67 protein-coding genes, 1 tRNA gene and 1 pseudogene (1 of these 69 only partly in view) are annotated in these 92,161 nt (G+C 69.3%); 33 read left to right on the top strand and 36 right to left on the bottom strand.

What is annotated here, in order from left to right; genetic code table 11:
- Both FK267_RS13635 and pepN read left to right on the top strand, forming a co-directional pair.
- A partial coding sequence (locus FK267_RS13635; protein ID WP_249039340.1) for an LPXTG cell wall anchor domain-containing protein occupies window positions 1–574 on the top strand: 574 nt, incomplete at its 5' end.
- A 192-nt stretch (window positions 575–766) separates the two neighbouring features.
- Window positions 767–3,367, top strand: coding sequence for an aminopeptidase N (gene pepN / locus FK267_RS07135; protein WP_141406769.1), 2,601 nt, complete (start codon window positions 767–769; stop codon window positions 3,365–3,367).
- A 131-nt stretch (window positions 3,368–3,498) separates the two neighbouring features.
- Here pepN and FK267_RS07130 read toward each other — a convergent pair whose 3' ends face one another.
- Window positions 3,499–4,947, bottom strand: coding sequence for a PTS transporter subunit EIIC (locus FK267_RS07130; protein WP_003786634.1), 1,449 nt, complete (start codon window positions 4,945–4,947; stop codon window positions 3,499–3,501).
- A 260-nt stretch (window positions 4,948–5,207) separates the two neighbouring features.
- On the opposite strand from FK267_RS07130, the gene FK267_RS07125 reads away from it, so the two are divergent.
- From FK267_RS07125 to FK267_RS07115, 3 genes are all read left to right on the top strand, one after another.
- Complete coding sequence (locus FK267_RS07125) at window positions 5,208–5,957, top strand: GntR family transcriptional regulator (RefSeq protein WP_003786636.1); 750 nt, start codon at window positions 5,208–5,210, stop codon at window positions 5,955–5,957.
- Between the two features lie 187 nt (window positions 5,958–6,144).
- Window positions 6,145–6,375, top strand: coding sequence for a PTS sugar transporter subunit IIB (locus FK267_RS07120; protein WP_070511062.1), 231 nt, complete (start codon window positions 6,145–6,147; stop codon window positions 6,373–6,375).
- Window positions 6,372–6,833: a PTS sugar transporter subunit IIA gene (locus tag FK267_RS07115; protein ID WP_070511060.1), complete on the top strand. Its 462-nt coding sequence runs from the start codon at window positions 6,372–6,374 to the stop codon at window positions 6,831–6,833. Before FK267_RS07120 ends, FK267_RS07115 begins: the two co-directional genes overlap by 4 nt.
- A gap of 148 nt (window positions 6,834–6,981) precedes the next feature.
- Here the strand turns inward: FK267_RS07115 and malQ are convergent, their stop codons facing one another.
- Together malQ and FK267_RS07105 are read right to left on the bottom strand one after the other, a co-directional pair.
- A complete protein-coding gene (gene malQ / locus FK267_RS07110) occupies window positions 6,982–9,198 on the bottom strand; it encodes a 4-alpha-glucanotransferase (protein WP_070511058.1) in 2,217 nt (738 codons plus the stop codon).
- A 433-nt stretch (window positions 9,199–9,631) separates the two neighbouring features.
- Window positions 9,632–9,859, bottom strand: a complete 228-nt coding sequence (locus FK267_RS07105) for a PTS sugar transporter subunit IIB (protein ID WP_009407368.1) — start codon at window positions 9,857–9,859, stop codon at window positions 9,632–9,634.
- A 368-nt stretch (window positions 9,860–10,227) separates the two neighbouring features.
- On the opposite strand from FK267_RS07105, the gene ptsP reads away from it, so the two are divergent.
- The 4 genes from ptsP (at window position 10,228) to FK267_RS13630 (ending at window position 13,815) form a co-directional block, all read left to right on the top strand.
- Entirely contained in the window at window positions 10,228–11,925 is a 1,698-nt protein-coding gene (gene ptsP, locus FK267_RS07100) for a phosphoenolpyruvate--protein phosphotransferase (RefSeq protein WP_070511054.1), read from the top strand.
- Window positions 11,922–12,902, top strand: coding sequence for an acyl-CoA thioesterase (locus FK267_RS07095; protein ID WP_141406768.1), 981 nt, complete (start codon window positions 11,922–11,924; stop codon window positions 12,900–12,902). Before ptsP ends, FK267_RS07095 begins: the two co-directional genes overlap by 4 nt.
- Before the next feature lie 38 nt (window positions 12,903–12,940).
- A complete protein-coding gene (locus FK267_RS07090; protein WP_232622547.1) occupies window positions 12,941–13,294 on the top strand; it encodes a hypothetical protein in 354 nt (117 codons plus the stop codon).
- A gap of 74 nt (window positions 13,295–13,368) precedes the next feature.
- Window positions 13,369–13,815, top strand: coding sequence for a hypothetical protein (locus tag FK267_RS13630; RefSeq protein WP_232622546.1), 447 nt, complete (start codon window positions 13,369–13,371; stop codon window positions 13,813–13,815).
- 564 nt (window positions 13,816–14,379) lie between these two features.
- Here FK267_RS13630 and FK267_RS07080 read toward each other — a convergent pair.
- The 3 genes from FK267_RS07080 to ettA form a co-directional block, all read right to left on the bottom strand.
- Window positions 14,380–15,084, bottom strand: a complete 705-nt coding sequence (locus FK267_RS07080; protein WP_141406767.1) for a M23 family metallopeptidase — start codon at window positions 15,082–15,084, stop codon at window positions 14,380–14,382.
- A gap of 110 nt (window positions 15,085–15,194) precedes the next feature.
- Window positions 15,195–15,845 carry a hypothetical protein gene (locus tag FK267_RS07075; RefSeq protein WP_141406766.1) on the bottom strand — a complete coding sequence of 217 codons (651 nt, stop codon included), beginning with the start codon at window positions 15,843–15,845 and terminating at the stop codon, window positions 15,195–15,197.
- Window positions 15,846–16,023: 178 nt separating this feature from the next.
- Window positions 16,024–17,706 (bottom strand): energy-dependent translational throttle protein EttA, encoded by a 1,683-nt coding sequence (gene ettA / locus FK267_RS07070; protein ID WP_141406765.1) that lies wholly within the window; start codon window positions 17,704–17,706, stop codon window positions 16,024–16,026.
- 193 nt (window positions 17,707–17,899) lie between these two features.
- Between ettA and FK267_RS07065 the strand changes: the two genes are divergently transcribed.
- Window positions 17,900–18,484: a methylated-DNA--[protein]-cysteine S-methyltransferase gene (locus FK267_RS07065; RefSeq protein ID WP_309313447.1), complete on the top strand. Its 585-nt coding sequence runs from the start codon at window positions 17,900–17,902 to the stop codon at window positions 18,482–18,484.
- On the opposite strand, the gene FK267_RS07060 is transcribed toward FK267_RS07065, so the two are convergent.
- From FK267_RS07060 to FK267_RS07050, 3 genes are all read right to left on the bottom strand, one after another.
- The gene (locus tag FK267_RS07060; RefSeq protein WP_141406764.1) at window positions 18,423–19,382 is read right to left on the bottom strand and encodes a CPBP family intramembrane glutamic endopeptidase; all 960 of its coding nucleotides are present in this window, start codon (window positions 19,380–19,382) and stop codon (window positions 18,423–18,425) included. The genes FK267_RS07065 and FK267_RS07060 overlap by 62 nt on opposite strands.
- Before the next feature lie 123 nt (window positions 19,383–19,505).
- Entirely contained in the window at window positions 19,506–20,627 is a 1,122-nt protein-coding gene (prfB, locus tag FK267_RS07055; protein ID WP_010613489.1) for a peptide chain release factor 2, read from the bottom strand.
- 101 nt (window positions 20,628–20,728) lie between these two features.
- On the bottom strand, window positions 20,729–21,640 hold the full coding sequence (locus tag FK267_RS07050; RefSeq protein ID WP_141406763.1) for a LysR family transcriptional regulator: 912 nt from the start codon (window positions 21,638–21,640) through the stop codon (window positions 20,729–20,731).
- Between the two features lie 72 nt (window positions 21,641–21,712).
- On the opposite strand from FK267_RS07050, the gene FK267_RS07045 reads away from it, so the two are divergent.
- A complete protein-coding gene (locus FK267_RS07045; RefSeq protein WP_003786661.1) occupies window positions 21,713–22,069 on the top strand; it encodes a CBU_0592 family membrane protein in 357 nt (118 codons plus the stop codon).
- A 67-nt stretch (window positions 22,070–22,136) separates the two neighbouring features.
- On the opposite strand, the gene FK267_RS07040 is transcribed toward FK267_RS07045, so the two are convergent.
- From FK267_RS07040 to FK267_RS07010, 7 genes are all read right to left on the bottom strand, one after another.
- Window positions 22,137–22,643, bottom strand: a complete 507-nt coding sequence (locus FK267_RS07040) for a glycosyltransferase (protein WP_141406761.1) — start codon at window positions 22,641–22,643, stop codon at window positions 22,137–22,139.
- Window positions 22,640–23,053: a hypothetical protein gene (locus tag FK267_RS07035; protein WP_040321405.1), complete on the bottom strand. Its 414-nt coding sequence runs from the start codon at window positions 23,051–23,053 to the stop codon at window positions 22,640–22,642. Before FK267_RS07035 ends, FK267_RS07040 begins: the two co-directional genes overlap by 4 nt.
- A gap of 156 nt (window positions 23,054–23,209) precedes the next feature.
- The gene (locus FK267_RS07030) at window positions 23,210–23,683 is read right to left on the bottom strand and encodes a TadE family protein (RefSeq protein WP_101558526.1); all 474 of its coding nucleotides are present in this window, start codon (window positions 23,681–23,683) and stop codon (window positions 23,210–23,212) included.
- Window positions 23,673–23,903: a hypothetical protein gene (locus tag FK267_RS07025; protein ID WP_003786669.1), complete on the bottom strand. Its 231-nt coding sequence runs from the start codon at window positions 23,901–23,903 to the stop codon at window positions 23,673–23,675. The genes FK267_RS07030 and FK267_RS07025 overlap by 11 nt, the downstream gene beginning before the upstream one ends.
- 93 nt (window positions 23,904–23,996) lie before the next feature.
- A complete protein-coding gene (locus tag FK267_RS07020; RefSeq protein ID WP_003786671.1) occupies window positions 23,997–24,950 on the bottom strand; it encodes a type II secretion system F family protein in 954 nt (317 codons plus the stop codon).
- Window positions 24,947–25,798, bottom strand: a complete 852-nt coding sequence (locus FK267_RS07015; protein ID WP_020991685.1) for a type II secretion system F family protein — start codon at window positions 25,796–25,798, stop codon at window positions 24,947–24,949. Before FK267_RS07015 ends, FK267_RS07020 begins: the two co-directional genes overlap by 4 nt.
- Window positions 25,798–27,048, bottom strand: coding sequence for a TadA family conjugal transfer-associated ATPase (locus FK267_RS07010; RefSeq protein ID WP_040321406.1), 1,251 nt, complete (start codon window positions 27,046–27,048; stop codon window positions 25,798–25,800). The genes FK267_RS07015 and FK267_RS07010 overlap by 1 nt, the downstream gene beginning before the upstream one ends.
- Window positions 27,049–27,337: 289 nt before the next feature.
- On the opposite strand from FK267_RS07010, the gene FK267_RS07005 reads away from it, so the two are divergent.
- Window positions 27,338–28,654 (top strand): phosphotransferase, encoded by a 1,317-nt coding sequence (locus FK267_RS07005; RefSeq protein ID WP_141406760.1) that lies wholly within the window; start codon window positions 27,338–27,340, stop codon window positions 28,652–28,654.
- Between the two features lie 39 nt (window positions 28,655–28,693).
- Here FK267_RS07005 and FK267_RS07000 read toward each other — a convergent pair whose 3' ends face one another.
- Together FK267_RS07000 and FK267_RS06995 are read right to left on the bottom strand one after the other, a co-directional pair.
- A complete protein-coding gene (locus FK267_RS07000) occupies window positions 28,694–32,113 on the bottom strand; it encodes an ATP-dependent helicase (protein ID WP_141406759.1) in 3,420 nt (1,139 codons plus the stop codon).
- Entirely contained in the window at window positions 32,110–35,745 is a 3,636-nt protein-coding gene (locus tag FK267_RS06995; RefSeq protein WP_141406758.1) for a UrvD/REP family ATP-dependent DNA helicase, read from the bottom strand. The genes FK267_RS07000 and FK267_RS06995 overlap by 4 nt, the downstream gene beginning before the upstream one ends.
- A gap of 244 nt (window positions 35,746–35,989) precedes the next feature.
- On the opposite strand from FK267_RS06995, the gene FK267_RS06990 reads away from it, so the two are divergent.
- On the top strand, window positions 35,990–36,205 hold the full coding sequence (locus FK267_RS06990; RefSeq protein ID WP_009407243.1) for a DUF3107 domain-containing protein: 216 nt from the start codon (window positions 35,990–35,992) through the stop codon (window positions 36,203–36,205).
- A 137-nt stretch (window positions 36,206–36,342) separates the two neighbouring features.
- Window positions 36,343–37,098: an NAD-dependent protein deacylase gene (locus FK267_RS06985; RefSeq protein WP_141406757.1), complete on the top strand. Its 756-nt coding sequence runs from the start codon at window positions 36,343–36,345 to the stop codon at window positions 37,096–37,098.
- Here FK267_RS06985 and ppk2 read toward each other — a convergent pair.
- From ppk2 to FK267_RS06970, 3 genes are all read right to left on the bottom strand, one after another.
- The gene (gene ppk2, locus FK267_RS06980) at window positions 37,095–37,934 is read right to left on the bottom strand and encodes a polyphosphate kinase 2 (protein WP_141406756.1); all 840 of its coding nucleotides are present in this window, start codon (window positions 37,932–37,934) and stop codon (window positions 37,095–37,097) included. The two genes, FK267_RS06985 and ppk2, sit on opposite strands and share 4 nt — an antisense overlap.
- Before the next feature lie 127 nt (window positions 37,935–38,061).
- A tRNA-Met gene (locus FK267_RS06975) sits at window positions 38,062–38,138 on the bottom strand.
- Window positions 38,139–38,257: 119 nt separating this feature from the next.
- Window positions 38,258–41,464 (bottom strand): UPF0182 family membrane protein, encoded by a 3,207-nt coding sequence (locus FK267_RS06970; protein ID WP_141406755.1) that lies wholly within the window; start codon window positions 41,462–41,464, stop codon window positions 38,258–38,260.
- A gap of 233 nt (window positions 41,465–41,697) precedes the next feature.
- On the opposite strand from FK267_RS06970, the gene FK267_RS06965 reads away from it, so the two are divergent.
- On the top strand, window positions 41,698–42,279 hold the full coding sequence (locus FK267_RS06965; protein WP_141406812.1) for a PPA1309 family protein: 582 nt from the start codon (window positions 41,698–41,700) through the stop codon (window positions 42,277–42,279).
- 60 nt (window positions 42,280–42,339) lie between these two features.
- Here FK267_RS06965 and FK267_RS06960 read toward each other — a convergent pair whose 3' ends face one another.
- Window positions 42,340–43,902 carry a zinc-dependent metalloprotease gene (locus FK267_RS06960; protein ID WP_141406754.1) on the bottom strand — a complete coding sequence of 521 codons (1,563 nt, stop codon included), beginning with the start codon at window positions 43,900–43,902 and terminating at the stop codon, window positions 42,340–42,342.
- A gap of 272 nt (window positions 43,903–44,174) precedes the next feature.
- Between FK267_RS06960 and FK267_RS06955 the strand changes: the two genes are divergently transcribed.
- Together FK267_RS06955 and FK267_RS06950 are read left to right on the top strand one after the other, a co-directional pair.
- Entirely contained in the window at window positions 44,175–45,422 is a 1,248-nt protein-coding gene (locus FK267_RS06955; protein ID WP_198498138.1) for a YlbL family protein, read from the top strand.
- Window positions 45,423–45,590: 168 nt separating this feature from the next.
- Entirely contained in the window at window positions 45,591–46,571 is a 981-nt protein-coding gene (locus FK267_RS06950) for a hypothetical protein (RefSeq protein WP_141406752.1), read from the top strand.
- A 30-nt stretch (window positions 46,572–46,601) separates the two neighbouring features.
- Here FK267_RS06950 and FK267_RS06945 read toward each other — a convergent pair whose 3' ends face one another.
- Complete coding sequence (locus FK267_RS06945) at window positions 46,602–48,689, bottom strand: ATP-dependent helicase (RefSeq protein WP_141406751.1); 2,088 nt, start codon at window positions 48,687–48,689, stop codon at window positions 46,602–46,604.
- A gap of 63 nt (window positions 48,690–48,752) precedes the next feature.
- Entirely contained in the window at window positions 48,753–49,865 is a 1,113-nt protein-coding gene (gene nudC, locus FK267_RS06940; RefSeq protein WP_141406750.1) for an NAD(+) diphosphatase, read from the bottom strand.
- A 191-nt stretch (window positions 49,866–50,056) separates the two neighbouring features.
- On the opposite strand from nudC, the gene FK267_RS06935 reads away from it, so the two are divergent.
- Window positions 50,057–51,289 (top strand): cysteine desulfurase family protein, encoded by a 1,233-nt coding sequence (locus tag FK267_RS06935; protein WP_141406749.1) that lies wholly within the window; start codon window positions 50,057–50,059, stop codon window positions 51,287–51,289.
- A gap of 35 nt (window positions 51,290–51,324) precedes the next feature.
- Window positions 51,325–51,690 (top strand): DUF5655 domain-containing protein, encoded by a 366-nt coding sequence (locus tag FK267_RS06930; RefSeq protein ID WP_141406748.1) that lies wholly within the window; start codon window positions 51,325–51,327, stop codon window positions 51,688–51,690.
- A gap of 194 nt (window positions 51,691–51,884) precedes the next feature.
- Here FK267_RS06930 and FK267_RS06925 read toward each other — a convergent pair whose 3' ends face one another.
- Window positions 51,885–52,181 (bottom strand): hypothetical protein, encoded by a 297-nt coding sequence (locus FK267_RS06925; RefSeq protein WP_141406747.1) that lies wholly within the window; start codon window positions 52,179–52,181, stop codon window positions 51,885–51,887.
- Window positions 52,182–52,591: 410 nt separating this feature from the next.
- Here FK267_RS06925 and mnmA point away from each other — a divergent pair, with 410 nt between their 5' ends.
- Both mnmA and FK267_RS06915 read left to right on the top strand, forming a co-directional pair.
- Entirely contained in the window at window positions 52,592–53,779 is a 1,188-nt protein-coding gene (gene mnmA, locus FK267_RS06920) for a tRNA 2-thiouridine(34) synthase MnmA (protein ID WP_141406746.1), read from the top strand.
- 142 nt (window positions 53,780–53,921) lie between these two features.
- Window positions 53,922–56,234, top strand: a complete 2,313-nt coding sequence (locus tag FK267_RS06915; protein ID WP_141406745.1) for a hypothetical protein — start codon at window positions 53,922–53,924, stop codon at window positions 56,232–56,234.
- Between the two features lie 86 nt (window positions 56,235–56,320).
- Here FK267_RS06915 and FK267_RS06910 read toward each other — a convergent pair whose 3' ends face one another.
- A complete protein-coding gene (locus FK267_RS06910) occupies window positions 56,321–57,301 on the bottom strand; it encodes an electron transfer flavoprotein subunit alpha/FixB family protein (RefSeq protein WP_075377970.1) in 981 nt (326 codons plus the stop codon).
- Window positions 57,302–57,398: 97 nt separating this feature from the next.
- Window positions 57,399–58,157, bottom strand: a complete 759-nt coding sequence (locus FK267_RS06905; RefSeq protein WP_043538137.1) for an electron transfer flavoprotein subunit beta/FixA family protein — start codon at window positions 58,155–58,157, stop codon at window positions 57,399–57,401.
- A gap of 203 nt (window positions 58,158–58,360) precedes the next feature.
- On the opposite strand from FK267_RS06905, the gene glgX reads away from it, so the two are divergent.
- The 8 genes and pseudogenes from glgX (at window position 58,361) to FK267_RS06865 (ending at window position 76,229) form a co-directional block, all read left to right on the top strand.
- Window positions 58,361–60,778, top strand: coding sequence for a glycogen debranching protein GlgX (glgX, locus tag FK267_RS06900; protein ID WP_141406744.1), 2,418 nt, complete (start codon window positions 58,361–58,363; stop codon window positions 60,776–60,778).
- 43 nt (window positions 60,779–60,821) lie between these two features.
- The gene (locus FK267_RS06895) at window positions 60,822–62,549 is read left to right on the top strand and encodes an alpha/beta hydrolase (protein WP_141406743.1); all 1,728 of its coding nucleotides are present in this window, start codon (window positions 60,822–60,824) and stop codon (window positions 62,547–62,549) included.
- A gap of 63 nt (window positions 62,550–62,612) precedes the next feature.
- Complete coding sequence (gene trpS, locus FK267_RS06890) at window positions 62,613–63,725, top strand: tryptophan--tRNA ligase (protein ID WP_141406742.1); 1,113 nt, start codon at window positions 62,613–62,615, stop codon at window positions 63,723–63,725.
- A gap of 131 nt (window positions 63,726–63,856) precedes the next feature.
- Entirely contained in the window at window positions 63,857–66,016 is a 2,160-nt protein-coding gene (locus tag FK267_RS06885) for an alpha-1,4-glucan--maltose-1-phosphate maltosyltransferase (protein WP_141406741.1), read from the top strand.
- A gap of 11 nt (window positions 66,017–66,027) precedes the next feature.
- Window positions 66,028–67,932: pseudogene (treS, locus tag FK267_RS06880) on the top strand (maltose alpha-D-glucosyltransferase); the annotation flags it as partial.
- Window positions 67,933–68,017: 85 nt separating this feature from the next.
- Window positions 68,018–69,649 (top strand): phosphotransferase, encoded by a 1,632-nt coding sequence (locus tag FK267_RS06875; protein ID WP_141406740.1) that lies wholly within the window; start codon window positions 68,018–68,020, stop codon window positions 69,647–69,649.
- An 88-nt stretch (window positions 69,650–69,737) separates the two neighbouring features.
- Window positions 69,738–71,948: a 1,4-alpha-glucan branching protein GlgB gene (glgB, locus tag FK267_RS06870; RefSeq protein WP_141406739.1), complete on the top strand. Its 2,211-nt coding sequence runs from the start codon at window positions 69,738–69,740 to the stop codon at window positions 71,946–71,948.
- 1,914 nt (window positions 71,949–73,862) lie between these two features.
- Window positions 73,863–76,229 carry a glycogen/starch/alpha-glucan phosphorylase gene (locus FK267_RS06865; protein ID WP_141406738.1) on the top strand — a complete coding sequence of 789 codons (2,367 nt, stop codon included), beginning with the start codon at window positions 73,863–73,865 and terminating at the stop codon, window positions 76,227–76,229.
- A 101-nt stretch (window positions 76,230–76,330) separates the two neighbouring features.
- Here the strand turns inward: FK267_RS06865 and FK267_RS06860 are convergent, their stop codons facing one another.
- From FK267_RS06860 to FK267_RS06850, 3 genes are all read right to left on the bottom strand, one after another.
- Window positions 76,331–77,281: a tetratricopeptide repeat protein gene (locus tag FK267_RS06860; protein WP_141406737.1), complete on the bottom strand. Its 951-nt coding sequence runs from the start codon at window positions 77,279–77,281 to the stop codon at window positions 76,331–76,333.
- 167 nt (window positions 77,282–77,448) lie between these two features.
- Window positions 77,449–78,498, bottom strand: coding sequence for a DUF8094 domain-containing protein (locus tag FK267_RS06855; protein ID WP_141406736.1), 1,050 nt, complete (start codon window positions 78,496–78,498; stop codon window positions 77,449–77,451).
- Complete coding sequence (locus FK267_RS06850; RefSeq protein WP_075377975.1) at window positions 78,495–80,264, bottom strand: hypothetical protein; 1,770 nt, start codon at window positions 80,262–80,264, stop codon at window positions 78,495–78,497. Before FK267_RS06850 ends, FK267_RS06855 begins: the two co-directional genes overlap by 4 nt.
- A 468-nt stretch (window positions 80,265–80,732) precedes the next feature.
- Between FK267_RS06850 and FK267_RS06845 the strand changes: the two genes are divergently transcribed.
- Window positions 80,733–82,355 carry a DivIVA domain-containing protein gene (locus tag FK267_RS06845; protein ID WP_075377976.1) on the top strand — a complete coding sequence of 541 codons (1,623 nt, stop codon included), beginning with the start codon at window positions 80,733–80,735 and terminating at the stop codon, window positions 82,353–82,355.
- A 9-nt stretch (window positions 82,356–82,364) separates the two neighbouring features.
- A complete protein-coding gene (locus FK267_RS06840) occupies window positions 82,365–82,856 on the top strand; it encodes a hypothetical protein (protein WP_141406735.1) in 492 nt (163 codons plus the stop codon).
- Between the two features lie 35 nt (window positions 82,857–82,891).
- Here FK267_RS06840 and FK267_RS06835 read toward each other — a convergent pair whose 3' ends face one another.
- The 5 genes from FK267_RS06835 to FK267_RS06815 all read right to left on the bottom strand — a co-directional run bounded on the left by FK267_RS06835 (window position 82,892) and on the right by FK267_RS06815 (window position 87,922).
- Window positions 82,892–83,182 (bottom strand): hypothetical protein, encoded by a 291-nt coding sequence (locus FK267_RS06835; protein WP_003786752.1) that lies wholly within the window; start codon window positions 83,180–83,182, stop codon window positions 82,892–82,894.
- Between the two features lie 113 nt (window positions 83,183–83,295).
- On the bottom strand, window positions 83,296–84,150 hold the full coding sequence (locus tag FK267_RS06830) for a carbohydrate ABC transporter permease (RefSeq protein ID WP_009747887.1): 855 nt from the start codon (window positions 84,148–84,150) through the stop codon (window positions 83,296–83,298).
- A 6-nt stretch (window positions 84,151–84,156) separates the two neighbouring features.
- Window positions 84,157–85,086, bottom strand: a complete 930-nt coding sequence (locus FK267_RS06825) for a carbohydrate ABC transporter permease (protein ID WP_009747956.1) — start codon at window positions 85,084–85,086, stop codon at window positions 84,157–84,159.
- Between the two features lie 143 nt (window positions 85,087–85,229).
- Window positions 85,230–86,549 (bottom strand): ABC transporter substrate-binding protein, encoded by a 1,320-nt coding sequence (locus FK267_RS06820; protein WP_009407007.1) that lies wholly within the window; start codon window positions 86,547–86,549, stop codon window positions 85,230–85,232.
- Between the two features lie 386 nt (window positions 86,550–86,935).
- Window positions 86,936–87,922 (bottom strand): malate dehydrogenase, encoded by a 987-nt coding sequence (locus FK267_RS06815; RefSeq protein ID WP_075373778.1) that lies wholly within the window; start codon window positions 87,920–87,922, stop codon window positions 86,936–86,938.
- A gap of 254 nt (window positions 87,923–88,176) precedes the next feature.
- Between FK267_RS06815 and FK267_RS06810 the strand changes: the two genes are divergently transcribed.
- A complete protein-coding gene (locus tag FK267_RS06810; RefSeq protein WP_141406734.1) occupies window positions 88,177–89,988 on the top strand; it encodes an ABC transporter ATP-binding protein/permease in 1,812 nt (603 codons plus the stop codon).
- Window positions 89,985–91,841, top strand: coding sequence for an amino acid ABC transporter ATP-binding/permease protein (locus FK267_RS06805; protein WP_141406733.1), 1,857 nt, complete (start codon window positions 89,985–89,987; stop codon window positions 91,839–91,841). Before FK267_RS06810 ends, FK267_RS06805 begins: the two co-directional genes overlap by 4 nt.
- Window positions 91,842–91,973: 132 nt before the next feature.
- Here FK267_RS06805 and FK267_RS06800 read toward each other — a convergent pair whose 3' ends face one another.
- Window positions 91,974–92,161: the 3' portion of a dicarboxylate/amino acid:cation symporter gene (locus FK267_RS06800; RefSeq protein WP_141406732.1), read on the bottom strand. It continues 1,165 nt past the right edge of the window; 188 of the gene's 1,353 nt are visible here — the last part of the coding sequence; its start codon lies off the right edge, out of view; it ends in the stop codon at window positions 91,974–91,976.

The following is a 92,161-nucleotide window of genomic DNA, read 5'->3' as shown; positions in this document are numbered from 1 at the left end:
CAACGGCGGCGGCGACAAGACCACGGAGCAGAAGACCACCGAGAACAACGGCGGCGGCGACAAGACCACGGAGCAGAAGACCACGGAGCGTTCCACCTCCGAGCGTCAGAACTCGGAGCAGAACACCACTGAGCGCTCGACCTCCGAGCGTCAGAGCACTGAGCAGAAGACCAGTGAGCAGAGCACCACTGAGCGCTCGGCTTCTGAGAACAACGGTGGCGGCAACAAGCAGGCCGGCGGTGACAAGACCACCGAGCAGAAGGCCAGCGAGAAGAAGACCACCGAGAACAACGGTGGCGGCAACAACGGCGGAAGCAACAGCAATGCCAACGCCGGTGGAGACAAGCAGGCCAAGGCCGGCGAGAACAAGGCCGGGGCCGACAAGGGCAACAACCTGAGCTCGAACGCCAAGGACTCCTCCTCGGAGAACCGGGCCGGCGGTGAGACCACCAAGGACAGCGACAGCTCCCTGGCCCGTACCGGTGCCAACGGCCTGCTCTTCGGCGGAATCGCCGCGTTCCTGGTCGTGGCTGGAGGCGCCGCCCTGGTGCTGCGTCGCCGCAACAAGGCCTGAGCCGCATCTGACCTGATCCGCTGACGTTCCCGCTTCCATGGGAACAGCATCGCTGCCGGGGGACGACACGCCACGTGTCGTCCCCCGGCAGCGTCGTGCCATACCTCAGGCACTGCCGGTGTCGATCAGAAGGTGAGACAATCGCCCGGCGCGCCCCCATGGGCCGCGCATCCCTCGCAGACAGGAGTTCTTATGCCCGGTCAGAACCTGACTCGTCTTGAGGCCGCCGAGCGCAGCGCAACCGTACGGACCCAGAGCTATGACGTCGTCCTCGATCTCACGCGCGGCGAGACGGTCTTCGGCTCCACCACCACGGCGCGGTTCACGGCCACCCCGGGTTCCTCCACCTTCATCGACCTCATCGCGCCGACGGTCCGCTCCATCGCGCTCAACGGCACCCCTCTTGACCCCGCCGAGGTCTATGCGGACTCGCGTATCGCGCTGAAGGATCTGGCCGCGGACAATGAGCTGGTCGTCGTCGCCGACTGCGCCTACATGCACACCGGAGAGGGGCTGCACCGCTTCACCGACCCGGCCGACGGCGAGACCTATCTCTACAGCCAGTTCGAGGTCCCCGACTCCCGGCGGGTATTCGCCGTCTTCGAGCAGCCCGATCTCAAGGCCTCCTTCACCTTCACCGTCACCGCGCCGTCGAACTGGACGGTGCTGTCCAACTCCCCCACTCCTGACCCGACTCCCACCAAGGCCTCCGACGGCTCAGGAGATGCCCACACCTTCGCCTTCGCCCCCACCGAGCCCATGAGCTCCTACGTCACGGCCATCGTCGCCGGACCCTATGTCGGTGCGACCGACGAGTACGTCGCCGGAGACGGACGCGTCGTGCCCCTGGGGGTCTACTGCCGAAAAAGCCTGGTCGAGCACATGGACTCAGAGGAGATCCTGGACCTGACCAAGCGGGGCTTCGCCTACTACGAGGACCTGTTCGCCACCCCCTACGCCTTCACCAAGTACGACCAGATCTTCGTTCCCGAGTTCAACGCCGGAGCGATGGAGAACGCCGGCTGCGTCACCCACCGCGACGACTACATCTTCCGCTCCAGGCCCGTCGAGGCCCGCGTGGAGCGGCGAGCCGTGACGATCCTGCACGAGCTGGCCCACATGTGGTTCGGGGACATGGTCACCATGACCTGGTGGAACGACCTATGGCTCAACGAGTCCTTCGCCGAGTACACCTCCACCCTGGCCACCGCCGAGATCACCCGCTGGAACCAGGCCTGGACGACCTTCCAGACCCTGGAGAAGGGGTGGGCCTACAACCAGGACCAGCTGTCCTCCACCCACCCCGTGGCCGCGGAGATCCACGACCTGCACGACGTCGAGGTCAACTTCGACGGCATCACCTACGCCAAGGGGGCCTCGGTCCTGGCCGCGCTCGTGGGATACGTGGGCCGGGAGAACTTCTTCGCCGGCATCCAGCGCTACCTGGCGGCGCACGCCTACGCCAACGCCGAGCTGAGCGACCTGCTCCGCGAGCTGGAGGAGGTCTCGGGACGCGACCTGAGTACCTGGACCCGCCTGTGGCTCCAGGAGGCCGGTGTGACGACCCTGCGCACGCAACTGGCCACCGACGCCGACGGCCTCATCACCCAGGCGGCCGTCCGCCAGGAGATCCCCACCGACTCTCCGGCCTCGCTGCGCCCACACCGGGTGGCGATCGGCTGCTACAACCTGACCGGCCAGGGAGCCGAGGCGCGCCTGGAGCGCACCAACCGCATCGAGCTCGATGTCGACGGTGAGCTGACCGAGGTTCCCGAGCTGGTCGGCGCCAAGCGGGCGGATGTCCTCGTCCTCAACGACGACGACCTCACCTACGCCAAGGTCCGCCTCGATGAGGACTCACTGTCCTTCGGCCTCGAGCACATCGAGGCCTTCACCGACTCCCTGCCGCGCTCGATCGTCCTGGCCTCGGCCTGGGACATGGTGCGCGACGGCGAGCTCGCCGCCTCCCGTTTCCTCGACGCTGCCCTGCGGGCGCTGGGCGTGGAGGAGCATTCCTCGGTCATCCAGGGACTGCTGGGACGTATCACCACCTGCCTGTCCGGTTTCCTGCCCCCGGCCGTACGCCGCGACCTCGCCCCGGGCACCGCCGACCGGCTGCTGGGGCTGGCGCGGGCGGCCCAGCCCGGCAGCGACAAGCAGCTCCAGCTGGTCCGGGCCCTGGCCGCTCACGCCGTCACCGATGAGCAGCTCGACGTCGTCGCCGGGCTTGTGGAGGGGAACCGGGCTCTGGGCGGTCTCGACGTCGACCAGGACCTGCGCTGGGACCTGCTGATCGGCCTGGTGGCCGCCGGCCGCAGCGGGGAGGAGCAGATCCGCGCCGAGGAGGCCCGGGACCGCACGACCACGGGACGCGAGCGCGCCGCCGAGACCCGGGCGTCGATTCCGACCCCGGAGGCGAAGCAGGCCACCTGGCGGGCCCTCGTCGACGACGCCTCCATGCCCAATGAGACCCAGGTGCGCGTCCTGCGGGGCCTGACCAATGTCGAGCGCCACCCCGAGCTGCTGGCTCCCTTCGTGGGGGCGTATGTGGAGGCCATCGACCCCGTGTGGTCCTCGCGCACCTTCCACATGGCTGAGAACCTGCTGACCGGCTTGTGGTCCTGTGCCACGGTGGGCCTTGCGGGCGCTGACGACCCTGCCGCCGCCCTGACGGGATGGTTGGAGTCCCACGCCCAGGCCCCGGCCGCACTTCGACGGATCGTGCGCGAGAACCTCGACGACACGCTGCGCGTGGCCAGAGCGCAGGCCGCTGAGGCCCGGAGCGTCCAGTAGCCACCTCGGGTCCCGGTCCGGGGCGCAACCCGGACCGGGACCCGACGACACCATGAGTTGGGGCCGAGCGCATGATGCGCTCGGCCCCAACTCGTGAGGTGCCGGCCCCGACATCCCGACACCCGAATCTCTCAACGCCCAGACGACTCCGCAGCCTTCTTGCCCGTGGACGTGGCGGCGGCGGCCTGCGCGGCGGCAAAGGCGTCGACGTCGTCGTCCTCACGCCCAGGGGTCTTGAAGTCGAACTTGACGATGAGGAACCTGAAGAGGAAGTAGTAGATGACGGCATAGACCAGCCCCATGATGACGATCATGAGCGGTCCGCGGACCACACCACCGGAGAGCTCGGCGGACTTGCCGAAGTTGAGCAGGTAGTCGATCGCTCCGGCGGAGAAGGCGAAGCCGTCCTTCGCGCCCAGGAGGTTGGCGATGGCCAAGGAGGAACCTGTCAGCACCGCGTGGACGGCGTAGATCGGGAAGGCCACGTAGGCGAAGGCGTACTCGAGGGGCTCGGTGATGCCGGTGATGAAGGCGGTCAGGGCCACCGAGACCATGAGGGCGCCGGTCGCCTTGCGCTTGGCTGGTTTGGCGGTGTGCCAGATGGCCAGTGCAGCGGCGGGCAGCGCGAACATCATGATCGGGAAGAAGCCGGTCGTGAAGCCCCCGGTCCAGGAGTTCGAGCCGTCCACACCCTGGAAGAAGCAGGTGATGTCACCGTGCGCCGTATCCCCGGAGGCCGTCTGGCAGGAGCCGAGTTGGAACCAGGGCACGGAGTTGAGCAGGTGGTGCAGGCCGAAGGGGATGAGCAGGCGGTTGACGGTACCGAAGACGAAGACCGCCAGGGCTCCGGCGATGCCCTTGGAGTTCCCGGCGTTGATGAGCCAGCCGCCGAGCTGTTCGTTGATGAGCCAGTTGAAGGCCGGGTAGAGAGCCGACATCACCAGGGCGATGACAAGCGCAGCGCCGGAGGTGACGATGGGGACGAAGCGGCGTCCACCGAAGAAGGCCAGCCAGTCGGGCAGCTTGACGCGGTAGTAGCGCTGCCATAGCAGGGCGGCGGCGACGCCGATGACGATGCCGCCCAGCACCCCGTAGTTGATGGGCGTCTGAGTGGGGATGTCACAGAGCTTGATTCCCTGGTTCCAGGGGCCGACCTGTGCGATCTTCCCCGTGGCGGGATCGAAGGAGTGGAGGCAGTCGAGGGCCTCCTTACTCAGGGGCGCGGGCTTGCCCATGATGATGGGGGACATGGTCCAGGTGACGGCGCGGTAGACGAGGAAGCCGAACAGCGCGGCCACCCCGGTGGAGCCATCGGCCTTCTTGGCGAATCCCACGGCGACGCCAACGGCGAAGATGAGGGGCAGGTTATCGAAGACCGCCCCACCGGCCGCACTGAAGATGTCTGCGACGGGCTGCAGCCAGGACGCCTTCGCGGCGAGCCCCTCGGCCCCCAGCATGTCCGCCTGCCCCAGACGCAGCAGCAGACCCGCTGCCGGGAGCGTGGCGATGGGCAGCATCAGGGATCTCCCCAGACGCTGGGCGAGGGCGAAGGCACCGCCCGTCTTCTTCTTGACTGACATGAGTGTTCTCCAGTTCAGGATCGCGCGGCAGCACTGCCGCGTCAGAGATATCCACCGTGACGGTGGTAGTCGGGACGGATCGACACCGAACACGTCTGGACCAGTGACACCAGAAAAACCGATAGAACCTTCAATGTCAAGCGCGGGGCACACTCGTCAGCCATAATGATATGAAAGTCGATGCGACACAGCGGAAGCAGCGGTCGTAGCCATCCCCCACACCCTGGCTGCGTCCACCCACTGTCAACCAGGGGAGTCCCATGCCCAAGAACGCAGGCAAGAAGCCGGCAAAGTACGTCATCGTGCGCAATCACCTGCTGGACCTGGTCAGGAACGGGCTCGCCAACGGCAGCCCAGTGCCCTCCGAGCGCGAGCTGTGCGAGCAGTTCGAGGTCTCCCGCATGACCGTGCGCCAAGCCATCGACACCCTCGTCGTCGACGGCGTCCTGGAGCGCCACCAGGGCAAGGGAACCTTCGTGGCGCCCCCGAAGCTCGACCTGCAGGTCCGACTGACCTCCTTCACCCAGGAGATGCAGCGGCGCGGGATGGAGCCCGGCGTCGTCATGCTACAGGCCGAGACCGTCGCCTCCGATGAGACCGTGGCGGAGGCGCTCGAGCTCGAGGTCGGGGCCGAGGTCCACCACCTGCGTCGCCTGCTGACCGCCAACGCCATCCCCATGGCGATCGAGGAGAACTGGATTCCCGCTGCGCTTCTGCCCAACCTGCTGCGCACCAGCCCGAACTTCTCGGTCTACGCCGAGCTGACCCGCGCCGACCTGGCGCCGCAGTGGGGTGAGGACATGATCGAGGCCCACGCGGCCACGGCCCAGGAGGCAGCGCTGCTCTCCGTCCAGGAGGGCGCCCCGACCCTGGACATCACCCGGCGCACCTTCCACGAGCACTGCGCCATCGACTACTCGCGCACCTTGTTCCGCGCCGACCGCTACACCCTGTGGGTCCCGGTGGCCGCCCCCAAACCCGCCTTCCGCCCGGACCGCTCGTCGTCTTGAGGGGCTGACCCAGGTCGGTACTGGACAACCTCCGGGCGGCCTGTACCATGGGGTACTGGTATGGACCATTAGTCCGGTACCGGCGAAGGTGCCGCACCTGACTGCACCTGCCCATGTCCTGACGCCTCATCTCGGCACCATCACCCACTGAGCCCGGCAAGCACCCGGGCAGACCCAGGAGGAACCCATGTCTCAGGCACAGAGCATCGTCGACGCCCTCGGAGGATTCGACAACATCGTGGAGATCGAACCCTGCATCACGCGGCTGCGCTGCGAGCTGGAGGACAGTTCCCTCGTGGACGAGCCGGCCCTGAAGACCGCGGGAGCACACGGTGTCGTCAAGCTCGGCGACATCGTGCAGGTCGTGGTCGGCCCCAACGCGGACACCATCGCGGAGGACATCGAGGACCTGCGGTGAGCCTGACCGTCCAGTCGCCGGTATCCGGCGTCGTCGTCGCTCTCAGTGACGTTCCCGACCCCGTCTTCTCCGGCAAGATCGTCGGCCCTGGTGTGGCCATCACCCCGAACACCGCTGACGGAGGCGAGGTCAGCGCCCTGGCACCGATCAGCGGAACCATCACGAAGATCCATCCCCACGCCTACGTCATCACCAACGACGACGGCCACAGCGTCCTGGTCCATCTGGGGCTGGACACCGTGAGTCTGGGGGGCAAGGGCTTCACCCTCCTGGCCAGTGAGGGAGACACCATCGATGCGGGCAGCCCCGTCATCCGCTGGTCGCCGGCTCAGATCGAGGCCGGCGGACTCAACCCGATCGTCCCCGTCATCGCCCTGGAGGGTGACGAGACTGATCTGGAGCCCGTATCACCAGGCCGCATAACGGCAGCCGGCGACACGCTCATGACCTGGGCGTAGACCCGAACGCGCGCCCGGTCCCATCGGACCTCAACCGCTTAGTGTGTGGCCCCGGCCATCATCGTGACGGCCGGGGCCACAGCGTCTGAGCACGTCGCCCGCCTCAGGCCCCGTCTGCAGCCCAGTGGGCGCGGAGCCTGTGGTGGCATCAGTCCCGACGAGAAGCCATCTCGTCGCGCACGACGCTCAGCAGGCTGCCCAGGCGCGCGTTCTCGGGCAGGTCGTCGACCAGGACGACCTCTCCTGCGCCGTCGGCCAGAGGAATCCGCCAGTTGGGGTACTCCTGGTCGGTGCCGGGCTGGTTCTGAGCGCGTCGCTCCCCCACGCCGTCGACCAGGGCGACACCGACCAGCACCGAGGGGGTGCGCACCACGTAGCGGTGCAGGGCCTCGACGACCTGACGCTCGGTGGGGGCATCCCCCAGCAGGCCGTGCTCGCGCAACCGGGAGGTCATCCGGTCGCGCTCGATGCGCGCCTCGGTGCGCACCTGCTCGACCGGCTCGGTGAGCAGGCCGAGGCGCTCACGCAGATCGACGTGCTCGTCAGCCAGGTAGCCGGCAGTCGGGGGAAGATCGTGGGTGTTGACCGTGGACAGGGCGAGCCGGCGGTAGTCCTGGGGCTGGAGGGGCCAGCCGTCGTGCTGCTTCTCGAACCACAGGACACTGGTTCCCAGCACACCGCGGCTGGCCAGGTAGTCGCGCGCCCAGGGCTCCACGGTCCCCAGGTCCTCACCGATGACCACAGCGCCGGCCCGGTGAGCCTCCAGCAGGACGACGCCGAGCATGGCCTCGTGGTCGTAGCGCACGTAGGCGCCGTGGTCCGCACCCATGCCCTCGGGGATCCACCACAGGCGGAACAGGCCGATGATGTGGTCCACGCGCAGTGCGCCGGCGTGACGCAGGACCGTGCGCACCATGTCACGCAGAGGGGCGTATGCGCTGCGCGCCAGGTACTCGGGGTTCCACGGCGGCTGGGACCAGTTCTGGCCCTGCTGGTTGTACATGTCCGGCGGAGCCCCCACGGTGACTCCGGAGGCGAAGGCCTCCGGGTTGGACCACACGTCCGCCCCCTGGGAGTGCACTCCGACGGCGAGGTCGTCCATGATGCCCAGGGCCATCCCCGAGGCCAGGGCCTCGGCCTGCGCGCGAGCCAGCTGCTCGTCGACGATCCACTGCAGCCAGGCGAAGAAGTCGATGCGCTCGGCCAGCTGGTGCGCCTCGTTGGCGACGTAAGCGGAGTCCGCCTCCCGCAGCGTGGCGGGCCAGTTCTCCAGGGACCCGTGCTTCTCCACCAGCGCACTCCACAGGGCGAAACGCTCCAGCCCCTCGCCCTGCTCGGCCCGGAAGCGCTCGAAGTCTCGCTGACGGGAGTAGGAGCGACCGGCGGCGAAGATGACCTCGAGGGCCTCGCGCTTGGCCTTCCACACCGCGTCGCGGTCGATCGGCTCAGCGCTGAGGTCACTGTCCTTGACCTCTTCGAAGGCCCACTGCACCAGCGAGCGCTTGGGGCCGGACAGACGGGCCACCTCAGGGATGTTCTCCGGCCGGATGTAGAGGGGGTTGACGAAGCGACGTGTCACCGGCAGGTAGGGCGAGTGGGTCATCGGCGCCACCGGCTCAGCCGCGTGCAGCGGGTTGATGAGCAGGAAGTCGGCTCCCTGGTCCCCCAAGAAGGCGGCGAGCTCAGTGAGATCGTCGGTGTCACCGGTCCCCCACGACCCGCGCGAGCGGGTCGAGTACAGCTGGGTCATGACCCCCCAGCCCCGGTCTCCGAGGGACTCGGGCAGATCGAGGTGGTTGGGGGTGACCGCCAGCGCCGAGGTCACGGTGATGGTCTCCGCCTCGCTGTCGGCGGGCGGCGCGGCATGAGCCCCCTGCAGGGCGGCCTGGTCCGTGGAGCCGGGGCTGACCTCGGCGATGATCCGGTGCCATCCCAGGGGCAGATCGGCTCCGAGGATGAAGGAGGCACGGCCGCGCTTGACGCCGTCCACCTCACGGGGCACGGTCCAGTCCTCAGTCTGAGTCAGCTCACGGACGTCCCCGTTCTCGAGCTCGACGCGCACCCGCACCTTGGCGCCGTCGGGCACGTAGACGGGGACGGTCGACTCCACACCGCCGCGCGTGACGACCGTGGGGGCAAGCGCCTGCCGCCAGGGGGCGTCCTCGACCTCTCGCAGAGCGCGCCCGATCTCCTCCTCGGAGTTGATGCTCACCCCTAACGCGGCCAGCACGGCCCTGAGAGTGGCGCTTGAGGGTGAGGCAAGGTTGCCGTGATAGTCCCAGTACTCGGTGGAGACACCGTGCGCCTCAGCCAGTTGCTTGAGGCTCTCGGAAGCAGGTAACAGGTCGTCGTTGAACTCGTTCATGTGCGTGGGTCAGCCTTGCGTGAGCAGATGTGCGATGGAGCGCCATGGAGCGGGCGTGGAGCAGGGTTGCGCTCCGCCATCACCCCTGGGGATGGATGGGTCGGATCGGGATGCGGGCGCTAGCAGGACTAGCAGTGTCCAAGTGTGCCCTAGCGGTTGAGGGTTGTGCACCCGCCGCACCGTGTCTCCTGACGTTTTGCTGCAACTGTTTCACCGTGAAGCCGCGCAATGGCGCCACTGCCGTTGAGCCGCCCGGGACCATGTGCCCAGGAACGCGCAGCCGGTCGGCGATCAGCGGAGCGGACGGCGAGATCGGGTCACACGTCCCGACATGCGCCCACCGCTGTCCGGGGAAAGGCAGGCCGCCCGGCTCCGCGTTGCAGGTGCTGGAGCCGGGCGGGTGCGCAGACCCTCCGGGAACGGGGCGATCAGTTCAGAGCGCTGCGATCTCCGAGGCGAGGCTGTCCGCCGTGGGCCCCACGACGACCTGGACGACGCGGCCCGAACGCACCACGCCGAAGGCGCCGGCCGCTCGCAGCGCCTCCTCATCCACCTTCGTCTGGTCGGCTACCTCGACGCGCAGACGCGTGATGCAGGGCTCGAGGTCGGTGATGTTCTCCTGGCCGCCGAGACCGGCGACGATGTCTGATGCAGTGCTCATGGCTTCTCCTTCCCGGTTCCCGCCCTCGCGCAATCCCCGTCTGTCATGCGCGTGGTCGGGCAGCTGAGGTCCTTCGTGCTCGCGATCACTTTATCCCACCTCCGCGTTGTCCGCGGCGAAGAGTTCCAGTCGGCTGGAAGACGCGTGCGCATGCGGGCCGCAGGGCCTGCTGCACAGCGGACGACCGCGCCGGAGGATCTCCTTCCTCGCATGACGGGGCTCACTCACGTAACCTTACGGGAACGCGATAGATGCCTTGACGCGGCCACAGAGGAGATCGTTATTCCCCTGGCGGAAACGTCTCTTTCCGGCCGCACTCGGGGCACAATGAGCAATGATCCCCATTCGTCTCCGATGAGGAGCACCACATGACAGCGTCCGACACCACCTCCACAACCCTGTCCGGCATCGGTGTGAGCCCTGGCCTTGTGGCCGGCCCCGTCGCCAGGATGGCACCTCCCATTCCTGAGCCCGAGATCGCGACCCTCGAACCCAGTCGCGATGTCGAGAAGGAGTGCGAGCGCATCGCGCTGGCGGCCCAGCAGGTTAAGAAGGGCCTGGAGCTGTCCGCGGCCGAGGCCAAGGCCGAGGCGCGCACGCTCCTTGAGACCACCGCGCAGATGGCTGCCGACCCCACCCTGACCTCGACGGCGCAGGCCATGGTGCGCGAGAAGCGCCTGGTTCCGGAGCGCGCCGTGTGGGAGTCAGCAGGAACTCTGGCCTCCATGCTGGAGTCCCTGGGCGGCTACATGGCCGAGCGCACCCGTGACGTCCAGGACGTGCGCGACCGCATCGTCGCCGTCCTGACCGAGTCCCCGATGCCCGGGATCCCCCGCCTGCCCGAGCCCTTCGTGCTCGTGGCGGCCGACCTGGCCCCGGCCGACACCGCGCTGCTGGACCCCGAGAAGGTCATTGCCTTCATCACCTCCGAGGGCGGCCCCACCTCCCACACCGCGATCCTGGCGCGCGCACTGGGCATGCCGGCGATCGTCGGCACTGGCGAGAAGGTCACCGATGCGCTGGCCGAGGGCGACATCGTCCTGGTCGACGGCACCAAGGGAAGCATCACCCTCAACCCCTCCGAGGACGCCCTGCGCCGGGCGCGGGAGCTCGCCTCGCGCGTGCGTGTCTTCAACGGCGACGGAGCCACGAAGGACGGCCACGAGGTCCAGCTGCTGGCCAATGTCGGTGACGCGGCCGGCGCCCGTAGCGCCGCCGAGGCCGGAGCCATGGGCATCGGCCTGTTCCGCACCGAGTTCTGCTTCCTGGACCAGCCCGAGGAGCCCACGGTGGAGGCTCAGGTGGAGGCCTACCAGGGTGTCCTCGAGGCCTTCCCCGGCAAGAAGGTCGTGGTGCGCACCCTCGACGCCGGAGCGGACAAGCCGCTGCCCTTCCTGACCGACGCCACCGAGGCCAACCCGGCGCTCGGTGTGCGCGCCTACCGCACGACGCGCCGCGACCCCGAGGTCCTGGACCACCAGCTCGAGGCCCTGGCCAAGGCCGAGGCCGCCACCGAGGCGAAGGTGTGGGTCATGGCCCCGATGATCTCCACGGCCGAGGAGGCCGAGGCCTTCACGCAGAAGGCCCGCTCCTACGGCCTGAAGACGGCAGGGATGATGATCGAGGTGCCCTCGGCCGCGCTCATGGCCGACAAGCTCTTCGAGCACGCCGACTTCGCCTCGGTGGGCACCAACGACCTCACCCAGTACGTCATGGCGGCCGACCGTCTGCTGTCCTCGCTGGCGGATCTGTCCACGGCCTGGCAGCCGGCCGTGCTGCGTCTGATCGGCACCGCCTGCGAGGGGGCCTCCCCCAAGGGACGTCCGGTGGGCGTGTGCGGTGAGGCCGCTGCGGATCCGGCGCTGGCCGCCGTCCTCGTGGGCCTGGGGGTCGCCTCCCTGTCCATGACGGCACGCGCTCTGCCGGACGTCGACGCCGTCCTGAAGTCCGTCACGCTCACCGAGTGCCAGGAGCTGGCGAGGATCGCCCTGGACGCGGCGACGGCTGAGGACGCGCGCTCGGCGGTGCGCGCCAAGCTGCCGATCCTGGAGGAGCTCGGTCTGTGACAACCCCATACCCCGTCCCCGCCGCCACGGAGGAGCCCCTCGGGTCGGTGACCCGGATCCTCAGCCTGGCGGCGGGTGACGGGGAGGATGTCTTTTCCGGGGGCTCCCTGCCCCAGCTCTCGGGCCGGGTCTACGGAGGACAGGTGGTGGCCCAGGGCATGCTGGCCGCGGCCGCCACGATCGAGGACGACGGCGACGGTGAACGTCTACCGCACTCGGTCCACGCCTTCTTCATGCGGGGCGGTCAGCCCGATACACCAATCACCTTCGCCGTCGAGCGCCTGCACGACGGGCGGTCCTTCTCCCAACGGCGCACCGCCGCCTCCCAGGAGGGCACGCCGATCCTGACGATGCTCACCTCCTTCCAGGAGGAGCAGGAGGGCGCCGACCTCCACGTGGAAGCCCCCGTAGTTCCGCGCCCCGAGGACTTGACGAGCGCTCTGGAGATCTTCCGCACCATCGATCATCCGGTGGCGCGTTTCCTGGGGCGCACGGCGGCCTTCGACCTCAGGCACGTGGAGGGCAACCTCTACCTGCGCCCCGCCAAGGAGCGCACCGGTCGCCAGCACCTGTGGATGCGCTCACGCAGCCGCATCCCGGAGCAGACCTCCCAGACCGTGCACCGGGCGCTGCTGGCCTACGTGTGCGACCAGGTGATGCTGGAGCCGGTACTGCGAAGCCAGGGACTGTCCTGGCGCAGTGAGGGCATGAGCCTGGCGACCCTCGACCACGCCCAGTGGTTCCACCGCGACGTCGACATGGGCGACTGGCTGCTCTACGTGCAGGACTCCCCCTCCTCACAGGGCGGCCGCGGCATGGCGCGCGCACAGGTCTTCGACTCATCCGGCCGGCTGGTGTCGACCATCGCCCAGGAGGGCATGGTGCGCATGCCCACCGGTTCCCAGTCCGACGGCGGCTCGGGACGTTGGCGGATCCGCATGGGAAAGGGCGACGACGGCAGCGCCATCCCCGGCTGAGGCCCACCACATCCTTCTCTCCTCTCAGGTGATTCACGGTGTCGATTGCCGTACTTCAGGTTCTCAACGCTATCGCCGCAACAATCAGTACAGTGTCATCACTGCTGGCTGTCGTCCGACCTCAGATCATGAGCAAGTCGCAAGAGGTCAGCGCCAGCGAGAGGTTCTTTGCTCAGATGTATGCGGCTCGAGCGGTTCCCCTCGGTGTGGTGACGGCAGTCGCACCTTTTGTCGCAGCTTCGGACATCACTACCGTGAGGATGGTTCTCGTGGCTGCGATGGCGGTCCAGGCCGTCGATGCCAGCATCGGTATCCGACGCAGAGAGGTGGCCATGATCGTCGGTCCGTCAATCGCGGCGATCGTTCACGGCACTATGGCGTGGTATGCCTAAGAAGAAGGTTTCTCCATAGAGTCACTGCTGCCTTTGCTGTTCACAGGATTCTGGTTCTGAAGGAGAGATGATCCATGGACTGTGAGACGGAGGAACTCATCCTCGACGGAATTCCCGCCTTGAGGTGGGGAGAGCCCGGTGGGCGGGCCGTTATCGGTGTACACGGCCAGTTCTCGAACAGGCGCGACCCCGTCATGGCACAGTACGGCAACGTGATTGCCTCACGGGGTGACCAGCTGATCTCCTTCGATCTGCCCGCCCACGGTGATCGTCAGGACGACAAGGCCTTCAACCCCATGGAGGCAAGTCCCGAGGTACGAACGTTCGCGCGGCTGGCCCGAAGCCAGTCCACCGAGGTCAGTCTGCTCGCGAACAGCATCGGGGCCTACTTCTCCTTGTGCGACACACCTGCCGGGACCTTCGAGCGCGCCTGGCTGATCTCACCACTTCTTGACCTGGAGTACTACATCCGAGACATGATGGCCGAGTACTCGGTGACCGATGAGCAGCTGGAGGCGTAGACCGTCATCGACACGCCTCGCGGGGTGCTCGATTGGCCCTACCTACGTTTCGTGGAGGAGCATCCCGCAAAGTTGGACACTCCCAGCTAGATGATTCGCGGCGACCAGGATGAAGTGGTCCCTCTGGGCGCCCTCAGCCGGTTCGTCGGCGCACCTGGGGTCGAACTTGTCCAGGTCGAGGGCGGCAAGCACTTCCTTGGCCGGCCCCCGCATCTTGACACAGTGGTGGCGTGGTTCGAGGAACGCTATCCGGCTTAGCAAGGGAGCATATGGTTCCCGCCATCTTCAGGATGGGCTTGCCATCGTGAGCAGCCATGGCGGCCTCGGAGTCCGATGGCGTGGGTCGAGGACTGAGTCGTCCGTCCAGGACGTACTTCTCCCCCATACGACTGCGGCCGGATCTCAGAGGTTTGGAGGACAACGCAGTCCTCGCCGGAGAAGTACGTCCCCGATCAGGAGCTGCGCACTGTGCCGTAGGCCCCCGCGTCCCGTCACGATCGCGTCGCCGCGGACCGACGAGGGGACACCGCGTGCCGGATCTGAGGCTCATTCCATGACGTCATATCAAGGTTGAGCCACGACCGCCCCCTGCTCGGGGCATGACTGTCGCCGAAGTGCCCAGGGAGCACCTTGCTGCGGACTGCGTTGCCGGAACTCCTCAAAACGGAGCGGAACCCCCTTTGCGGTGCGGAGATCTGGGCTGTCCATTGCCTGGATGTGAAGGTGGGGCTGCGTGGAGTTCCCGGAGTTGCCGCATCGACCGATCTGATCGCCTGCGCTCACCCGGTCGCCGGGCGACACCTGGACGGAGCCTCGCTGGAGGTGCACGAGTCCCACGCAATGAGGCCCCTCGGCAACCTGGATGATGATGTGGTTTCCAGGGATGGCGGGAAGTCCCTGCCGAATTCGGTGGGGCTGGCTCAATCCGTACGGGATGCGAGTCAGGACGGAGCGGCGCGCCACGTGGTCGGGCTCACCGTCGTGAACGGAGACCACGGTTCCTGCAACGGGCGAGTACAGGGGGCGGCCGAAGGCGTGGAAGAGCTCTGGCTGTTCGGGAGTGACGAGCGCACGCATGCTGCGTGGTGGAGCCGTGAGACCATCGTCGTCGACGGCGACGAAGTCAAATGCGTACGTGGTGGCGAACAGGTGAGTCCCATGGCTGGGAACACGGCGTGTGGGACTGCGCTCGGTCAGCCACTGCCCGTCGAACGGGAGCCTCCCGATAACGCCGCCTTCGGGGATGAGTCCTGGGGTATTCCTACTCATCATGACACCTCCCACGCCATCATAAGTGTGATCGGCATCAACCGACAATACGCGTGAGACACCGGCGGGAGGCCTATCGCGAGAGTGCTGCCCTCCCCTCGTCGAGTAGGTTACCAGCGCCTCTGCCGCCCCAGTTTCTGAGCGTAACGAAAAGACACATACGACAGAAGCAGACAGATGACCAAGCCGCCGATGGAGGAACCAACGTCGCGCGCCTTGGTGAACATGTCTAAGAATCCTACGATGGCACTGCCCAGCATCATGATCGCAATGACGTACCACGTCATGGGGTGACGCCAGATGGAACGCTTCTGCGGGACCGCGGGAGCAGGTACCGGCCGAGGCGGAGCGGAGGCGGGCATGAACGAGGCGACATTCGGACGAGAACCAGCAAGGTTCTCACCCCAGGCATTGACCGGAATAGCTGAGCCATCGGGCCGCAGGACCAGGAGAGCGATGCCGCACTCCTCGGCGAAGCGCATCGCGTCACCGGAGAACCCGGCGACAGAGAAGGCGATCCGATAGCACCCCGGCCTCATCTGGGAGTCATGAACCAGCCTCCGCAGGTCCTCTATTCCAACCAGAGCCGGAGAGGTCCTCACCTGGGCGACGGCGCGCGATGCAATCACATGGACTCCGGTATCCACCGCACGATCCATTGCCGCAGCATCCGGAAATCCGTGGTACCGCATCCATCCTGTGACAGCGCTTTCAGCCAGACCGCCAGGACCGCTCATACTCATCTTCGTCTTCTTGTCCATTCAGTTGCCAGCCGGTTATCTCGACTGATTCATTGGCGAGGACGAGTATAGGTCCGAACAGTCTTTACCACACTCCCACCCATTCATGACAGAAACGTTATTCGTCCGGCCGTTCGGCTGGACGAATAACGTTTCTGTATGAGTTCGCTGATCGAGACTCCGCTTGATCGCTCCGGGCTCAGTCTCGAGTCAGCTTCCGGTAGGTGACCCGGTGGGGGCGGGCCGCCTCGGGGCCGAGGCGCTCGACCTTGTTCTCCTCGTAGGAGGCAAAGTTCCCCTCGAACCAGTACCAGCTAGCGGGGTTCTCGTCAGTCCCCTCCCAGGCCAGGATGTGGGTGGCCACGCGGTCGAGGAACCAGCGGTCGTGGGTGATGACCACGGCGCAGCCGGGGAACTCCAGCAGGGCGTTCTCCAGGGAGCCCAGGGTCTCGACGTCGAGGTCGTTGGTGGGCTCGTCCAGGAGGATGAGGTTGCCGCCCTGCTTGAGGGTCAGGGCCAGGTTGAGGCGGTTGCGCTCACCACCGGAGAGCACGCCGGCCGGCTTCTGCTGGTCGGCCCCCTTGAAGCCGAAGGAGGCGACGTAGGCGCGCGAGGGCATCTCCACATTGCCGACCTGAATGTAGTCCAGCCCGTCGGAGACGACCTCCCAGAGGGTCTTCTTCGGGTCGATGCCGGCTCGGGACTGGTCGACGTAGGAGAGCTTGACGGTCTGACCGATCTTGAGGTCTCCGCCGTCGAGCGGCTCCAGGCCCACGATGGTCTTGAACAGGGTGGACTTTCCAACGCCGTTGGGGCCGACGACCCCGACGATGCCGTTGCGCGGCAGGGTGAAAGAGAGCTCGTCGATGAGGGTGCGCCCGTCGAAGCCCTTCTTGAGGTTGGTGGCCTCCAGGACCTGGTTGCCCAGGCGGGGCCCCGGCGGGATCTGGATCTCCTCGAAGTCGAGCTTGCGGGTGCGCTCGGCCTCGGCGGCCATCTCCTCGTAGCGGGCCAGACGGGCCTTGGACTTGGCCTGGCGTCCCTTGGCCGAGGAACGCACCCACTCGAGCTCCTCCTTGAGGCGCTTGGCGAGCTTGGCATCCTTCTTGCCCTGGACCTCGAGGCGCTTCTCCTTGGTCTCCAGGTAGGTGGAGTAGTTGCCCTCGTAGGGGTAGAGGTGGCCGCGGTCGACCTCGGCGATCCACTCGGCGACGTGGTCGAGGAAGTAGCGGTCGTGGGTGACGGCGATGACGGCGCCCTGGTAGCTGGCCAGGTGCTGCTCGAGCCAGAGCACGGACTCGGCGTCGAGGTGGTTGGTGGGCTCGTCCAGGAGAAGGAGGTCGGGGGCCTCGAGGAGCAGCTTGCACAGAGCGACGCGGCGGCGCTCACCACCGGAGAGGTGCTTGACCTCGGCGTCCGGCGGGGGGCAGCGCAGGGCGTCCATGGCCTGCTCGAGCTGGGAGTCGAGGTCCCAGGCATTGGCGGCGTCCAGGGCGTCCTGCAGGGTGCCCATCTCCGCCATGAGGGCGTCGAAGTCGGCGTCCGGGTCCGCCATGGCGGCGCTGATCTCGTTATAGCGGTCCAGCTTGGACTTGATCTCGGCAACGCCCTCCTCGACGTTGCCGAGCACCGTCTTGTCCTCGTTGAGCGGGGGCTCCTGCAGGAGGATGCCGACGCTGTAGCCGGGGGTCAGGCGGGCCTCGCCGTTGGAGGGCTGGTCGATGCCGGCCATGATCTTGAGGATGGAGGACTTGCCGGCGCCGTTGGGGCCGACCATGCCGATCTTGGCTCCGGGGAGGAAGGCCATGGTGACGTCATCGAGGATGACCTTGTCACCGTGGGCCTTGCGCGCCTTAATCATCTGGTAGATGTACTCAGCCACTGCTCGTCTGCGCCTTTCGTCAGGGTGTGAGCGGAGGTTCTGCGCGACGACGGCGATCGATCGGACCGCCCGTGCGCACCGTGGCCAAGCCTAAGGGAGCCCCGGAGCAATGGCGACGACGGCGGAGGTGAGACGGTGCACGCGGATCCGCAGCGAGCAGATGCGCGGCAGAACCGTGCTCGAGCGTGACAGCATGAGCACCACGAGGAACACGAGAAAGGAATCGATGCACTACCTCAACCATTACGAGTCCCCCTTGGGAACCATGACCATGGCCAGCGACGGCGAGCACCTGACAGGCCTGTGGTTCGACGGGCAGAAGTACGACCGCTCGACGATCGACGGCAACGCAGAGCTCAAGCCACATCTGCCCGTCTTCACGCAGACCACCCAGTGGCTCGACGCCTACTTCGAGGGCTCCGACCCGGGTTTCACCCCGCCGATCAGCGTTGAGGGCTCCGACTTCAAGACGATGGTCACCACCATCATGCTCTCCATCCCCTTCGGCGCCACCAGCACCTATGCCCGCATCGCCGCCGAGGTGGCCCGGCGTACCGGCCGGACGCATATGTCCGCACAGGCCGTGGGTGGCGCGGTCGGACGCAATCCAATCGTTCTCATCGTGCCGTGCCATCGCGTGCTCGCCTCCAACGGGAGCCTGCGCGGCTACGCGGGAGGAGTCGATCGGAAGGAACGGCTTCTGCAGATGGAGGGCGTCAACATGTCTGGCCTGTCAACGCCGCCAGACGCTGACGACGGCGGTGGAAGGCGAGAATGAGAAGACCGACCGCTGCCCAGAGCAGGCCCTGGAGAATCCAGGTGATCGACCCGTGAGGAAGATGCAGCCAGTCCGACAGCATGTCGTTCGCCACCTGGAATCCTCCGTGCACGCCGATGGCCGCCCAGGTCGACCCGGAGATCGTCCGAACGATCAATGCCGTCACCGCAAATCCACACGGCGGAGCGAGATACGTGAGGTGCTCCAGTAGGTTCTGCTGACCCCCTTGGGATAGAAGGTGAAGAACAGTGAACCCGAGGACGCTGGACACTGCTGCAAAACGCGTCTCGCCCAGCGAGGAGAAGAGCCAGCCTCGCCAGATTATCTCTTCAGGGATACCCTGCAGAAGAAAGGCCTGAGAGAAGATCGTCACAGCCATAATCCACCAAGGCCGGTCCGGAATCCCCTCATTCCCACCAGCAAGACCGAGGGCGTGGACAATACCGGCGACCGCGAGATTCACCGCGACTGCAACGAGAACCATCCCCACCACCCACAACAGGGCTCGACGATCTAAACGCAAACATAGGCTGACGCGGGGGCCGCGATCAAGAGTACGACGCAGCACATAGCACAGCATGAGAACCAGAATCGTTGCCGTCCCATAGAGCAACAGAACGAAGGCAGCCATGACTAAGTCGTCGGCATTACCCTGGGGATGCGAGTGCGCGAGAGCAAAGGACCGGACAGCAGGAATCTGACTCAGTAAAGGCGGCGTGAACGCACAGGCGAACATCATCGCAAACGCGATGACGATGCGCACAACCTTGCCGCCCGCAGTGAGGTGATGACCTTGATCCGATCGATCCTCGCTGAGATCCGAGGACTCGAGAGACGAGAGTGTTGATGAGACTTCCACCGACCGAGGTTTTCCATGTGATGTACTCATGAAATTCACGGTACGCGCACCATTTTGCGGCCTCAATCGCACCCCGGAGGAATCAGGGGCAGGTGGAAAAGAAATCAGGGACCCCTCCGGGGGATCCCTGACTCCGATAAGGCTTCTGATGAAGCGAGCCGATCAGTCCTCGGCCGTCTCCTGCTGCTTGCGCCAGCGGATGCCGGCGTCGATGAAGCCGTCGATGTCGCCGTCGAACACCGAATCAGGATTGCCGACCTCGAAGTTGGTCCGCAGGTCCTTGACCATCTGATAGGGGTTGAGAACGTAGGAGCGCATCTGGTCCCCCCAGGAGGCCTTGACGTCCCCGGCGAGCTCCTTCTTCTTGGCGTCCTCCTCCTGCTGCTTGAGCAGGAGCAGTCGCGACTGGAGGACGCGCATGGCGGCGGCACGGTTCTGGATCTGGGACTTCTCGTCCTGCATGGAGACCACCAGGCCCGTGGGCAGGTGGGTGATGCGCACGGCGGAGTCGGTGGTGTTGACGCTCTGCCCGCCGGGACCCGAGGAGCGGAAGACGTCAATGCGGATGTCGGTCTCGGGGATGTCGATGTGGTCGGTGGACTCGATGAGCGGGATGACCTCAACGGCGGCGAAGGAGGTCTGGCGGCGGCCCTGGTTGTCGAAGGGGCTGATGCGCACCAGGCGGTGCGTGCCGCCCTCGACGCTCAGGGTCCCGTAGGCGTAGGGGGCGTGAACCTCGAAGGTGACCGACTTCAGACCCGCCTCCTCGGCGTAGGAGGTGTTGAGGACCTTGACGGGGTAGTCGTGCCGCTCGGCCCAGCGGGTGTACATGCGCAGGAGCATCTCGGCGAAGTCGGCGGCGTCCACGCCGCCGGCGCCCGAGCGGATGGTGATGACGGCGTCGCGGGGGTCGTACTCGCCGCTGAGTAGTGTGCGGATCTCCAGGTCGGAGAGGTCCTTGCTGATGGCCGCCAGGTCCGTCTCGGCCTCGGCGAGGATTTCGGCGGCGTCCTCACCCTCCTCCTCGCCGGCGAGCTCGACCATCGCCTCGAGGTCCTCGATGCGCTCCCCCAGGCTCTCGACCCGCTTGAGGTCGGCCTGGGCGTGGGACAGCGCGGAGGTGACCACCTGGGCGGAGTCGGGGTCATCCCACAGGTCGGGTGCGGAGGCCTGCTCGGAGAGCTCGGCGATCCGGGCGCGCAGGGCCTCGGGGTCGGTCACCGCGGCAATGGAGGCGTAGGTGTGTCGGAGTCGTTCGATCTCAGCGGAGAAGTCAGTGGCCACGGAGGGGAGTCTACGGCAGAACCTGCGAGGGGCGCCCTCGGGGCGGACTCGGGCTCGCTCGACGGCTCGGTCACTCCCACAGTGGTTCCCTCATCTGTCACTCACCCCAGCTCAATGCCCTGGGCCTGGGAGAGCAGCGCCTCGAGCACCGCGCGTGTCGCCGGGCCCGGCTCGGTGCGGGTCGATCGGTGGCGCACCACCAGCTGGCGCACGCCCAGCCCGGGTAGGCGCACCACACTGAGCTCATCGGGGACGAGCCCGGAGTAGACGGCCAGCTCGGGCAGAAGCGCGCAGCCCAGGCCCTGACTGACCATGGCCAGCACGACGTCGTAGTCATAGGCGACGTGCCGTGTCGTCAACGGCACCCCCAGCTGACGCTCCAGACGGTCCAGGGCGAAGGCGCCGGCGGTTCCCGGGGCCAGATCGATCCAGGTGGCGCGCGCCAGGTCCGCCAGGGTCGAGGGCGCCGCCTGCTCGGCCGGCACGACGACGAGCCAGGACTCGTCCAGCAAGGGGATGTCGACCATGCCCCGAGGCGCCGCGGGCAGCGTGTGCTCGTCACGCTCGATGAGGACCAGGTCGAGCTCACCGCGACGCAGGCGGGGCAGGGCGTTGCGCTCCTCGGCCTCCTCGACGATCACCTCCAGCTCGGGGCTGGTGGTCGCCAGCGAGCTCAGGAGGGGCAGCAGGAGCGCCCGGACAGCGGAGGCGAAGCTGCCGACACGCACCACACCGGAGGGGATGGAGTCATCCAGGTCCGCCAGCTCGCGGCGCACGGTGGTCAGCTCGTCCTCGATGCGCTCGGCCGCGTCCGCCAGAACCTTCCCTGCCGCAGTGAGCACGGCTCCGGTGGGTGTGCGATCCAGGACCCGGGCGCCGCACTCGCGCTCCAGGAGGCGAATCTGCTGGGAGACGGCCGACGGCGTTATATGAAGGAAATCTGCCGCTGCGACGACTCCTCCGGCTCGATGGACGGCCAATAGAACCGAGAGCCTCTGGGGCAATACCTGCATGAAGTAAATCTACATCCCTCATGCAGATAGATGCGATTGACCTTCATTGGGGGGTGTCTAAGAATCGTCCTCGTGAACGACGTGCTCTCCTCCCTCATCTCTATCGGCGGCTGGATCGGTGCCGCTGAGCTCCTCGTGGCCTACTTCCTGGTCTCCAAGGGCACGATCGCCGGCGATTCGCTCAAGTATCAGGCCCTCAACATCACCGGCTCCGTGCTGCTGACGATCAACTGCGCGAGCTCCGGGGCCTGGCCCAGTGTCATCGCCAACGCCTTCTACCTCCTGGTGGGGCTCAACATCCTGTTCACGGTGAAGCGGGCCTACATCGCCCAGCTCTCGCGCCGGCAGACTGAGGAGCTGCGGTCCCGGATGCACCTGCGCCGGCACCCCTCCCCCGTGGTCTCGGCAGGCTTCGTCGAGCAGGCCTGAGCGGCGGGCCGCCTCCGGCCACACACAACCTTTCACCCATCCGTCTCGACGCAGTGAGTCCGCAGGCTCACTGCGTCGTCGTCATTCGGGCAGAGCCGGTGGCGGTGATGGTGAAGCCCTCGGCCGGGAGGATCCCCCACGGGAGGAAGGGCGGGCGGGAGCGGGCCTGCAGCGTCACGACGGCGGTCCGGTTGTCAGCAGCCCGGGCGCTGACGATCGTGACCCCTTCCAGTCTGTCCGCTGCAGGTTGGGCGGACAGGTCCTCGGCCGCCTTGCTCCCGACCCCTGCGTCGGTGAGGGACCCGGGTGCGTCATCCGTGACACCGCCCCCGTAGTAGGGGTGCGCCTCCACGCTGTCGGCTCCCGCGGCCGCAGCCGAGTCCGCCAGTGACGTGAGGGTCTTGAGGTCGAGGTAGACAGCGGTTGCCGAGGCCGCGACGAACAGCAGCGCGAGGACGACGCAGATGAGCCCGACCCCCAGGAGGAGCGTCTGCCCGTCCTCCTCGCGGTGCAGCCGACGCAGCAGGGCGCGGGCCCGACCTCGGGCGGCCCTGGGAGCGGAGTTCCGGTTCACGGCTCCTCCTTGCCCGGCAGGGTGATGGAGCGCTCAGTGGCCACCACGACGACGTCCCGGCCGATCCCCAGCGAGGCGAAGCCCGGCAGGTCCACACCGACTGAGACTTCGACCATCGCCGCCTGTCCCCGGGCGCAGCCGTGAGCACAGGTGACCGACAGGGAGCCCGACAGGTCGGCGTCGATGCCCTGATCGGACAGGGACAGCTGCATGGCCAGCTGCGCGTTATCCATCGCGGAGGGCGAGTCATCGACCTCCAGGACCCTGCTGGCGGCGTCGGCCGCCGAGGCGACGGCGAAGGTCGTGGCCTGGAGCTGGGCGAGCGTCACCACCAGGTAGAGCACGGGCACCACCAGGACGGCGCTCCACCCGATGAACTCGACGATCGCATTGCCCTCCTCCTGGCTCATGAGCCGCCGGACGCTTCGGGAACCTGCCCTGAGCGCCTCTCGGAGCCGGCTGACGGCCCACCCAGTGATGAGGGCGCGGGCCGGGACCGCCCTCGGCGACCGCAACGCGGCACAGCTCCCGCGACGCCTTGAGCCGACCATGCCTACCACCCGAGCTCACCTCTGCTGGATCAGGGAGGACTCATCGATGGCGTGCCCGGTGACCCGCAGTGTCCCTCCGGGGCCGAACAGCCCCAGGACCGGGAAGGGCGCTGTCACCGTCACCTCAACGATCCTCAGGTCGCCGGAGGGGACCCGCGAGACGGTGACGGTGTCCACGTAGCCACGCCTGAGGGCGGCGTCGGTGAGGACCTGCACCCGCTGGCGCGCCTCGGCCTCCGTGCCTCCGACCAGTGCGGCTCGACGAGCACCATCGCCCGCGGCGTCGGTGAGGACGTTCCGGGCGTAGACCCCCAGGGCCACCTGGAGGAGCGCCACGAACACGACGATGACAAGCGCACCGACCATGACGAAGTCGACGACGGCCGAGCCCGACTCGTTGTGCTCGCGCGGGCAGGGGCGAGCCGGCCGGGGCAGGGCGCAACCAGCCCGTTGGAGCACCCCGAGGAGGGGCACTCGTTCAGATCGCACTGGTCACCTTCGCGATGGCGTTGAGGAAGACCTCGGTCAGCGTGCTGCCGGCCACCGTCCACAGAGCCACGACAAGCCCCGCGGTCATGAGGGTCACCAGGACCCAGCCGGGGACGTCGCCGCGCTCATCGCGCAGATCGATCCGGGTCGCACCGGTGGCACGCCACGACCGGGAACCGGGGTCAGGGCGGTGGGATGTGGGAGGGAGGAGGCGCTTCATGACTGCTCCTTGCTGTCGGTCGGGATTCTGGGCAAGAGGACGGAGGCTGATTGGGCTCGGCAGGTGCAGGGGGGAGAGGGTGGTGGGTGCGCTTCACACCCCCAGCCTGAGGACGAACAGTCCCGGGAAGAGGGCGAAGACGACGGTGATGGGCAGGACGAGGAAGACCACGGGGACCATTTGGGCGATCTCCCGTCTTCCACCCTCCTCCATGAGGTCCTGGCGCGCCGCCTCACGCACGTCGGTGGCCTGGGAGCGCAGGACCTCGGCCAACGGTGTGCCGCGTTCAAGGGCCACGATGATCGCCTCGCACAGGCGGGTGACGTGGACGGAACCGACTCGCCGCTCCATACGGTCCAGGGCTGTGGACAGGACCGTGCCGGAGCGAATGTCGGTCAGAGTGCTGCTCAGCTCGTCGACGAGGTCGCCCCGGCCCAACGCGACGATGCGCTCGATGGCCGGCACCGGGCCCTGACCGGCCCCCACCGCCAGGGCCAGCAGCTCGACGACATCGGGCAGCTGCGCCTCGATCCGTGACAGCCGCTTCGCCACGGCCCGGCTGAGCCACCAGTCGCGGGCAGCGGCCCCGGCCACTGTGCCCATGAGGCACAGGAGGATGAGCGCGGGCACGTTGACGGAGCGGGCCAGGGCCGCCAGGCCGCCTGCAGTCAGGACGAGCAGGAGCGCCGTCGTCGACCACAGGACCTGCTGGAGTCGGAACTGATCGACCCCCAGTGACGACCCTGATCGCGTCAAGCGCCGCCGGACCGAGTCGGCCGACGAGCCCAGGGTGTCCATCAGCCTGCCGAGACTGAGAGCACGTGCGGTGGAGGCCATGAGCAGGCCGACGACGGTGCTCCCGTCAGAGGTCGGCCCTGCCGGCGCGGCCAGCAGGCCGGAGGTCGTGGGACGGCGGTGGACGTAGGGCTCCAGGCGGGCCATGAGTGTGGGGCGACGTCGGCGGAAGGCCGAGATGACGCACAGGACGCCCACGGCCCCCAGCAGCCCGGCGAGTCCTCCTGTGAGCATCGCGTTCATGGGGTTCATCGCAGCGTCCTCTCCTCCTCGGGCAGCCGCCCCAGGCGCAGCATGAGCCGGTAGGCGATGACCGAGACAACGGCTCCGATCAGGAGAATGACGGCTCCGGCGCCGGTGGCGTAGGCCGCTGCTGCCTGAGGCCGGCTGGACAGCAGCGCCAGAACCAGCCACGGGGCGGCGACCGCGACCTTGGCGCCGTTGACGGTCCAGGACTGGCGAGCCTCGAGCTCACCTCGGGTGCGCATGTCCTCACGCAGCATCTGCGACAGGGAGCGCAGCAGCGTCCCCAGGTCAGTGCCGCCGACCTCGTGGGCCAGGCGCAGGGCCTCAACGATCCGGTCGGCGACCGGGTCAGCGAAGCGGGCCTTGAGACGGTCCAGAGAGCTGTCGAAGCGGGCCGAGGCGGCGTAGTCGGTGGCGAAGGCCCGGAACTGGGGGCGGACTGCCTCCGGGCCGCGCTCACCGAGGTTGGTCAGCGCCTCCGGCAGGCTCATGCCCGCACGGACGCCGGAGACGAGGGTGTCGACGGCCTCGGGCCACACCTCGCGCAGCCGGGTGCGGCGGTTACGCGCTCGTGAGGAGATGACAAGGAAAGGAATCGCCGTGAAGATGGCGGTGAAGGCCACGGCCACCGGCCAGGCTCGGGACATTCCCAGGAAGACCAGACCGATCAGCAGCCCCAGCCCGATCGACCCCAGGACGAACATCGCGGGGCTGGTGCGGCCGGCGCCGGCCTGGACCAGGATGTCGGCCAGGAGACGGGAGCGCCTCGAGCGCCACTGAGGCGGGTCGGAGGTGCAGGCCATCCAGATCAGGAGCAGCCCCACCCCGCCCAGGAGCCCGGCGACGGCGCCCATCAGTAGGCCTCCTGGGGGCCTGCGGGGCGGGAGCTGAGCAGGGCGGTGAGGTCATGACCGGCCCGATTGAAGCGCTCGGCGGCGTCAGGCGCTCCGGCGCCCCGGACGAGGTTGCCGGTGGGGTCGCGGTGGAAGACGTCGGAGAGCTCGATGATGCCGTTCTCCACCCGGCCGGACAGGGCCGCGACCTCTCGCACCGTACGGCGCCCGCTGCGATCCAGGTCGAGGTGGACGACCAGGTCGATGGCGCTGGCGACGGTGGGGACCACGAAGTCGCTGGAGACGTTCTCCCCCGCCAGCAGCGGAAGCGTACAGATCTTGATGATGGCCTCCCTGGCGGAGTTGGCATGGATGGTGCACATGGACGGCAGGCCCGAGTTCATGGCGATGAGGAGGTCCAGGGCCTCGGCCTCGCGGACCTCTCCGATGAGGAGGCGGTCGGGGCGCATGCGCAGGGCCTCCTTGACCAGGCGCCGCAGGCTGATCTCTCCGACTCCCTCAAGGTTGGGCGGCCGGGTCTGCATGGCCACGCAGTCCCGGTTGCGCAGGGCGAGCTCGAAGACCTCCTCGCAGGAGATGACCCGCTGCGCGCCCGGGATCGCTCCGGCCAGCGCCCTGACCATGGTGGTCTTGCCGGCCTGGGTGGCGCCCGACACCAGGATATTGAGGCCGGCCTGCACGGAGGCGTCCAGGAAGGCGGCGACCTGGCTGGTCAGCGAGCCCATGCGCACGAGGTCGGCGGTGCGGGAGGCGCGGGAGGTGTGCTTGCGGATGTTGAGGGCCCAGTGCTGGGAGGTGATGGGCGGGATGACGACGTGGAGCCGCTGTCCCCCGGCGAGCTGGGCGTCGACGAAGGGGCTGGACAGGTCCAGGCGGCGCCCGGAGGCCCGCAGCATCCGTTCGACCAGGACCGCGAGGTCCTCACTCTCCAGGATCGTGGTGGTCAGTTCGGGGCGCCCGGAACGGGCGACGAAGACTCGGCCGGGGGCGTTGACCCAGATCTCCTCAATGGACTCGTCATCGAGGTAGCCCTGGAGCGGGCCCAGCCCCGCCATGGAGTCGAGTACGTGGGTACGCGCCCCCTTGGGGTCGATGAGCGGCGGGACGAGTCCGGCGTCGGAGCGACGCAGATAGTCCTCCTCGGCCTGGGTGACGAGCTGTTCCAGGTCGGAGGCGTCCTTGAGAGGGTCGATGCCGCGAGCGCGCACCAGCTCGCGAACCTCGGTCAGGAGAAGATCGGCAGCGTCCATGATGCCTCTCAGCGTGGGAGTCGTATGAGGGTGAGGAGTTGAGGATGATGTGAGGACCGACCCGGGGCTCTGCACTGAGCCGTGACACACCAGCCGGTCGGTGACCATTGTCACGGATAAACTCTAGGGCACCTGGTCACGACATGGCCACCACCTCGACATAACCTGTGGATAACATCGGCCTTCTGGCACATTCCTCAAGCCGTTGCCCACGTCCCTGGACGTTTGCCGCCAGCGGACGGGCGCGGCTGTCCTGCGAGACATAGGACCTGTCGCCTACGGTTGGACCATGTCACAGCCTCCGCAGTCCCCGGACGCCCCCGGCACCACTGATGTCGACGGCGGTGTCGACAGCCTCGCCGATGAGGTGACCTCCGACGTCGAGCACGCTGAGGCTCAGGCCGGCGATGAGGACAACCACCAGCAACAGGCTGAGCCCTCCGATCAGCGATCCGACGAGCACGACGAGGACTATCGTGCTCCCGTGGTCGTGGCCCCGCTGCCGGGTGCCTCGGCCGAGCCGCCCCGCAACAGCACGCCGGCTCCACAGGCTCAGCCCGCCGAGACTCCTCGCCCTCACCACACCGCGCTCTCCCTGGCGGCGATGGCGAGCGTCGCCGTCGCCGGCCTCAACCCGACTCGGCTGGCGCTTCCGCAGTCCGAGACCCCGGAGCGGCACATCATCGGTGTCATCGACACCCAGGGCCGCCACTGGGAGGTCCATGAGGCCCGCACCGACGCCGTGGGCGCCTCCTTGGAGGCTGAGGCCGAGGTGCTGCGCCGCATCGGACGGGTCGTCGACGACGGACGGCTCTCCTTCGACGTTCCTCGCGTCGCCGGGTCCCTGCGTCAGAAGGACGCGCACATTCAGGTCCGCTCCCATGTGGAGGGCAAGCCGATCCCGGTGGAGACGCTCCGGCCGGGACCGGGGATGTCGGCGGGCCTGGGCAAGGCGCTCGGTGAGATCCACGAGCTGTCCATGACGGTGATCTCCGAGGCCGGTATGCCGGTCTACGACGCCGAGGAGGTGCGTCGGCGCTGGCTGAGCCTGCTGGACGACACCGCCGCGACAGGCAGGACCCCACCGGCGCTGCTGGGACGCTGGGAGCAGGCCCTGGAGGACACCGCCCTGTGGCGCTTCCGCCCCACCGTGGTCCACGGCGACCTCGCCGAGGAGAACGTCCTGGTGGCCGGTGGCACGGTGGTGGCCGTGCGGGGCTGGTCCCAGGCGCATGTGGGTGACCCGGCCGAGGACCTGGCCTGGGTGTACTCCTCGGCGCCGGTGGACTGCCTGGACTCCATTGAGGACGCCTACGACATCGCCCGCTCCGAGGGCGTTGACCGCCACCTGCGTGAGCGCGCCGAGCTGGTCAGTGAGCTGAGCCTGGCGCGCTGGCTGCTGCACGGGGTGAGGACCGGGGACAAGCCGGTCATCAATGACGCGGTGGCGATGCTGGAGGATCTGGCCGCCCAGGTGGGTGACGCCCCGCTGGTGGAGCCGGCCACGCCCCGGCTGGCACCGGTGCCCGGGGTTCGCGAGCCGGCTGAGCCTGACGCCATCACCAATCCGGTGGAGATGGTGCGCGTCGACGACGAGGAGAGCTGACAGGCGCGCTGCTCTGCGGCCCTTGTCTCACTGCGGCCCCTACCCCACCGTCAGGGCCGCCTGAATGTGCTCGATGCTGAGCAGGCCCTCGGCAGTGAGCTCATCGACGCGTCCTCCGGGGTAGTCGACGTAGACGTAGGCGGCCCGTACCGACCCGGTGGGCACGCCTTGGGAGGCAGCCCAGGCGTGGACATAGACGCTGAGCTGGTCCACTGGCACCTGTCGGCGCCCGGTCTTCCAGTCGACGATGAGCCACCCGGAACCGTCCAAGCGCTGGAAGACGGCGTCCATGCGGCAGCGCAGGGTGGTGGCGCCGATGGTGATCTCCCGGTCCGTCTCGGTCTCGGCCAGGACGTAGTCCTCCAGGAGCGGCAGGTTCTCGGCAGTGCCCAGCCAGCGCTCGATGCGGTCCCGGTCCTGGGGTCCGAGGCTGTCGGGCACGCCCGCCTGCCCCAGGCCGAACAGGGTGCCACGTGCGCTCAGGCGCTGGGCGACGGCCTCGTGGAAGACGGTTCCGAGCCGGCCGGCGGCGCGGGGCTCGGGTGGGAGCGGGCGACGCAGGTCGAGTGCGAACTGGTGGCGGTCGGCGCGCAGGTCGTCCAGGCGGGTGGCGGCCAGGTGCTCGGGCAGGCGGACGGCGGGGCCGCTGGACAGGGCCCGGGTGCGCTCGGCCAGGAGGAGTCCCGCCTCGAGTCGCCACCGCCGCACCATCTCGTCGTCGGGCTGAGCCTGAGCGGGCACCTCCTGGACGGGCTCGCTCCCACCCATAGCGGCGGTGACCTGGGCGGCGGCCGCGTACCGGGCCCGGCGCACATCGGCAAGCCGGTCGGTGACCGCTGTCGCCTCTCCCCCGGGCTCCGAGGCCTGGCTGTCCAGAGGCTGCGCTGCGTCGGAGTCGGGGGGCCAGGTGCCCACCTGGGTCAGGGAGGTCAGTGGGTTGGGGCGGGACTCATCGAAGTCGACCCAGCCCTCCGCGTAGGGAGACAGGAGGTCGCGCCGCTGGAGCTCGGTGAGGAAGCGTGAGGGACGGCGGGGCTTGGAGGCGGTCTTGGACAGGTGGGAGCCGGTCAGGAGGAGCTCGTGGCGGGCCCGGGTGAAGGCCACGTAGGCCAGGCGGCGTTCCTCGCGCAGGCTCTGGCGCCCGAGGGCCTCCTTGTAGGCACTCATCGTCTCGGTCAGGAGGGGCTTGTCGGTGACAGCCGGATCGAGGTCCCCCACGGTGAAGGGGGGCAGGTCGCCGGCGTCGGCCCGCAGCGGGAAGGGGAAGGTGGAGGTGGAGCCCATCCAGCCGGTCTCCGCGACGCGAAGATCGTCTTTGACGGCGCTGGTGTAGGAGGGGAAGACCTGCTCGTCCATGCCGGGGACGGCAACGACGTCCCACTCCAGCCCCTTGGCGGCATGGACGGTGAGGAGCTGGACCGCCCCGGGTGAGGGCTCGACCTCGGGGGCGCTCATGGCGTCCTCGTGCTCCTCGGCGGCGTCGAGCCATTCCAGGAAGCCGGTGAGGGTGGGGGCGTCGGTGTCGGCGGAGAAGGCCCGGGCCGTCTCGTGGAAGGAGTCGAGGGCGCGGTGCCCCATCGGGTGACCGACCCGGGCGGCGATCTCGATATCGAGGTCGAGGGCCTGCTCGGCCAGGGCCACGAGGTCGGGCAGGGGAAGCGAGACGGCCTCCCGGATGCGTCGGATCGCCCGAGCAGTGCGCAAGGCAACGGCCCGCCCGGCCTCGGTCAGGTCCCGGGCCCCGGCGGACTCCTCCTGCGCGCCGTCCTCATGCCATCGCAGCAGGGTGTCCAGGGCCTCGCTGAGCAGTGGGGAGTCGGTCTCGACCTGGTCGCCGTGAGGTCCTGGTGTCTCCTGTCCGCTTTCGGTCGAGGGGCGGGTGAGCTCGCGGGCCAGCGACGCCAGGGCCCGCAGGTCGCGGGCACCGATGCCGAAACTGGTCAGGAGCCTGACCACCCGGTCCCCGCGCTCCGGGTCCGAGGCCGCGGTCAGCAGGGCGCGGACGTCGGCGACCTCGGGGACGTAGAGCATCCCGCCCAGGCCGATGATCGTGTAGGGCAGGCCGGCCTCCTCCAGCTCAGCGGCGATGGGATCCATCTGCGCCCGGGTGCGGCACAGGACGGCCATCTCGGCACTGGGCGACCAGCGCTCGGCAAGGAAGGAGACCACCGTGCGGGCCTCCTCGGCGGGGTCCTGGAGGAAGGCCCCGTACACCGCGCCGGACTCCAGGCCGAAGGCCGCGGGGCGGGCCTGCAAGGGGGCGACGGTGAGGTGCTCGCCCACCGGGTCCCCATCCTCGACGACGCCGGAGCGCAGAGGCGCGGAGACGACGTTGGCGACCTCCAGGATGGTGGAGTCGTTGCGCCAGGAGGTCGACAGCTCCAGGACGGGGGTGGCCTCAGCCGGTGGGGTCCCGGAGTCCAGGAGGGCGGTGCCGGTGGGGTTGAAGCGCTGGTGGAAGGTGTCCAGGGCGGCGGCGCTGGCTCCTCGCCACCCGTAGATCGCCTGGTGGGGATCGCCGACGGCGGTCACCCCGGAGTCGGCGAAGAGGGCCGACAGGAGCCTGACCTGGGCCACCGAGGTGTCCTGGAACTCGTCGAGCAGGACCGCGGGGTACTGGGCCCGCACCTGGCCGGCGGCCTCGGGGACGGACTCGGCGATGGCGCAGGCCAGGGCGATCTGGTCACCGAAGTCGAGCAGGCCGTGGTGACGTTTGTGCGCATGCAGCTCGGCGACGACGTCGAGCAGGGCCTCCCACTCGGCCATGACGGCGGGGGCCTTGCCGACCAGGGTCTTGCAGCCCTTGATGGCGGCCAGGGCGGTGAACTGCTCGGACAGGTCGGCCAGGTCCTTGGCGGCCTCCTCGATGGTCAGCAGGTTCTGGCTCAGGGAGTCGGCCAGGACCAGGGTGGCACTCGCGTTGTGGCTGAGGCTCTCGTTGGGCAGCGGGAGTGTGCGGGCCTCGAGCAGGGAGGTGACGATCTGCCAGGAGCGGGCCTGGGTGATGAGGGTGGAGTCGGGGTCCACGCCGATGCGCAGTCCGTGGTCGCGCACCAGGGAGCCTGCGAAGGAGTTGTAGGTGGCGATCATCGGCTCGCCAAAGTCGGTGGCGTCAGAGGTGCCCTCCGCTCCGCTGTCGTGCTCCGGTGCGGCGACCGGGAGCAGACCGGCCGCACTGAGGCCGGCCAGGCGGGAGGCGACGCGCTGGTCGAGCTCGGCGGTGGCCTTGCGGGTGAAGGTCAGTCCGAGGATCTGGTCGGGGCGGACCTGCCCGGTGGCGACCAGATAGACGACTCGCTGGGCCATGGTGGCGGTCTTGCCCGAGCCGGCTCCGGCGACCACCAGCAGGGGGCTCAGCCGGTGGGCGATGACTCGCGCCTGTTCCTGGGTGGGGGTGTGGATGCTGAGCGCCTCCGCCAGGGCCTGGGGGGTGAGCCGGTCTGGGCCGGTGGGGGTCATGAGACGACTCTCCTTCCCTCGACCTGCACGGGGCAGGAGTCCTTGACCCGGCAGGTACGGCAGTGCTCACCGGTGCGGGCCTCGATCTGCGGGCCCACTCCGGCCATGGCCGCGGCGGCCACAAGATCCTCAGCCCAGTACTCCTCACTGCTGTCGGCAGCACCGTTCGCTTCCGCGTCGCCCGGTTCCTCAGCGGGCTCGCACGCGGGCTCCTCCGCAGGTTCCGGGGCGGCGGGGCTGGGGTCGAGGGCGGCGCCCGGCGGGGCCAGGACGTAGCCGTCCCCGGAGCGTTTGGAGGGCTCCTTGCCCAGGAGCACGAGGGCTCCGCCGACGACGTCGAGACCCTGCGAGCTCAGGGCCAGCCGGTAGGTGGCCAGCTGGGGGTGACGCTGGACGTCCTTGGGGACCCGCTGCCCGGTCTTAAGGTCGATGACGCGCACGGCGCCGTTCCGGTCGGGGCCGGCGGAGTCCTTCAGATCATCTCCCGACAGGCCGCCGAGGTGCTCGAGGCGGTCGATGCGCCCGGAGATCGTGATCGGGATGGCGTTGCCGCCTTTCGTCGGTATCCGCAGGCCGGCCCGCTGGCGGACCGCGGGGCTGAGGACACTCAGGGGGATGTCGACGTCGGCGCGTACCGGCTGCTCGACGTCGGCGCGCACGCCCAGGGCGTCGCAGTCAGCCAGGTAGGCGTCGAGGCGCTCGATCATGGCGCGGGCGCGGTCTGCGGCAAGGCCTCCCTGCCAGGTGGCGGGGTAGCCGAGGTCGGTCAGGCGCTCCTCGAAGGCCTCGCGCAGGGCCGGACCGCGCAGGTGCTCCTTCTCCGCCCGTTCGGCGACGGCGTGGACGAGGCCGCCCAGGGCCTGGGCGTCGCTGGCGGGGGCCGATCCGCCGCTGCGGGTCAGGAACCACTTGAGGGGGCAGGCGGCCAGGCCCTCCACGTCGGAGGGGCTGACCCGTATCCGCTCGCCGGCGGCGATGAGGGGGGCGGTGGAGGTGGGGCCGGTCGCGCCGATCCAGGTGGCGGGGTCGGCGCCGGGTACGCCTTGGCGGGCGAGGTCGGCCAACAGGTCGACGGCGGCCCGGCCGCGGCGGTGCTCGGCGTCGGTGGCCGTCTCGAGGTTGCCGCAGATGGCGGCGTGGCGCAGCTCCCCCACCAGGCCGCGTAGGGTGAGGTCGCCGGTGTCGGGGGTCAGGAGAGGGGCGCCGTCGGCGTCGGTCAAGGCGATCCCGGCGCTGTGGGCGATCTCGGTCAGGAAGGGTGAGGGGGCGTGCTCGGCGTCGGCGGTAGCGGTCAGCAGGAGGCGCCTGGAGGCGCGCGACACGGCCATGATGAGCATGCGGCGCTCGTCGGCGCGCACCTGCGCCCGGGCAGCGGCCACGGTGCCGCTGCCGCCGCTTCCCTCCCCCGGTGCAGCGGTGTCTGTGGTCAGGCGGCCGGTGACGGCATCGACGAGGAGGCCGGTGCGGGTCAGGGAGTCCCTCAGGCGCAGGTCCGGCCAGCGGTCACGCTCCAGTCCGACGACCACGACAAGTTCCCACTCCTGGCCCGCGCAACCGGCCGGGGTCATGACGGCCACGCCCTCCGGGCGCCGCCCCTGAGGAGCCACGGAGTCCGAGGGCAGGACCTCGGCATCGAGCTCGGCCAGGAAGCTGGAGGCGTCCTGGCCCGGGTGGCGCTCGGCCCAGACCTCGGCGCGTTTGAACAGGGTGGTGACGACGTCGAGGTCGTGCTCGGCGGCCTCGGACAGGAGCGTTCGCACCGAACTTGCCGAGGGCAGCAGGGCGGTGGCGCGCCAGGCCTCGGCCCGCTCGGAGGCGTTCCAGGCGGCCCACAGCAGGGCCTCGACATCGCGCGGGGCCTCGACCGGGGTCTGCCCGATGGCGGAGCGCAGGGCCTCAAGGATCCTGGCTGCGATGAGGAGCCGCTCCGCCTGGGCGCTCAGCGGCTGCCCGTCCAGGGACCGGGCGAAGCCGGAGGCCTGCTCAGGGTCGGCCAGCAGAGCCAGGAGGGCGGCGTCGCCGCCGGTTCGGGGCCCGGTCCCTGCAGCGGGAACGGGGGCGGGAGCGGTGGAGGTACTGGGCTCACTGGGCTCGGCCGCACTGGCGTGCGGGGTTGCGGCCGGCTGGGCCTGTCGCAGCCTGCGGCGCAGTCGGCGCAGGTCCATGGTGGTCAGCCCCACCAGGGGGCTGGTGAGGAGGTTGATGGCGGCGTCGCGCTGGGGCGGTTCACCGTGCCCGCCCAGCTGGTCGCGGATGGCGGCGCGCACGATGTCCAGGAGCGCGGCCGCGGCCGGTTCTGCGCGTAGCAGGACCGCGGGCGTGCGGGAGGCCAGGGGCACGCCTCGTCTGCGCAGGTCCCTGGCGAGGGTCTCGGCGTCGGCGGCGCTGCGAACGATGACCGCCATTTGTGACCAGGCGGTGCCGTGGTGGACGTGCTCGAGCCTGAGCGTCCGGGCGACGTGGGCGTGCTCCTGCCAGGCGGAGGAGGCCAGGATGACTTCGACGCCGGCCGCCGCCTGCGGGCGCTCAGCGTCACTCGCCCCGGAGGAAGGCCCTGCCGAGGACCGTGCTGAGGACTGGGGCGCCAGGGTCGTCTGCCGGTGGGCGGTCGTGCCGGTCACCGGGACCCGGGCACTCTGGTCGCGGATCACCGCCGCGATGGCCGGGTTGCCTCGGTAGCAGGTGGTCAGCCGCAGGCGGGTGGCTGCGAGCCCCGAGTGGTCCTCGGCGGCGATAAGCAGGCTGGGGGTGCCGCCACGGAAGGTCTCCACGGCGACGTCGGGGTCCCCCAGCACCACGATCTGCGCCCGGTGCCCGTCGGGGTCCGGGGTCGCCAGGGCCGTCAGGAGCCTGGCGGTGGCGGCCGTGCAGTCCTGGTAGTCGTCCACGAGGACGAGATCCGGGACGGGGCGGGCGGCGGCCACGGCGTCGGAGCCCCAGGAGCTCAGGGCCTCCACGGCTCGGTCCTGGAGGCGAGCCGTGTCCATCTTGCGGGTCTGGGCCCTGCGCTCGGCGCTGGCCCGCCCCTGAGCGTCCCAGGTGCGCAGGAGCTGGGACGCGGGTACCCAGATGGGGACATTGAGCCGGTGTCCCAGGTCGGCCAGGTCGTCGGCGCTGACGCCGAGCTCTCCGGCGCGGGCCAGGAGGTTGCGCAGCTCGGAGCGGAACGCCCGAGACCCGGTGGCCTCGGCGGGGAGCCCCGGCCAGGTGACGGTGCTGACCATGGAGGCCAGGGCGGAGTCCTCCTCCGCACCGGCCAGAAGTACCGGGGGCGGCAGCGGGGCGGGCCGCATGGTCAAGGAGGTGGTCAGGATCGTCAGGGCGAGGGCTGCGGGGGTACGCACTCGGACGACGCCGTCGCCATGGCCCTCACGCAGCAGGTGGGCGGCCCGGCCGCGCAGCCAGTCGGCCCGCGCCCGGGTAGGGGCCAGCAGGACGGCGTCGCGGCCGCCGGCGACGGCCTCGGCCAGCAGCCTCAGGGCCAGAGAGGTCTTACCGGTCCCAGGGGCCCCCAGGACGACGACGTTGGAGCCCTCAGCCACGCGGTCCAGGACCCGCTGCCCATCGGCGTCGGCGGCGGGCAGCTCGGCCGCCTCGGCGGGCGGGAGGAGACGGACGGGGTCCTGGGACATGGGACCATCTCACCACGGGCCCCCGACAGGATCGTGCACCGTTAACGGATCGTCATCGGTCACGAGCCCTCCACCCGGAAGCGCCGGCGGCGCATGTTCCGCGTGGCGCGAAACGGCGCGGCTCCTGGGGCGCGCGAAGGGCCGGCACGGCCGCAGCCCCCTAGGATCGAGCCAGGTTCACGCCCCTCTCCCCGATGGGCGCTGTGCCGCTCAATACGGCACACAGACGATGCGAAGGAGCCCCATGCAGGTCACGATCGGAATCAAGCACGCCAGCCGCGAGCTCTCCCTGGAGACCTCCGACTCTCAGGAGAAGGTGCTGGCCGCCGTGGCCGACGCCGAGACCAAGGCCGTCATCCTCAGCGACGACAAGGGCCGCAAGGTGTTCGTGCCGGCCGGCTCCCTGGCGTACATCGAGCTCGGTGAGGCCGAGCCCCGCCGGGTCGGCTTCGGTATCTGAGCCCTGAGCCTCTGACGTCGGCGCCGTCTCCCATACTGGGAGGCGGCGCCCTTCGTTGCGCGTCCAGGCACCAGAACCCGATGACCACTGCCGCCATGCGCCCGGCAGGGTCAGCGCCCGGCGTTAGGGTGGAGTGCATGGATCGCCAGGACAGCCAGTGGGGCCTGCTCGCCCAGTGGATCGAAGAGTCCAGCCGCATCGTCTTCTTCGGCGGCGCCGGGGTCTCGACCGAGTCGGGGATCCCCGACTTCCGGGGCGCCAAGGGCTTCTACCACCAGGACCGGGAGATTCCCCTGGAGCAGGTGCTGTCCATCGACTTCTTCACCGTGCACCCGCAGGCCTACTGGGAGTGGTTCACCCAGGAGAACGCCCGCGAGGGCGTGGCCCCCAATGCGGCGCACAGGTTCGTGGCCGACCTCGAGCGGGCCGGGAAACTGTCGGCCGTGGTCACGCAGAACATTGACGGCCTCCACCAGCGGGCCGGCTCCGAGCGGGTTCTCGAGCTGCACGGCAACTGGTCGCGCCTGACCTGCACCGGCTGCGGCGAGCACGTCACCCTGGACGACGTCGCCGGCGCCCGCTCCGGCGAGGTCCCCCGCTGCCCCGCGTGCGCCTCGGTGCTGCGCCCGGACATCGTGTTCTACGGGGAAATGCTGGATAGCGACGTCATGGAGGGGGCCGTGCGGGCCATCTCGGAGGCGGACCTGCTGATCGTGGCCGGCACGAGCCTGGTCGTCTACCCGGCGGCGGGCCTCATCGACTACTACGCCGGCGAGCGCCTGGTCCTCATGAACGCGACTCCCACGCCGTATGACTCCCGCGCCGACCTCATCATCCGTGAGCCGGTCGGTCAGGTCTTCCAGGAGCTGGAGCGTGGGAGCCGCCAGTCCTAACCGATCCCCTGGTCCTCGAGGTCCACGTAACGCTCGGGCGCCTCGGACTCGCTGAGGGTGGCGGCGTAGTCGGGCACCTCGCTCTGGAGGGACCGGTCCGTGCGGCGGTAGCCCGACGACGGGAACGAGGGCTTCTTGGGGAACTTCATCTTAGGACGTTCCACGTGCTCGTAGGGAATGGACTCCAGCAGGTGGTGGATCATGTTGAGACGGGCCTTGCGCTTGTCGGCGGACTCCACGACGTGCCAGCGGGCGGAGTCGATGTCCGTGTGGACGAACATCTCGTCCTTGGCACGCGAGTAGTCCTCCCAGCGAGGCAGGGCCTCCAGGTCGGTGGGTGAGAGCTTCCAGCGCCGCATGGGGTCAGTCATGCGCGACTTGAAGCGCTTGTACTGCTCCTTCTGAGGGACGGAGAACCAGTACTTGCGCAGCAGGATGCCGTCGTCGACGAGCATCCTCTCGAAGACCGGGCACTGCTGGAGGAAGCGCCGGTGCTCCTCCGGGGTGCAGTACCCCATGACGTGCTCGACGCCGCCGCGGTTGTACCAGGAACGGTCGAACAGGCAGATCTCGCCGGCAGCGGGCAGGTGCGCAATGTAGCGCTGGAAGTACCACTGGGTGCGCTCGCGCTCGGTGGGTACGGGAAGTGCGACCACGCGTGCGATACGCGGGTTGAGGTACTCGGTGATCCGTTTGATCGCCCCACCCTTGCCGGCCGCGTCACGGCCCTCGAAGATGACGACGACGCGGGCGCCGGTGGCCCTGACCCACTCCTGCATCTCGACCAACTCCGCCTGCAGCCTCAACAGCTCGGCCTCGTACAGGGAACGGTCCATGGTAGGGTGCTTCTTCGCCATACTTGAGTTTCTCACAGATCTCATCCAAGCGCGCAGACAACCCGACGATCTCCGTTCAGACAGAGCCGAGGAGCCCGGTCCTGGGAAGGACCGGGCTCCTCTGGAGTGGTAGCGGGGACAGGATTCGAACCTGCGACCTCCGGGTTATGAGCCCGGCGAGCTACCGAACTGCTCCACCCCGCGTCGGTGAGACCAACCTTAGGGGGCGTCCCACCCTTGAGGCAAATGACGAGGGCGTGCCCTTGCTCACCACCCGGTGAGGCGGGTCGCAGGGGCACGCCCTCAGTGGCGGCCGACCGGGCTCAGCCCAGCTTCTTCTGGGCCTCAACGGCCCGCTTGACGGCTTCGTTGAGGCGCTTCTGCGCATCGCCGTATGCCGACCAGTCGCCCTTGCTCCTGGCTGTGTCCGCGTCAGTCATCGCGGTCTGAGCGTCGGAGAGCGCCTGATTGAGCTCCGCCTTCGGATCCGAGGTTCCCGAGGCCGACGGGGTGGCGGAGGAACTGGAGGACGCGCTGGCCGAGGCCGAGGGGGACGCACTGGCTGAAGCCGTGGCCGCGGCGCTCGGGCTCGCCGATGCCTTGGCTCCGCCATCCGCCGTCGGGTCCTTGCCGTCGGTCGTCTCATTGGTGTCATTGGCCGCGGCGGCATCGCCGTCGATGGCCTCCTGACCCGTGGTCGCCCCGGAGTTACCGCCGAAGACCTGGTCGAGCGCCCCCGAGAGGGTGTCGGCGAATCCGACGTTGTCCCCGAAGGAGACCAGCACCTTGCGCAGCAGCGGGTACTGAGTTCCCGACGACGACTGCACGTAGACGGGCTGGACGTAGAGCAGACCGCCTCCCACGGGCAGCGTCAGCAGGTTGCCCTTGATGACCTGGGAGCCCTCCTGGGACAGGAGGTTGAGCTCCTTGGAGATCTCCGGGTTGGAGTCGAAGATGTTCTGCACCTGCCCCGGCCCGGCCACGTTCGAGGAACGCGGAAGCTCCAGGAGTCTCAACTTGCCGTAGCTCGGACTACGCTCCCCCTTCTTCCCGGTGCCGGGAGAGGTCTCGGAGTCCACGGCGAGGAAGCCGGTGAGCACGTTACGGTTGGTGTTTCCGCCGATGATGTAGGCGCTGGACAGGGAGAAGCTCGCCTGGTCCTGCCCCGGCATCTTGAGGGTCAGGTAGTAGGGGGCCTGCTGGTCCTGACCGGGTGTGGTCGGGTCATCCGGGATCTTCCAGAAGTCTCCACCGGAGTAGAACTCCGCGGCGTCGTTGACGTGATAGGTCGCCATCATGGTGCGCTGGACGTTGAACAGGTCCTCGGGGTAGCGCATGTGGGCGATGAGGTCGGCGCTCATCTGGCTCATGGGCGTGACCGTCCCGGGGAAGACCTTCTGCCAGGCCTTGAGGATCGGGTCCTTGTCATCCCACTGGTAGAGCTTGACCGACCCGTCGTAGGCGTCCACGACGGCCTTGACGGAGTTGCGCACGTAGTTGGACTCCTCCGGCGCCCGCAGAAGTCCGCCCTTGTTGTCGGCGGTCGCCGTCGCCTTGGCCAGGGACTCGTGCTGGGCGTAGGGGTAGTTGTTCGTCGTGGTGTAACCGTCGACGATCCACATCACCCGCTTGGGAGTGGCCGGGTTGTCATCGTGATCGACAACGGCCGGGTAGGGGCTGTTGTCCAGGGTCAGCCAGGGGGCCACCTTGGCGACGCGCTTGGCCGGGTCCCGGTCGTAGAGGATCTGGGAGCCCTCGCGCACCTCCTGGGAGAAGAGGATGTTGGCCTCCCGGAACTTGGCGGCGTAGAGCAGGCGGTTGAACGGGTTGGACACGCTCGGCCCGCCGTTGCCGGCGAAGGTGGTGTTGACCTGACCGGTCTTGGACTCGTCGTCGGGGTAGTCCAGCTCGCGCGGCGAGCCGTTGTCCTTGCCACCCACGATGGAGTAGGACGGCGAGGACTGACCGAAGTAGATCCGGGGCTCGTACTTACCCAGGTCGCCCTGGGAGGGGATGCCCCCCTCCCAGAACGAGGGGTAGCCGCGGGTGGCCACCGTGTTGCCGTAGGCGTTCACGACGCCGTAGCCGTGGGTGTAGACGGTGTGCTCGTTGACCCAGGTCTGCTGCTGCTCGCCCAGGCCGGACAGGTTGAGCTCACGTACCGCGATCACCGTGTCCCGACTGGTGGATTCCACCTTGTAGCGGTCCACGTTGAGCCGGTTCGCGAAGGAGTAGTACTGCTTGTTCTGCTGGACCTGCTGGAAGGTCGGGGAGATGAGCCCGGGGTCCAGGAGCCGGATCGATGTGGTGGACTCGGCGTCCTTCTCCAGCTGGCCGGCCGCCGTCTTCGTCGTGGCGTCGTAGTTGGTGGTCTCCACGTTCTCCAGGCCGTAGGCGGCCTTGGTGGCATTGATGTTGCGCTGGATGTACTCGGCCTCCTGGCGCTGGGCGTTGGGGTCGACGATGAACTTCTGGATGACCAGCGGGTAGGCGGTCCCCACCACCAGGGAGGAGACGATCATGACAACCACACCGATGATCGGCAGGCGCCAGGAGCTGGATCGCACCGAGGCGACGAAGAGGAAGGCCACGGCCAGTCCGATCGCCGCGAGAATCGCGTTGGCGGGGATGACCGCGTTGACGTCGGTGTAGTTGGCGCCGTCGAACTTGGAGTTGGAGGCGTACAGGGCGCTGTAGCGACCCAGCCAGTAGCCCACGGCCCGGATGACGGCGTACAGCGCCAAGAAGATCGCCAGGTGCATGCGTGCGGCCTTGGTGAAGTGGGGCTTACGCACCACGGAGATACCGCCGTACAGGTAGTGGACGACGATCGAGGCCACCCCGGCGAACAGGACGACGCCGGACAGGAAGGACACGAGCGTCAGCACTGCGGGCAGGATGAAGACGTAGAAGGAGATGTCGATCCCGAACTGGGGGTCCTTGACTCCGAAGGACTGGGAGTTGAAGGCCAGCAGAATCTCCCGCCAGCTGGGGGCCAGCTCCCAGGCCGAGCCGAACAGGGCCAGCACCGCGGGCACTGCCCAGGTCAGCCGACGTCGCACCGGCTCGATGACGGAGCGGTAGGCCTCGAGGTTGCGCGTGGCCTCGTCGTCGGGCATCCCGATCTCCCGGGCCCGGTAGGCCCTGGTCATCGAGACGAAGACGGCCCCGAACATGATGCCGAATCCCACCAGGAACAGGACGATGAGGGCGATCCACTGCGTCCACAGCACCCGGGCGTACCCGATCTGACTGAACCAGAGGACCTCGGTCCACACCTGCGACAGGATGCCGATGGCCACGGCGATGGCCGTGATGATCGAGATGGTCAGGGCCAGCGGGCCGGGACGGCCGCCGCCTTTACCGGTGCGCGGAGCGCGGGGAGGACGGGGCCCTCCCCCACCCATGCGTCCAAGGCCGAACAGTCCGGCTAAGTTGTCAGGCTTCCCCTGTCGGGACGAGCCGGTGGACTTGCTCGAGGACTCCTCGGGGGTTGAGTCCGGGGACTCGTCATCGGGCCTGGTGCTCACGATCCTGCTCCCTGTCTGACGTGCGTGGTGACGCCGCCTCGCACACGGTGAAACATGGCGTCATCGGCCGGAGGGGCCGCTCGGACCATCGTCCCACACACCTCTGACACGGCCATAACCTTCTCCAGGATGAGAAAACGCCTCGGGTGGCAGGGCGCGCCCCCTGACTGATGAAGCCTCGTCATTGGAGGAGGAGGCGCCACCAGTGAGACGATGGCGGCGTGACTGACACAATGCATGACGAGGCGACCACCGCGGGGGCGGGTCGAGCCGCAGCCTTATCGGCAGGGGCCCTGGCCCGCGCGGTGACGGAGACCGAGACTCACGTGGCGGCCCACGGCTGGGACCAGCCGGTGCGCGTCTTCGCGCTGGTGCGCACCGCCGAGGCTCTTGAGGCCGACCCGGACGTGGCCGACCTCCTGGATACCGCCACCGTGGAGGAGGCCCGCACGAACCCCGAGCTGCTCATGGTGGTGGAGCAGGACGGGCTGCCGCCCGCCGCGGACCTGGAGCACCTGTTGGCCCAGCTCGCCTGGCCCGACTCCGTCCACGGCGCCGCCATCAGCGTCGAGCGGCTGGTCCTGCCGCCTGCGGCCCAGGAGGAGGCCGAGGCCATCACCGATGCCGCCCAGCGTCTGGCCTTCCTCCAGGAGCGCCCGGACCGCGAGGACATCCGCATGGTGGTGGGGGTCCTGCGCGGCGGGCAGTCCTGGTGCGTACTGCGCTCACGCAGTCACGACGACGACGCCTCGCTCTATCAGGGCGAGCGCCTGGTCCCCGGCCTGGTCGAGGCCCTGGAGGCGACCTTCCTGTAGCCGGTCACCGTCGGGAGAGCACTCGGCGCTGGTCACCGGAGCTGCGTGGCCCCGTGCGCCTCAGTCCTTGTCCGTGCCGGTCAGGTCCTGCTCGTCGGGCTCTCCGGGCGAGTCCTCGCCCTCGGCGCCGGCCGAGGCGGGGTCGGCTGACTGGTCGGGTTCCTGGGCGGCGGCGTCGGCGGAGGCAGGGCTCCGGTCCCCGAGGCCCTCGGGGCTGTTCTCGTCGGCTTCCTTGGCGCCCTCGGCGTACCCGAGGGTCCCGTCCAGCAGGGAGGCCAGGTCGGCGTCGATCTCGGCGTCGATGTCCTGGGCCATGCGCCGCATGGTGAGGAAGTCCTTGGGGTTGGCGAGCTCGGAGGCCGTGGGCATGACGTCGGGGTGGTTCCAGAAGGCGTCGCGCTCGGCGTCACCGGCCTGGGCGCCCAGGTGGGCCCACAGCTCGGCGGCCTCCCGGGCCCGGCGGGGACGGAAGGTCAGCCCGATGAGGCGGGCGAAGACCTGCTCGGCGGCGCCGCCCTGGGCCCGGCGCCGGCGCATCATCTCGGCCAGTGCCATGAGGTGGGGCAGGTGCGGTGCGGCGGCGCGGGCGGTGACCACCTCGACCCAGCCCTCAACGAGTGCCAGGAGCGTCTCCAGGTCCTCCAGGGCCTCGCGCTGGGCCGCCGTCTCCTGGGGCGCGAACAGCCCGCTCTCAAGGGCCTCGCGCAGGGCGTCGGGGTCGTTGGGGTCGACCTGGGCCACGGCGGACTCCAGGGTCTCGGTGTCGATGCGGATCTCGCGGGCGTAGGCGACCACTGCCTGGAGCACCTGCCCGCGCAGCCAGGGCACGTGGGCGTAGAGGCGGGCGGTGGCGGCCTCCCGCACGGCCAGGAACATGCGGGCCTCGTCCTCGTCGACCTCCAGCCCCTCGGCGAAGGCGACCACATTGGCGGGAACCAGTGCCGTACCGGGCTCACGGGTCAGGGGCAGGCCGGTGTCGGTGGCCCCCAGCGCCTCCTTGGCGAGCTCGCCGATGGCCTGGCCGATCTGGAGACCGAAGGCCGTGCCGGCCATGGTGCGCATGATGGATCCGAGCGCCCCCATCTGCTGGGCGGCCTGCCCCATCTCGGCCGGCATCTCCTGAATCTGCTTCTCCAGGGTGCGGGCCAGGGCGGTGGTGACGGCCTCGGCCACCGGGGCGCACACGTCCTTCCACACCGGCAGCGTGCGCTCGACCCAGCTGCTGCGGCTCCATGCCTCCCGCTGTCCGGGGGCCGGCATGAACTCGGTGGCCGTATCCAGCCACAGGTCGGCTACCTGAAGGGCCTGGCGCGTGGACTCGGCGACCGCGGCGGTCACCGTGGGGTCGCCGTCGCCGCGCGCCTGCTGGAGGGCCAGCTCCTGGCCCATCTGCCAGTTGACCGGCTCGGCGGTGGAGGCGGAGAACATCTGCTGGAACTGGGCGCGCATCGCCAGCAGCTGGGCGGGACTGAGCTGGGAGATGTCCCCCACCCCCGGCATCTGGGCGATGGAGCTGGGATCCACCCCGGATGAGCGCAGGGCGCTGACGGCGTCGGAGGCCATCTGCTCGCCGAACAGTGATGCGAGCATCTTCTCGAGCTCGTCGAAGGCGTCCTCGCTCACGGGGTTTCCTCTCGCCGGGTCGTCCTTGGGCATCGTCCGGGCCGTCTGGGGCGCCCGGACACTGTCGCTAACGGCCCTATGGTCGCACCCATTCCTGTGCCGGGGCTATGTCCCGTTCGCCGACGGCGTGCCCGCTCCGTCTCGGTCGGGCCCGTGTCCTCTCCGGGTCGGCAACGTGCCGGCACAGGGTCGGCACCGGGTCTGCGACGTGCCGGCAGTGTGTCGAGTTCGTGCCGGGTTCGTGTCGGTTTCTGCGCGTCTTCCTCAGGAAGATGTCGCATGATGAGCGCGTGACGCACCCAGACCAGCACGACGCCGTCGACGCCGCGGGCTCGCTCGCCCCTGACGACACCCGGCCGGCCCCGGAGCCTGAGGATGATCGGCTCGACCGGGCCGAGCACGCCGAGGCTCCGCAAGCGCAGCCCTCCCCACAGGACCGGCGCCGACGCAGGCTGCGGCGCACTGCGGCGGTCGGGGCGGTCCTGGTGGTGGTGGCCCTCATCGTCGCCGTCTTCACGGTGCCGATCAACGTGGTCATCGAGGCTCCCGGCCCGACCTGGAACGTGCTGGACAACGGCTCGTCGTCGAGCCAGGACGTCCTGAAGGTCTCGGGAACCGAGACCTACCCGACCCAGGGCGCCCTGCGGATGACGACGGTCTCGGTGTCGGGCTGCCCCGGCTACCCGGTGACCACCGCCGACCTCATCGCCGCCTGGTTCTCCGCGGACAAGCGGATCGTGGACCGTAACGAGGTGTGCCCGCAGGATCAGAGCGCCGAGCAGGTCGAGGAGACCGGCAAGGCTCAGATGACCGCCTCGCAGGACTCCGCCGTCATCGCCGCGCTCGTGGAGACCGGCAAGGCCGGAGCCATGCACCTGACCGTCACCGAGGTGGCCGAGCAGCAGACCTCGACCGAGGTCCAGGCCGGAGACGTCCTGGAGACCATCACTCCTGAGGGCGGCCAGGCCACGACCATCACCTCCTTCTCCCAGCTGAAAGAGCTCATGACCACCATTGCCGAGGGCACTCGGGTGACCCTCGGGGTGCGCCGCGGCGATCAGCAGGTGGCCGCCGCGCTCACCACGATCGCCCCGCAGGAGGGGACGACCGGTTCCCTGCTGGGGCTGAGCCTGAAGATCTCGGTGGACAGCAAGGTGGACGCCACCTTCGGCCTGTCCGACGTCGGCGGCCCCAGTGCCGGCATGATGTTCGCCCTGGGGGTCGTTGACGAGATCACCCCGGGGGCGCTGACCGGCGGTAAGGACATCTCCGGGACCGGGACGATCGACATCAACGGCCAGGTCGGCCCCATCGGCGGTATCCAGCAGAAGATGGCCGGTGCCCGCAAGGCGGGCTCCACGTACTTCCTGGCCCCGGCGAGCAACTGTGACGAGGTCAAGGGCCATGAGCCCAAGGGCATGCAGGTCTTCGCCGTCGGCACGCTGCACGAGGCCGTCACCGCCACCGAGGCGATCGCCTCGGGCGACACCTCCGGCCTGGCCACATGCTCGGCCAAGTGACCCCCGCTGACCCGGCGCTCGGCCGGGGACAGTTATCCACAGGCCGGTAACTGCCTCTGGTGGCTTGGACGCGCCCCGTGCCACTGTCGCACCGTGTCCTGACGCGCTTGCCAGGACGTCGATCTCCCGGCGCCCCTTCGGGTTCCGGGAGGACTGTGAGGAGGCACGATGCGTGTACGTGGTGGGTGCGCCATCCTGTGGCGCCAGCAGGGCGTCAGCCAGATCGGGACGAGTCCCGGGCGGCGCACCATTGTCAGTGACCTGAGCCTGGCCGAGCAGCGCCTGCTCGATGAGTTCGCGCGCAGCCTGGAGAGCACGGGCGTCTACCGGGCCGCCCGGCGCAGCCGGGTGCCGGTGGCGCGGGCGCGTGAGATCGTCGCGGACCTTGAGCGTCAGGGGGTGCTGGTGGCCTCGGCGACCAGCGAGCTCGGTGGGGCCGACGGCGTCTACTGGGACCGGCTCGGAGCTGACGCCAAGGGCCGTGGCGCGGTCCTGTCCCAGGCCGTCCTGGCTGTTCACGGCGTGAGTGCTCTGGCTCAGGAGGCGGCTCTGTGGCTGGCGGAGGCCGGGGTGGGCACGATCCTGTCCACCCGTTCCCCGCAGGACGGGGGCCTGGCTCCGCTGCTGTCGGCACGTTTCCCGGCCCTGCGGACGCGGGCGCCTTTGCGCACCCGCCCCGATGTCATGGTGACGGTGGACGCGCACGTGGTCGAGCCGCTGCTCGCGCGCCGGCTCGCTCAGGAGGACGTGGTGCACCTGCCGGTCGTCGTCGGCGAGGCGGGGGTGCGCATCGGCCCGGTACTCAACGGTCAGGGTCCGTGCTCGACCTGCCTGGACCTGTGGGAGAGGGACGCCGACCCGTGCTGGCCGGCGCTGGCCACGCAGATGCGCACCCTGCCCATGCCGGAGGTCGAGCACCTGGTCCTGCACGAGGCGGCGGCGTCGACGGCGCGGGCCGTCATCGACACGCTGGTGGCCCAGGCTTCCGGGGCCGACCGCGCCGGGGACGAGACTGAACCGGGCGGGGAGACGAGCGCAGGCTCGGCCGCGTGGTGGTCCACGCACTCGGTGGAGGTCACGGGCCAGGAGCCCCGGGGGCGGCACAGGGCCTGGGAGCGTCACCCCGAGTGCCTGTGCTCGCAGCTGTGACCGCCGTCGGGCAGGAGTGCCTCGGGCCGGTCAGTCCCCGGCCTCGAAATCGCGCAGAAGAGCCAGGACCGGCCCTCCGTATTCCTGAAGCTTGGTGGCGCCCACGCCGCGGATGAGGGAGAGCTGGGGCAGGCTGGTCGGTTTGACGACGGCGATGTCCCGCAAGGTGGCGTCGGCGAAGACCGTGTAGGCGGGCCTGGACCGCTCCTTGGCGATCTGGGAGCGCCAGGCCCGCAGCTCCTCGAACAGGGCGATGGTGCGGGGGTCGTTGTTGGCCTCGAAGTCGGCGGCGGACTGTCGGGAGCGTTCCTTGGCGCTTTGGCGGCCCTGGTGTCGGGAGGCGTCTCGGCTGCCGTGGCCGGTGGGCCACAGGCCGTCCAGGAAGCGGGAGGGTTTGCGGGAGGCCCGCCCTCCGGCGTTGCGGGCGCGGGCGTAGGAGATGATGAGGTGCTCGCGCGCGCGGGTGACGCCCACGTAGAGCAGGCGCCGCTCCTCCTCGATGGCGGCCTGCCCTTCGGCCAGGGAGATCGGCAGCAGGCCCTCGCAGACGCCGGCGAGGATGACGGCGTCCCACTCCAGGCCCTTGGCGGCGTGCAGGGAGGACAGGGTGACGCCCTCGACGGTGGGGGCATTCTGGGCGTCGGCGCGCTCACGCAGCTCGGTGTGGAAGGCGTCGAGGTCGGCGCCGCGGGTCTGGGCCATCTCGTCTGCCAGGGCCACCAGGGCGTTGAGGGCGTCCCAGCGCTCGCGCACGGCTCCGCGGGGGGCGGGCGGCTCCTCGCTCCAGCCCTCGCGGGACAGGACGGTGCGCGCGTCCTGGCCGAGGTCTCCGGTCAGGGTGGCCTTCTCGGTGCGGGCGGCCCCGAGGATGACGGCCATGGCGCGTTTGACCTCCTCACGCTCGAAGAAGCGCTCGCCGCCGCGCACGAGGTATCCGATCTGGGCTCCGGCCAGGGCCTGCTCGAAGACCTCGGACTGGGAGTTGGTGCGGTACAGGATCGCGATCTCGCTCAGGGGGACCCCGGCGGCCTGCAGGCGGCGCACCTGGGCGACGGCGCCCTCGGCCTCGGCGATGTCGTCGTCGTAGGTCTCGAAGCGCACGGCGGGGCCGCTGGGCCGCTGGGCGACCAGCTCGACGGCGCCTGCGGGCAGGTGCAGGCCGCCGCCCCCGCGCCGCGAGCGGGAGAGGACCCGGTTGGCCAGGGAGACGACCTGCGGAGTGGAACGGTAGTCGCGGCTCAGGCGCACGGTACGCGCGCCCTCGTAACGGGTGGTGAAACCGGTGAGGAACGCCGGCGTGGCGCCGGTGAAGGAGTAGATGGTCTGGGAGACGTCACCGACGACGCACAGCTGGCGGCGCCTGCCCAGCCACAGGTCCAGCAGGCGCTGCTGGAGCGGGGAGACGTCCTGGTACTCGTCGACGACGAAGTGCTTGTACTGGCCGCGCACCTGGGCGGCGACATCCTCGCGATCCAGGAGGATCCCGATGGTCAGCAGGAGCACGTCCTCGAAGTCGATGACGCCGCGCTCGGTCTTGGCCTCCTCGTAGAGGGACAGGACCTGGGCGACCGTGGCCGCCTCCTGCCCGGCCACGCCGGTGCGGCCGGCGGCGACGGCGGCCTGGGCGTAGTCCTCGGGCAGGGTCATGGTGACCTTGGCCCACTCGACCTCGGCGGCCAGGTCCCGCACGGTGGCCCGGTCAGTGGGCAGGCCCAGGCGGCGGGCGGCGGCGCCGACCAGGGGCGCCTTGTGGGCCTGGATGTCGGGGCGCCGTCCGCCGATGGCGGTGGGCCAGAAGTAGGTGAGCTGGCGCAGGGCGGCGGCGTGGAAGGTGCGGGCCTGGACGCCGGGGACGCCGAGGTCGGCCAGGCGCGAGCGCATCTCTCCGGCGGCGCGGGCGGTGAAGGTCACGGCCAGAACCTGGGTGGCCTGGTAGGCGCCGGTGGCCACGCCGTGGGCGATGCGGTAGGTGATGGCCCGGGTCTTGCCGGTGCCGGCGCCGGCCAGGACGCACAGGGGGCCTTCGAGGTGCTCGGCGACCTCGCGCTGGTCGGGGTCGAGGGCCTCCAGGAGCCTGGATGCGTCGAGGGGGGCGGGGTGGGGGGTGGTCGGGCTCATCGGGACCAGCCTGCCACGCGGCGGTGACAGGAATCGACGGTCCTTGGCCCGGGCGGGGTGGCGTCAGCTGACGATGGGGCCGCCGTACCAGTCCTCGATGAGGAGTCGGGCGATGGAGGTGGGGCCGGGCAGGAGGATGCTGCCGTCGTCGGCGGCCGCGGTGAGCTCGTCACGGGAGACGAGGCGGGCCTCGACGACCTCCTGGCCGTCGGGGCGGGGCCGGTCCTCACCGGGGGCCAGGCGGGCGCGGCAGCCGAGCATGAGGGAGCGCGGGAAGGGCCAGGGCTGGGAGGCGACGTACTCGACGTCGGCCACGCGCAGCCCGGTCTCCTCCCACACCTCCCGGGCCACGGCCGCCTCAACGGACTCGCCGGCCTCGACGAAGCCGGCCACGACCGAGTAGCGCCGGGGAGCCCAGGTGGCGCCGCGCACGAGGAGAAGGCGGTCGGAGGTGTCGGTGACCGCCATGATGACGGCCGGGTCGGTGCGCGGGAAGTGGACGGTGGCGCAGTCGGAGCAGCGGCGGGCCCAGCCGGCCTCGATGATCTCGGTGCGTCCGCCGCAGGCCGGGCAGTAGGCGGAGCGGGCGTGCCAGGCGGCCAGGGCGGTTGCCGTGGTGGCCAGGCCGGCGTCGCGGGCCGTCATCTGGGCGCCCATGGCTCGCAGGGCGGAGAGCGGGTAGCGCTCCAGCAGGCGGCGCAGGTCGGGGTGGTCGACGGCGGTGCCCTCGGCGTCGGAGCCGGTGGCGGGCGGCTCGGGGGCGTCGGGGACCTCGAGGGCCTGGGGCACAACGACGGCGATCCAGGCGGGGCCGGAGGCTGCGGCGTCGGCAAGCTCGCGGCCCATGTAGAGGACGGTCAGGTCGGAGCAGCGAGTGGGGGCGGAGGCTCCGAGGTAGCCGACGCGCAGGTCGGGCAGGCCCCAGCCGCTGCGGACGCCGGGTCCCTCCCAGGCGGTGGCGCCGGGGCTGCCGATGAGGCTGGGCGGGGTGAGGCCGTCGTCGGGCAGGTCGGGGTGGATGGCGGGGCCGGTCAGGGCGACGCGGCCGCGGGCGTCGACCAGCAGCAGGCGAGTCTCGGGGTCGGCGGCGAGGCGCTCCAGCAGCCTGGGCTCGCTGCGTCGCTCGGCGTCGCGGTCGGTGGCGGAGCGGGACAGGGCGAGCTGGTCGGTGCGCATGGGATCACTCTCCCACCCCCTGCTTCGAGGCGCACATGGGCACGCCCATACCGATAGGAGATGAATATGGACCCCGGCGGCTGCCGGGGCGAGGGGCGAGGCGTTCTGCGAGAAGGCGGGCGGTGTGCGGGCGGCGCGGAGGCCGCGTGCGGACCATGCTGGTCGCCGGTGCCGCCGTTTAGGCTGGGGGTGTGCGCACCTATCTCGATCATGCCGCCACATCCCCGGTCCGCCCCGAGGTCGCCCGGCAGATTGCCGAGGACCTGGCCAGTGGACTCGGGGGCTGGGCGAATCCGAGTGCGCAGCACACTGCGGGCCGGCGGGTGGGGGCGCTGCTGGCGCAGGCGCGTGCCCGCCTGGCGAGTGCCCTGGGGGTGGATGCGCATGAGGTGCTGCTGACCTCCGGTGGGACGGAGGCCGACGCCCTCGTGGTCTCGGGGCGGGCGCGAGCGGTTCCGGGCGGGAGGCTGGTCGTCTCTCCGATTGAGCACCCGGCGGTTCTGGACTCGGCGCGCACCGCCGTGGACCAGCTGGGGGCGGGGCTGAGCCTGCTGGAGGTTGACAACGCCGGGCGGGTCGAGCTCGACTCGGTGGATCGAGCACTGGCGCCGGCGGGCAGTACCGGCCACTCCCCCGCGTCCCTGGTGTCGGTGATGACGGCGAACAATGAGACCGGCGTGGTGCAGGACATGGCGGCGCTGGTGGAGCGCGTACGGGAGGCCAGCGGCGCCGGGCGTCCCGGCGAGACCGGGTACGTACCCGTCCACTCCGACGTGGTTGCGGCGCTGGGGAAGGTTCCGGTGGACTTCCATGGCTGGGGTCTGGATGCGATGAGCCTGACGGGGCACAAGCTGGGGGCGCCGGTGGGTGTGGGGGCCCTGGTGGTTCGCCGCGACCTGGGGTTGACGCCGGCCACGGGTGGGGGCCGTCAGGAGCGGGGGCTCCGCTCGGGCACTCAGGACGTGGTGGCGGCCCGGGCACTGGCGCTGGCGGTGAAGCTGGCGGTCGCCGAGCGGGAGGAGCAGGAGGCCCGGCTGGCGGTGCTGCGGCGTCGGATCCTGGAGGGTGCCGGGGGGCTTGCGGGCGTTCACGCCACGTTGCCGGAGGGTGCCGATCATGTGGCCTCGACGGCGCACCTGTGGTTCGAGGAGGCCGACGCCGAGGCGCTGCTCATGGCCCTGGACCTGGCGGGGATTGATGCGTCGGCGGGGTCGGCCTGCCACGCCGGGGTCACCCAGCCCAGTCACGTGCTCCTGGCGATGGGCTTTGAGGAGGGGCCGGCCCGCTCCACGCTGCGCTGCTCACTGGGCCGGGAGACGATCCCCGAGGACGTCGAGCGCCTGCTCGCCGCCCTGCCCGCCGCCCTGGAGGGAGCCAGGCGCGCCTGGAAGGTGACGCACAAGGCGGCCGGGACACACTCGTAACAGCATCCAGTCCGACGACTCACGAGGAGCACCGCATGCCCACCACCTCGAACAAGATGATCGGCGACTTCAGCAGCAAGCCGGCATCGGCCGCCATGTACGCGGCGATCGAGTCCTACGCCCTCTCGCTCGGCTCCGTCACGAAGCACCTGACGGCCCAGGTGAGCTTCTCCGTCAACCGGAAGTTCCTGTGGGTCTGGACCTATGAGAGGACGGGCGACGGCACCCTGTTCCTCAACGAGAGGCTCGATCGTCCCATGGAGGATCCGCACTTCCACCGCGTCGACCAGGTCAGTGCCAACAGGTGGAACCACCACGTCGTCGTCAAGACGATGGAGGCCGCACAGAGCGACTGGCTCCGGGACCTCATTCGCGCCGGCCATGAGTTCGCCGCCCGTTGAGTGACCCTCAATGGCCACGCAACAGCGCCATGCTGCCGGCCATCCGCTCTTGAGCCCGAGTTCTTGGCCATCGGGGACGTACTTGGTGACCGAGGACTGCGATGTCCCCAAACGACTGGAGTCCGTCAGCAGTCGTGTGGGGGAAAAGTACGTCCTGGGCGGAGAACGCAGTTCTCGATCCAGCGCAGCCCCTCTCACACGCGGTCGACGAACTGAGCGGCGATCTCCCGAGGAACGGGGTCCCATTCTTGTACGTATCTGATGGCTCGCGCACTCCCGTCCCTTCTCCCGGAGTCACGCAGGCGCCGTACCTCGTCCCGGTCCAGCGGGCTCTCCGAGAGCATGCGATCGATCGACAGGCTGTAGGTCTGCCGGAAGAACATGCGTTCCTGCTCGCTCTTCGTCATCGGACGCTCTCGACCATCTGCTATCCGCCAGATCGCCAGCAGCATGGCGAAAATAACCAAGAAGGCCAACCACGCATCAGACATCGCGACTCCTTTCGTGAACGATGAGGCAAGAGCACCATGAGCACACTGACACGCACTGCCACGCCTTTGTCGAGTCGAGCCCGACGAAGAGCATGACGCCACTGGTCAGGCGCTGCTGGAACATGCCTGGGCACTACCGTCACATGCTCACCCGCCACGCTGAGAATGCGCTTGCACTCCCCCGACGGATAACGAAGAACTCTGCGCATCAACGCTGGTCGCGCAGGGTCAGGGTGAAGCTGCCGGCGCCGGTGACGCACTTGTCAGGTATGACATCTCCTCCCTCAGCGCCTTCTTTGCCGGGCGCCACGAGGTCCCCTGGGTTCTTCCGGTTGCCCCGTCGCGGTCGACCTGCGGTAGCCTGCCACGGCCCGTAGCAACGGCTACCCGTCTGCCTGAAGGAGATCCTCGTGCGCGTCCTGGCCGCCCTGTCCGGTGGAGTCGACTCCGCCGTGGCCGCGGCGCGCGCCGTCGACGCCGGTCACGAGGTCGTGGGCGTCCACATGGCCCTGACCCGCAACCGGGCCCAGACCCGTTCGGGTTCGCGTGGCTGCTGCTCCATCGAGGACTCCGCCGACGCCCGCTGGGCCGCCCAGATCCTGGGCATCCCCTTCTACGTGTGGGACCTGTCCGAGGAGTTCGAGGAGCGCGTCGTGGCCGACTTCCTCGACGAGTACCGCGCCGGACGCACACCCAATCCCTGTGTGCGCTGCAACGAGCGCGTCAAGTTCGACGCCCTCCTGGAGCGGGCCCTGGCCCTGGGCTTCGACGCCGTCGCCACCGGCCACTATGCGCGCCTGAGCGGCGGCGCCTCCTCCGGCCGCCCCGGCGACACCACGGGCCTCACGCTGCGCCGCGCCGTCGACGCCGCCAAGGACCAGTCCTATGTTCTGGCCGTCTCGGGCCGCGAGGGCCTGGCCCGGGCGCTCTTCCCGCTGGGCGATGCCCCTTCCAAGGCGCAGGTGCGCGCCGAGGCCGAGTCCCGGGGGCTGCCGGTGGCCTCCAAGCCGGACTCCTACGACATCTGCTTCGTGGCCGACGGCGACACGCGCGGTTTCCTGACCCGCTCGCTCGGCGCCCACGAGGGCGCCATGGTCTCCCCCGACGGCGAGGTCCTGGGCACCCATCAGGGCTACTTCGGTTTCACCGTCGGCCAGCGCAAGGGCCTGGGTCTGTCCCGCCCGGCCGAGGACGGCCGCCCCCGCTACGTCATCGAGACGCATCCGGCCACCAACGAGGTCGTCGTCGGCCCCGAGGAGCTGCTCAGCCGCACCGCGGTCGACGGCGACGGGCTCGTTCTGCTCGCCGACCCCGAGCCGCTCACCACCGGCCCGGACACCGGCACCACCGATTCTGACGGCTCCCCCGCCGTCGGCTGGCAGGAGGCCAGCGTCCAGGTGCGCGCTCACGGCCGCCCGGTCCCGGCAAGGGTCCGCGTCGATGCGGCGCGCGGGCTCCTGCACGCCGACCTGGCCGTGCCCTTGCGTGGCGTGGCCGCCGGTCAGAGCCTGGTCATCTACGGCGGCGACGACGGCGACCAGGTCCTGGCCCAGGCGACCGTCGCGTCCGAGCAGTCCCCCAGCCACGCCGTCGCCTGACGTCCCACCCGGGCTGTGCCGGATACGGACATGACGGCACATTCCTACGGACATGTGCCCGCACGACAGGAAGTCTATTCAACCGATCGGTACGAATCTTATTCCGCCTCTCGGCCGGCCCATTTCCTTCTAGGCTGCGGTTATGTCTCCGTCTCCTGACTCCCCTGCTCCTGACTCCCCTGCTCCCGAATCGCCTTCCCCGGAGGCCCCCTCATCCACGACCCCGCCGCCTGCGGCGCCGCCCCAGGGGCCTCCTGCCCTCGCCTCACCGCCTCCGCCTCAGCGGCGCCGTCGGGCACGGCTCGGGATCCTCAGCGCCGTCGTCGCCCTGGTCCTGGCGCTCGGCGGTGGAGGCATCTGGGCGCTGACGCGCAGCTCCGACCCGCTCTCCATGGTCACGGCCCCGATCCTCCAGGCGCAGCAGGACCTGTCCAACATCGGTAAGGAGCTCGCGGCGGCACCCTTCGACGCCAACAGCACCACGACGATCACCAGCAAGCAGCTGACGATCCTGCGGGTGATCGCTGATCGACGTGAGGCACTGGTGGCTTTGAACCCGAGCTCATCGTCGTCCTACGCCGCGTGGCAGGTCCCCATCCCCGATAATCTGGCTGGCCAGTACCTCGACTGCCGGATGAACGCCAAGACCTTGGACTGCGGTGACCAGATCAGCATCGATCTGGCCTCGGGGATCAACTCCCCCGCCAAGCCCTCAACTGTCTCCGCCGAGGCCCCCACGGCGCCCGCCTCACCGGTTGCACCCCAGCCCAGTGACGCCCGCTCGGCCGCTCCCTCCCAGAGCGGGCCCTCGAAGATCCCCAATGGCATGGCCCCCACGAACCCCGTGGGCCCCGCGGCTCCCTCCGCCGCCCCGTCCTCCACTCCTGGCGCACCGGCGTCACCGAGCACGCGGGCGTCGGGACCGGCACCCGCCTCGGTGCGGCTGAGCGACACTCCCGGGGACGGAAAACCCCTGTCGGTCAGCTCCGACGGAACCGTGAGCGTCAACCGGGAGAAGGTCTCGGGGCTGAAGCTCGACGGTTCCAAGCCGGTGTGGGCGACCCGAGTCGAGGCGCCCCGCAAGCTCGTCAGTGTCAACCTGCCGATGAGCCGTGATGTCTGGGTGGTCAGTGACGGCGTCACGGTGGCCGGCCTGGACGGCAGCAGCGTGCTGTGGTCGAGCAAGCTCCCCGAGGGCGCGGGCGCTCTCAACACCTTGGGCACCGAGGTGGTACCCCGCTGGCAGACCAGCAAGGGGGCCCTCGTCATGGCCTACCCGGACTCGCTGCGCGCCCTCGACCCGGTCGACGGGAGCACGATCTGGAGGGTCTCCACCCCGGTGACCTCGTGGGCGGCCGGCGATGGCTACGTCGTGGTCTTCAACGGCTCGACGACGTCGGTCATGACCTTCGACTCCGGCTCGAGCTCGACCCGCGCCACGGCGCTGCCGACCTCAGCCCCGACCTCCGCAGCCAAGCCCGCCCCCAGCCTGGAGGAGCTGGGCGGCACCACCCTCGATGTCCCGACCGTTTGCGCCGACGGCTTCGCCTCCGTGGTCCGCGGCACGACGAAGTCGCAGGTGGTCGAGAAGATGAAGGATGACAAGACCAGCCTCACCTTCTCCAGCGGCACCGCGACCGCGGCGGCGGGCAACGGCCCTGGCGGAAGCAACTTCACCGTCGCGCTGAAGGAGGCTCAGCCGGGCTTCTTCGGCTCCTCCCCGGTGACGGTCGCGGTTCTGGAGTGCAACAGCGGCACCGCTGCGGCCTTCGACGTCATGGCCGCCTACAACGGGGACAAGCAGATGGTCGGCTCCCTCATCATGGAGGGCAGCAACGAGATCGGCTACACTCCGGCAACCCATATGGAGAACCTGCGCGTCGTGGGCGGAACCGTGCTGTTCAACATGCCCCAGCTCATGGTCGCCGGGGACATGGACTGCAAGGCCTGTTCCGGTTCGGGGACGGCCGCCGTCGCCGCTCAGTGGGACGGTGAGTCCCTGGCGCTGTTCGACGTCGTCTACCACCTCCCGACCCAGGACATCCACCGCCCGTCACTGGTCAAGGTTCAGGCTGTCTACGACGCCCTGGCTGCTAAGGAGGACAGTAAGGTCACCGACCAGGTCGACTCCGCGGTGCTCTCCTCCCTGGATGAGCCGGCCGGCTCCACGCAGGCCGGTGACGCCACGGCGCGCAGCGCCTACCTGCCCAAGGGAGGCAAGGTGGCCTCCTGCCTGCTGGCGGGCCCCAAGGACTCGTTGTTCGGGACCATGGTGATCTCTGAGGATCTGGCTCCCGGGTCGATCCTGTGCCCGATGACCTCGGAGGATCAGTCCAAGCCCTGGATGCAGCCGCTTCCCAACCACCGCGCTCAGTTCGAGTACGGGGCCTGGCTCATCCTCACTCCCAGTGAGGACGGCTTCAAGGTCACCGGACTGGGGCACCGGAGGAGCTGACGCCCCGTGCGCGTTGTGGGGGTGCGCCGTCGATGAGACGGGGCACCCCCACAATGTCATTGAGGACGAGGTCGTTGAGGACGAGCTCAGCCGCGCAGCCTGGCGAGCTCCTCGACGAGCTGGGGCACGACCTCGGTGACGTCGCCGACGACGCCGAAGTCGGCCATCTCGAAGATCGGGGCCTCGGAGTCGTCGCAGATGGCGACGACGGTGCCGGCCCCCTGGATGCCGCTGGTGTGGTGGACAGCGCCGGAGACGCCCAGGCCGATGTACAGGCGTGGGGAGATGGTCTCGCCGGTCTGACCGATCTGGGCGCTGCGCTCGATCCAGCCCTCGTCGCAGGCCACGCGGGTGGCTCCCACCGCGGCGTCGAGCGGCTGGGCCAGGGAGCGGACCAGGTCGAAGTCGCCGTCCACGCCGCGGCCGCCCACGACGACAGTGCGCGCCTCGCTCAGGACCGGACCGGAGGCCACGGAGGTGGCCTCACGCGAGACGAGGCGCACGGCGGCGGCCTCGGCGCTGACGGGGACCTCGAGGGGCTCGGCCGTCAGGGGCACCCCCTCAGTCGCGGCGACCTCGGCGATCCCGGGGCGCACGGCGATGATCGGTGCGTTGCCGCCCGAGGCGACGCCGGCGGTGGTGGACCAGGAGCCGGACAGGACCAGCTTGGAGGCGCGCAGCTCGGTGCCGGCGGCCTCCAGGGCGGTGACGTCGCTGACGCAGGCCGAGCCGAGCACGACGGCGGCCCGTCCGGCCAGCTCCTTGCCGCGGTAGTCGGAGACGACCAGGACCGCGGCGGGCTGGACGGCGCCGACGGCCGCCACGACGGCGTCGGCTGCGGTGGCGGGCAGGTGGGCGGCCTCACCCAGGTCGGCGGACAGCAAGCGGGTGGCTCCGGCGCCGGCCAGGGCCGCTGAGGCGGCCTCACCCAGAGGCTGGAGGGCCAGGGCGACGACGTCGCCGCCGGTCAGCTCCCGGGCGGCGGTGAGCAGCTCCAGGCTGGGGCCGGTGGGGGCGGCCTCGGTGGTCTCGAGGTCGACGAGGACGAGCAGGGGGGCATCGAGCATGGGAATCAGCTTCTTTCGCGAGTGGTAGGAGGCGAGCGGGCGGCGCGACGGCGTCCAGCGCCCCTGCCGGGACGTGGGCGGGCACTGCGGCCGGCCGTCAGACGAGCTTGTTCTCCACGAGCCAGGCGGCGAGCTCGCGGCCCGCCTCTCCGGCGTCGGTGCGGATGATGCCGGCCTCACGGGCGGGTCGGGCCTCGTCGTCGACGACGGCGACGGCCGGCTCGGCGATCTGAAGGCCGAGCTCGGAAACATCCCAGAAGTCGATGGGCTTCTTCTTCGCGGCGCGCATGGCGGCGAAGTTGGGGTAGCGGGGCTCGTTGGCCTGGTCGGTGACGCTGACGAGCGCGGGCAGCGGCGCACTGAGGACCTCGCGGACGGTGCCCACGGTGCGGGTGACGGTTACGGCGCCGCCGTCGACCTCGAGCCGGTTGGCCAGCGTGACGGCCGGAAGGTGCAGGGCGGCGGCCAGGGCGCCGGGCAGCATGGAGGTCATAGAGTCCAGGGAGGCCATTCCGGTGACGACCAGGTCGACCTCGCCGATGCGCTCGATGGCGGCGGCCAGGACCCGGGCGGTGGTGACGACGTCGGCGCCGGCCAGGTCGTCATCGGCCACGACGACCCCGGAGTCGGCCCCCATCTGCAGGGCGCGACGCACCCCGTCCTCAGCATCCTCCGGCCCCATGGTCAGGGCGATGACCTCGCCGTCGGCCTCCTCGGCCAGGGCGACGGCGGCCTCGACGGCGTTCTCGTCGAGCTCGTTGAGGACGTCCTCCTCGCCGCGCACGAGGCGGCCGTCCTCGATGCGACGCTCGGACTGGACGTCAGGAACGTGCTTGATGCAGACCACGATTCTCATGGGCTCAAGGTTGCCATAACAGCGGCATCTCGCCACTGAGCGCTCAGTCACCCTGACACGGCGTCAGGACAGGGATGAAGACGACGCGATGATGACGAGGCAGTCACAGCGGGTGGGTTGAACGCGACGGGGCGCACTCCCACGAGGGAGACCTCACGTCCCTTCAAGTGGTAGCAACCAGCGGCCGCCATGACAATGGGCCCATGCCTTCGACGCCAGAGCCCGCTCCAGCACCGCGCGCCGACCTGCCCGCAGCTCCCGACCACGGGCTGGGCGTCACCCTGAACGGAGATGGCGCGGACTTCGCGGTCCACGCCCCGCATGCCACGGCCGTGGACCTGTGCCTGCTGACCATGGATGCCGACGGCGCCGTGGTGGAGGAGACCCGGATCGGGATGCACGGGCCCTCGCGGGGCCTGTGGAGCGCGCACGTCCCCGGTGTCGGTGCCGGTCAGCGCTATGGCTACCGCGCCCACGGCCCCTGGAACCCGCACGAGGGCCTGCTCTACAACCCCCGCAAGCTGCTGCTGGACCCCTACGCCCGGGCCCTGGACGGCCACGTGGACCTGGGGCCGGCCGTCTACGCCCATGAGGTCACCGATGACCTGGTCCCTGCGGCCGAGCCGTGGAGGCCCTCGCGCCTGGACTCGGCCGGCAGCACCGCCGTCGGCGTGGTCACCGGTGACACCTTCCCGGTGGTTCCGGGCCCGCGTGTGCCCCGCGAGCGCGCCGTCATCTATGAGGCCCATGTCAAGGGCCTGACCTACCAGCTGCCCGGGGTGCCCGAGGAGCTGCGCGGCACCTACGCGGGGCTGGCCCACTCGGTGACGGTCGAGCACCTCAAGGCCCTGGGGATCACCACGATCGAGCTGCTGCCGATCCACGCCTCGGTGAGCGAGCCCTTCCTGACCAAGCGGGGCCTGAGCAACTACTGGGGCTACTCCACGCTGAGCTACTTCGCGCCCGAGCCCTCTTACGCCACGGCCGCGGCGCGTGCGGCCGGCCCGCAGGCGGTCCTGGACGAGGTCCGCGGCATGGTCTCCATGCTCCACGAGGCCGGCCTGGAGGTCGTGCTCGACGTCGTCTACAACCACACCTGCGAGGGCGGTGTCGATGGCCCGTCCTTGAGCCTGCGCGGCCTGGACAACCTGGACTACTACCTGCACGCCCCCTACCTGCCGGCGCAGTACATGGACGTCACCGGCACCGGCAACACGGTGGACTTCCGGGCCACGGGTGCGATCCGGCTGGTTCTGGACTCGCTGCGCTACTGGGTCACCGAGGTCGGTGTCGACGGCTTCCGCTTCGACCTGGCCACCACTCTGGGGCGCCACGCCGCGGAGTTCTCTCCGCGTCACCCGCTGCTCACGGCGATCGCCACGGACCCGGTGCTCAGCACGGTCAAGCTCATCAGCGAGCCCTGGGACGTGGGGCCCGGCGGCTGGCGCACCGGGCAGTTCCCCGAGCCCTTCCAGGACTGGAACGACCACTTCCGTGACACCACGCGCTCCTTCTGGCTGCATGACGCCTCGGAGATCTCCAAGGGCCGTCTGGGCTCGGACCTGCGAGACCTGGCCACGCGCCTGTCGGGCAGCGCGGACCTGTTCAGCCACGGGGAGTTCCCCGGTGGTCGCGGCCCGCTGGGCTCGGTCAACTTCGTGGCCGCGCACGATGGCTTCACCCTGCGCGACCTGGTGGTCTACGACCACAAGCACAATCTGGCCAACAAGGAGGACAACCGGGACGGCAACTCCAACAACCGTTCCTGGAACCACGGCTTCGAGGGGGACGTCGTCGAGGGCATCAACGGCGGCCCGATCGAGGTGCTGCGCCGCCGGTCGATGCGCAACCTGCTGGCCACCGTGCTGCTGAGCGCCGGGACCCCCATGCTGGTGGCGGGCGACGAGATGGGACGCACCCAGCAGGGCAACAACAACTGCTACTGCCAGGACTCCGTGCTCTCCTGGGTGGACTGGAACCTGGAGGTCTGGCAGCGCGACCTGGTCGCCACGACGCGATTCCTCATCCACCAGCGCCACAGCCACCCGGTGGTGCGCCCCTCGCGCTTCGCGACCGGCCAGGTCCTGGAAGGCGACGCGATCGCGGATCTGGCCTGGTACCGGGCGGATGCCGCACCGATGGACGGGGACTCCTGGCACGACCCGCACACTCGCGTCGTCCAGATGCTGCGCTCGGGCCACCCTTGGAACGACGACGACATGCTCGTGGTCATCAACGGCGCCCTGGACCAGGTCGATGTCGTCCTGCCCGAGGGACGCGGGACCGACTGGCACCTGGCCTGGGACTCGACCTGGGCGGTCCCCCAGCCTCACACAGCACCCTTCTCCCAGGCACGGCGCGTGAGCCGAAGCCCCCAGGACACCCAGGCCGACGTCATCATCGAGACGGACGGCTCCGGCGAGGTCAAGGAGGTCAGGACCACGGCCGCCGAACCCGAGGGCCGCGCCGCCGAGAGTCTCACGGACTGCCATCACGACCGGCCGGGCGACACGACGATGCTGGAGGCGCTGTCCCTGCGGATCTACTTCTCCGGCGAACCGCTGGAGACCCTCAAGGCAGGTCCCCAGACCGAACAGACTGAGGCAGCCGGTGCGAGCTAAGGCAGCCGCACCGGGTAGTTGATTCGGCATAGGCTGGCGCCCGATGCCGACATTTCCTCCCCCTGTTGAACGTGCCTGGGACCGTCTGCGGCCGGATCCGGCCGGACTGGTCCTGGGCTCAGTGTTCTTCGTCCTGGCACTGACACCGTCGCTCATCCCCCGCGACATCCTCTTTCAGGGGGTGGCCTGCGGGTTGTGCGCGGCATCCGGTTACCTCGTAGGCGTCTGGTTGTCGTGGAACTGGCGTACCTGGGTGAGCAGGGTGGTGCAGATCCTGTGGGAGGCCAGCGGCCGGAGTCTGCCATCCTGGGTGCCTCGCTGGAGACGACGGGTGGAGATAACGCTGAGCGTTATCGTGATTCTGGGGCTCAATGCGATCCTGCTGCAGGCGGTCCACTGGCAGCAGCAGGTGGCCTCCCTGACTGACTACCGCGCCTACTCGCCCGCGCAGTACCTGTTGGTCTTCCCCGTGGGCTTCAGCATCTGGATGACCCTGGTCATGGTGGGGCGCGGTTTCCTGCACCTGGAGGCCTGGTTGAAGCGGAACCTGCCACAGCGGATACCACTGCCGGTGCGCTCGGCATCCTCCTGGATCATCGTGCTCGTGCTGGTATTCACGCTGGTGAACCAGGCGATCCCGGGCATCATCATCCGGGGCGCGGAGTCGGCCTTCTCCGTGCGCAACAGCGCCGATCCGCCCTCGACGTCGCAGCCGACGGCGGCCGAGCGCTCAGGCTCACCGGACTCGCTGGTGTCCTGGGAGTCCCTGGGGGCCTACGGAAAGCGCTTCGTGGGCCGGGGCCTGAATGCGCAGGGCCTTGAGAAGGTGACCTCTCGGCCGGCCAGTGAACCGATCCGTGTCTACGCCGGGTTGGAGAGCGCCAGCAGTGACAAGGCCCGAGCCGCGCTGGTCGTTGAGGAGCTCAAGCGCACCGGGGCGGCCTCCCGCTCGGCGATCCTGATCGCCCCGACGACGGGGACCGGTTGGGTGGACCCAGTAGCGGCCCTGTCACTGGAGGTGCTCTACGACGGTGATACCGCGATCGCAGCAGCCCAGTACTCCTGCCTGCCCTCAGGAGTGCAGTTCATTGCCGACTCTGACAAGGCCCGAGCCTCTGGCAAGGCGCTGGTGACGGCTATCGTGGCCTGGTGGAAGACGCTTCCGGAAGGCCACCGGCCCCGGCTCCTGCTGTATGGGGAGTCGATGGGAGTGCTGGCCGGTGAGGCCGCCTTCGACAGCTTGGCCGACGTCCTGCACTCGGTCGACGGCGTCCTATGGGTAGGACCGCCCAACTCCTCGCGGCTGTGGCAAGACCTGGTGACACGGCGCGATCCGGGCACAAGGGAGGTAGACCCCACCTACTCGGCCGGCCTGACGGTGCGCTTCGCCCAGGACCAGGCGGACATGGAGGCCTTCGCCGGAGATAACAGCTGGGGAGACCAGAGGATCCTCTATATCCAGCATGCGAGCGACCCGGTGGTGTGGTGGTCGCCGAGGCTGATCCGTCAGACGCCGGACTGGTTAGGGGAGCAGCCAGGGAAGGATCGCTCCCCCGCTATGCACTGGATGCCTTACATCACCTTCTTCCAGGTGAGCGCAGACCTGCCGCGGGCGATGAACGTGCCTGCCGGGCACGGGCACCGCTATGGTGCCGAGATCCTCGATGGGTTGGCCCTGATCAGCCATGACAGCTCTTTCACTCCCGAGCGCGTCGCCCAGGCCCGCCAAGAGCTGGAGCGCGCCTTGGCCGCCCAGCCTGCCGATGACTGAGCCCGGGGCCGGGCGACGCCAGCCCCAGTCCGTCGCAACACCAGCACCCCCTAGGATGAGGCCATGACTCAGACCCCCACCGCGGCCGAGGAGGCCCTGGCCAACGCCACCAATGACGCCTCCCTGGCCCGATCCATCGCCCGCTCCGCCGAGATCGAGGCCGATATCGCCGTCAACCCCGGCCGCTACCGGATGTTCACCGGGGTCCGCCCCACCGGGAACATGCACCTGGGCCACTACTTCGGCACCATGCACTCCTGGAAGACGATCCAGGACGCGGGCGTAGAGACCTGGATCCTCGTGGCCGACTACCAGGTCATCACCGACCGCGACGGCGTAGGGCCCATTCGCGAGCGGGTCCTGTCCCTGATTACCGACGCCCTGGCGGTGGGCGTGGACCCGCAGCGCTCGACGATCTTCGCCCACTCGGCGGTCCCGGCCCAGAACCAGCTGATGCTGCCCTTCCTGTCCCTGGTCACCGAGTCCGAGCTGCACCGCAACCCCACGGTGAAGTCGGAGCTGGAGGCCACCGACGGGCGGGCTATGAGCGGCCTGATGCTCACCTACCCGGTTCACCAGGCCACCGACATCCTCTTCTGCCAGGCCAACCTCGTGCCCGTCGGGAAGGACCAGCTCCCCCACCTGGAGCAGGCCCGGCTCATCGCTCAGCGCTTCGACAAGCGCTACGGGCGGGCGGTCAAGGACCACCCGGTCTTCCGCCGTCCCGAGGCGCTGCTCAGCCAGGCCCCGATGCTGCTGGGCCTGGACGGGGAGAAGATGAGCAAGTCGCGCCACAACACGATCGAGCTGCGCATGAGCGCCGATGAGACCGCCAAGGCCCTCAAGAAGGCCAAGACGGACTCCGAGCGCGTCATCACCTATGACCCGGTCACCCGGCCGGAGGTCTCCAACCTGTTGATGCTGGCCTCCCTGTGCGGGGCGGGCGCTCCCGAGGAGATCGCCGAGCGCATCGGCGACGGCGGGGCGGGCACGCTCAAGAAGGTCACCACGGAGGCCGTCAACGAGTTCTTCGCCCCCATCCGGGCCCGTCGCACCGAGCTGGCGGCCAACGAGGACTACCTCCTGGAGGTCCTGCGGCAGGGCAATGCTCGGGCCAACGAGGTCGCTACCAGGACGCTCGACGACGTCCGCACCGCCATGCAGATGAACTACTGAGGGCCTGCCGGCTGCTGAACCGACCTGCCCAGCCACCCGATCGGCCCGGTTCGCGACGCGCGTACCGGGCCGATCCGCGCCCTGCGAGCCGGCATGTGACTCAGCTCGTTTCTCATCGTAGTCTTGTTCCTGTGACTCCGAACACGACGCCGATGGCCGGCAAGAAGCAGTCCACCCGTCCCTCCAAGTCCTCTGCCGCTCCCACCGATGCACCCGCCCAGAGCACCGGGACGCAGACCACGCCGGCGGTGCCGTCCGCGGCCTGCACGGCACCGCAGCCGGCCCCGTTCTCGCTGATCGGCCGGATCCCGGTCACGGAGGTCTTTCCCGTCGTCGAGGACGGACGCTGGCCGGCCAAGGCCGTCGTCGGCGAGGTCATCCCGATCCGCGCCACCGTCTTCCGCGAGGGGCACGACTGCTACGGCGCCACCGCGGTGCTGGTGCGTCCCGACGGCAGTGACGGCCCGAGCGCCCGCATGCACGACATCGCCCCGGGACTGGACCGCTATGAGGCCTCCGTGGCGCCCGACGCCCCCGGGGACTGGCGCTTCCGCGTCGAGGGGTGGTCGGACCCGTACGCCACCTGGAGTCACGACGCCGGCATCAAGGTGCCCGCCGGGATCGACGTCGAGCTCATGCTGGAGGAGGGCGCCCGGGTCCTGGACCGGGCGGTGGCCATCGAGGGACGTGACGAGGAGGGCATCAAGGCCCTCAACGACGCCGTATGGATCATGCGCGACCCCTCCAACCCCGTGGCCGACCGCCTGGCTGCGGGCATGTCGGACTCGGTCAAGGCCGCCCTGGAGCGCCTGCCGCTGCGCGACCACGTCTCCCCCTCCGCCGAGTACCCCCTCCAGGTGGACCGCGAGCGCGCCCTGATCGGCTCCTGGTATGAGATCTTCCCGCGCTCGCTGGGCTCGGGGGTCAACGAGGACGGCACCTGGCACTCGGGGACGCTGCGCAGCGCGACCGAGCGGCTGGACCGCATCGCGGCCATGGGCTTCGACGTCCTCTACCTCACGCCCATCTCCCCCATCGGCCTGACCAACCGCAAGGGCCGCAACAACACCCTGACGGCCCGTCCCGGCGACCCCGGATCCCCCTACGGCATCGGCTCCCCCGACGGCGGGCACGATGCCATCCACCCCGACCTGGGCACCTTCGAGGACTTCGACGCCCTGGTGGCGCGCTCGCGCGAGCTGGGCATGGAGGTGGCCCTGGACCTGGCGCTCCAGTGCTCCCCGGACCACCCCTGGGTGGCCGAGCACCCCGAGTGGTTCACGGTCCTGGCCGACGGCTCGATCGCCTACGCCGAGAACCCGCCCAAGAAGTACCAGGACATCTACCCCCTCAATTTCGACAACGACCCCGAGGGCATCTACCAGGCGATCCTGGAGGTCGTACGCACCTGGATCGCGCACGGCGTGACGATCTTCCGGGTGGACAACCCCCACACCAAGCCCCTGACCTTCTGGCAGCGGCTCATCGCCGAGATCCACGCCGAGTCCCCTGAGGTGCTGTTCCTGGCCGAGGCCTTCACCCGCCCCGCCATGATGCGCACCCTGGGCATGATCGGCTTCCACCAGTCCTACACCTACTTCGCCTGGCGCAACACCAAGGAAGAGCTCATCGAGTACATGATGGAGCTCAGCAAGGACACCGCCCACCTGCTGCGCCCGGCCTTCTGGCCCACGACGCACGACATCCTCACCCCCTTCATGACCAACGGGAAGGTGCCGGCCTTCAAGCTGCGCGCCGTCCTGGCGGCCACGCTCAGCCCGACCTGGGGCATCTACTCGGGCTACGAGCTGGCCGAGTCCACGCCGCGGCCGGGCTACGAGGAGCAGATCGACAACGAGAAGTACGAGTACAAGCCGCGTGACTTCGCCGCCGCCCGCCGCAACGGCATCGAGGACCTCCTCACGCGCCTCAATGCCGCACGGGCCGCTCACCCCTCGCTGCGCCAGCTGCGGGACATCTACTTCCACCCCACCAGCGACGACCAGATCCTCGCCTTCTCCAAGCGGGTGGATGCCTTCCACAGCCCCACGGGCAGGGACGACGTCGTCCTGACGGTGGTCAACCTCGACCCGTACGGGGCGAGGGCCGGCGAGGTCTACCTCAACCTGGAGGCCCTGGGCCTGCCGGGCTGGGTGGACGCCTCGCGCCCGGTGGTGCGGGTGACCGACGCGCTCACCGGAGACTCCTACGAGTGGTCGGGGCAGAACTATGTGCGCCTCGACCCCTTCGCCGGGCAGGTCGCCCACGTCTTCTCCGTGGAGCCGCTGTGAGCACCGATCCGATGAGTGCTGCCCAGCTGCCCCCCGGCAGCGAGGCGCCGGCCGCGGCGCCGGGGGGAGCCTTCGGCCAGCCCGCGGCGGGCGTCCCCGTCGCGGCGCCCGTGGCGGCCCAGATGTCGGCAATCCCCACCCCCAGCGGCGGGATCCCCATGCCGCTGGCGGTGGCCCCACCGATCCCCGGGGTGCCGGCCCTGCCGGCCCAGGCCCGCCCCGGTCTGAGCCCGGACTCCGAGTGGTTCCGCACGGCGGTCTTCTACGAGGCGCTGCTGCGCTCCTTCGCCGACTCCGACGGCGACGGCGTCGGGGACCTGCGCGGGCTCATCTCCCGCCTGGACTACCTGGCGTGGCTGGGCGTGGACTGCGTGTGGATCCCGCCCTTCTACCCCTCGCCCGTGCGCGACGGCGGCTACGACATCTCCGACTACACGGCCATCGACCCGCGCTACGGGACGATGGAGGACTTCCGCGAGCTGGTCCACCAGGCCCACCAGCGCGGGATCCGCATCATCATCGACATGGTCGTCAACCACACCTCGGACGCCCACCCCTGGTTCCAGGCCTCCCGCTCGGACCCCGAGGGCCCATACGGGGACTTCTACGTGTGGGCCGACGACGACTCCGGCTACGACGACGCCCGCATCATCTTCGTGGACACCGAGGAGTCCAACTGGGCCTATGACGTCGAGCGCGGCCAGTTCTACTGGCACCGCTTCTTCTCCCACCAGCCCGACCTCAACTACCGCAACCCGGCGGTCATCGAGGCGATCCACGACGTCATCCGCTTCTGGGCGCGCACCGGGGTGGACGGCTTCCGCCTCGACGCCATCCCCTACCTGACCGAGTCAGAGGGCACCAACTGCGAGAACCTGGCCGGCACCCACGAGATCATCGCCGGGATCCGTCAGATGCTCGACCGGGAGTTCCCCGGGACCATCACGCTGGCCGAGGCCAACCAGTGGCCCGAGGACGTCGTGGAGTACTTCGGCACCGAGGAGGCGCCCGAGTGCACCATGTGCTTCCACTTCCCGGTCATGCCGCGCATCTTCTACGCGCTGCGGCAGGGCTCGGCCGAGGCCATCCGCTGGGTGCTGGAGAAGACCCCCGACATCCCCGCCCACGGGCAGTGGGGGACCTTCCTGCGCAACCACGATGAGCTGACCCTGGAGATGGTCACCGACGCCGAGCGCGACCAGATGTACGCCTGGTACGCCCCCGAGGAGCGCATGCGCGCCAACATCGGAATCCGGCGCCGTCTGGCCCCGCTCCTGGACGCCTCGCGCGCCGAGGTGGAGCTGGCCTACGCCCTGCTCCTGTCCCTGCCGGGCAGTCCCTGCCTCTACTACGGCGACGAGATCGGCATGGGCGAGAACATCTGGCTGGAGGACCGCGACGCCGTGCGCACCCCCATGCAGTGGGACGACTCCCCCAACATGGGCTTCTCCACCGTCGTCGACCCCGGTGCGCTGACCCTGCCGCTCATCCAGGCACCCGGCTACGCGCACCTGACGGTGGCCACCGAGATGGCCCGGCCCGACTCGCTGCTGCACTTCACCCGGCGGATCCTGCACCTGCGCCGCGCCCACCCCGTGCTGGGACGCGGAGGCTTCCTCCTGCGCCCCACCAGCGACGACGCCGTCCTGGCGCACACGCGCTGCGACGACCCCTCGGCGCCGGAGGGGGAGAGCCTCCTGTGCGTCGCCAACCTCTCGGCCACGCCCCGCTCGGTGACGATCGAGGTTCCCGAGCTGGCCGGGCGACGCACCATCGACCTGTTCGGCGGCTGCCCCTTCCCCTCCATCGACGAACACGGCCGCCTCACCCTGACGCTGGGCGCGCGCGGCTATTACTGGCTGTCGGTCGACAGGGACACGCCGGAGAGCGTGGAGAATGCCGAGGGCACGGAGCACTCGGGGGACTCCCAATCCTCCGCGCCCCCGGCCGACACCACCTCTACCCATACCGCCCAGAACCGCCCCACCGAGAGGATGCCTGATGCCCACCGATTCCATCTCCGCAGCCAAGGCAGCACAGAACGCGGCGTCGACCGCGCCCCCGCTGCGCAGCGCCCAGGCCCCGTCGACCTGGCCCAGCGACACCGAGATCCTGGCGGCCCTGGGCCCGTGGATGCTTCAGCGCCGCTGGTTCCCGCTCAAAGGAGACGCCGCCCCGGTGCCGGGCTCCTTGCGCATCATCGCCTCCTGGGAACCCGAGGAGGGCGTGCGCGACCTCGTCATAGCCGCACCGCGGGGCGGCAGCGGGCACGGTGAGCACACCGGGCACAGTGGGCGCGCCCGGAGCGCCGTGCTGCTGCACGTACCGGTGGTCCTGGAGGCCGCCGAGGCACTCGACTCCTTCGCCACCCCCGGTGAGGCCCCCGGCAACCACGGCCTGCTGCTGACCACCACCTCCGACGGGGCGCCCACGCAGGTGGCGCTCGTCGACGGCGCCCACCACCCGGCCTTCTGGCGGGACTGGGCCCTGAGCACGCTGAAGGCGGGCACCGTCCTGGACGAGGCCGGAGCCCTGGCCATCGCCCAGCGGGCGCCGAGGCTGCGGGTGACCACCGGGGAGCAGTCCAACACCTCCGTCATCCTGCCGGCCCCCACCGACCCCGCCGAGGCTCTTGGGGAGCAGGACGCCGCCACCGGCGACCTCATCGTCAAGCTCCTGCGGGTCCTGGAGCACGGGCGCAACCCCGACGTGGAGCTGTCGGTGGCCCTGGCCCGCAGCGGCTGGGACCGGGTGCCCACGCCGGTGGCCTGGTCCACCCTGACCTGGACGCGCATGGGCGGCTGCGGCCAGCCCGCCCTGGAGGAGTCCACCGACTCGGCCGTCGCCTGCAGCTTCGTACCCCGCGCTGATGACGGCTTCGAGCTGTTCTGCTCCCTGGCCTCCACCGACGACGTCGACGGTCCGGTGCGGGCCCGCGCCGTCGACCTGGCCCAGGATCTGGGACGCACGACCGCGCAGATGCACCACCACCTGGCCGCCTCCCTGGGCACGAGCCGGCCGCCGGCACCGGCCGAGCTCGCCGCCGCGCTGAGGAAGCGAGCCAGGTGGGCGCTGGAGGAGGTCCCCGAGCTCTCCGGCCACATCCCCGCCCTGGAGCTCAAGGTGGAGCAGACCCTGGAGCAGCTCGAGGCGCTGGACGCCCTGGAACCGGCCACCCGCATCCACGGCGACTACCACCTGGGACAGGTTCTCCACGAGATCGGCGGCCAGCAGCGCTGGTACGTCCTGGACTTCGAGGGCGAGCCCCTGCGCCCCCTGGCCCAGCGCTCCGATCCTGACCTGCCGGCCCGGGACGTGGCCGGCATGCTGCGCTCCTTCGACTACGCCGCCGCCGTCGGCAAGGCCCCCCACCCCGACTGGCTCCCCACCGTGCGCTCCGCCTTCGAGGAGGGCTACCGCCTGGGGCGCCAGGAGACCGGCTCGCAGGACCCGTCGCCGGCCACGTCCAGCACTGAGGAGCAGGCCGAGGCCTCGTACCAGACGGTCCTGACCTGTCTGGAGCTGGACAAGGCCCTCTACGAGGCCGTCTACGAGGCCCGCAACCGTCCCGACTGGCTGGGCATCCCCCTGGCGGGGATCGAGTCGGTCCTGTCCAAGCACGCGGAGGGCTGAGCACACGACGATCCTCCATTCCCCTCATCCCCATCGGTCCGACGTCCAAAAGCACCCGTTAATCACCAACGCATGGAAGAGTTGCTGTATGAGCGCCAACACACCTGAGAAGGACCTCGCCCCTGTCCCTGTGGACCCCTGGATTCTGGCTGACGTCGCCTACGCGCGCTACCACGACCCGCACGAGGTCCTGGGCGCCCACGTCGGCGAGAACGGAGTCACCATCCGCACCGTCCGTCACCTGGCCGACGACGTCGTCGTCGTCACCAAGGACGGCACCCACCCGGCCACTCATGAGCAGGACGGCGTGTGGGTGGCGGTCCTGCCCGGCCAGGAGATCCCCGACTACCGCATCAAGGTCACCTACGGCGACGAGACCACCACCGTCGACGACCCCTACCGCTACATGCCGACCCTGGGTGAGATGGACACCTACCTCATTTCCGAGGGCCGCCACGAGGAGCTGTGGGAGGTCCTGGGCGCCCACGTCAAGCGCTACGACGGCCCCATGGGTGAGGTCGAGGGAACCGCCTTCGCCGTGTGGGCCCCCAACGCCCGCGCCGTGCGCGTCGTCGGCGACTTCAACTACTGGGACGGCACCGCCACCGCCATGCGCTCCCTGGGCTCATCGGGGGTGTGGGAGCTGTTCGTGCCCGGCGTCGGGGTCGGAACGCGCTACAAGTTCGAGATCTGCTTCGCCGACGGCTCCTGGCACCAGAAGGCCGACCCGATGGCCCGCGCCACCGAGGTCCCGCCGGCCACCGCCTCGGTGGTCACCGACCAGTTCCACCAGTGGGAGGACCAGGAGTGGATGGCCAAGCGCGCCACCACTGACCCCCACAGCGGGCCGATGAGCATCTACGAGGTCCATATCGGCTCGTGGCGCCAGGGACTGGGCTTCCGCGGCCTGGCCGAGGAGCTGGTCCCCTACGTCAAGGAGGCCGGCTTCACCCACGTGGAGTTCCTGCCGGTGGCCGAGCACCCCTTCGGCGGGTCCTGGGGCTACCAGGTCACCAGCTACTACGCGCCCACCTCGCGCTTCGGCACCCCGGACGACTTTCGCTACCTGGTGGACCAGCTCCACCAGGCCGGTATCGGCGTCATCCTGGACTGGGTGCCCGCCCACTTCCCCAAGGACGAATGGGCCCTGGCCCGCTTCGACGGCACTGCGCTCTACGAGGATCCCGACCCGCAGCGCGGTGAGCACCCCGACTGGGGCACCTACGTGTTCAACTTCGGCCGCAACGAGGTGCGCAACTTCCTGGTCGCCAACGCCCTGTACTGGCTCCAGGAGTTCCACGCCGATGGTCTGCGCGTCGACGCCGTGGCCTCCATGCTCTACCTGGACTACTCGCGCCAGGACGGCCAGTGGCACCCCAACCAGTTCGGCGGCCGCGAGCACCTGGAGGCCATCAGCTTCCTGCAGGAGGCCACCGCAACCGCCTACCGGAAGAACCCCGGCATCATCATGGCCGCCGAGGAGTCCACGGCCTGGCCGGGCGTGACCGCCCCCACCGAGTACGGCGGCCTGGGCTTCGGCCTGAAGTGGAACATGGGGTGGATGAACGACACCCTGCGCTACCTGGCCGAGGACCCGGTCAACCGCCGCTATCACCACGGCGAGCTGACCTTCTCCCTCGTCTACGCCTTCTCCGAGCAGTTCATCCTGCCGCTGAGTCATGACGAAGTCGTCCACGGCAAGGGCTCCCTGCTGTCCAAGATGCCCGGAGACCCCTGGCAGGAGCTGGCGGGTCTGCGCGCCCTGTACGCCTATCAGTGGTCCCACCCCGGCAAGCAACTGCTGTTCATGGGCCAGGAGTTCGGTCAGGGGACCGAGTGGAACGCGGACAACTCCCTGGACTGGTGGATCCTGGACGACCCGGGCCACCAGGGCCTGCTCGCCCTGGTCGGCGACCTTAACCGCCTCTACCTCGACTCGCCCGCCCTGTGGTCGGAGGACTTCTCCCACCGAGGATTCGAGTGGATCGAGGCCGGCGACGGCGACCACAATGTCCTGTCCTACCTGCGTAAGGGGACCGACGCCGACGGGCGGGCCGACCTGATGGTCTGCATCATCAACTTCGCCGGCACCCCGCATGAGGGCTACCGGGTGGGCCTGCCCTTCGCCGGGGACTGGGAGGAGGTCCTCAACACCGACTCCGAGGAGTACGGCGGCTCCGGTGTGGGCAACCTGGGCCGGGTCGAGGCCGAGGACCTGCCCTGGAACGGGCGCCCGGCCTCGGTGCGCCTGCGGGTCCCCCCGATGGGAGCGGTCTTCCTGCGTCCGGCTCAGGACTGAGCCGCAACTGGACCTGCACCCGCCGGGCATCGGCGGTTGCACGCAGACCTAGAGCCAGGGGCCGATGGCGCTTCGCGCGCCATCGGCCCCCCTCCCAGCTGTGGCAACGGGAGCGCCCCATATGATGGGCCAGCAGTTTGCTTGATAATTCCTTAAAAACCAGATAATGACATCAGTTTATTCTCAGGGAAGGTCCAGAGAATTATCCCGATTTACTCCGTTATATTCATGTATAACAATAAATGTTCGACATGCACGGCCTCAGTCTGACTGACGCCAGTTTATTTTCGTGCGCAGCAGCACCAATCGGGGCTCCCTGCAACAACGAAGCAGCATCAAGACTCATGGCACAGCAGCAACCCCATCGCATATCGAACAATATTCGCCCACACTGAGTATCTTACGATCGATTCCTCTTGGGTCGGAAGGACAACAGCCGAGAATCAACGATGACAGGGAAGGCAAGACCCATGAAACCAGGACGACTCCTCGTGACACTCGCCGCAACCGTCACGCTATCCATTTCAACCGCAGGCGCCGCTGTTGCATCCCCGCCAGACTCGCCCCCATCAAGTTCGCAGGCACGATCCAGTACACTCACCACTGGGTGCGCCGCAGAACAACAGGGGAAAAAAACTGCGACTGTTCGCAACGAAACAGATCCATCTGTCGCCAGCAGAGCGAAGTTGCAGGCCGAACAGGCCCTTGACTCTGGAACCGCCAACATCCACACCTCACGAGAAGCAGTGGATACCGACAACGCAACTGTTCTTCGTGTCACCACAGAAGACAAAACTTACAGTGCCGTAACCTTCCCCCTCAAAGGAAACGGATTGAGCTTGACGAGCAACACAACCATCGTCTTGTCCCCAGATGGCGCACCAGCCACTTACTCCGAGACCCACCTCACCCACAATGCCGCAAATCATTTCCAAATGACATCATACACGGACGGGAAACTAGTCAAGGATTCTGACACGGGTCATGAATTCGTCGGGGACGATGTCCTGCAGCAACAACTCGACGAAACTCGAGCCGCCATCGCGAAGCAAAAATCCGCCCCCGACCAAGCTGTGCCCGTAGGCGCGGGAGCTGTCGCCGCATGCCTGGGCACCGTCCTCGGAATCGGAGGAGGTGCCGCCTGGGCGATCACGTCATTATGCGGGGGCTCATGCGCTGGCGCTGCAACCGGCGTCGGAGCAGCCATATGCGCCGCATGCATCGGCGGCATCGCAACTCTTGGGGCAGGAGCAATCTCAGGCGCCGTGACATGCTTTGGGTACCTGTAATGTCCCAGAGCACATCTCCCTCGCCGCACGGACGGAATGCTCAGCTGGCTTTCGCGATATCAGTTCTGTGCTTCAGTGCCACCGCCACGATCGCCGTACTCAGCGTACCATTCAGCATAAACTTGTACGGCGTGAAGGGATTATGGATGCCGACACTGCTCCTCATTCCGATGACGCTTCAGGGATTGTCTTTATTTTTCCTCAAGCGCGTCGCGAGCACAGCGATCACTGATTGAATCCACAAACGGCACACAACAGTTCATCCGCCCCTCAAGAGGTGTGCGATGAGAGCAGCCTGGGGCCCTCGATGCATCGAGGGCCCCAGTACTGACCAGCGTGGCCCCACTCCGACCAACCCGCGGCGTAACGAAGCGCATGCCCTGCAACCAACCATCTCCTGCACCCGGAAACCCGCATGACGGATCTGCGGCATTCGTCCTACGCGTATCGCAGGCCGAGCCGGTAGTCTGGGTGCGTCTCGCACAGGCGCGTGGCCCTCCCCTGCCCTGTGCAGCCCAGCGCGGCCCATGGCAGCCCGGCGGGCCCGAGTCCAGGCGATGCACGTTGCCCAGCCCACTGCACGTAGACGCAGTCGGCGACCATGAAGCCTGACAAGGGAAGAAGAATGACACAGAACCTGGTCACAAGCGCCCCCGCGCAGGTGCGCGCCGTATCCGGTCGACCCGAGACCGCAGCCACCCTCATGGAGTTCTGGCAGGGCCTGTCCGCCGCCGTCGTCGACACCATCGCGGACGACTGGTACGCCACCGAGCAGAAGTACAACGCCGGGCGCCAGGAGCACTACTTCTCCGCCGAGTTCCTCATGGGTCGCGCCTTGCTCAACAACCTCTCCAACCTGGGGATGGTCGATGAGGCGCGCGAGGCCGTCGGCTCCTTCGGCGTCAGCCTCAGCGACGTCCTGGAGCAGGAGCCCGACGCCGCCCTGGGCAACGGTGGTCTGGGCCGCCTGGCCGCCTGCTTCCTCGACTCCTGCGCCACCCTCGACCTGCCGGTCAACGGCTTCGGCATCCTCTACCGCTACGGGCTGTTCAAGCAGCTCTTCGAGGACGGCTTCCAGACCGAGCACCCCGACCCCTGGATGGAGGAGGGCTACCCCTTCGTCATCCGCCACGAGGAGGCCCAGCGCCTGGTCCGCTACCAGGACATGACCGTGCGCGCCATCCCCTACGACATGCCCATCACCGGCTACGGCACCAAGAACGTGGGGACCCTGCGCCTGTGGAAGGCCGAGCCGCTCGAGGAGTTCGACTACGACGCCTTCAACTCCCAGCGATTCACCGAGGCCATCGTCGAGCGCGAGCGCACCTCGGACATCTCCCGTGTCCTCTACCCCAACGACACCACCTACGAGGGCAAGGTCCTGCGGGTGCGCCAGCAGTACTTCTTCTGCTCGGCCTCCCTCCAGCAGATCGTTGAGAACTACGTCAGCCACCACGGTGAGGACCTGACCGGCTTCGCCGACTACAACGCCATCCAGCTCAACGACACCCACCCGGTGCTCGCCATCCCCGAGCTGATGCGCATCCTCCTGGACGAGCACCGTCTGGGCTGGGAGGAGGCCTGGGAGGTGGTCACCAAGACCTTCGCCTACACCAACCACACGGTGCTGGCCGAGGCGCTGGAGACCTGGGAGATCTCCATCTTCGACCGCCTCTTCCCGCGCATCACCGAGATCGTCCGCGAGATCGACCGCCGCTTCCGCCTGGAGATGGCCGAGCGCGGCCTGGAGCAGGGCACCATCGACTACATGGCCCCCATCTCCGGCGACAAGGTGCACATGGCCTGGATCGCCTGCTACGCCTCCTACTCCATCAACGGCGTCGCCGCGCTGCACACCGAGATCATCAAGCGCGAGACCCTGGGCGAATGGCACGCCATCTGGCCCGAGCGCTTCAACAACAAGACCAACGGCGTCACCCCCCGCCGCTGGCTGCGCCAGTGCAACCCGCGCCTGTCGGCGCTCCTGGACGAGGTCACCGGCTCGGACACCTGGGTCAAGGACCTCTCCGTCCTGGCCGAGCACACCGACTCCGTGGACGAGTCCGTCTACGACCGTCTGGCGGAGATCAAGCACGCCAACAAGGTGGACTTCGCCGCCTGGATCGCCCAGCGCGAGGGGATCGAGATCGACCCGGAGGCCATCTTCGACGTCCAGATCAAGCGCCTCCACGAGTACAAGCGCCAGCTGCTCAACGCCATCTACATCCTAGACCTGTACTTCCGCATGAAGCAGGACCCGAGCCTGCAGGTCCCCAAGCGGGTCTTCATCTTCGGGGCAAAGGCCGCTCCCGGGTACATCCGGGCCAAGGGCGTCATCAAGCTCATCAACACCATCGCCGAGCTGGTCAACAACGACCCCGTGGTCTCCAAGACCATCAAGGTCGTCTTCGTCCACAACTACAACGTCTCCCCGGCCGAGCACATCATCCCGGCCGCCGACGTCTCCGAGCAGATCTCGATGGCCGGTAAGGAGGCCTCGGGAACCTCCAACATGAAGTTCATGATGAACGGCGCCCTGACCCTGGGCACGCTCGACGGCGCCAACGTGGAGATCCTGGAGGCGGTCGGCGACGACAACGCCTACATCTTCGGCGCCACCGAGGACGAGCTGCCCTCCCTGCGTGAGAGCTACGACCCCGTGTGGCACTACGAGAACGTCCCCGGTCTCAAGCGCGTCCTGGACGCCTTCACCGACGGCACCCTCGACGACAACGGCTCGGGCTGGTTCGCCGACCTGCGCCGCAGCCTGCTCGAGGCCTCCTACGAGCCGGCCGACGTCTACTACGTCCTGGGCGACTTCGCCTCCTACCGCGAGACCAAGGACGCCATGGCGGCCGACTACGCCGACGCCCGCGCCTGGCAGCGCAAGGCCTGGGTGAACATCACCCGCTCGGGCCGCTTCTCCTCCGACCGCACCATCAGCGACTACGCCCGCGAGGTCTGGAAGATCGACCCCGAGCCCATCGCCTGATCGTCACGGCATGAGCGAGCGCCCCTCACCGGTTGCGGTGAGGGGCGCTCGCTTATGCGCTGGGTGAGCCGAGAACGCCCGGCAGGGCTGTTCGTCGTGGCTCAGTAGAGCATGGTGGCCAGGCGGCGGCGGGCCTGGGCGACCTCTGGGGAGGTGGAGCCGATGACCTCGAAGAGCTCGAGCAGCCGCAGCCGGGCCTCCTCCCGTTCCTCCCCCGCGTGGGTGCGCACGGCCTCCAGCGCCCGGCCGAGCGCGGCGTTGACATCCCCCAGGGCCAGGGCGGCGTCGGCACCGGCCAGAGCGGCGGCCAGATCCGTGGGCGCGGCGTCGGCCGCCGCAAGGAGCTCGTGAGGGTCCTGGCCGTCCAGGCGGGCCATGAGACGCACCTGGTTGCGGGCCACCTTGAGGTCGTCGTCGCCCGGGTTCTGGGCGATGGCGTGGGTGTAGACCTCCTCGGCGGCGGCGAAGTCCCCGGCCTCAATGGCCTCGCGGGCGGCCCGCTCGACCTCGGTCTCCTCAGGCTCGGCCTCAGCAGTGCCGGCGCCGGCTGCGCCGTCGACGGAGATGGTGCCGTTGACACCGTTGGCGGCCGCCACCTCCAGCAGCTGGTCGATGACGGAGCGCAGCTGCTCCTGGGGCACCGCCCCCTGGAACATCGGCACCGGCTGGCCCGCGATGAGCGCCACCACCGTGGGGACGGCCTGAGCCTGGAGGGCCTGGGCGACCTCCGGGGCCGTATCCACGTTGACGCGCGCCAGCTGGAAACGGCCGGAGTACTGATCGGCGAGCTCCTCCAGGACCGCGGCGAGGTCGGCACTGGCCTGGCTGCGCGGGCTGTGCAGGACGACGATGACAGGCACCTGGGTGGAGACCTCGGCGACGTCACGCAGGGTGGAGGCGTCGACGTCGACCACGAGCGGCACCGGCAGACCAGAACCGGCAGCTCCAGTAGGGCGGTCCCCGGTGGCGGGGCTCGGGGTAGCGCCTGAAGAGCCGGCCGGCTTGGTAGCGGGGGCGAGACTGGACAGGTCGACGGCGCCGAACATGCTCATAGCAGCTCTGCCTTCCTCGGGCCGCGGCCCGATTGCTTCATGGATCTGGGTCTTTCGGTGTTCGTGAGCGCCGGCGCGGTTGGCAGGCCTCACGCTGCGCACCGGCCTGGGCGCGCCAGCGGCCCGACTCCGAGCAGTCACGGAGCCGGGCCGGGGACCGGAGGCGGTCAGGACGGCTTGGCCGACGCCGACGCCGTGGGGGCCGGCGTCTTGGAGTCGTCCCGGTCCACCTTCATCAGCGCCGTCTCGGCGCCCAGAACAGTCACCTTCCCGCCGCTTCCCTCCTTGGGGATGGAGAAGGCAACCATGGAGTCGTAGGTGGCGGTCACGGTACCGACGATCTTCTGGTTGCCACCCATGTGGGCGGCAATGTCACCCTGCAGGGTGAGGTCGGAGCCGTCAACGGTGCGCTTGTAGACCACTGTGAAGGTCAGGGTGGTGAAGACCAGCGCCCCGCCGTCCCCCTCCTCCAGCTGCAGGCCCTGGAACCCGTCCTGTCCGGGGACCGCCGTCACGGTGACCTCACCCAAGTTGCTCAGGTCGGTCTTTCGGGCGTCCTGGACCTTCTGACGCAGGCTGTCGTCGGGGAAGGCCTTGCCGTTCTCGCCGTCGGGGTGGTTGAGCGCATCGACGTAGGAGTCGAGGACCGCCTTGGGGGTGGCGACCAGCCCGGTGGACTCGGCCGTCACCTGCTTGGCGTGCTGGGCCGACTGCTTGGTCAGCACGGGAATGCTCGCCTGCGCGGCGAAACCCTGCACCCAGGCCCACACCTTGAACTGGTCCCGGGCCGAGCCCTGCTCCAGGGAGATGATCGAGACGCTCTTGTCGCTCTCCGAGGCGACGGCTGCGTTGCGGGGGAAGCCGACGGTCTGCCCCACTCCCCCGCCCTGGATCTTGGTGTTCATGGCGTGGATGACGGAGGCATTCCCGCTGGCGGAGGCGGTGGCGTACTCGGCGGCACGGATCCGCGCCGCCGGACCGGACATGACCTCCTTGAGCTTGTCCGCGTTCTTCTCCTTGTCCGCCGCAGCCAGACCGGTCTGGACGCGCTGGAGGATCTCCTCGAGCTGCTTGTCGTTGAGGACGGGCTCGGCGATCGGCGTGCCGGAGGCCACGGTCTCAGCAGTCTTGGGCTGAGACCGCGAGCAGGCGGCCAGGCTCAGGGCGATGGCGGAGGCACCGCCTGCGCTCAGAAAGGCTCGACGGGTGGACATCATGCGCGCTCCTGGTTGTCGGGGTCCGCGGTGGGGTCTGGCTCACTGAGGGGCTCGGCGTCAACGGCCTGGATGACGGCGGGGTCGGCCTGGGGAGGCAGCTCGACGCCGTCGGAGTAGGAGGGCCAGGACACGGTGGTCGACGTCGCAGAGGAGTCCCCGAAACCGCTCGGGGAGAAGGTGGGCCCGTGCGCCGGCTCGACCTCCTGCTCACTCCAGCTCAGGGAGGCGTCGCTCACCTCCGGCTGGGCGAGTTCGGTCGGCATCTGGAGGCCGGGGTCCTGCGGCGGGACCGAGGAGGCCGCGTCCTGGAACTCGGCGGTGTCGGTCTCGAAGGACCGCGCATCGCTGCCGCTCGCCACGTGGCTGGTGTGGTGCTCCGGCGGCGCGAAGCGGGAGTGGTCCGGGGCGCCTGTGGGCTGGTCAGCAACCGGGTCCACGCCCACGGCCATGTGGCCTGCGCCGGCGGCACCGCCGGCGACATCACTGAGAGCCGGGGGGTTGGAGTAGGCCGACGAGTCGGGGACGTTGGTGGCATCCGAGGTGATAGTGAGCGCCTCGCCGGCCTGGAGGCCCTCCGGCTCCCGGGCGGCCCGGTACTGCTGGGTGGCGGCCTCGTCAAGACCGGGGACGACCGACGCGCCTCGGGCAAGCCCGGCAACCGCATGGTCGCCTTGCCCGCCGTGGCCCTCACCGTAGGCGGCGGCTCCGTCACCGAACCCGCTTCCGGGGACCTCACTGAGCCCGGCGGCGGGGCCGTAGTCGTAGCCCTCGGCGGGGACGGCCTCAGGCATCTGGGAGGCGGCGGGCGCCTCAACGCCGCCGAGGTAGACACGCCCGGTACGCGGGTCGGTCCAGGGCTCGCCCGAGGCCTCGGCGCGCTCCTTGTCCCGCAGCTCTCGCCGGGTCAGCCGTCGGTCGGGATCGTCCACCTGGGGGATGCCCTCGGTGGAGACCGAGTCGGCGTTGGCGATACGGGCCGCCCGCTCGGCCGAACGGGTACGCCGATCGACATTGGCGCGGCGCAGCTGGAGGTCGATGAAGAACAGGAAGGCCCCTACGAGTACGAAGACGCTGCCCAGAACCAGTCCCCCGTAGAAGTACCAGGGGGTCTCCACCTGGCGCTTCCAGCTGACGGTCAGACCGGGAGCCGAGGCCTTGCCGTCGGTCATGGCCATGACGACGATCTGCTCGTCGAGGTTCTTGTGGGGCAGCATGGCGCGGTCGGCGTCCTTGCCGGTGTCGAAGGTGACTGACGAGCCGCCGGTCTTCTCCCCCAGCCAGATGTCGGAGCCCGAGGCGGTCACGCCCTTGGCCTTGCGCTCCGAGCACTTCGAGCCGCCGGCCTGTGCGGAGGCGGAGGGCTGAGCGGAGGGCGCCGCAGAAGGAGCGGGAGCGGCGTTGGCCGGCGGGCAGTACTGGGTCTCGTCCTTGGAGGCCAGGGTCCCGGCGTCGGCGTCGATGCTGGTGATCGCCGTGTAGGGCAGCGCATTGTCGGCGTCGGGGCTCATCCAGGCGTCGAGATCGGCCGCCCTGGCCACGAAGAGGTGGACGTCCTTGCCGTCGGAGGAGCTCGCCGTCACGGTGACGTCGGACTCCGCACCACTGAGAACCCCGGGGGCTGTGATGACGTAGGGCTGAGAAGGGCCGGAGGCGAGCTTCGCCTCGACCTTGGAGCCGGGTTTCCAGATGGTGGCCGAGCAAACGGCCAGGGCGACGAGGACCAGCCCGAGGACGGTCACCACCACGCTCAAGATACGTCGACTCACGACGCGGATCTCCTATGCTCGCGGACACGGTATGGACGACGGCCGGCTCCGTGGAGCCGGGTATCGCTGCGAGCGCTCACCGTGCGCCCGCCTAGGGACCAGAATCGCATGACGGACCCTGCGACCGCACCGACCTCGGCCCAAGATCACAACCTGGCACGCGCTGAGCGAAGCGATATCTCCCGGAATTCCGCCAGCAGAAAGGGTCTCGCCGGCCCCGCGAGCAGCACGATGGTCTCGAAGTGGACACGGAGGAAGACGCGGAGAATCGCGCACGCGAGATCGGAAGTCTCCGGAGAACCCACCAGCGCCTCCATCCGTCACCCCTCCCGGGCGGTCGGGAGCCCCACCACCCCAGACCTTCTGTGCGCATGGTCACACTTTCGTGGTGACCGTCCCGATCACACCCAATCGTTAGGCTTGCCCTGGTGGTGAGCGTCCCCGGCTCGCCAGGAGGAGGAACCCGACGTGGCTGAGGAATACAGCGAGTTTGCCATCACGATGCGCGGCTATGATCGCGCTCAGGTCGACCGGAAGCTGGAGCAGCTCTCGCGCCAGCTGGCCGATGCCCGTCGTGAGGTGGCCAGCCTCGACCAGCGCGCCATGACGCTGGCCGGCGAGCTGGCCGACGCCCAGCGCCGGCTGCGGGAGTCCGACAAGCCGACCTACGCCGGCCTGGGCTCACGGATCGAGCAGCTGCTGCGCAGCGCCGAGGAGCAGAGCGCCTCCGTCCTGTCCAAGGCCAACGCCGAGGCCGACGCCCTGCTGACCCGGACCCGGACCAACGCCAAGAACCTCTCCGAGCGCAGCGCCTCGGAGGCGGCGACCCTGCTGGCCGACGCCCGCCGAGAGGCCAGCGAGCTGCGCTCCCGCTCCCAGGGGGAGGCCTCGACCGCCCTGGCCAACGCCGAGGCCCGCGCCCAGGAGCTGGTCTCCTCCGCCTCGCGCAAGGCCGCCCAGATCTCCGCCGACGCCGAGGCGGCCGTCACCGAGATGCGCGCCAGCGCTGAGCGTGAGGCCGCACTGGTCCTGTCCCAGGCACGTAAGCAGGCCGCCGAGATCGCCATCACCTCCGAGCGCGACGCCACCGCCAACCGAGAGGCGGCCGCGGCCGAGGCCGACGAGCTGCACAAGACCTCCACGGCGAAGGCCGAGGAGATCCTCTCGGCCGCCAAGCAGGAGGCCGAACTGACCGTCGGCAAGGCCAAGCGCGAGGCCGAGGAGATCCTCACCTCGGCGCGCAACGAGTCCGAGACACTGCGTCGCTCGGCCACCGACGAGGCCGCCGCGGCCCGCTCCGAGGCCACCGAGCTGCGCCAGCAGGCCACCCTGGAGATCGCTGCGGCGCACGAGCAGGCCGCCCAGGAGGACTCCGACGCCCACGAGGCCACCCGCGAGCGCATCCGGGAGATGCAGGAGCAGGCCCAGGTCCAGGCCCAGGAGGCCGAGGAGCGCCTGCAGGAGGCGCTGTCCCGGGCCGAGGAGGTCCGCGCCCGCACCGACGCCGAGGCCCGCAAGCGCCAGGAGGAGGCCGTCAGCCAGGCGGAGGAGACTCTGGCACAGGCCCGTCTCGAGGCCGAGCAGATCATCAGCGACGCCCGCGCCGACGCCGACGTCACCGCCCAGGTGGCCGCCCGCCAGCTCCAGGAGCTCGAGCGCCAGCGCGACTCAGTCGCCGCCTACCTCACCGAGATGCGCGGTGTTCTGGGTGGTGCACTGCCCCAGGCCCCCTCCTTCAGCGACCACGTCGCAGCCCTGCCTCAGGAGCCGAGTCCGGCCGCGGCGCCGGAGCAGACCTCCGCACAGTCGGCCGAGCCGGCGGCCTCCAGCAGCGCAGGCAGTCCGCGCTCGGCCGGCTCCGGCAGTGCCTCCTCAGCGCCGTCGGCCACCTCGGCGGCCCCTGCGCCGGCCGGCAACAAGGCGGCTGCAGCCTCCGGTGGTGGCCAGCAGGCGGGCGCGCAGTCGGCCCCGAAGAACGCCCAGAAGGGCGGCACTGGTCGCATCGAGCACGTCCCGGCCCCCGGCAAGAGTTCCGGCGCCTCCGGCAACTCCACCAACCGCAACCCCCGCCAGGGCAAAGGACGTCGCTGAGACACCGACGTGACTGCCGACGACGCCGCCCGGTTCGAGACCGAGTCGACCAGCACCCGTGGTCCTGGTGACTGCAACTGGGCGGCGTCGCGTCGTCGTGCGGCCACACAGCGGGCCCGCATGCTTCAGGAGCGCCAGGAGGCCGAGCACGCCCGGGCCGCCTGCATCGTTGGGCTCTTCCTCGAGGTCGCCCGCAAGGAGGACCTCAAGGATGTTCCTCTGCGGGTGCGTGGCTACGCGGGAGGCAGCGCCCGCACCCCGCTGCGCGGCTGGTACCTGAGGGCCGACGAGACGGTCGGCATCGACACGCAGGGGCGCTACTACGTCCTGTCGATGCCGCTGAGCCTGGCGCAGCGCCTGCGCGGGGTCAGGCCCGAGAGCCAGCCAGTGCCGATGACCATCGGTGAGGGCGGACGCGACGGCGATATCGTGCCGCTGCGCTTCGCGCTGGACCGCCTGCTGCCGGGCTGGGAGGAGCGCTCCCCCGAGCCGCTCGTGTGACTCTCAGCCCCGCTGCCTCGCGTCGGCGTCGGGTTCTACCAGAGGCGGCGCTCCCAGCATGAGGTGTGCCAGTGACGGCGCTCCTCAAGGCCCCGGTCCGCCCCGAAGAGGGACTCGTTGCTCCAGGCCACCACGTGCGCGGTGCCGGCCGGGATGACGCGGTGGCAACCGGGACAGGTGTAGGGCTTGTCACCGCCGCGCAGGTGTCGCACGGTGAAGTCGGCGCCGCCGGGGCCGGTCTGGGTTCGCGGCACGGAGGCGAGACGGTCCATGCTCAAGGGGATGTGCCCCTGCCCGTAGGGGCGCTTGGATCTGCGACGTGCCATGCCCCGATCACATCACATCCGGCTGCCGTCCCCAAGCCGAGGGCGGCAGCCGGATGTGAGAGCAGGCCGAGAGCAAACGAGGCGTAGACGCGGGCGAGCGGCCCGGGCCGGTCTCAGCCCTTGACGGAGCCGGCCATGAGGCCGCCGACGAAGTACTTGCCCAGCAGGATGTAGACCGCCAGGGTCGGCACCGAGGCGATGAGCGCACCGGACATGGAGGCCCCGTAGTCGGCCAGGATCGAGCCGTGGGCCAGGTTGTTCAGCGCCAGCGTCACCGGCCCGGACTGCGCCCCGCCGCCGAAGAACAGGGCGAACAGGAAGTCGTTCCAGGCGGAGGTGAACTGCCAGATGAGGACGACGACGAAGCTGGGCACCGAGATCGGCAGGACCACCGAGACGTAGGTGCGCAGCATGCCGGCCCCGTCGACCCGGGCGGCCTCAATGAGCTCGTTGGGAATCGTCTCGTAGTAGTTGCGGAAGATGAGCGTCGTGATCGGGATGCCGTAGACGACGTGCATGAGGATCAGCGTGTGAATCCCGAAGCCCAGGTCGGCACTGGTCACCAGACGCATGAGCGGGATCATGACCGCCTGGTAGGGGATGAACATGCCGAACAGGATGAGGGTGAAGACCACGTTGGCCCCGGGGAAGCGCCACTTGGACAGGACGAAGCCGTTGGCACTGCCCAGCATCGCGGAGATGATCGAGGAGGGGATGACCAGCGCCAGGGAGCGCAGCAGCCCGCCACTGAGCTGGTTCCAGGCGTTGGACCAGTTCTTGGTGACCCAGACCTCGGGCAGGTACCAGGTGCGCGAGGGGTCGGCGTCGGCGGATCCCTTGAAGGAGGTGACCAGCAGGACGTAGACCGGGATGAGGACGAGGACCACCGAGGCCAGCAGCAGGATGAAGCGGATGGTCTGGCCCCAGCCGGGGCGGCGCGGGCTGCGCATCGTGAGTGCCTGTGTCATCGCCGTTCACCTCCTGCCCTTGGCGTCGTGGATGAGGTAGGGGATGACGGCGACGGCGACCAGGACCAGCAGGATCGTGCCGACGGCGGCGGCGTTGGAGTAGTCGTTGTCGGTCATGAAGTTGAACATGTCGATGGCCGGGACCTTGGTGGAGTAGGTGCGCTGGTCCGTGATCGACATGATGAGGTCGAAGGACTTCAGGGACATGTGCCCGATGATGATGACGGCACTCAGGGCGATCGGGGTCAGCTGGGGGAAGATGATCGACTTGTAGAGCTGCCACTCGCTGGCGCCGTCGACCCGGGCCGCCTCGCGCAGGTCGTCGGGAATGCCGCGGAAGCCGGCCAGGAAGAGCGCCATGACGTATCCGGCCAGCTGCCACACGGCCGGCAGCGCGATGGCCAGGATGCCCCAGGTGGTGTTCTGGGTCCATGAGTTCTCCAGGAACCTCAGGCCGGTCATCTCGAACAGGCGGTTGAGCCCCGAGGCGCTCTCGCCTTGCGCGGAGTTCAGCAGCCACCGCCACACCACGCCCGAGGCCACGAAGGACACGGCCATGGGGAACAGGAAGATGGAGCGGAAGATCCCCTCCCCCTTGATGGGGCGGTCCAGGAGCCAGGCCCACAGGAAGCCGACCACGAGAGTGCCGGCCAGGAAGGTGACGGTGAACAGGATGAGGTTGATGAAGGAGTGGCGGAAGTCCGGGTTGCCGAACAGGGCCGTGAAGTTGCTCAGCCCGACGACGGTGGTCCCCCTGCGTCCGGAGACCTGGCCGGCGGTGTGCATGTCCAGCAGGGAGGTGTTGATGTTGATGCCGATCATCCCGTAGACGAAGACGCCGACGAGGATGATCGAGGGCGAGATGAGCAGGAGGCCCGGGCCCCACTGCCTCCAGTTCGCCCGACGGCGCCGCGCGGGGGCGCTCTTGGTGCTCACAAGGTTCTCCTGATGCGTTGGTGGCGGCACGAATCCGCCTGTCGTGGTGATGAGCTCCGGCCGAATGATCGGCGAGGGGTCGTCCCGGGGGCGGGAGCGGACCGGAGCGGGCGCACGGCCCGCCCCCGTCCCCGGGGAACCGGTCAGGAGGCGGCAGCGGCCTTGAGGTCGGCCTGCAGGGCGGCGACATCGGAGGCGCCCTGGGCGAACTTGGTCAGGGCGTCGTTCATCGCGTTTGTGGCCTTCGACGGAAGGGCCGCGCCGTGAGCGATGGAGGAGACGATCTTGTCCTTGGCGAAGGACTCCATGGCCGAGCGCTGGTACTCGGAGAACTTGCCCTTCTCCTCGTCAGTGAGGTCGGTGCGGGCCGGGATGGAGCCCTTGACCGTGTTGAAGGCGATCTGGCCGTCCTTGGAGGAGATGGTGTTGAGCCAGTTCTTGGCACCACCGGGGTGCTTGGCGCCGTCGGGCAGGGTGAAGGAGTCGGCCAAGAAGTCGAAGACGCCGTCGGTGCCCGGGACCGGGAAGTAGACGTAGTCCTGGCCGGCCTTCTTGCCGGCGGCATCGAAGCCGGCCACGGCCCAGTCGCCCATGACGTTGAAGGCGGCCTTGCCGTCCATGATGGGCTTCATGGCGGGCTCCCAGTCCTCGGTGTAAAGGGAGGAGTCGGTGAAGCCCACGATGGTCTTGTAGTGCCCCAGCGCCTTGGTGACCTCGGCGCCGCCCCAGTCGGTCTTGCCTGCAAAGAGCCCGTTGTAGGCGTCCACACCCAGGTCGGCGATGAGGATGGTCTCGAGCAGCTCGAGCTGGGTCCAGGCCATGCCCATGGTGATGGGGGTCAGGCCGGCGGCCTTGACCTTCTCCATGTCGGCGATCCAGGCGTCGATGGTGGTGGCGGGCTTGGTCGGGTCGAGCCCGGCGGCCTTGAGCGCGGGCACCGAGGCCCACACGACGTTGGCCCGGTGGATGTTGGAGGGCACGGAGTAGATCTTGCCGTCGGAGTCCTTGAGGCGGTCCATGAGGGTGGCCGGGAAGGCCTCGTTGAGCTTGAACTCCTCGTAGAGGTTGGACACGTCCAGCAGGTAGCCGGCCTCGATGTGGTCCTTGATCTCGGCGCCGGCGTGGGCCTGGTAGGTGTCCGGCGGGTTCTTGGCGGCCAAGTCGGCGGCGAGCTTCTGCTTGGCCTGGCTGCCGGCGCCGCCGGAGACGGCCTTGTTCTCGAACTTCGTCTTGGGGAACTGCTGGTTGAAGACCTTGACCAGGGCATCCAGACCGAGTTTCTCCGAGCCGGCCGACCACCAGGTGACGACGTCGACCTGGCTGGCGTCCCCCTCACCTGCGGCTCCACCGGACTTCGAGCCGGAGCTGCCGGAGGTGGCACAGGCGGCCAGGGTGGCGGCGACTGCAGTGGTTCCCAGCCCCGCCAGCACGGCGCGGCGGGAGAGATAGTGGGTGGGACGCATGGGACTGCTCCTTAGAAACGACGGTGTCTCATGACCACGGCACCGTTGCCGCGGGCGGCGAGGCCAGATGTTGTCTAGTCATCTGAACTCCCCAGGAGAGTAGACCTAAACTGAGCGAAACTCAAACATACATTGCGCGAACAATCATTGTACCGGTCGTGAATGACCGGTCCATACCAGCAGCGGCAATGATTCGTCCGCTGCCCAATCTGCTCCGATGTGTGAAAAAGGGTCCTCGCCGCTCGGATGAGCGGCGAGGACCCGGATGGGAGAGCGGCAGGGCCTTACGGTCCCCCGCACCCGAAGGTGGTCCGTACCAGGAGAGGGTCGGCCCCGGGCGGGCTCTCAGGCCGAGCCCGGGCGCCGAGCCGGAGGGCCCGAAGGACTCAGATGAGCCCCATGGAGGCCACGGTGTTCTTCTCCTCAACGAGCTCGGCCGCCGAGGCATCGATCTTGGCGCGAGAGAAGTCGTCGATCTCGAGACCCTGGACGATCTTCCACTCCCCGTTCTCCGAGGTGCAGGGGAAGGAGGAGATGATGCCCTCGGGCACGCCGTAGGAGCCGTCGGACATGACCGAGGAGGAGGTCCAGGACCCGGAGGTGCCCAGCACCCAGTCGTGCACGTGGTCGATGGCCGCAGAGGCCGCCGAGGCCGCCGAGGAGGCGCCGCGAGCATCGATGATGGCGGCGCCGCGCTTGGCGACGGTCGGGATGAAGTCGTCCTCGACCCAGGCCCGGTCGGCCAGGATGTCGGTGATGGGCGAGCCCTTGACGGTGGCCTGGGTCAGGTCGGGGTACTGAGTGGAGGAGTGGTTGCCCCAGACGGTGACCTTGTCGATGTCGGTGACGTGGCAGCCGGCCTTGGTCGCCAGCTGGGCCAGGGCGCGGTTGTGGTCCAGACGGGTCATGGCCGTGAAGCGCGAGGAGGGGATGTCGGGGGCGTGCGAGGCCGCGATGAGGGCGTTGGTGTTGGCGGGGTTGCCCACGACGAGCACCTTGATGTCCTCGGCGGCACCGGCGTTGAGGGCCTCACCCTGGGGACCGAAGATGCCGCCGTTGGCGGAGAGCAGGTCGGCGCGCTCCATGCCGGCCTTGCGGGGCATGGAGCCGACGAGGAAGGCGATGTTGGCGCCCTCGAAGGCGGCCTTGGCGTCGTCGAAGATGTCGACACTGCCCAGGGTCGGGAAGGCGGAGTCGAACAGCTCCATCGCGGTACCCTCAGCGGCCTTGACGGCCGGCGGGATCTCCAGCAGACGGAGGTTGACGCGCTGGTCCGGGCCGAGCAGGGCGCCGGAGGCGATGCGGAACAGCAGGGCGTAGCCGATGTTGCCGGCAGCACCGGTGATGGTGATGTTGACGGGAGCGTTAGCCATCGAGGACTCCTTCGAGACGTGTGTCGTCGCGGGCCGCAGGCGGCAGCCCGGCAGGACAACGCTATGACGTTCGTGCAGGTGAACACACCGATCCACCGTATTTCGTGACTCTCACCACTTCCCGTAGCCATGGAGGTGGGATTCCTCCTGGTAGCCCGTGATTCCAGCGAGATACTCACCGCCCCTGACAACCTCCCGTCCTAGTCGATACGCTGGAGGCCTCCCCCAGCCCATTTCTCGTTTCCAGGACCGTGATGAGCTCACGCCGATCCCCCGCGCCCATCCTCGCGCCACTGCGCCGCGGCTCCCCGCCCCGCCCCACGGTCTCCTCACCGGCCGGGCGTCGGGCAGGCGCCCTCTCCTTCGGTCTGACGCTCCTGGGCGCCCTGGGAGCCGGGTGGTGCCTCATCTGCACCGGACGCGCCCTGGGCGCCCTGCTGAGCTCCTCGCCTGCGGCGGGCCTGCTCGCCCAGGCCCTGGCCGCGGCCGCCGTGAGCGCCACCTGCCAGCTGGTGGCCCAGCGGGTCGCCCGTTTCAGTGCGCTCACCGAGGAGGCGCACCTGCGCCGCCTCACCCTGGCTCACCTGCTGGGGCTGGGCCCGGCACGCGCCGCCGACGTCCGCAGCGGTGCGACCGCCTCCCTGCTGACCGACGGCGCAGAGCGGGTGGCCCTCTACCGGCAGACCTTCCTGGCCCCCACACTGGCGGCCGCTGCGGCTCCCCTGCTGGTGCTCATCGAGCTGGCCGCCTTCGTCGACGTCGTTCCCGCCCTGGTTCTGGCGGCGGCCATCATCGTGGTCCCGGTCTTCATCGCCTGGTGCCACTCGCGGCTGCGGGCCTCGTCGTCGGACTCCCGACGGGCGCGGATGCGCCTGGCCGCCGAGTACCTCGACGCGATCCAGGGACTGCGCACCCTCACCCTGGCCCGGGCCGCGGAGCGCACCAGTGCACGCCTGCGCCTGGAGGGGGAGTCGAACCGACGCGCCGTCATGGGGCTGCTGGCGGGCAACCAGCTCGTCATCCTGCTCACCGACGGCCTGTTCTCGCTCTTCCTCATCACCGTGGCCGCAGGTCTGGCCCTGGTGCGTCTGTCCTCCGGCGCCATCGACATCAGTGACGCCTTGGCGATCGTCCTGACCTCCTACGTGCTCCTCGAGCCGCTGGACCACGTGGGCGCCTTCTTCTACGTGGGCATGGCCGGAATGGCCAACCAGCGCGCCATCCGCAGGATCCTGTCGCGGCCCCTGCCCCGCTCGACCGCTCGTCCCGAGGCCGCGGCCTCCTCGCCGGCTGCCGCTCAGTCCTCCATCGTGCTCGACGACGTCGAGGCCGCCTGGGACGCCGATCCGGTGCTGGAGGGCGTCAACCTGAGCGTGCGCCGCGGCGAGAGCCTGGCGGTGGTCGGCCCCTCGGGGGCGGGCAAGTCGACGCTCATGGCAGTGCTCGCCGGCAACCTGCTACCCAGCGGCGGAACCGTGCGCGTCGAAGGCACCGAGCTGAGCGCCGCGACGCAGGACGAGGTGCGCTCGGCCTCCGCACTGGTGGCACAGACGACCTGGCTATTCACCGGAACGATTGCCGACAACCTGCGCCTGGCCCAGCCCTACGCGACGCCGTCGCAGATGTGGCAGGCCCTGGAGGTGGCCCGCCTCGACAAGGAGGTGGCGCTCATGCCCGAAGGGCTGGAGACCCAGGTCGGCGAGGCCGGCCTGGGACTGTCGGGTGGTCAGGCCCAGCGCCTGTCCCTGGCCCGCGCCTTCCTGGCCGACCGCCCCGTGCTGCTCCTGGACGAGCCCACCAGCCAGGTGGACCTGGCCAGCGAGGCTGCCATCGTGGAGTCCCTTGAGCAGCTGTCCCAGGGCCGCACGGTCGTCACCATCTCCCATCGCGTCGGAGCGCTGACGGCAGCGGACCGGACGGTGAGGGTTGATGCCGGTACGGTCCACGAGGTCGGTGAAGCCCGGACGCCCACATCCGCCGGCGCGGCGCCCACTCAGGAAGCCACCGGGGCCGACGGGTCTTCCTCCAAGGCCTCCGACGGGGATCACCAGGAGGAGCGGGCATGATCCGATCGATCCAGTCGAGACGGTCCTCGGCGCCCCGCTCGCGGGCAACCGGCGGCTCAGGGAAGCGCAGCGGGACCGGTCAAGATGCCGCCTCCACGCAGGTGCCTGTCTCCCGCGCGATGCTGGTGCGCTGGCTGCTTCAGGTCACCCGCCCGGTCCTCTCACCGCTGCTGGGCTCCACCCTGTGCCGTATCACTGACATGCTGTGCGGCGTGGCCCTGTTCTCCTTGGGCGCCTACGCCGTGGCCCGGGCAGGTCTGGCGATGACGACGGACGCACCGGTGCCCGCCATCTGGCCGGTGCTGGCCGTCATGGCGGGGCTGTCCCTACTCAAGGCGGCCCTGCGCTACGTCGAGCAGTTCCTCGGCCACCTGGTGGCCTTCAAGGCCCTCGAGCTGCTGCGCGGCCAGATCTTCCGCTCCCTCATTCCCCGCTCCCCCAGGGTCAGTGCGACGTCACGCTCGGGCGACCTGCTGTCGCGGGCCACCAAGGACGTGGACCGGATCGAGGTCTTCTTCGCCCACACCTTCGCTCCAGCAGTCTGCGCCGTCGTCGTACCGATGACGGTGCTCACGCTCATCGGCCTGAAGGTGTCCTGGCTGGTGGCCCTGGCGGCGCTCCCCTTCGTGGTGCTCCAGCTGCTCATCGTGCCCCGCCTGGGGTTCGCCGCCTCAGTGGATGCCTCCCGCTCGGTCTCGGCGGCGCGGGCGGAACTCACCCAGCACGTGACCGACACCGTTCAGGGCATGAGCGAAGTTGTCGGGTACGGGCGCAGCCAGGAGCGTCTCGATGAGATGGCCAGGATCGACGCCGAGATCGCCGGTGCCGCACGGCCAACCGGGCAGTGGGCCGCCGTGAGGCGAGGCCTCAACCAGCTGGCGGGTCTGAGCGCGCCGATCGCCGTCGTTGCCGCGGGTGCGACACTGCCGGCGACCGGCTCGGGCACGGGCATCCCCCTCCTGGCGGCCGCGGCCGCTGCGGTGCTGCGGCTGTCTGAGACCATCCGCGGCGTCGAGGAGCTCTCGAGCGCGCTCAATGCCTCCTTCGCCTCGGCTGAGAGAGTGTGGGAGGTCGTCAACGCCCCGGTGGAGGTGCGCGACGGCGTTGAGGAGCTGACCCCCGGCATCTCCCACGAGGTCCTGTGGCAGGACGTCACCTACTCCTACCCCAACACCGCCGCCCAGGCAGTCCACGGCGTCAGCATCAGGGCCAGGGCCGGACGGTGGACCTGCATCGTGGGGGCCTCCGGATCGGGCAAGTCCACACTGGCCCAACTGGCGGTGCGCTTCGATGAGCCGGACTCGGGCCGCATCCTCATCGACGGCCAGGACGTGAGCGATCTGCGTGCCGTCAGCCTCTACCAGGAGATCGGCCTGGTGGATCAGCGGGTTCACCTCATGCGGGCCACCATTGCGGACAACGTGCGCCTGGCGGCGCCCTCGGCCACGGACGCCCAGGTGCGCCGGGCGTGCCGAGCGGCCTGCATCGACGAGGACATCGAGGCCCTCGAGGACGGTTACGACACCCTCGTGGGTGAGCGAGGCCAGTCCCTGTCCGGGGGCCAGCGCCAGCGCCTGGCACTGGCCCGCGCACTCCTGGCCCGTCCCGGGGTGCTCATCCTCGATGAATTCACCTCCCACCTGGATCCTGACCTGGATGAGCGGGTGCGCATCGGGGTGCGCACCTATCTTCCGCAGGCGACGATCATCGAGATCACTCACCGCTTGCAGTGGTCCGAGCAGGCCGACCACGTCGTCGTGATGGATGCGGGGACGATCGTGCAGACGGGGCCGCCGGCCAAGCTCCTGGACGAGCCCGGACCGCTGCGCACACTGATCGGCCGAGGCCGCTGAGAGCGCGGCCAGCCGGACCGGACACCGGGCGGATTCCGGCTGCTTCAGTCAGGTCTCAGGCCGAGATACTGATCGGGCGCCGGGAGTCGATTGACTCCCGGCGCCCGATCGGCTGACTGCGCTGCCCCGGTTCTACTCGCCCGAGCGGGTGGCCGCGGCCGAGGCCTCGAGCTCCTCGGGACTGACGACCCCCTCGACGCTGACCGCGTTGAGGTAGGCCATCCCGTCGAAGGAGAGCTCACGGACGTTCTCCGGGTCGCCCTCGTCGTTGACGGAGCCGCCGGCCATACGGTCGACGATGATGGCGATGGCGCCGTCAC

The sequence above is a fragment of the Actinomyces oris genome (assembly GCF_006546825.1).
In the GTDB taxonomy this organism is placed as follows: domain Bacteria; phylum Actinomycetota; class Actinomycetes; order Actinomycetales; family Actinomycetaceae; genus Actinomyces; species Actinomyces oris.
This window is presented reverse-complemented; position numbering and strand designations above follow the sequence as displayed.

What these genes read in the sequence shown, in the direction of transcription:
- FK267_RS07005 (WP_141406760.1), top strand. Translation starts at nt 27,338, where the DNA reads ATGTCACAGCCTCCGCAGTCCCCGGACGCCCCCGGCACCACTGATGTC.
- FK267_RS07020 (WP_003786671.1), bottom strand. Translation starts at nt 24,950, where the DNA reads ATGAACCCCATGAACGCGATGCTCACAGGAGGACTCGCCGGGCTGCTG.
- FK267_RS06865 (WP_141406738.1), top strand. Translation starts at nt 73,863, where the DNA reads ATGACACAGAACCTGGTCACAAGCGCCCCCGCGCAGGTGCGCGCCGTA.
- FK267_RS06990 (WP_009407243.1), top strand. Translation starts at nt 35,990, where the DNA reads ATGCAGGTCACGATCGGAATCAAGCACGCCAGCCGCGAGCTCTCCCTG.
- FK267_RS07130 (WP_003786634.1), bottom strand. Translation starts at nt 4,947, where the DNA reads ATGTCAGTCAAGAAGAAGACGGGCGGTGCCTTCGCCCTCGCCCAGCGT.
- FK267_RS06895 (WP_141406743.1), top strand. Translation starts at nt 60,822, where the DNA reads ATGCCGACATTTCCTCCCCCTGTTGAACGTGCCTGGGACCGTCTGCGG.
- FK267_RS07025 (WP_003786669.1), bottom strand. Translation starts at nt 23,903, where the DNA reads ATGAAGCGCCTCCTCCCTCCCACATCCCACCGCCCTGACCCCGGTTCC.
- FK267_RS06830 (WP_009747887.1), bottom strand. Translation starts at nt 84,150, where the DNA reads ATGACACAGGCACTCACGATGCGCAGCCCGCGCCGCCCCGGCTGGGGC.
- FK267_RS07080 (WP_141406767.1), bottom strand. Translation starts at nt 15,084, where the DNA reads ATGAGTAGGAATACCCCAGGACTCATCCCCGAAGGCGGCGTTATCGGG.
- FK267_RS06955 (WP_198498138.1), top strand. Translation starts at nt 44,175, where the DNA reads ATGTCGCATGATGAGCGCGTGACGCACCCAGACCAGCACGACGCCGTC.
- FK267_RS06875 (WP_141406740.1), top strand. Translation starts at nt 68,018, where the DNA reads ATGCCCACCGATTCCATCTCCGCAGCCAAGGCAGCACAGAACGCGGCG.
- FK267_RS06835 (WP_003786752.1), bottom strand. Translation starts at nt 83,182, where the DNA reads ATGGCACGTCGCAGATCCAAGCGCCCCTACGGGCAGGGGCACATCCCC.
- FK267_RS06925 (WP_141406747.1), bottom strand. Translation starts at nt 52,181, where the DNA reads ATGTCTGATGCGTGGTTGGCCTTCTTGGTTATTTTCGCCATGCTGCTG.
- FK267_RS07010 (WP_040321406.1), bottom strand. Translation starts at nt 27,048, where the DNA reads ATGGACGCTGCCGATCTTCTCCTGACCGAGGTTCGCGAGCTGGTGCGC.
- FK267_RS06910 (WP_075377970.1), bottom strand. Translation starts at nt 57,301, where the DNA reads ATGCTCGATGCCCCCCTGCTCGTCCTCGTCGACCTCGAGACCACCGAG.
- FK267_RS06805 (WP_141406733.1), top strand. Translation starts at nt 89,985, where the DNA reads ATGATCCGATCGATCCAGTCGAGACGGTCCTCGGCGCCCCGCTCGCGG.
- FK267_RS07000 (WP_141406759.1), bottom strand. Translation starts at nt 32,113, where the DNA reads ATGACCCCCACCGGCCCAGACCGGCTCACCCCCCAGGCCCTGGCGGAG.
- FK267_RS07065 (WP_309313447.1), top strand. Translation starts at nt 17,900, where the DNA reads ATGAGCACCACGAGGAACACGAGAAAGGAATCGATGCACTACCTCAAC.
- FK267_RS07035 (WP_040321405.1), bottom strand. Translation starts at nt 23,053, where the DNA reads ATGAGCCAGGAGGAGGGCAATGCGATCGTCGAGTTCATCGGGTGGAGC.
- pepN (WP_141406769.1), top strand. Translation starts at nt 767, where the DNA reads ATGCCCGGTCAGAACCTGACTCGTCTTGAGGCCGCCGAGCGCAGCGCA.
- FK267_RS07015 (WP_020991685.1), bottom strand. Translation starts at nt 25,798, where the DNA reads ATGGGCGCCGTCGCCGGGCTCCTGGGCGGGGTGGGGCTGCTCCTGATC.
- FK267_RS07075 (WP_141406766.1), bottom strand. Translation starts at nt 15,845, where the DNA reads ATGGACAAGAAGACGAAGATGAGTATGAGCGGTCCTGGCGGTCTGGCT.
- FK267_RS06965 (WP_141406812.1), top strand. Translation starts at nt 41,698, where the DNA reads ATGCATGACGAGGCGACCACCGCGGGGGCGGGTCGAGCCGCAGCCTTA.
- FK267_RS07120 (WP_070511062.1), top strand. Translation starts at nt 6,145, where the DNA reads ATGTCTCAGGCACAGAGCATCGTCGACGCCCTCGGAGGATTCGACAAC.
- ptsP (WP_070511054.1), top strand. Translation starts at nt 10,228, where the DNA reads ATGACAGCGTCCGACACCACCTCCACAACCCTGTCCGGCATCGGTGTG.
- FK267_RS06930 (WP_141406748.1), top strand. Translation starts at nt 51,325, where the DNA reads ATGCCCACCACCTCGAACAAGATGATCGGCGACTTCAGCAGCAAGCCG.
- FK267_RS06860 (WP_141406737.1), bottom strand. Translation starts at nt 77,281, where the DNA reads ATGAGCATGTTCGGCGCCGTCGACCTGTCCAGTCTCGCCCCCGCTACC.
- FK267_RS06905 (WP_043538137.1), bottom strand. Translation starts at nt 58,157, where the DNA reads ATGAGAATCGTGGTCTGCATCAAGCACGTTCCTGACGTCCAGTCCGAG.
- glgB (WP_141406739.1), top strand. Translation starts at nt 69,738, where the DNA reads ATGAGCGCCAACACACCTGAGAAGGACCTCGCCCCTGTCCCTGTGGAC.
- FK267_RS06950 (WP_141406752.1), top strand. Translation starts at nt 45,591, where the DNA reads ATGCGTGTACGTGGTGGGTGCGCCATCCTGTGGCGCCAGCAGGGCGTC.
- FK267_RS07105 (WP_009407368.1), bottom strand. Translation starts at nt 9,859, where the DNA reads ATGAGCACTGCATCAGACATCGTCGCCGGTCTCGGCGGCCAGGAGAAC.
- FK267_RS06915 (WP_141406745.1), top strand. Translation starts at nt 53,922, where the DNA reads ATGTCTCCGTCTCCTGACTCCCCTGCTCCTGACTCCCCTGCTCCCGAA.
- FK267_RS07050 (WP_141406763.1), bottom strand. Translation starts at nt 21,640, where the DNA reads ATGCAGGTATTGCCCCAGAGGCTCTCGGTTCTATTGGCCGTCCATCGA.
- FK267_RS06945 (WP_141406751.1), bottom strand. Translation starts at nt 48,689, where the DNA reads ATGAGCCCGACCACCCCCCACCCCGCCCCCCTCGACGCATCCAGGCTC.
- malQ (WP_070511058.1), bottom strand. Translation starts at nt 9,198, where the DNA reads ATGAACGAGTTCAACGACGACCTGTTACCTGCTTCCGAGAGCCTCAAG.
- FK267_RS06985 (WP_141406757.1), top strand. Translation starts at nt 36,343, where the DNA reads ATGGATCGCCAGGACAGCCAGTGGGGCCTGCTCGCCCAGTGGATCGAA.
- FK267_RS06815 (WP_075373778.1), bottom strand. Translation starts at nt 87,922, where the DNA reads ATGGCTAACGCTCCCGTCAACATCACCATCACCGGTGCTGCCGGCAAC.
- nudC (WP_141406750.1), bottom strand. Translation starts at nt 49,865, where the DNA reads ATGCGCACCGACCAGCTCGCCCTGTCCCGCTCCGCCACCGACCGCGAC.
- FK267_RS06810 (WP_141406734.1), top strand. Translation starts at nt 88,177, where the DNA reads ATGAGCTCACGCCGATCCCCCGCGCCCATCCTCGCGCCACTGCGCCGC.
- ppk2 (WP_141406756.1), bottom strand. Translation starts at nt 37,934, where the DNA reads ATGGACCGTTCCCTGTACGAGGCCGAGCTGTTGAGGCTGCAGGCGGAG.
- FK267_RS06855 (WP_141406736.1), bottom strand. Translation starts at nt 78,498, where the DNA reads ATGATGTCCACCCGTCGAGCCTTTCTGAGCGCAGGCGGTGCCTCCGCC.
- FK267_RS13630 (WP_232622546.1), top strand. Translation starts at nt 13,369, where the DNA reads ATGGACTGTGAGACGGAGGAACTCATCCTCGACGGAATTCCCGCCTTG.
- FK267_RS07125 (WP_003786636.1), top strand. Translation starts at nt 5,208, where the DNA reads ATGCCCAAGAACGCAGGCAAGAAGCCGGCAAAGTACGTCATCGTGCGC.
- trpS (WP_141406742.1), top strand. Translation starts at nt 62,613, where the DNA reads ATGACTCAGACCCCCACCGCGGCCGAGGAGGCCCTGGCCAACGCCACC.
- glgX (WP_141406744.1), top strand. Translation starts at nt 58,361, where the DNA reads ATGCCTTCGACGCCAGAGCCCGCTCCAGCACCGCGCGCCGACCTGCCC.
- FK267_RS06820 (WP_009407007.1), bottom strand. Translation starts at nt 86,549, where the DNA reads ATGCGTCCCACCCACTATCTCTCCCGCCGCGCCGTGCTGGCGGGGCTG.
- FK267_RS06995 (WP_141406758.1), bottom strand. Translation starts at nt 35,745, where the DNA reads ATGTCCCAGGACCCCGTCCGTCTCCTCCCGCCCGCCGAGGCGGCCGAG.